Here is a 115343-nt window from a genome sequence, read left to right as displayed (position 1 = left end):
TCTTCTTATTGCTACTACTGAATTCGCACTAGGCCGAATAATAGTCCGGTACTCATAAGAACCATCAAAAACACCTGGTATAGGATACCAATAACCTAACGCATTTTGCAAATATAAAAGAAGGACTGACTTCCCTATCATATCTGCTGTTATGCCTGTTAGTGTGTAAGTAACTTCAATATTAGCGACTGGATTAAATACCCGTGAGCCATAGGTGAATTGTATCACATTGGCGTTGCCATTCTGCCCCGCAGGGCCTTGAGCACCAGTATCCCCTTTAGGCCCTTGTGCACCAGCGGGCCCTGGCTCTCCCTGTGACCCAGGGCAAGCAGTCAACAAAAATACCATAGAAGCACTTATAAGTGCTAGCGAGAGGAAGCGTAGTTTTTTCATTATGAGTACGTATTGTTTACCGCCGTCGCGGTGAGATTGAGTTTTAAAACATTTCAAAGGTCGGGCATAAATAGCCTCTACAAAATCCCCAATTTTGGTGAATGGCTGTATTAGAAAAATTATTACTTTATATCTATAGATATAGATTATTATAAAGGCAAACCAATCCCCTGCCACACCTAGTGAGGAGAAGCGAATCAGAATTTTGGTCAATCAATTTATCTACTTATAGAATACTCCTAAACATTTATCCCTAACTGGTAAGTGGAATAGTCTGAAAGCTTTTTGGGGAAAGGTCAAAAGAGTATTTCATAAGTAATTAGCGTTCTTTTAAGCTACAGCTAGGCAGATTTTTGATAATTTTTGAATATATTTTTCACTTCCGTGTATCGTCGCCTTGCAATGGGCAACCTCATTCCGTTGGTAAGCAAGAGCATTTTTTGCCGAGCTAGTATCTTTGCCAAATACTGCACATTGATTACGTAAGATTTATGAATCCGTATAAACTGAGGAGGAAGATTTTGATGTAGAAGCTGGATATTTTGGGTCACTACCGCAAAACGTCCATTGAGCATCACTACCCGACTATAGTTACCGTCTCCTTCAATATGGACGATTTCTTCTGTCACGGTTTTTTCTACCAGTTTTTGTGGTTTCAAAGAGGGTAAATTGGTTTCCATAAAAGATACAAGTTTAGTCTAAACTTGATACTAAGGTAGAAGTAGTGGACAACGAGTTCCATTCAACTCGGGTGAGTTGTGCGTTTTTTTGGGTGAATGAACTTGTTTAGTAGGCGAACGGCCATTTTTATTTTTTATAAAAGAAGCCTTATCCTGAGGTCGTTTATGTCTCTCCCTCACAAATCCGACCATTCGCCCTAGAGATTCAGCATTTGAGGTTCTTATTCTTTCACATCCCCTTTTTACTATCTAAATTAGAATTTGAAAAAGTACTACATGTTGGCTCATCGATTCGTTTACACTGCTTTTATTTTTATTTGGGCTTTGATTTATGTTAAAGCCCAACGTGTTGAGACTATATTCCTAGCTCCTTCTAAAGTGATTGTGGGAGAGCCATATTTAAGATTTGACCCATTTACCGTCGAAAATGATATTTTAAAACAAGCATTTTCCAAAGAAATGAGAATGCAAGACCGAGAAGGGTATCTGTGGTTTATAGCCGACAATCAGACCTTGATACGCTACGACGGGCATTATTCTAAAGTTTATGATTCTCTGCCTTATTATGGTATCAATATCACACCCAAAGGTCAGGTATGGTCGCTTACCGATAAGGGCGTGGCGCTGTATTCTCCTATCAATGAAAAATTTGAATTTTTCCACACTCCTCTCGTCCAAAATTATCAAGTGTGGGGATATACTTCGGCGGCCGACGGTAAAATCTATTTTTTGTTTCCTGCTACCTCCAACAACGTCCGTGCACCTGTATTTGAATTTAATCCTCAAAACAAGAAATTTAGACACATTAAGCTTCCTGCTATTCTCAATGGCTACACCCAACAATATGATTCTGATACCTCATTGGTGCTCCTAAAACCCTTACATACAGATGCCAAAGGCAGGGTGTGGGGTGTAGTGTATACCGCATCCGACAAGCACCTTCCTCACTCTTGTCTTGGATATTATCACCCTGGTAGCAATGTACTCATCCGCTATCCCTTAGGAAATGCCCATGACCCTGATTCCAAAAGCAAAACGCAAGCCTTTCAAGAGCTTGATATCAATAGTGTATTGACAGATTCGAGTGCCCAAAACGTGTGGGTAGGGGCATGGGGGCATTATGGGCTTCTTCGCTTCCACCTCCCAAGTGCCACTTGGAAGCAGTATCATTTCCCAAATTTAGATGCCAACCAGATTTATCAACTTAACCCTTTCACAAACCACAAAATACTTCTTATCTCTAAGCAAGGAGTGACTATATTTGATACTCTTTCTAAAACGCTCCATCTCTATCCCCACATTCTGGGCGACAAATTTTCTCCACCAACTCACCCAAATTCTGCATTTATAGGCCACCGGCATACAGTGTGGATAGGCAAAGAAATCGCTAATGGCGATGCTTCTGTCGCTTATCTGAATCTCGAAAATCAGCTCTTCAAAAGAATTCCCCTCAAAATACAATATGATAAAGTACGAATACTGTGTCAATACCAAGGGTATTTGTATTTTACATACGAAACCCCGCAAGGATTTGTACTCGCCCGCTACAACGAAAAAAGTGGGCAAACAACCTCCCTTCTCAGACAACCTATTCCTAAAAAACCAGAACAAATCATCAATCAAGCGTATGCAGATAGTATCAATCAGGTCATTTGGTTTGTGGGCAAAATAGAGGGAGGCAGTATATGGCAGTGGGATTTAAGACAGCAACGAATGCTCAATATCAAAGTACCTATCCAAAACACCCTATGGCATACCAATGAACTTTATCAAGTAATGAGTATTGCTTCCGATAAAGCCGGAAATATATGGATACCCGTCACATACACTAGTCCCAGCACCGAAGGGTTGCTCATCAAATACAACGCTACCGCTCGTACTTTTACCAATATAAAAAGTATAGAAAAGGAAATAAATAATCAACGCCTCAGGTGCGCTATGGTCGACCACAGAGGGATAGTATGGATGGGGAGCTGGGACGACAACTTCGTACGGTGGTATGATCCTAAAACCGATAAATTAATTCTTAAAGATGCTATTTACAAAAGTTCGCCTGTCACCAATATTTCTATTAATAAAATAGTAGAAGACCCCAAAAGAGGAGTAGTCTGGATTGCCGCTACTGATCACGGACTTTGGAAGTATGATTTTTCGACGGACCAATGGCAGCGTGTGACTCTCGACCCCAAAGATGTTATTACTAATATTCACCTTACCGATGACGGCTCAGTATGGTTAAAAAGTGCCAATGCACTCATACAGTATATTCCCGAAACGGGTCAAATTAAGTACTTAGGTGCCGAATATGATTTACGGGTTTTTCAGTTTGGAACGTTTGTAAAGGGAGATAAAGGTGAGCTTTTTTTTGACAAGTTTAGATTTTACCCCTCCGATATTCGTCGTACAAAACAAACCCCTAAAGTCATTTTCAGTTTTTTAAAGGTATTTGACAAAGAACTACCTCTGACAAAAAATCTTAATTTAACATCTCAAATTACCCTAGATTATAACCAAAACTTCTTTACCATTGGCTTCTCTGCTTTATCGTACACTCAAAACCATAAAAATCAGTACGCTTATCGACTCATAGGCTTCAACAAAGAATGGGTGATGTGTGGCAACATCCCTTTGGCTACCTTCACCAATGTACCGCCTGGAAAATACACCCTCCAAATCAAAGGGGCTAATTTTGAGGGAACTTGGGGAAAGATTCGCACTATTAGTATCATCATTGAGCCACCTTTTTGGAAAACTTGGTGGTTTATATCCCTTTTAGCGGTAGCAGCAGCGGCCATTATTTATACTCTTTATCGATATAGGCTAGCACAACAAACCCTCAAGAGCCGCCTTGAAGCCCAAGAAGCCCTGCGTCAACAACGAGAAGCACAATACCAACAGCACATCGCCCAAACAGAAATCGCGGCATTGAGAGCACAAATGAACCCCCACTTTATTTTCAATTGCCTTAATTCTATCCAGTATTTTGCGGCTCGTAACGATGCCGATACGGCTTCCGAATACCTGAGCAAGTTTTCGAGACTCATCAGACTTGTGTTAGAAAATTCTCGTTCCGAAAAAGTTACTTTATTGAATGAGCTCGAAACCCTCAAGCTTTATATTGAAATGGAAGCCATGAGGTTTCAACAAAAAGTAAGGTATCAATTTGAGGTAGATGCTTCGGTAGATACCGAAAATATTCAAATTCCCCCTCTTTTGATTCAGCCGTTTGTAGAAAATGCCATTTGGCATGGGCTCATGCACAAACCCGAAGGAGGCATGGTATCTATAAAGGTACAACAGCCCCACGACAACCTTCTTCGAGTGATGGTGATAGATGACGGCGTAGGAAGAGCCAAAGCTGCCCAATTTAAGAGCAAGTCGGCGACTAAACAAAAATCATTTGGCATGAAAGTAACTGCCGAGCGTATCGACCTTATCAACCAATTTTATAAGACTCACTCCAAAATTCAAATTGTGGATTTGAAAGATGCTTTTGACAAAGCACAAGGAACAAAAATCATTATCGAAATTCCGCTCTAATTTCCATTTACTCAAAATCGATACCATTCGTGCGCTGTTTTAGACAATCTACCCGACCTTAATGGTGGATGTTTTTTTTCTGGTTTAACTTGCCTAACTGTTTTTTATATTTATAAACACTTGAAAAATATTGCCCAAAATATACTCTGTGCTCTACTGTTTACGGCCTGCTATATGAATACCATGGCGCAAGAAGTAAGCAGCCCTCGTTTGCTCAATGTAGATAAACGATTTAATCTGAGTTATGTCGATTCTATCAAAAAGGAGCATTTCTATTACTTGACTCAGCTCTCAAAAATTCCTAAAGCCATTACGCGCGATACTTTAAAATTGAAAACGTACGTGTATTTAGCCTATTTATATACTTACACGTCTATCACCCAAAGAGACAGCTCGCTCTACTGGGCCAACCAAACTATCGAAGAAGCCTCACATCTCAAAAACAATTTTTATAAGGCCGAAGGAATGATAAAAAAAGCGGAATTTTTGGAAAGATTTCGTTCCAATTATCAAGAATCCGTTGAGATCCTAAACAACGTCCTTTTTATTCCAAACATTACTTCCAAGCAGCGCTTCTTTGTGCGTCGCCTCATTGGGGTGATTTATGCTAAAACCGACAACCCCAACGCGACCTCTTACATCGAAACCCTCATAAGTGATATAAAAAAAACTTTCGTTGACGAAAAACAGCGCGCCCCCGACCTTTATAATTTGTACATCGCCCTTGCCGAAACCAACGAAAGGAAAAAACATTTTGCGGTTTCGTTGGAGGCCTATCTCCATGCGCTCGAAGAAGTCAAAAAATTCAATCAAGGAATTGGACTGGCTTATTTGTATGCTTCTATTGCCCAATCTTACATTGAGCTAGAGAGATATACTGAAGCCGAAAACTCTATCAATCAAGCCAAAGCACTTTTTGATAAACTTCAAATTCCGCTCGATGAGAGCATCAATTTTACCACCGCCCGAATGCACCTAAAAAAAAAGGAATATGACAAAGCCGCTACCAAAGGAGAAACAATTTTAGTCAATGTCGTAGCTCGGAAGTTTAAGAAATATTCTAATGTTTATAAAGAAGCTTCCAAGATTTTGTATGATTCTTACCTAGGATTGGGAGATTATGAAAAAGCCCTGTTTCATTATCAAAACTACATTTTAATCAAAGATTCGCTCGAAGTTGTTAAAAAAAGTAAAGAAATAGATGAGCTTATCAAGAAGTATGATATCCAGCAAGTAAAATCTGACAACGAAAAACAAATACTCGCCAAAAACAATCAAATCCAGCAACTGTCGCTTTCTCAATACAAAAATGAAATCGAGAATCAACGCCTCAAAGAAGTACTTCTACAAGAAAAACTAGAAAAGGAACAGGTCATCAGCCAAGACCAAGCCAAAAACCTAGAGCGACTCACCGAAAAACGCCGCTACGAAGACCGACTCGAAAAATTGACGATTCAGCAATTAGAAGAAAAACTTTCATTTCAAGAACAAAACCGGAATTTGTGGTTTGGACTAACAGTGATTACATTGCTTCTTGTAGGAGCAGGTATGATAGTAATGGTGTATCAATCAAAACAAAAATATAAATTTAAACAGCGAGAAGCCGAATACCAACAACGCATTGCCCAAACCGAAATTTCGGCATTAAGAGCGCAAATGAATCCTCATTTTATCTTCAACTGCCTCAACTCCATTCAGTACTATGCCGCTCGCAACGAGGCCGATACCGCCTCCGATTACCTTACTAAGTTTTCGCGACTTATCAGGCTTGTCTTAGAAAACTCTCGTTCCGAAAAAGTAACCCTTACCAACGAACTCGAAACGCTACGTTTGTATATCGAAATGGAAGCCATGAGATTTCAGCAAAAAGTCCGCTATCAAATCCAAGTCGCCCCCTCAATCGATACCGATCTCATTCAGATTCCACCGCTGTTGCTACAGCCTTTTGTCGAAAATGCCATTTGGCACGGTCTGATGCACAAAGAAGAAGGCGGCACTGTCGCAATCGCCGTCACCCAACCTGACGATAGCCACCTTCAGGTCATTATTTGTGATGATGGCGTGGGCCGGGCCAAAGCTGCTGAATTCAAAAGCAAATCGGCCACCAAACATAAGTCTTTTGGGATGAAAGTAACCGCCGAACGAATCGAACTCATCAATCAAATTTACCATACTCATACCTATATCAAAATAGAAGATATGACTAATGTGCAAGGCGAGGCTGAAGGAACCAAAGTAATTGTAAATATTCCTTTATAACTAAGCCTATTTATCTCAATATGAAGCCATTTCAAGCCTCCTAAAAAGATTGAATATTCTTAAAATCCCATATTTTACTACTAACTTATGTGCCCATAATCATCTACCTACTACTTTGAAAAAAAAATATTCACATATTATCCTCCTAGGGCTTCTACTACCTTCTTCGGCAGTGTTTGCTTCGGTAGATATACTCTTCCAAAAAATCCGCTTACTCCAAAAACGCTCCCCTTCTTATCAGCGAGATACAAGCCTAGTAATGGCCTATTGCCAAATAGCTCATCATTACCAGTTTAAAAATGTAGATACGGTAGCTAGTTTTGCTCGCAAAGCTTTGCTACTTTCTCAAGAAATTAAATGGATAGAAGGACAAATAAGAGCAATGCACGAACAAAGCAATTATTTGGTATTTGACGGACGCTACCCCAATGTGATGGACCTTTCAAGACGAGGCCTTACCCTGTCTCAGGCCATAGGGTGGCCATTGCACGAAGCGCATGCCTTACGATTTATTGGCGATTGTCATGCCGAATTTAAGCAATGGGATTCGGCCAAGGTTTATTATAATAAGGCCATTGTGATTTTTAAAAAACTTAAAAACGATAGCATGGTGGTACGTTGTAAAGTAAACTTTGGAGATATATACCGAGGTCAGCAAGATTTTGCGCAGGCGACGTATTATTATCAATCTGCCCTAAAAGACTATCAACGTGCCAAATCTGACTTTGGGATAGGCCTCGTCAACTGGAGTTTGGGCTATCAAAAAGTAATGCAGAATGATTTGGACTCTGCCATTATTCATTTTCAAAAAGTAAAAGTCATTGCTGACAAATTAGAAAATGTATTTGCCCAAGGAGCTATTTTCAATGAAATGGCGGGGCTTTATCTAAGACGCGATCAATTCAAAGAAGCCATTTATTATGCCCAAGAAGCGTTAAAATATTCCCAGAAATACCATTCGAGCCAACAGATTTTTTGGTCTTATTACCTATCTACTCATACCTACAGAGCATTGGGAGATTATCAAAAAGCGCTAGAATACTCTTTACTTTCTTTGGATCAAAAAGACTCTATGTTTTATGAAAACTTCGAAAGTCGTATTGAGCTTTACAAAGCTCAGTACGAAAAAGATAGGCTACTCCAAAAACAAGCCTCCGAAGCCCAAGACATCAGTCGCCTGTTTTTGATTATTGCTTTTTTGTTGGTAGCTTTTGTCATTATTTTATTATACCGAAACAGCCTCCTAGCTGAGAAAAAAGAAAAGCAAGAAGCCGAATATCAGCAGCGTATCGCCCAGACCGAAATCGCTGCTCTGCGCGCTCAGATGAATCCGCATTTTATTTTTAATTGTCTTAATTCCATACAATACTACGCCGCCCACAACAACTCCGATACCGCCTCCTCTTATCTGAGCAAATTTGCCAAACTCATCAGGCTGGTTTTAGAAAACTCCCGCTCCGAAAAAGTAACCCTTTCTAATGAACTTGAAACCCTACAGCTATACATTGAAATGGAAGCGATGAGATTCCAACAAAAATTTAGTTATAAAATCAACATTGCACCTTCTGTCGATACGGATACTATCCAAATCCCCCCTTTATTGATTCAGCCTTTTGTCGAAAATGCCATTTGGCATGGCCTGATGCACAAAGAAGAAGGCGGCACCGTCATTATCGATGTACAGCACCAAAGCGATCACCTACTCATTGTGACCGTGACAGATGATGGGGTAGGGCGCGCCAAAGCAGCTGAGTTTAGAAGCAAATCGGCTACCAAACATAAGTCTTTTGGGCTGAAAGTCACCGCCCAACGTATAGAGCTTATCAATCAAATTTATCATACCAATACCAATATCAAAATCGAAGATTTAATGGATATGCATGGCAACGCCCTCGGCACCAAAATCGTTGTCCAAATTCCTATCTAGTACCTCTAATCCTTCTGTAATTATGTTACGAGCCGTTATTATTGATGATGAACCAAACGCTGTGAATCTACTAGCACTTAGATTATCACAACATTGCCCCCATATTGAGATTGTAGCTACTTGTACCAGTAGTTTATTGGGTATCGAAGCTATCAAAACTCACCGTCCTGAGATTTTGTTTTTAGATATCGAAATGCCCCAAATGAACGGATTTCAAGTACTAGAAGAAGTGGCCGATATTCCTTTTTCATTAGTTTTTGTGACAGCCTACGATCGTTTTGCCCTCAAGGCATTCAAATACAGCGCACTTGATTATCTACTCAAACCCATTGATACCCAAGAGCTGATAGAGGCCATCAACAAAATTGAGAAGCAACGTCAGACCGATCCTCTCCAAATTCAACACCTCAAACAACAAATGGCTCCCAACGCCAAAACATTGCCTGAGCGTATCGCTTTGCCTTATCAAAATGGCGTAACGTTTGCTTCTATTCAAGACGTACTATATTGCGAAGCTGACGACAACTACACTCGTTTTCATCTCAAAGACGGGCAGCAATATTTAGTGACCAAAACCCTCAGAGATGTGCAAGAGCTGCTCGAAGAACGGGATTTTTTAAGGGTACATCGCCAGTATCTTATCAATCTTAATCACATCAAAAAATTTGTAAAAGGCGAAGGGAGCTACATCATCATGGACAACGACCTTAGCATACCAGTATCAAGAGGACAAAAAGATAGACTGATGGAGCGTTTTGGGTGGTTTTAAATGCTAAAGTTGATATTTGACCAAGACACGTCTTAGGATTTTTTATTGCGTTTTAAATCATTTTTTGTTTGCCAGCAAATATGCTTTTACGACTAAGTAGGTAGAAACATTTACTATCCTACTATCATGCAAACACTCCTGCTCCCTTTTCCAAAACAACGACTCGATGTTCCGCTAGATGATATCATTCGCTTAGAAGGTGCCCGAAATTATACGAAAGTAACATTCACTGACGGGAACGAAATCATCGTATCCAAAACACTTAAAGCTTTAGAGCCTTTTTTATCGGTGGAGTTTATCCGTATCCACCGTTCTTTTGTTATCAACACTCGTCATCTTATCAAAAAAGGGCCAACGGGTTTTTTATATATGAGCGACGGCGTCAGACTTAAACCTTCGCGTCGGAAAAAGAAAGAAATCAAAAAGGCTTTAGAAAGCATTGCGCCTTCTCCACAAAATACCAATTACTATCACTACGAGCAATCCTCCCAACCAATACAAAGGCTGCTGCGATGGTAAAGCAGTAGCGCTACCTACTAGCAACACTCCTGCCCACTGCGAGGGGAGCTTATCAGCGGCACTACCTTGTGCAAGCCATTCGAGTTTTGCTTTTTGGAGTGCCTCATCTTTGGGAAAGCCTTCTCGAAGAAACTTATAAAAAGACTCGGCCAGGGCATAAGTAGGTTTATCTTCGACCTGCCACAAGGTAGTAACAGTACTCAAAATACCCAATGCCGCAAATCCTCGTGCAAGGCTATAAACACCCTCGCCTCGTTGATTATGACCGATGCCCGTCTTACAAGCTGAAAGTACCAACAAATCGGTATTAAACTGCCCTAAGCGGCTAAGTTCGGAGAGAACCAAAGTCGAATCAACAAAATAAATTTTTGGCTCAGTAGCTTCGGCACTATCAGCATCTGCATGGGTAAAAAGCTGAATAATGCGTGATTTAGGAGCGTAAGTCAGGAAATTTGCTTTAGTAGCTTCTTTTTGAACAAACTTTTGCCCCCACCAAAAATGCTCTCTTACTTTTTCTAAGGATTCTTCAGAACCTTTAAGCATAGCTTGTCCACTTTCAAACGCCACGGGAGCCATCCCCAAAAACCCTTTTTTCTCCAAACCTTCCCATAGTAGGCGAAGCTTCTGAAAAATTGAGGTCGTAGGTTCTTTAAAGGTACCCATTGTTGATAAAAATCGTGCAGAATAGGTATAGCTAACTGCTTGATGCTTTACCAAAAAATCGTCGGAAGTAGGAGAAACAAGGAGAGCTTCGAAAGGTAAAAATTCGCCATCCGAGGCAACAATCACTCTCTGTTCCGACACCCCTATGGGTTTCCAGAGTTTATGATATAATTCATAGGCTAATCTTTGGAAGGTGGGGTATTGGGCATTAAGTACAGCCCTGTTGGCAGAAATATTCAGAAATTCATGCGCTTGACGGTGATATTCTTGAGATGAAAGCGGCAGTTTGAGCAGCTTTGTCGTGGAGGCCTTCACGGTGAGGGCATACAAGGCACTATCACCCACAAAAAAAGAAACAAAAGCTTGATTTTTGGCCAATATCTGTTCTCTAAGATACTTAAGAGACATGACACCATTGTCATATTTATAGCGATAATAGGCAGGATTAGTAGTTTCGAGTGAGCGAACAAATGCTTCCCACTCGCTTTGATACTGATATAGTTTGGCTTGGTCAGTCGCCAATGCCTTGGCAGTTTTTTGGGTTGAAACGAGTTTCTCTTGTAAGTCTGTAATTTGCTGACGTAGCTGGGCTTCTTGTTCACGCTGCTGCGAGCTAAGTTGTTGATTAGCGCCAAGCTCATTGAGTTTATCTGCCAACAAAACTGCCTTTGATTTTTCTAAAAAATGAAAAGCTTGTTCTGTATTACCTCTCAAAAAACAAGCCTCTAAGGCGTGTTCATACATACTTCGGGTTTTGTTACGCCAAAAGAGCTTTGACTGAGAGCCTGTCTGTTCCCACCTCATAAAATCCACCATACTATCTGCAAGTGCATATGTTTTGATAGCATTGGATAGTTTTATGGAATCATTTTTGGTAGCCTTGGCGTAGTCTAGCCACGCATCTGCCTTGGCAGATATGAGCGAGATAAGATAAGATTTAGAAGCCGAAAATCTGATGGTATTGGCCGAAGGGTTGTGTTCAACGTTTTTATTGGCATAACCAATAGGCGCTTTTATTAAAGCATCCTGATAGGTTGACACAGCGGCTTTAAAGTCTTTTTTTTGATTATAAGTATTGGCAATATTCCCCAAGATTCGGGCATAGGCAAAGTCATCATTTACGTAATTAAGAGCTTGCCGATAATAATTGATAGCTTCATCATATTTTTTGAATTTGGAGAAATAAATATTCGCCATATTATTACAGACAGCACCACAATTATAGGCTGCATCACGGTCATCAGGTTTTATAAGTAATTGGCGCTGATAAGTGTGTAAAGCATTTTTGTAGAAAGACACAGCTTCTATCAATCGCCCTTGGGATTCGTTGATACTTGCTATTTGGGTCAAGGTAAATCCGATAATAGCAGTATCTTTACTTTGTAAGGCTATTTTTTCGGTACCTCTAATAATTACGGCAGCTTCATCAAAACGTTTGAGTATAATAAGTGCTTGAACTTTTTCGAGAAGATTATTTACCTGAAATGAGGTATTTGCCTGCATCTGAGCCAATCTTGCCCCGATTTCAGCGTATCTAATACAAGCCTGATAATCGCCTTTGACATTGTAGAGGTTGGCGAGCTGCTGATAGGCTTTCGGAATCTGTTCTTTGCGTTCGGGATAGCGCTCCCCATATTCAATTGTTTTTTTGAAAGCTACTTCTGCGGCCTCAGGATGATTCAGGAGCCTCTCGATTCGTCCTAGATTAAAATAGCTATTGGCGCAGTTGGCAGGTTTAGTGAGCTTTCCTCCTGAGGCATTGATATGAATCGCCTGCTGAGTGAGCTCTTTGGCTTGTTTCAAATCTCCTATGTACCAATAAGTTCGTCCTAATACGTGAATCACTTTGGCATACACAGAGTCTTGTTGATAGCGACAATCTTCACATTGCTTTTTGAGCAAAGTTGTTTTTTCGATAAGCTGATTCCCATTGAGCTGGGTCGATATAGTTTCGAGTTGTTGCCAAATAGCTATTCGGGGGGGGCACTGCCCTCTGAGCTGCAGTACCACCCCACACACAACCATAAGTAGGAGATTATAATAAGGCCTCATTCATATTTATTATGGCCAAATATATCCAAACTAAGGTCGTTTTACAATTTTTGATAATCTTGTTTTAGAAGCCGCAGGCATACCACTGATATTGCCCATATTGATACTATTGAGAAGGGCATTTTTGTCAGTACTTGGTGCTGACAAAATCGCAGATGCCGCTTTACCAGCCACTACTGGCGTGGCAAAAGAACTGCCCGTTCCCTGCAAAGTAAAATAAGGGTTGTCATATTTTATATAGCAATTTTTACTGGCCTCTACCGATACATCCACCAAAGTATTTGAATAGTTTTGATTGGGGCATATATCAAAACTGTTACGACTGTCGCTAAAAGCGGAAGTGACCACTATCATATTTTTAATCTCTTTGATAGACGCAGGATAGAATTTGAGTTTTCTAATCTCCAAATCGCGAGAGCTTGTATTGTCTAAGCCATCTATATAGGTATTTTTGTTGCCAGCGGCGACAAAAAACCAAGCTTCTGTTTGTTCAATATATGTTTTAATTAACCCCGAAGGAATAGAATCATTAGGAGCGTAGAAGCCCAAACTTGCATTGATAATATCCACTTTTTTGCCCTTCAATGATGACAATACACAGATAAAATTAAACAAAGTAGTATATCCGTCTTTATCCAAAACCTTAATAGGAATCACCTCTACATCGTTTCTTTTTTCTTGGGGGATAGCATCCATCAGCAATGTCGTCACAATCGTACCATGTTTAGTAGGGTCATCGTCAAATTGGCCAGCGGTACCTACAAAGTTAAAGTCAGTTTTGCCAGTACAAGGTTGCAACGAATGAGGCGTTAGGCTACCAAAATTAGCGTCATATCCTGTATCCAAAACGCCAATTTTCAATTTATTACCTCCTTCTTTTTGAGCAAATAGTTTTTCCTTGGGCTTGCCTTCGAGTGGGTTCTTCTCCCCAAAAACACGATAATTAGGGCTAAATTCTTTGATGGTTGAATCTTTTAGTTCAATAACCGTATTGCCCGCTGCCGAGCCTCCTCCCGAAACAATCACGATGTTTTCGGGGTCTCCACTTTTGTAAATGGATTTGATGGGAAAATTATCATACCTTCTGAGTAGTGGATCGCAAGTACAACTATCAATTGTGAGGGTTTTATGATATTTTCTGATGCTATCTTCAAAGCTCCTAATATGCCGAGCAGTAGTACCCTCTTTAAACCTAAACAAAAAACTCGTAGGCAGGCCGTTTTCTCCATCTACAATACCACATTCATTTTTATCTTTAATTTCTTTTGGATTTTTACATCCATAATACGCAGAATTGGAATCAGCTTCCCATACCAATATCCGATTTTCTTTGTTTGTTTCTTTTTTACAGCTTAGTGTTGCTACCAAAGCAATCAAGATGAAGCCAAGGGAAAAATAATGTTTCATCACTTATAGAGGTTTAAATATGAAAGATATACTATTCACTCCATCTCTTTCCACCCCTCTAATTTATTGGTTTTCACCTCCTTCAACAAACTTTCCGCTTTTATCTTATCAAGCGGTGTTTGTTTTTTCAAAAGCGCAATCGCTTCATAAAATTTCCCTGGATTAGAGACCAAATCAGTTCGGGCACCTAGACGATGAAAGTAACTAATCGCTTGGTCGTAATCTCCACTTCTGAGGCAAACAATGCCTAGTAGTTTTTCAAGTTCAGGATTGTTTTTATCCTTTTGATAAAGGTTTTCCCAAATCGCCTTGGCTGTTGCCAATTCACTATTATTATAGGCATTAATTCCCAACTTAAGACTATCTTGTTTTATATCTCCCATAGTAATGGGTAGCGTCACCAGATTTTGGCTAATATACTCGGTGGCCCATTCTTCAGTGGCTATCGAACGGCGGCTACGTGTCGGTTCTACTCCCAACCACACATACCAACTTATACCCAATGCCAACAATATCGAAGCTGCCACTGCCCATCCATAATATACCTGTCGCGCACGGCCTAGGGTTTGCTGTTGGCCTAAGGCGGTCAGTTCGGCCAATCTTCGCTGTCGGGCTTCTTTTTGAGCGGCCTGTTTTGCTTGAACATAAAAGGCTACTTCAGAGGCAAAATGTGGATCTTCTTGGAGGCTTTTCTCAAAAACTGTCTTTGCCTCATCCGAAAGTTGATTGTTATAATAATTATCAATAAGCTCTAGGTCTGTCATTTCTTTTTGATTTATTCTCAATACATTCCAATACTGTTGAAATCTTGAGATGCTCTATGATACGGATGTAAATCTCTTACCTTAGTTTATACTTTTCTTTGAGTTTTTCCAAGCATCTCAATCGGCTAGTTTTAGCTACAGCTGCGGTATTGTATCCCATCTGCTGGGCAATTTCTCCGTCCGAAAACCCCTCTCCCCATGCCAATATTATCCCACGACATTTATCTCCGATACTACGCAAATGCTGCTGCAATATCGCTATTTCATTTTCCGAAATGAGTTTCTGAACAATGGTCCGAGATTCGTCGGGAATCCATAGCAATGCATCATCCAAACCCTCTGTGTGATGGATGCCTGCTTTGTTAGTCGTACTTTTCCGAATAGCGTCAACACATTTGTTTGTAAATATTTGATACAGATAGGTTTTCACCTCCGAACGTCCCTCAAATCGCCCATTTACAACATGATCGATGACGGTCAGTATTGCATCCGAATAAGCACTCTGGGCATCATCATATGATATTTTGTGTTTAAATTGTGCTTCTCTGACTAAGTAGTGATACTTTTCATAAAGTTTGTTTTCATACAACTGTCTTCTTGAATCGCCCTCGCGGATGCCTTGTAAAATGTCATAGTCTTTGAGAGTTTTATTAAAGAAAAACATAGAAGTAATAGAATTAATAGAGGTTTAGGGCAGTAAAATGATAAACTTAGCAAAGAAAAACAACATATTCTTGCTTTTTAAGCAGAAAGTCTTTGATTTGCAATAGTTTACTTCTCTTTCCCTAAAACCTCAAACCATTTTTTGTATGGAAAAATCACAACTAGCTGGAGTGGGCAATCGCCTAGTCGCTCAAATTATCGACGGTGTCATTCTTACAATCGCCTTTAGTATTATTATTGTTCCTTTTGGAGGGTTTGCGGCTCTACTTGGAATGGGTGCCGACAACCTCAATGACTCCGAAGCAGCCGCCGCTATTGCCAGTTTTGCGGGGTTTAGTATTTTGGGTTTTGTATTATTTTCACTGGTAGCGCCCTTGCTCTATGAGGCAGTGATGCTCAGTTCTAGCAAACAAGCTACGCTTGGTAAAATTATTATGAAAGTGAAAGTAGTAAATGAGACTGGCGACCGCCTTACTTTTGGACAAGCACTCGGTCGCTCACTTATCAAGTACATCAGCGTCAATGTATGCTTCTTACTGTGGTTGTGGCCTCTTTTTAATCCAGAAGAGCAAAGTCTGCATGATTTGGTCATTAAAGGATATGTTTTAAGAAGTAACTAATGCTAAAAAAAATCACGCTAACGGTAACGGCCCTGTCCATTACCGTTTTTTATTTTTATTACAATCCTGCTATTTCTCATTTTGGTCCTCCTTGCCTTGTTCACAAAACCACTGGCTTATACTGCTGGGGATGCGGCGGGCAGCGGGCATTACATGCCTTGCTGCATGGTCATTTGAGGCAAGCACTTCATTTTAATCTTCTGATTTCTTTAGTAATTCCTATCTTATCAATTGTATTTGTAAGTGAGATTTTTGATATTCCCAACCTACGACGCCTCCTCTGGCATCGCTACACAGTTACTTTTGTCGGGATAGTGGTTAGTGTTTTTACCATTGTCCGAAATTTGAAAGGATTTGAGTTTTTGATTCCGGATTGACCTCAAAAATCTTTTGTATTTTTGCGCCTTTCTACATTTTCACCCCTCATCAACTCAAATGCTTATTGATCTCCGCTCCGACACCGTCACCAAACCTACTCCGTCAATGCTAGAAGCGATGTTTTCGGCAGCGGTAGGCGACGATGTTTTTGGCGACGACCCCACCGTCAATGCTTTACAAGAAAAAGCCGCCCGACTTTTTGGTATGGAAGCAGCTCTATTTTGCCCTTCTGGTACCATGACCAATCAACTCGCGATTCGGGTTCATACTCAGCCTGGCAGTGAAGTAATCTGTGATGCCCTTTCTCATATCTATCTTTATGAAGGCGGCGGCATAGCCCTCAATGCACTCAGTTCGGTTAAGCTTCTCACAGGCGACAGAGGCCGCATCAACGCCGCTCAAATCAAAGATGCGATCAACAACCCCGACGATGTACATGCACCCGTATCTCGTTTGGTTTCGCTCGAAAACACCATGAACAAAGGGGGTGGGTGCTATTATGAATTGAGTGCTATTGAAGACATCAAAGAAGTATGTACCCAATATTCCCTCGCTTTGCACCTAGATGGCGCACGTCTGTTTAATGCCTTGGTCGAAACCAACGAATCTCCTTCTGATTACGGGCAATCGTTTGATAGCATTAGTATTTGCTTATCCAAAGGTCTTGGGTGCCCAGTAGGTTCATTGTTGATAGGAAAAGCTGATTTTATAAAAAAAGCCCGCCGTTTTCGCAAAGCAATGGGCGGTGGATGGCGCCAAGCAGGCTATTTGGCAGCAGCCGGCATTTATGCTTTAGATCACCATATTCTGCGCTTACGCGACGACCATGCGAGGGCGAAGGCTATTGGGCAAATGCTCCGACACCTTCCTGAGATAGAAGAAATCTACCCGATTGATACCAACATTGTCATATTTCGTTTGCCCGATTCAATCCTTGCTACCGACTACGTAGCCAAACTCTCACAAAAAGATATTGCAGCCGTTACTTTTGGTAAACATTTGGTACGATTTGTGACACACTTAGATTTTACGGATATGCAGCTCGAAGAATTGGGAAAAAGCCTGAAAAAAGTTATCTAACGGTCAAAAAACACGTATTTCTACGCACTAAAAACTCCACAAAAGTTGGCACTTTTGTTGCTGTAATTTTTGTGTATTTTTTATAAACCTTTTTAGGTGTTTTACTGTATAAATAATAAAGATAAATAAAATTTTCAGTCCGTTTAACCCCTTCAAAAGAGCCATGAAAAAAGTCGTCAAATTACTCTCAGTTGCCCTCGCTGTAAGTGCCGCAGTGTATACTTACAAAAAGATTCAAGCCAAAAAAGCATGATTCTTCATGATTAGGGCAGGTTTCCAAGCCGAAAACATTCGTAGCGATGTTTTCGGCTTTTGATTTTAGGCTTATTTTTCCTCTAGCTATGTACTCCCCCATCTAGTAGCTGGTTTGTAATGCCGTTTCCCAGTATTTTAGCTTTTTTCAAGTTTGAGTTAAGTTCAATTAGCAATTGACTTATTCTAGCATTTTGTTTAGAAAGGTCATGGGTTTGAATCCATTTCAGCAATGTACGTTTTAGAGTTTCTCCACTAAGGGTATCTAATAAAATAGTACTGAAAGAATCGATGAACGAATGAACTATCACCTGATCGGGAAGACTCTGTAAGAGGTCGTCCAATTCGTACAACGCTTCAAACTGACCTGTAGGAACTATCTCGGTAGTATTATCAGAAAGCAAAAGTTCGTGGATTTCTTGCATTACCATTCCTAAAGATTGATTTGAGGCAGCCACTGGTCGTTCTAAACTCTGTTGTGCTTTACGTTTTTCATAGTCTTCTTTTACTTTATTTTGAGCCATTTCTACGAGTTTGGCCTCCGATGTTTCGGAGGGTATTACTGCCCATTTTTTGAAGCTTTCAAAATCTTTGCACTCAAAAAAATCAACACTTACCTCCAACATACGACAAAACGTATCAAGTGTAGCATTATTAAATCTACACTCAGAAGGAATAGAACGCATCTTACGATATGCCTTTTTCAAACTCCCTACCCTTGGTACATTTTCGTAAGGAATTTTGCCATTGGCACCAAAATGTTGTGCAAACCATGCCGCTTGCTGACTTCCTGTAGGAACAACATACGGATGATCCACCACAATAGCTAAGTCCAACAACTTAGCCAACATCCCCATGTGATAGGGAGAATGGAAAGTATTCTTTTTGCGCATATCGATGAATGGTTATTATTTACATACCAACCAAGGAAGTGCGTTTACTATAGACAACTAGTTTTTGAGGGGTAATTGAAAATGTAAAAATGCCGACTCTGACGCTAATATTCAAGTCATTTCATTTCCTTTTCAAGGAAAAATATCTTTTGTTCGTAGTACAACCTTTGAATCTTATTAATGGAACTTCCATTTCTGAATAGCCGTTGACTATTTATCCATAAATCGTAAGCATTACCTACTTATTGTCCGTTGTTGTAAAAAATTTTACTTTCTTTCAAAATGCTTCAGAATAGCATAGTTAAACGCCTCTTAGCTTATTTTGGGCGAGGCTTGGTGCTGGTTGCCCCCACTTACTTTACTTTTATCATTATCAAAGAAGGTATTCGTTATTTAGATAGTATTCTGCCTATTTATATCGATACCAACGAAAAACAGCCCCTTTACTTGCCAGGTTTAGGACTACTTATCATTCTTTCCAGTATTGTACTATTGGGTTTTATTTTTTCGAGGTTTGTCCCGCAGTCTTTCTTTTCATTTGGGGAAGGATTACTTAAAAGAATGCCGCTAGTGAGTCTCATTTACTATGCTATCAAAGATCTTATCACGGCCTTTGTAGGAGACAAAAAGAAATTTAATCAGCCTGTTTTGGTGACAATTAATGTACCTTCTAATCTCAAAAAATTGGGTTTTATTACCCAAAGTGACCTTGCAGACCTAGGTCTTAATGATTATGTGGCAGTGTACTGTCCACATTCTTATGCTTTTTCGGGAGAATTGTTTATTGTACCAAACGCGCAGATAGAAATACTCGACCTATCAAGTACTGATGTAATGAAAATGATTGTTTCGGGAGGTGTTTCGGTCAAGTAAAAACTATAAACCTCTAATGAAGCGGCGTGCCCAAGAATACTTCCCAGGATAACGATTGCCTGCTTTCCAAATATCTGACCATCCTAGGTCTTTTTTGTTTTTCATAGCACGCATTTTAAGAAAATACCCCGCAACTAAATACAAGCAAAAAAGACCTACTAACACAAAAAACGCTTGTGTATTGGTAATGTATTTGAAGGTAAGAAAGTACCCTATCACGTTGATGATAGTCATACTCCAAAACGTCAATGAAGTTTGAAAGTGCGTAAGCCCATTGTCCAGCAATACATGGTGCATGTGATTACGGTCTGCTTTGAAAGGCGAGCGCTTATTAAGAATACGTACCAAGAATACCCGAAGTGTATCAAAAATAGGCACAATCAATAGCACAACCGCCAATACAGGCGCGTTAAAAAATGCATTAGTATCATGAATGTAAGTCACGTTGAGTCTGATGAATTTTACGGCAAAAAAAGCCAGTAAAAAACCTACAATCAATGACCCTGTATCACCCATGAATATTTTGCTGGTTTTAGAAAAATTAAACCGCAAAAATCCTAGTAAGGCGCCCGACATCGAAAAAGCCATACAGGCCATCGAGAAATGGTGATTCATCAAAAACCACGTTCCGAAACTAAGCCCTGCAATAAAAGCAATACCGCCTGCTAGCCCATCAACGCCATCGATGAGATTGAGGGCATTGATAAGGGCAATAAAAATAAAAATAGTAAAAGGGATACTTATAATATCTGGAATATGATACCATCCAAATATCCCAAAAAAGTTGTCTACTTTTAGTCCGCCTAAAAGAATCAAAGTAGATACAGCCAATACCTGCAACAACAACTTTTTGTTGGGGTCAAGCACCAATATATCATCTTTAAGCCCTAAAAAAAACAATATTGTTAAGCCTACCACTGCCAAGCTCGTAAGGTAAGCATCGGTCTGTTCGTTGGTATGAGGCCAAAGAAAATGAGCGATTAGTAAGGAAGCATAGATAGCGATTCCACCAAACTCGGGAGTTTCTTGTTGGTGAGAGCTTCTAAAGTTGGGTTTTTTCTTCAACTCCAACAATCCGCTAATATTGATAATCACCGGAATTGATGTAACGGCCACGGCACACGCCACCAAAAAAGAGATAAAACACTGATATACTTCGTGTTCAAGTATATTTTGGTACTGTGTTCGTAGGACGTCTATCAGTATATCTGCATTCATAATAATTATTCCATTTGCCTCAATGTCTTCATAACTTGAAGACAAAAATTATAAAAATAAGGTTGCCGAACAAAAAAGGCATTCGAAATTACGATTCAATTTATTATTCGGTACGCTTTGGTTTATCAACAAATTGTAAAACTTTTCGAATAGGTTTGAGCCAAGTTGTAAACCAGTAAGGATGTAAGTCATTTAGGGTCCAAGCTCGTCGATCATTTTTATTGGCATCAAAACGATTGCTAATTGTACTATTGCTTACTCCTCCTATTCTCATGTGCGTTGTCACCTCTGCCAAATATGCCGTAGTGACTTGGTTTTTGTAAAGTATTCTCAACATCAACTCATAATCGGCCGCACTTCCGAGGTCTGTCCGATAGCTTCCGTACTTCTTATAAGACGCAGTCCGTAAAAAAAACGTTGGATGAGGCGGCATCCAGCCATATAAAAAGTTTTGTCTTTTATAAGCCCCAGACTTCCAATATCGCTTTACGGCCGTTTTATCTAAAGAATCTACGTATAACAAATCCGCATAGATGCTGTCAGCTTGGGTTTTTGTAAAAGTATTTACAACCTTTTCGATGACTGACGAATCTCGATAAAAATCATCGGCGTTTAGGATACCAATCACATCACCAGTTGCTAGACTAATACCTTTGTTCATTGCATCATAAATTCCCGCATCCTTTTCGGATAAAAATACAGCAATTTTCGTGCCGTAACTCCTTACAATTTCTGGAGTAGAATCTGTTGATTTACCATCAATAACGATATATTCAATATCTTTATATGACTGATTTACAACCGATTCTATACAGTCTTTGATAGTCTTTGCTCCGTTATATACTACTGTGATAATACTTACTTTCAAACCTTTTGGCTACGTTTAATGACTTACAGGGAAATAATTACTTTAACTTTCAATTTTGCGCTCTCTGATATATTGAGCTGGGTTTCCTTGATAAATTCCGTAAGCTTTTAAGTCGTGTACTGCTACCGAATTTACCGCTAAAACAGCATGTGAATGGCACGTAACATGCGGGCATACAATCGCTTTCGCCCCAATCCATACCCCTTCTTCTAATACTATTTTTCCCACCTTCAAATCAAATTTAGTGTTTTTATAATCATGATTCCCAGTAAGCAGCATCGCCCCTTGAGACAAGCAAACATTTTTGCCTAAAGTTACTTCTACTAGATTGTCTATCCATACGTCTTCTCCTATCCAGACGTAATCATCTACTATAAGTAACCAAGGATACTTAATATTTACTTTAGGCTTCACCATTACGCCACGTCCTATTTTAGCACCAAACCACTTCAAAATCAACAACTTAATCCATACTGGAACAGGCAAATATGAATTAATAAAAATAGGATTTATCAAAAACCATAATACATTTTTTAAGAAAGGTGGCTGTTTATACCAACTATTATCGTACTTCGACAGGTCGGTTTTGAGCCGCTGTGAGGTCTTTTCCGTATTCATTTTTAAAGAAGTCAATGATAGCTTGTTTGTCGTGTCCTACTCTGTGATAAACTTCGTATATCTTAGCATCTACCAAAAATCGATACCATAGGCCTTGTAAAAAATGCCACATCAGGCCCTTTGTTCCATCCAAAAAGCCTAACTTCACAAAATATCTATAAAAAAAATACGCAAACGGACGAGTAAAGAGGGGTAAAGAAGCATATTTATGCTTCAAGAAGCGCTTACGTTGCTCTTGGGTACCAAACAACTTAGGTATAACGCGTTCGGCGTCTCCAAAATTATATTTTATATCTAATAAATCAATGACCTCACGAATGGCATAGTTATTGTGCTTTTGGGTCCACCAAGTAAGGTTATTGAGATTGTGATCGACGATGTCGTTCTGAAATTGCATCGTTTGCCCTTCAGAAAGTTTAATATGTTCATCCATCCACAGCTCTTCACAAATTCCCTGCCCTTTTCTCCAAATCCGTAACAGCCATATGGGATAATATCCGCCACGTCTTATCCAATGATTCATAAACATTACCCGCCGCTTCACATACACCCCTGAGACAGCTGAATCTAAAGAAGTGATTTTGGTTTTGATTTCGTGGGCGAGTTCGGGAGTGACATATTCATCCGCATCCATACGCATGAGCCACTTGGTCTCAAACGGGATGTTTTCTATCCCAAAATTAAACTGTACCGCATACGTAATCCAAGGATTATACACTACTTTAGCGCCAAGTGACTCGGCAATGCTCACTGTACGGTCGGTAGAGCCCGAATCCACAATAAAAACCTTGTCGGTAAAAGGCATCAAACTTCGAATACACCTCTCAATGTGTTTTTCTTCGTTGTATGTCAGTATAATAACCGAAATATCATTCATGGTAGATGACATAATCAAGTTGCAAATTGTACTTTTTTATGTTGAAAAGCAAAAAAATGCCTTTAACTTTGTAAAATTATCATACGAGTAGCACGCTAAACGGTAAGCTGTTGACACAAGGGCTTCTGTATTTTAATTGTGTTATTTTGTGATACCTAGCGATTCTCGTCCAACGTCACTTTTTCATGAAATCCATTACAGTTTACCCACCTTCTCAACCCATCCGTGCTGAAATCCAGTTAGCTTCTTCCAAAAGCGAAAGCAATAGAGCATTGATAATCAATGCCCTCACTGGATTTAAAGGAAACTTAGAAAATCTTTCGTCTGCTCGCGATACCCAAACCATGCTCCGCCTTCTCCAATCTCCAGAAGCCATTGCGGATGTCTTAGATGCGGGTACAACTATGCGTTTCCTTACAGCCTACTTTGCGGTAACAGGCCAACACAAAACCATGACCGGAACTCCTCGTATGTGTGAGCGCCCTATTGGAATTTTGGTAGATGCGCTCCGCACTTTAGGAGCCGATATTAGTTATCAACAAAAGGAGGGTTATCCTCCTACTCTCTTGCAAGGATTCAATTATACGGGGCAAAACTGGGTGAAAGTCAGAGGCGATGTAAGTAGCCAATATATCTCGGCCTTACTGATGATAGGGCCTACGTTACCAGAAGGAATTGTATTGGAACTAACAGGCGAAATAGGCTCTCGCCCTTATATCGAAATGACGCTCCAACAGATGCGTGCTTTTGGAGTAGAATCCCTCGCTGATTGGGATGCCAAAACTATTACTGTTCTTGCAAAACCCTATTTTCCCTGCACTTATCAGGTAGAATCTGACTGGTCGGGAGCAAGCTATTGGTATAGTTTAGTAGCCCTTGCGCCCGAAGCGGAAGTAGAATTGCTGGGCCTCAAAGAACACTCGCTACAAGGTGATAGTGCGATTGTAGCTATCATGGAATACATGGGGGTTAAGAGCACGTTTACAAACCGAGGCGTTTTACTTTCCAAAATTCCCGCTTCTGCTGCTTTTGAATGGGATTTTACTGATTGCCCTGATTTAGCCCAAACTGTAGCCGCTTGCGCTGTAGCCAAGGGAATTACGGTAACGATGACGGGAATTGAAAGCCTCAAAATCAAAGAAACAGACCGCGTCAGTGCCCTTCAGACAGAATTACCAAAAATCGGGGGTGAATTAGTAGAAATAAAAACCAACGAGGTGTATGAAGTACGAAGACGTACCCCTCTGGACAATACAAATGTTCTACCTCACATTGATACTTATGATGACCACCGTATGGCTATGGCTTTCGCTCCCGTCGGGATGTGTTTTCCTGTGACTATTGCGGAGCCGCACGTAGTAGCCAAATCATATCCAAGTTTTTGGGAAGATTTACAAAAAGTTACCACACTTCAATCAACCCCTGCTTTTGCTGAATAGCATAAGCAGTTATTTTCTCCTATCTTTCCCAAAAAGATTGTTTTTGGGAAAGATAGTCTTACATTTCATCAGCCATGCAAAATCCCTATTTCTCGTTGCTTCGCACTGCTTGGCGGTATGCACGCCAACAAAAAGGGCGTTATCTGTTGATATATAGTCTATTTGTATTAGCAAATGTTGTTTTCGCGCTCAATCCCCTCATTTATGGGTGGTTTATTGAGGCCATCCAAAAAGAAGGCACTGGAGTGTTAAAACACGTGTGGATGTATGCGGGCAGTTATCTATTTTTGATGTTGCTTGAATGGGCTTTTCATGGCCCTGCACGCGTCATGGAGCGCGAGTTAGCATTCAATCTAAGTCGCAATTTTTTGGATGAAATGTATCATCAGGCGCTTCACTTACCCGTACGTTGGCATCAAGACCATCACAGCGGAGCTACTATCAACCGTATTCGTAAAGCCTACGAAGCCTTGAAAGATTTCTTCCAAAATGGCTTTATGTTTTTACACGCTTTCTCTAAGTTTATATTCTCTTTTGTAGCCATTCTTTATTTTTCTCCTTTTTATGGGGGGATAGGGGTATTGATAGGTGGCTTTACGGTCTGGATTATTTTTAAGTTTGATAAACCTTTTATCAAAGCTCTCGACGAAACCAACGAAAAAGAACACGTGGTATCTTCTACGCTGTTTGATAGCCTTTCTAATATTATCACGGTGATTACCCTACGCCTTGAAAAAAGAATGCAAAATAGCTTGTTGGGAAAAGTAGCGGAGGTATTTCCTCCTTTCCGACGTACGGTGGTAATCAATGAATGGAAATGGTTTGTGGCGAGCGTCTTGATTGGTGTTATTTATGTGGTGGTGGCGGTAGGTTATGTATACGAACATTATGTTCCCAATGAGGTATTTCTAGTAGGCGGCTTAGTTACTCTGTTAGGCTATGTCAATCAGTTTACGAGCGTGTTTCAAGATGTCGCTTGGCAATACACCGAAATCATTCGCTATAATACCGACTTCCAAACGGCTCGTAGCATCGGGGAGGCATATACTCAACAGCATCGCCCCGAAACTACGGATGTACTTCCTCCAAATTGGCAAGAGATACAAATACAGAATTTGAATTTTTCGCATCAACAAACTTACGACGCCCAACATAGAGCGCATAGCCTTCATGACCTTCGGATTCGTATCAAGCGAGGTCACAAAATCGCTTTTATCGGTGAAAGCGGTAGTGGAAAAAGCACATTGCTTGCCTTGCTTAGGGGGCTTTACGAGCCAGAAAAAGGTGTTTTTGTCAGCATTGACGGCCAAAATTTCAACGGTTTGGAATCGCTCACGGATACTGTGACTCTTTTTCCACAAGAACCCGAAATCTTTGAAAACACCATTGAATACAATATCACTTTAGGACTTCCTTTTGAAGAATCCGACATTAGGGAAGTGTGCGCTACCACGCAGTTTGCTGAAGTAGTGGGTCAGTTACCAAATGGACTTCAATCCAATATCCAAGAAAAAGGCGTTAATCTCTCTGGAGGGCAAAAACAGCGTCTTGCCTTGGCACGGGGTGTGTTGGCCGCTCGTAGTAGTGATATTGTACTGCTCGATGAGCCTACAAGTAGTGTTGACCCAAAAACAGAAGTATTGATTTATGACCAACTCTTTGAGGAATTTAAAGGAAAAGCCGTACTTTCTTCATTGCACCGCTTACACTTGCTTGCCAAGTTTGATTATGTCTATATTTTACAAAATGGGCGGATTGTGGATGAGGGTACTTTTGAAAATTTACGTCAACAAAGTACCATTTTTCAGGATTTATGGCGGCATCAAGAAAAATTAAAAGCTTAAGACTTTCCAAATTTTAAAAATTTGGAAAGTCTTAAGCTTTTAAAAAAAATATTATTGAATTACTACTTTAGCTACTACAGGCTGATGGTCTGAAGGATAACGCTGGTCTTTGGCATCAGTCAAAACTCCGTATTTCAATACCGATACTTTGGGGCTAGTAAAAATATAATCGATGCGATTTTTCATGGGCGCATCAAATTTAAAGGCATTAAACGTACCTTCTGGGCCATAAGGAGCTTGTTGGGATACTTTTTTGGAATCACTAAGCAAAGTCTCTATCTCCTTGATTTGTTCAGTGTCGGGAGTAGAATTAAAATCTCCTACTAAAATTACAGTCTCATTTTTGGCGATTTCTTTAATTTTCTGAACCATCAATTTTCCCGATTGACGCCGTGCTTCTACCCCTTGGTGGTCAAAGTGAACGCTGAAAAAGTAAAAAGTCTTTTTGGTGTTTGTATCTTTGAATTTTATCCAAGAACAAATACGATTACAGCAAGTCGCATCCCAGCCTTTAGATGGCTTGTCAGGAGTTTGACTCAACCAGAAGTTGCCAGACTCTAACACATTAAAACGGTCTTTTTTGTAAAAAATAGCCGAATGCTCACCTGCCTGCTGCCCGTCGTCGCGACCGGCGCCAAAAAAGGCAAACTCTTTTAGCTCAGCAATATCATCAAGCTGACCTCTAAGCCCTTCTTGAGTGCCAAAAATATCGAACTCATGATAACGTATAAGCGCTTTAACATCTTCCTTACGATTAGGCCAAGCATTGACACCGTCATTGGCCGTATTGTAACGTAGATTATAAGAAGCTACTATGACAGGTGTATTTTTTTGAGCAAAACTAAATTCTACAAAGAGGCTCAATACTAGAAGAAAGCAAATAGATTTGTTCATAGAAATTGGGGGTTGAATGATTTTCAAAGGTAAAAGGATGAATTCAAACCATCTACCCACCAAATGTTAACTACCTTTTATCAATTCCACATAAAACCTAACAACATTTTTAAAATCGTCAACATTGATTCGTTCGTTGGTACCATGGGGCCGTTTGAGGTCTTCTTCATTCATACGAACTGGCATAAAACGATACAAATTCGTGCACACATTCCGATAATAACGCGCATCCGTAGCCCCCAACACCAAATAAGGAGCCACAATTGCGTCAGGGAAACACCCTTTGATAGTGCGATGTAAAGCCCTAAACCCTACCGTAGCAGTATCTGAAATCGGCGAAGGCTCCGAATCAAATTGACTGATTGTCTCTACCGAAATTTTATCATTAGCTATTGTTTTTTTGACATATGCCATCACTCCTTTCACAGAATCTCCTGGCAAGATTCGGAAGTTGATTTTAGCTACTGTCTCTACGGGCAATACATTGTCTTTCACCCCACCTTGGATAACCGTAGGCGCTATACTTGTCCGAACCATCGCATTGCCTGCATTTGTTTGAGCCAAAATATCCACAATCACGGAACTCAACAACCACCGATTAGCCATCGCTAGCTTTGTAGCAAAGGGCATTTCAGGCGCTAAATAATCTTGTAAATAACTCGCAGCTCCCCCCAATTTGGCAGGAAAAGGATTTTTTTGAAGTTTATCAATCGCTTCAGCAAGTATGCCAATACTCGTTTGAGCAGGAGGCATTGATGAATGTCCGCCTTCCCCAAGTGCTGTCAACTTTAAAGTAGTATATCCTTTTTCAGCAATTCCAATCAAAGCCACAGGTTTTGTAATTCCCGATACACCATCTATTTTGATAGTGCCGCCTTCATCCATAACATACTCAAGCTGTACTTTTTGTTTTTCGAGCAATGCCGCTATCTGCTGCGCCCCATACCTACCCGACACCTCCTCGTCGTGCCCAAACGCTAAATAAATACTCCGCTCAGGTTGGGTCCCTTCTCGAAGCATGTACTCTACGGCTTCCAATATCCCAATCACTGTTACTTTATCGTCCAAAGTCCCCCTACCATACACAAATCCCTCTGCCACATCGCCCGCAAAAGGTCGATGTTTCCACATCTTTTCGGTACCTTGCACTACAGGTACTACATCATAATGCCCCATCAAAAGCGCAGGCTTTAGATTTGTATTTTTTCCCTTCCAGTAATATAAAAGTCCGTAGGTATTGACCCGCTCCAAGCTAAGATGCTGATGAACTTTAGGATACGTATAAGCCAAAAATGCTATAAACTTCTCAAATTGGGTACTGTCCATCAGCGATACATCTTCGTAAGAGACTGTGCGAAATTGGATCGCTTGCGACAAATGCGTAATCACCGAATCGTTCACACTCAACGATTTCATAGGAACCACATCTGTCATTTGTTTGGAAGAAATCCGAAACGTATTAAAGAGCAAAACCACTATCAATAGCAGCAAAACAATCCCCAACAAGCGTACAATTTTTTTCATAAAATGTGGCACGGACAACCTGTCCGTAGTTATATCCGATTATCCCTTTCCACCCTGTCCGTCGTTATCTCCAAACCTTATTACATTCTCTTAATCTGGACTATAGTTAAAACTTATTAGCTACCTCACCTTCAATAGCATAACGCTATTTACGAACTAATTCTACAAAATCAAATCCTACGGCATGTTTTTCATCTGGTAAATAGGAAACACGATTTATCTCTTGCCAATCATTTTTTTGGGGAATCTCAAAATAAGCATCACCTTCAAAATCGGCTCTCACTTCGGTCAAATAAATTTTATGAGCATAAGGCGTAAACAAACGATAAATCTCCGCTCCTCCAATCACAAAAGCTTCGTCTGCGCCTGTATTTTGAGCGGCAGTGATAGCCTCTTCAACCGAACTCACCACAATAACACCCTCAAAATGCCAGTCAGTATTTCTGGTAATTACGATAGAAGTTCGGTTAGGCAAAGGCTTGCCAATGGATTCAAAAGTCTTACGACCCATCATAATCGGGTGCCCTGTTGTGAGTTTTTTAAATAGTTTGAGGTCATTGGGCAAATGCCATATCAATTGATTGTCACGACCAATCACGCCGTTTTGTGCCACGGCCACGATAAAAGAAATTTGCATGGGAAAAGCTGTACTTTAAAAATTTTGAATCTTCCTCTTATCAAGTTTAGTATTTCATCTGGTTGTATTAAAGTAATAGTATTTACTTTGACTCTTTGGTTTTGTATTTTTGATTGGGGTGATTGTCATGGTATAATTTAACCAAACGCTCCATTTCAATCATTCTCGGAATAATTCTATTGATTAAATGTCGAGTTGATTTTCCAACTCTTTTAGCAATTTCCTCTAATGACATGTATTCATGTGCACACACTTGTTCAATAAAAGCGATTAATTCTTCATTTGTAAGTCGTTTTTTATTAGAACTATCCTCATTAGAACTATCCTCACTTGAACTATCCTCATTAGCTCTGTACTGCTTATTCAAATGATATGGTAGTCCAGCGGCCTTTGTTATCGGATACAAGTAAGACGATACCAAATGGTTTTTCCTTTTTCCAATTAAGCAAAAACTCGCTGTATATCAGTAACTTACTAAAATTTCCTTTTTCTAATTAAGCAAAACTACCTCTCATTTTTTTCGCGTTTTTTTTCTCTTTTTTAGCCGTTGTTGGTATTTTCACCACCAACCTTCTTTCCGCGTCGCAAAACACCACCAAAGACATCAACCATAATCTTTCAATAATTGTTAGTTCATTGATAAAAGCACCAACAAGGGCATAATATTTCTACCATTTCCTTTTTCTAATTAAGCAGAAACCGCCTCTATATCAATATTTTAACAAATTATTCCTTTTTCTAATCAAGCAAAAATAGACGTGGCAAAACGACTTTAATTCTTACCAAAGATAACAAAAAGTTCTGGTCGAAGAATCCTTTCACTGTCTCTCCACCGTTCAGCTACACATTGCATTATCACTTTATGAATACTTTCTTTCCTCCAAAACTAAACAAAAAATAAAAGCGTAGACCTGTATCAAACAAGACTACGCTTTGGAGAATGATGAAAGCTCTTGCTTAAGGCTTAGGAGCCGACTTAGGCGCGAGTGAGTTGATCCAAGCCGCAATTTTGAGTGCTTCATCACGCGGCACCTGTGGCATAGGTGCCATCGGTGTAGCATAATCAGGCCAGTTTTGAGGCTTAGGATTGTAGATAAGTTCTACGATTTTTTCGTTTGAATATTTGCGCTTAGCCACTTCAGTATAGGCCGGGCCTACTTGGCGTTTGTCAACCGCATGACAGGCCAAACAAGTATTTTTAGCCAACAAAGGTTTTACTTCTTCAAAAGTAGGCACCTTACTAGTAGTTGCTTTGGCAGTAGTTTTAGTCTCAGTAGTTTTGGTAGGAACAGCGGTAGATTTAGTGCTTACTTCTGTCAACTTGAGCTTCTCTCCGTCAGGGATTTGATTGAGGGTGTAGTAGGCCGTAGGGTGTACCAATGACCAATACAAACCTGCCGAACGAAGTCCATCTAATTTGATTTCATGAAGGTATGTCTCACGAAGATTATCTACGATGATGCGCGCCTTCAACCCATCTTCTGATACTTTCACCCCTTTCACTGCACACTTGGCTTCGTTGACAGTAGGACTTCCATAAACCGGGTGATATTTGTAAGTAAAACTACGAACTGCGTAAGAAGCTAAGTTTTGAGCTGATTTTTTATCAACTGGCAACGTAAATTCAACTTCAAAACCATCAGGCATTGCTCTTACTGCCTTCATTTCAAAAGGTGTTTTGCCAGTCCATACCAATCGTTGCAGGCCTTGATTGGCATCTCCTGCCGAGCCCCAGCCACGGTTGGTTTCACCGATATACAATGAACCGCCGTCGTTTGCCCAAGCCATCCGCAATACACCCGATTGGAATCCCGAACGGAAATCAAACGCCGCACCTTGGTATTCTCCTTTTACTTTTTCCAAGAAAACACGCATTACTTTACTTTGCCCTTGGTCTCCTACAAACAGCTGCCCATTGAAAGGGCCGAAGTTGCCATTGGTTTGGTCAGCAATGATTTCAGCGTTAGAAATACCCAAGATTCCGTGAGGAAGCCATACAGCAGGTAGTTGGGTTTCGGGGTATTTTTTCTTCATATCTGCCAATGTCAAAAACTTCTCATTCTGAACGTTTTCGGGCTTGATAGCATTGCCGTTTTTATCGCGAGTTTTGCGGGGATCAACCGTCGCATATACTTGGTCTTGGGTAATTTTGAGGGGCGAGCCTGGGAGGGTATTAGCCCATTTCAAACCTGCAGGGTGCCCCATAAAAGCACCTTTTTTGGCGTGCCAAATACCACCCGAGCCAATCCAGTCACCTTGGTTGTCATCATAAAACAACTCCCCGTCAATCATCCCAAGTCCGCAGGGAGAACGTACACCCGTAGCCCAAGGCTCCATTTGGCCGTCAGGGGAGATTTTAAAAATCCATCCACGCAAAGGCCGACGGCTTTCGCCTGCCCACCATTCTTCATCTCCAAAGGCCACATTTCCGGACACAAAAAATGAACCATCAGGAGCGATTTTAGGGCCGAAACTATATTCATGATAGTGTGCCGAAAGTGGCCAAGCATAGATAGTCTCATAAGTATCAGCTTTGCCATCATGGTCTTTATCAATGAGCTTTGTAAGCTCACCACGTTGGGCACAGATTAATGCACCATTTTGATAAGCCAAGCCCAAAATTTCGTGTAAGCCTGAAGCAAATTTGCGAAAGTAGGGTTTTGGACCACTGGGATTGTCGAGCATCCATACATCACCTCGACGAGTTGCTACGGCCAAACGACCATCGGGTAGTGTCACCATTCCTCCAACTTCCAGTAACACACCTTCGGGGACAGGTGGCGTCACAATTTTGTAAAAGTCTTCTTCGGAAGGAGATTCTTGACCAAAAGCCAGCGAGAGGCTCAAAGCAAGAGTGGTAAGGGTGCTAAAAACGCGTTTTTTCATTATTACTCTATTTCTAATATATTGGTTAATACTACTTCAAAATCGACAAGTACATCTTCGCCTGTTAGTTTTTCTGAGAAAGGAATGATCATAACTTTATGGTCGGCCCGATAAACATAAGTTTGTTGCTCACTCATCGCAATCAGCCAAGCCAAACGTACTCCATTTTTTATCCAGTGTTCCATTTTATGTTTTAGCTCTTGCAGATTATCCGTATCTGATTCAAGCTCTAATACAAAATCGGGTGCAAGATAAGGAAACGATTTCTTTTCTGCGGAAGAGAGTTGTTGCCATTTTTCTAATCGAATCCAAGCTACATCAGGAGCACGCATTGATCGGTCGGCCAAAAAAAAACCGCCGTTAGAATCAACCACCTTTCCAGCTTTGGTACGGCGATTCCAAATTACAAATTCCGCATTGAGTTCACTATTGTTTGAACTCGTAAGAAGATGAGTTGGCGACATATCAATAAATATTTGACCATTCTCGTCACGCTCTACCCGAAGTTCTGGATTGGCTTGGCAAAACACCACCAATTCTTCGTCGGTCAACTGCTCACGGGTCGGTATGTTTAGTGGAATTACCATCAATACACTGCTGATTGTCGAATAGTTGAACAAAGATATAGAATGATTCTGTAATTTTGCTTCATGCTTGCTTTCAGATATTTGTTCAAACACACTTTTCATACGCTACGCAGCCGAGCGGGGCGGGCCTTGTTGCTTTTGTTTTGGAAATACGGACACCGTCCTCGTTATCAGACTACTAAGGTACGTTTTGGGCGTTATCAATTTGAAGTTCCAGATGCCTTTTCGTGGCTTTGGCAATATGAAGAAATCTACGTGGAAGAATTTTACAAATTTGAATCTTCCTCCCCTACTCCTGTTATTTACGACTGTGGAGCCAATGTAGGCATGAGTGTTTTGTATTTTAAAGAACTTTATCCGCAAGCTCGTATCAAGGCTTTTGAAGCAGAACCTTCGATTGCGACTTACTTAACCCAAAATCTCAAAGCAAACGGCATCACTGATGTAGAGATTATTCAAAAAGCCGTTTGGAAAGATCCTCATGGCGTTTGGTTTGGAGAAGGCCAAGCCGACGACGCCTCTATTTATGGCGAAGGCAAAAAAAAACACATCCCTTCCGTGAGGCTCCGCGATCAACTAGCCGCCGAGGTTCAAGTAGATTTCTTAAAAATCGACATCGAAGGGGCCGAAATCGAAGTCATTCCTGACTGTGCGGATGTACTCGACCGTGTACAACATCTTTTTGTCGAATTTCACGCTTATTTAGGTCAGCCTCAGGCATTGGCAAATGTTATAGAGGTAATCGAGCAAGCCGGATTCCGTTATTATATTGACACCAATCAGCACCGCCGCTCGCCTTTTATGAATCATCGCTATCGCAACAATGATGTCATGGATTTGCAACTGAATATTTCGGCTTGGCGGCCTCATGTCTAGCTTTTTATTCCAATCATCACCGCTTTGAAAGTCGTTCATGTAAGCACATATCATCGGTTTGGAGGAGCAGCGATTGCCGCTTTACGCTTGCATCACGCCCTGCGCTTAGAGGGCGTAGATTCGGCACTACTCGTCCAAGACTCTGACCGTCCCGAAAGCGACGTAGCCGCAGTTGCTGAGGGATTTTTTTCTAAAAAAATCGCTTTCGGGCGTTTTGTAGCCGAACGGCTCTACTTTTCGTTGAAAGAAAAAGACAAAAGTCTGCGTTTTCATTTCTCTCCTCTGTGGACGGGGACTGATATATCTACTCACCCTCTTATTCAAGCAGCCGACATCATCCATTTGCATTGGATTAACTTTGGATTTCTATCTCTTCGCTCCCTAGAAAAACTATTTTCTTTGGGCAAACCCGTCATTTGGACTATGCACGATATGTCTACTTTTACAGGAGGCTGTCATTATAGTCGCGAGTGTCAGCATTATCTTACGCATTGTCATCACTGTCCTTATCTCAAGCATCCAAGTACTACGGATTTGTCGTATCGGGTTTTTGAAAAAAAATCACAGTTATTCCAAAAAGCAAACCTTACTTTAGTCTCTCCTAGTAAATGGTTAGCGGACTTAGCACAGCATGCAGCCTCTACTCGGCATTTACCAGTATATGCTATCCCTAATCCTATTGACCTCCAAGTTTTTAAACCCGAAAACACGAAAGATGAACTAGGGCTAGACCCTCATAAGAAATGGATTCTTTTTGCGGGAGTCAATACCCAAGACCCACGCAAAGGCTTTGCTTATTTCAAAGCGGCCACTCATCTGCTCACTGACCACGCGCACGAATGGGGCGTTGTGGTGTTTGGCAAAACCTCTCCCGAAGGCCTGAATGATTTGGGACTAGAAGTAAAATCTCTAGGAAGCTTGCCTGCTCACGAAGTTACGAAAGTGTATCAGGCGGCTGATGTGATGGTAGTTCCTTCACTAGAAGACAATTACCCCAATACGGTCATAGAAGCAATGGCTTGCGGCACGCCTGTGGTAGGTTTTGATACGGGTGGAATCCCCGAACAGATTCTTCATCTCCGCACCGGCTATGTGGCGCAACTTCATTCGGCAGAAGATTTAGTGCGCGGGGTTCGGTTTGTTTTAGAAAATGAGAACTATACTTCTCTCAGTGAAGAAAATGTAAAAATAGTGGCCCAACGCAACGCTTTTGAAATAGTAGCAAGGCAGTATCAGAGGCTCTATGACAAATGTGTCTGATCATTGTTTATCCTGTAAATGTAAAGTCGGAGACTTTATCCCATTTTCGTCCCGACAGAATGTCGAGACGAGCAATAGTTAAACTATCATTTGGGGCAAAAAATGGCGATACGTCTCCGACGCTCTAAAATCTTCTGAATCTTTATTTTATACCAACGTAAAGGGATTGATATTATATCTGTGCCAATTGATAACACGTCGATACAAACTTGGACTAAAGTAATGATACACATTTCGAATCACAGCATCGTCGGGCAAGAGGATATCAGGCAAAACGACGGGTGTCTCGTGCATTTCGCCTCCTTTTAAGCTATGTTCGTTGGTACCGCTGCCATCGTAGCCAAGGTGTGTAATTTTGGATTTAGTGGGATGTAAGCAATAAGTCCCTGTTTTGTAATGATGATAAGTCCATCGTACGGCCCACGACTGTATCATACCATGACGCTGCTTGATAAGCATCGGCAACAAATCAGGTCCTGCTTTGGTAAATTCTCGTTTTTGGTCAGGAGATGCCAAGAAACTTGCAAAATCTTGAACCTCCCAATCCGTTTTCTGCCAACGGTCTTTCCAAGTTCCCCATCCCCAAGAGCTCCCTCTCGGAATCAACAACACATCTTTGGTATAAGCATTTGGAATCTGAAAAGGATAAATATAGCCCGTTACAGAGCAAATGAGAGGGTCGTCGGCATAACGCGCAAGTGACTGATTCATAAACAATAAAAAATCAGAAGTACACAGCAAGTCATCTTCCATGATGATGGCTCTATCATAACTCTCAAATACCTGCGACACCCCCGCAATCACCGATTTGGCTAGTCCCGAATTAGTAATTGATTCATGAATAATAAGGTTTTTAAAACCCGTAATTTGTTTTACAAAATCCCTTACTGCTTGTACTTTTTGTAGGTCGTCAGGGGTATTTTTGGGACCATCTACAAACACAATCAGCGTACTATCAGCCGCCAAGGGGTTTTGTTGAAGACAAGCTACCGTCTGTTGCAAGAGCGAAAGTCGATTATAACAAAAAAGGACAACGGGTGCGAGTTCCATTGAGATACGATTGAGTCACAAAGTCTATTGGTCGGTAGTTTTGATGGTATAGTTTTTGGTAAGTTGCCACAACAACGCAGGCGCAAAACGCTTTAGATATGTACCTAAAGTTTCTTTAAATCCTGCTATTACAATTTCGTTTTTGCCTGATTTTAGAGCATTTACCATTTTGTGAGCACATACTTGTGCCGAAATTCCATTGGCTTGGTTTTGGTCCATTTTACCAAAGGGTTTACCATCTTTACCAATGGCATTGATAGAAATGTTGGTTTTGATATAACCCGGACAAGCCACCGTTACTTGGATACCTTCACGCCATACCTCACCACGCAGCGCATCAAAGAAACCTTGAATGGCATGTTTGGAAGCACTATAAAAAGTACGATAAGCCGTGCCGATTTTACCACTTACGCTACTTGTCACGAGTATTCCGCCTGATTTTTGGGCAAGCATATAAGGCAATACTTCCCGCGTCAGCAATACCACACTTGTAAAATTGGTATCCATTAATTTTTGAAAATCAGAAGGAGCAATATCCAGAAACTTCTCCCTTTGGCTAATTCCGGCATTGGGTACGAGTATGTCTATTCTTCCAAAATGCTCGATTACGGTTTGGGCATATGCTTTAAAGGCTGCGGGCAGAAGCATATCCATCGGTAGAAGCAATACCATTTCTTCGGCCAAATGAAGGTCTTTTTTCACACGCTCTAGTTCTTCTTTTCGCCGCGCCGACAATACCAATTTGGCTCCTTCTTTGGCAAATTCATGTGCTAAAGCCTCCCCTATTCCCGATGATGCACCTGTTATCCACACTACTTTGTGGGTAAGGTCATTTATTTTGCTCATTATTCGATTGACTTGTTGAGTGTTTGAATAATTTTTGTGCAATATCGTGCATTTTTACGCGTTAATTCCACCAAATACATTTTTTATGGCCACTTCACGTTTGTGCGTTCCTCTTTTATTAATTGTTTTTGTATCTCAAGTTCAGGCTCAGCATTTTGCTTTAAGCCGTCTTTTTTACCCCAATGTTACGCTACGTGCCGATTATATGCCCAGTGCCAGCATGGGCAACAATCAAAGTTATGGCCTCACCCGTACTTCATTCAATGGCATTATTCCACTCAGGAGCGAGGTCGATGTATCTTTTAGCTTGCGCAAAAAGTTTGATTTGCGGGCTCGACACTTTTTGATGCTCGCCAATGCTTCCCAGATTAACCCTACCATCAACAATACCATCTCCCCCGCCAACGGCTACAAAACCGCTTCTGTGGGTGTTTTGATGCTCCAAGCAAGCCTACGCGACCGCCTGTGGATTTATGGAGGAGGATTGGGAATTACCGAAACCAACGAAACATTTTTTACGCCCCAACCATTCTTTTGGGCGGGAGGCGCACGCATGAGAATTTTAGGACTACATACCCAAATTGCCTACGGTACCGCTATCGTTTTTAATCAGAAAGTAAGAATCATACCCATTTTTGGATTCAACAAACGTATCAATAAACAGTGGCGAGCATCGGGCCTATTGCCTTTCAGAGTAGATGTCAATCATCGCATCAATGAATGGTTTAACATCGATATGATAGGAGGATTTGACGGCTATAGTGCTGGATTTCAACACGTAACAAGTATAGAAAAATCACTCCGCCGCAGCAATTACCAACATGTCAAGTTTTCGGTAGCAGCCAATGCGCACTTGTTTACGGTCTTCAATGTATCTTTAGAAGCAGGATTGGGGACTTTTAGACAACTTCGCACCTTCAACTCTGCCCGCGAAAATCTCGGCACCGAACACCCCAATATCGCCCCTTTTGTGGGCGCAAGTGTGAGGTATATTTCTAGCAAATCAAAATTATCTTCGAAATTTACCCGTAAATTAGGATTAGGCGAAAACGGCATCAATTGGTAAACTTTAGTTTTATTCCTAAAAAGCGAGGTGCCAGCAAAAGGTAAAGCCCGACAGCGCCCACCCACTGTATCATCATGAGTGGAAAGTTGAACTCTGTAAGCATCCAAATCGTAGAGCTAGGCGCCGAACTGCTAGGGTATCCTACAATCAAAAATGCATACAGATTGTTGGTGGCATGAATTCCTAGCGGCAATTCGAGCGATTCGTCGTTGAGCGTTAGTAAGGCCAAAAATAGCCCTACTCCTATGTAGTATATCATAGCAATCCCTAAAGAACCTACGGCTTCTATTTCGTCGTTGAAACTATGCGCTAAGCCAAATAGTATTGACGTAACCGCCACACCTACCCACAAATTCCAAGAGCCAATGCCCTGCATCAAATACCCTCTAAAAAACAATTCTTCAAAAGAAGTTTGAAGAGGAATCAACAACAGCCCCACCACTACGCAAGGCAAAAACTCGGCCCATTTGAGACTCAAAGTATATTTTTCGGGAAAACTAAGATAAGTCACTATCTCCACCACGGCCGTACAAGCTATCCAAAGCCCGCCTGATTTGGCCACTCTTCCCCAATCCACCGCTGCCGTAGGACGAATCATTGTCAGAGGATTTCGCTTATGAATGTGCTGCACAGAAAGCCATAAGGCAATAATGGCCGTCACAAAACCCAAAAGCATCATTGCCAATACCGCATACACCGGCAAACTGTCGGATGAGGATTTCCATTCTATCAATGCCCATCCTCCTGGTATAGAACCTAAAACATTGGCGATGATGACGAGCAAAAAAACTGCCACATAAATCCCTAATTTATTATTGCCTTGCCAAGCGGCATTTATATAAGGGTTTGGATTTTTAAACATAAGGCAAGAGTCGGTTGGTTAAAGATTGAGTTGTGAATGACAAAAACAATAGTATAACAGACATTTTGTCATTTTAAAATTTTACAATATTTGCAAAACAAGACATTTTGTCATTTATATTTTTTCTTACAAAAATTTTCCAAAAACAATCAAAGCATTGATTATCAATAAAATAAATACAAATTTCTCGTATTTCCTTTACTTTTTATGGATTTCATGGTACAGAAGTTGAAGAAATAGATACGTCGCCGACAATGGCGAGAAAAAATTAAGAACTTAATCAAAACATTAAAATAACAACAACCATGGCAACTTTAGTAAAAACCAACGGAAACTTTCCTACTCTTTTCGGCAACGTATTTGGCAAAGACTTCAATGATCTTTTTGCTCCTGCAACTTTGAGCAACTATGGCGTTCCGGCTGTTAATATCGTAGAACACAACAACGGTTTTCGTCTTGAAGTAGCAGCTCCTGGCTTGAAAAAAGAAGATTTTAAAATCAACTTAGAAAACAACGTGTTGACTATTTCGGCCCAGCAAGAGCAGAAAAACGAAGAAACCACCGAAAAATACACCCGTAAGGAATTTAGCTTTGCGAGCTTCCGCAGGTCATTCACTTTGCCCAATACCGTAGATGCAGAACAAGTAAATGCTACTTATGCCGACGGAGTACTCAAAATTGAACTTCCTAAAAAAGATGAAGCCAAAAAAACACCTCGTGTCATCGAAATTGGCTAATTCTTAAACATTATTACCTTCTTATCTAAAAAGGCCGCTTCAACTTCTGAAGTGGCCTTTTTAACTTTTTACAAAAGCACGATATCGTTGGCATTGGCAACTTCAAAATTTTGCTTTTTTAAATTGAGAAGTATCACTACCGACGATTCTTTGGCCTTGCCCACAGCCACGGTATTGAGGTTTTCATCCACAATCTCTACGGCTTCTCCTGCTTCAAACTCCCCTTCTACTTCTGTGATTCCGACCGCCAATAAACTTTTTCGATTTTGCAGTGCTGCGGCTGCACCAGCGTCGATTTTGAGCTTTCCTGCCACCAAGCTACCACTACCAAGCCATCGGTTGCGCGACGAAAGCGTGCTTTCTTGAGCCGCAAAGACAGTGCCCGTTTTTTCTTCAAAAGCTCTTAAAATACCGTCCTTTTCTTTCATCCCAAAAATGATGGTTCGGATTCCCATGCGCATAGCGAGCTTGGCGAAGGTGAGCTTAGAGGTCATTCCACCTAGCCCCACGCTCGATTTGTCGGTGCGGGCATACTTAAACACATCCTTGACCTGCTCCACTTGAGGGATAATCTGCCCTTGGTCGTCCATCAATCCTCCCACCGATGTACAAAGCATGAGCGTATCAGCCCCAAATCCTACGGCAATGAGCGTAGCAAGTTCGTCATTGTCCGAAAATTTAAGTTCAAGACTGCTCACTACGTCGTTTTCGTTGACAATAGGAATAATGCCGTTTTCCCACAACTCTTGAAATGTTTCTTTCATTTGCAAAAATTGGTCGCGATTGGCAAAATGCCCACGTTCACAAAGGCTTTGTGCTACGGGGATTTCGTAAGGGGCAAAAAATTGGGCGTATTTGTTGAGCAAAAGTAAGTTCCCAATCGCCGCTGCTGCTTTTCGTTGGGCAATTTCGCCCGCATAATTGCGGATATACTGTTTTCCTGCCGCCACGGCTCCCGACGACACTATCACTACATGATAATCATTATAAAGCTGCGCCACTTGGCGCGCTATCTCGACCATTACCAAGGGGTTGAGTTCGCCGTTGGGTTTGGTAATAGCCGCACTTCCAAATTTAATAACTAAGATGGGTTTTGACATGTATCATAATCTTTGCGGCAAAGTTACAAAGGCAAGGGGCATCGACAAATTTCCCTTGCTCCGAACAAGAAAATACCTCGGTCATTCAGAAAGTGAATCTGAATGCCGAGGTATTTTTAGTTCTTACCCTCTTCTATTTATCAAACCACTGTGGTGCGTCCAGTGTCAAGCCTGAAGGAGTATTGGGATTGGAGTTTACTTCCTCGCTACGATATAGCAATCGGCGTATGAGTCCCGCTACAGGTGCGCCAGTAGGAGTATTCATATTAGGGATTTCCTGTCCTACGGTTCCCGAACGGCGATGCTGTACCCAACCTTCAACAGGGCGCATAAACAAATCCAAGTATTGTTGCTGCGCCAAAACCGTTTTGTAGTTGGCGGCAGTAAGTACCGGTAAACCCGCAGCATAGGTATCAGCTTGGGCAGTGGGCACGCCAAAAGATACTAATGATTCTTTCACCCCCGCCCGCATTTTGGTAGTAGCGGCATCGAACCCGCCGGGAGCAAAACCACGGGCGATGGCTTCCGCCTCAAACAAAAGTTGTTCTGAATACGAAAATGATACTTCCGGCAAATCAGCCTTCAGAAGATTCATATTTACCAACGCCGATTTGTTGGTATAAGTCTCTACGGAATTAAGTGCAATAAACTCATTGGCAGCTGCATCAGGTCCGGGCTGGAAAAAGTACGGAATACGCGGGTCTTTGAGTGAAACCAATAAATCATAGACGGGTTTTGAACAATACCAATCCGACTGTACGCCTCCACGGAAAATAGCAGTAAAAGAGAAACGGGGGTTTTGACGCCCTGGCTGATTGAAGTACTTATACAACATCGCATCGGCAGTAGACGAAATCATGTTTCCGCCTGCTATCAGCTGCCCAATCGCTGTTCCTTTTGAGGCATCAGCATCAACCATCGAGAATAGAATTCTTAATTTTAGGGAGTTTGCAAATTTTCTCCATTTTGTCATATCTCCACCATAGTAAAGATCATTGGGAGCTACGATCCCTTTACTATTGACATCAATCAGCCCAAGAGCTTCGTCGAGCATCGCAATGCAACCATTTAGTACATCTTGCTGTTTGTCAAATTTTGGAAAATCTACTTTTCCCGTTGCAGCTTCTGTAAAAGGAATATCTCCCCAAAGTAAAGAAGTCTGAGCATAGGCAAACGCCATCAAAATCTTGCACTGAGCTACGGCATTTTTATTAACTGGTTGGCTATTTTGAGCAATATCTACGGCCACATTGAGGTTTTTGAGTACATCCGTGTAAGTACGTCCCCAAGCACTACGAATACGGGTTTGGTCGTATTGAGCTTGCGACAATCCCCAACGCCCTCCCGAAGCCCACATTTGATTCATAAGTGCAACAGGCCAAGTAAGTTCGGCAACGCGCAAAAGCGAAAACTGCGTGGCTGCTCCCGAAAACAACAAAGCAGGATCAACCGAAGTAGAGCGATTGGGATCGACATTGATGTCACTATCTTTGAAACAAGCCGTTGTTGAGAGTGCCAACAGAGCGACTATAATCAGCTTTTTCATATGGATAATCGATTATGATAGTTCAAAAACAAAATTGAGAATGAAATGTTAGAATGTGAATCTTAAATTGCCTCCTATGGTACGGCTACTTGGAATACTGCCCCTTTCTAAGCCCTCTCCAATAAGCCCTGTTCCTAAGACGTTTGCTTCGGGGTCAATATGTGGTACTTTAGAACTGATAATCCACAAATTACGACCTTCTACTCCCAATGAAATATTCCCAAAAGGAGTCTTGCTAATCCAAGATTTGGGCAAATTGTAGGCAATTCTCACTTCGCGCAGCTTAGTATAAGAGCCGTCAAACACATTGTTTTCGGGGCTTACGGAATTGTCTAATTGACTCCAATACTGCTGTATACTCGCCACAGGAGTGGTATTAGGACTAAAACTTCCGTCGGCATTACGGATTACACCGGGGTCTACAAAAGGCGTGCGATTATTGACTGCCGTTTCGGCAGCCAATCCGCTTCCTCTTACAATACTCACCGTTTGAGAGTTAATCACTCCCCCTTTACGTACATCAATCAAGAAGTTGAAATCGACACCTTTATAAGAAAAGGAGTTGTTGATACCCAATGTCCAGTCTGGATAAATCGACCCCAACACTTTACGTGGCCCTGGCGTACGCAAACCCGTGGTGGGATTGATGATGATATTTCCTTGGGGATCTCTCAGCCATCCTACTCCTTGAATACTAAAAGTCTCACCCGGACGAGCTACGATAAATATCCCAAACCCATCCCCAGAAGTAGTAATAAATTCTGAAAGACCCGGTGCTAAAGACTCTACACGATTGATATTGCGGTTGAAATTGAAAGCCGCATCCCAGCGCAATCCCGAACGGGTTTTTAGCGGCGTCACGGTTAGCATGGCTTCTAAGCCTCGGTTTGAGATTTCGCCCACATTGAGCCGCCGCGCCGAGTAACCCGTAGTTTGGGGAACCGCAATCGAAATAATCTGGTCGTAGTTAAGGGTTTTGTAATAAGTCATATCCAGTCCAATACGTCCTCCCAAAAACTTCAATTCTGCCCCAAATTCATAAGAGGTTTGTTGCTGAGGTTTGAGATTGGTAGGAGGCAAGATGTTGGTCGCCCCAAAAGCCGAAGCCCCTCCAATAGGATACAAGATGTTGAAAGTATAAATGTCACTTGCTTGCGTTAGGGGATTATAAGTAAATGACAACTGATACGGGTCTTCGTCTGAGCCTACATTGGCATAATTGGCGCGGAGCTTGGCATAGCTCAATATGTCGTTTTTGACAATGCCCAAATTTGAAAAAGCCTCGGTCAATACAAACGAAACACTAGCCGATGGATAGAAATAGGAATTGTTGTTGACAGGTAGCGTAGAAGACCAATCGTTTCGACCAGTTAGGTTTAAGAACAAATAATTTTTATAGTCAAAGCTAAAGTCACCATATACTCCAAAAATCTCGCGTCGGCTAAAGAAATTGGAAGGCACATTAGACTGCGCATTGGCAAACGTATAAAGTTGGTCAATGTTAAGTCCTTCCGACAATAATCGCGACCGACGAATAGTACGCTGATTGAACTGATGCCCTACGATTCCTTTGAAAGACCAGCTGTCGGTTATTTTACGAGATACGGTCCCCAAAATATCAGTCTGTAGCTCGCGTTCAAAGATCTCATTGGTTTCAAATTGACCGTTCAAACGCCCACGTGTACCTTTACGCGTAACAGAGCGACGATTTTCGGTAAAGAAATCAGTACCCACGCGCCCCGTCACATTAAACCAAGGAGCTACGTCGTAGCTGAGGCTCGTTCCGCCATAGACTCTATCCACAGAGTTAGAAAAACGGTTGAAGGTAGTTACAAAATAAGGATTATTTTGTACGCCATTGAGATCAATAGACCGTGCCAAGTCGCCCGTCCATCCTGCCGGAACAGCCTGAGTAGAAGGAGCAAAAAGATTGTTTTTTAGCTCATTAATATCTACCGTTACGGGTAGCCCTGCCAAAATCGTAGCGATGATGTTGGTGGTATTTGAACCTTGTTGGGGCCGCCCGTCGCTGGTGGTACGCACGTAGTTTACCCAAGCCCTTGAAGTAAGCTTATCAGTGATTTTTTTACCAGCATTGATAGCAAAGGTATTTCTATTGAGTTCAGAGCCTGGGACTGTACCCGTTTGGCGAAGATTCGTATAACCAATCCGATAATCACCTTGCTCAGTAGCGCCATCGAGCGATACGCTGTTAATCATGGTATGGCCTGTAACAAAGAAGTTTTTCCAATTTTGTGGATAAGCTTGTAGACTTTGAACGGTTTCACCTTTATAGTCTTTGACAGGACCCGTAATACTCGAAATCTTAGGTCCCCAGCCATTTCCTAGTTGGGGATTGTACACGCCTAAGTTACCTTGGGCGTACTCATTTTGTAACTCAGGTACGCGCAAAACATTATCGGTACGATACGAAGAGTTGACGGTGACATTCATTTTTTTTGCACCTTCCTTGCCTCTTTTTGTAGTAATCACAATCACCCCATTCCGCGCTCTTGAGCCATACAAGGCCGATGCTGCCGCCCCTTTCAGTACCGTCATGGTTTCGATATCGTCGGGGTTAAGGTCTCCAGCACGGTTTCCTACATCGACGCCACCCGTTACGATATCAGTCTCTGAATTGTTGAAAGAAGAGTTTGAAATCGGCATCCCATCTACCACAAACAAAGGCTCACTAGAGCTTGAGATAGAGTTGGCACCGCGAATCATGACCCGACTCGAACCACCCACGGTTCCTGATTGTTGCGAAATCCGTACCCCTGCAATACGCCCTGCCATAGAGTTGAGTAAGTTTGGATCACGTGCTTTGACGAGTTCCGAACCTCCAATCGTAGACACCGCATAACCCAGTTCTTTCTTTTCCCTCACAATGGCGTTGGCTGTCACTACTACTTCATTGAGGTTTACCAAATCAGCTTCAAGTTGAATGTTTACAGTGGTTTTGTTTCCAATTTCTACTTCGGAAGTTTTGTAGCCAATAAACGAAAATACCAACGTTCCAGCTTTGTCAGGTACGCTAATTTGATAGGTTCCATCCACTTTGGTGGCCGTCCCTACATTGCTTCCTTTGAGCAACACATTTACCCCCGGCACGGCCTCATTTTCGGGAGAGGTAACCTTACCCGAAATCGTCCTTGTTTGTCCCCAGCCTAGCAAGGACATACCAAGTGCCACTAAGAAAAGTAACAGTCTTTTCATAAAAAATTTGATGTTTGTTTGTTAGTGAAAGAAAATAGTACCCTAATAATGGGGGATAAGTCGGGGTACTAGGATAAATAAAGACTATTTTACGCGCCGTGCCGATTTAATAATGACAGGCTCTTTGAGGAGTTGCATGGGGTTTGAATAGGCATTGGTGGGGCCGTTTTGTCCAGTGACGCCTTGCTGAATCTTTTTGACTACCTCCATCCCTTTGACGACTTTGCCAAAAGCAGCAAAACCTTGCCCGTCTGGATTTCGTTTTCCTCCAAAATCAAGATCAGGCTGGGGATTGATGCAAATAAAAAACTCGGAAGCTCCACTTTCCGGCGTACCGCGTGCCATCGAAATCGCTCCATCTACGTGTAAGATGCCCGTTTTGTTAGTAGTTTCTTGGGGAATTGGGGGGAGCATTTTGGTAGAATCATTTTGAAGTCCCCCTTGAATCACTTCTATTTTTACCGGGCTAGTGGCCTGATTATCCATCCTTACTACCCGATAAAACTTGGCGCCGTCGTAGCGTTTTTCATCTACATAGCGTAAGAAATTGGCTACCGTCAGAGGTGCTTTATCAGCATATAACTCCACGATGATATTGCCTTTTGTAGTACTAATTTTAACTTTTTGAGCAAATGAAACGAATGTAGTTGCTACCAAAAAGCATACTGCGAGTAAAGAGTTTTTCATATGGAGTTTTTATAGCGGCTGAATGCTTGACCAATGTAACATTTAATTAACATTAAGTCAAGCACTTACCGCTAAAACTCCAAAAATTTAAAAAGGTATTTGAAATAATACAAATATTTTATAAACTACCCCTCATAGCACCTTACTTCAAGCAAAGAGGCCGCTACTTTGGGAGAAGGATGGGCCACTACAATCGTAAGTGATTGGGTCTCGACAGGGTTTTCAAACACCACTATGCGCTGACTTTGATGATTATCTGCGATTTGGGCGATGATCTCGTTGTGTTCATTGAGAATTTTTATGTCTTTCACACAAAATGGCATCTCGTTTTCGGGATGTGACATCAGCACCGTTTCCATTGGATGGTCAAAGTCAGTATCAAAATGTAAAACGACTTTTTTGATAACCTGCTTCTGTGACCATTGTAGCGTGAGTTGGGGCTGCGCATCCTCATAATCAGCCACCCAAGCATTGGGACGATGAGTAGGGCGTTGAAGCCCATTACTCACTTCTTTAGCTTCAAAACACTTTAATGCTGGCTCGAATTTCAACGCAAGGTTTTTGCCAGCAGGACGGCGCTGCGGACACCAAAACTCAAAGGTATCAACGCCAATATCTTCGGTAGGAGCCTGTTTTCCATAATTGGAGACAGCCTTGTTTACAAGGTTAAAAACCGATAAAATCCCCGTAATTCGCTGCTCAGAATATTGGAGCCTTACTTTTTCATTTTTCTGAATGGTCAAGAAAGCATAGCTTGGGATAGCACCTACCACAAGTGCATGTTTTGACAAATCAAAAACCAAATGGATACAATTACGCCCTTTTTGTAAAGAAATCGTTTGTGTTTCAAGTACCACATCGGGCGTATGATTGTCCGTTTTGCTCGATACCCGAAGCTCTATCTGAAGGTCGGTAGACTCATCGGCATAGGGATGCACAATCACTTTAAAAGGATTTTGGAGAGCCTCCGCAGCGAGAGGAAACATCTGAGCTACCGAAAATTCCATCGGTTGTGGTTCCCCCGACGGCATCAGTTCGTCTAATACCAATTCACTGCTTGCACTAATCTCCGCTTTCTGAACTAAATCCTCTTCATCTTGCAAACGTAGATTCGGGATATGCTGCCCGGTTTTGAGAAGTTCTTTTTGTAAAAAAACGATTTGTTCTTCTTCGGACAACTGCCTTGGGAGAAGACCTCTTTCGATGCACACTTTGGCGGCCATTCCTACCGCTTGGCCTCCGTGCGCACTCGTAGCCATCACTCTCGAAGAACCAAATGCCACGTGGCTAGCCGAAATGATACGCCCTGCTATGAAAAGATTGTTGACATTTTTGGAATAAAAACACCGATACGGAATGCCATAAATCCCTTTGCTGTGCCATTGATTGCAGCTCGATTGCCCGATTTCCGAAAAAACGCCATCGGCAGGATGCAAATCGATCGACCATCCACCAAAAGCTACGTCATCATAATGCGCGCGTTGCTCTACTATATCTTGCTGAATCAGCATGTAATCCCCTTCAAACCGCCGACTTTCGCGCTTGCCCGGAATATGGCCTACCCACTCCAAAGTAAGATTTTGGGCATCAGGAAATTCACCCGAATTTTTGATATAATTCCACACTCCATAGACTACTTTCCACAATTCCCATTTGATGGCTTCTGTATCGTGAACAGTGTCTAATCGCCCCCCATATTCAATCCACCAAAGTCTACAGCCAAACTCATTGGTATTGAATGATCTAAACTTAGGTACTTTTTGGGTAACATCATGGGCAAAAGAAGGTGCCACGAATTTAATGGGCTTGCCTGCATCTTTGGAATAAAAATAAAGACTATGCCCCAACAACTCTCCATACTCTTTGGAAGGCGCAAATTTCTCTCCAAATTCATCTTTCGATTCAGCTCCCATTCTAAAAGCCGCCCCTGCCAAAAAACCTAGGATACCATCCCCAGAAGCATCACAAAACAAAGGAGCGACTAGTTCATAGTGGGTAGAGTTTTGCGAACAAAAAGCATATACTTTTGCGATGGTATCGGGTGCCGATTTTTCTAAATCATACACCGAGGTATTGAGCAAAAGGGTAATATTTGGCTCACTCACCACTTTTTCTAATAAAATTGTATCAAAAATCAGCGGATTGCTATCGGGATTGCGGTACATATTTTCGACCAACAATTCGTCAATCACTCCCCCTTCACGCGCCCAACGGTTGTTGTTGCCCATATGAGAGGTCGCGCCTAGCACCCACAGCCGCACCTCGCTTGAAGAGTTGCCTCCCAATACAGGACGATCGGTGACCAATACCACTTTGATGCCTGCTCTTGCTGCCGTAATTGCTCCGCAAAGGCCCGCCAGTCCGCCACCTACGACCACCAAATCAGAAGTATAAACCACATTTTTGGGGGCTCTTTTTTCTGTTGCTTCTCCTTTAATCATTGTATTTTTTCAAAAAGATTCTTTCTAATCGTCCTGCTTTATGGCAAATATTTATCACTATTTCAATTCAAACTGCTGGGTAAAGACCGAAAAACCAGTCGGCTTTAGAATTTCCAATTCCACATTTTTTTCAAATCCTCTCATGGGTAAGTTGATTTCTACGCTTTGGCCTGGCTCTAAATCAGGAATCGCCCAAGTGTTGTCGCCGCTTTTTAGACGATATTTCTTGATAGCATAAGCCGGAAAATCATTTCTCACTTTTACTCTTACTCTTAATTGATGAATCCCCTGAGGCCCTACTTCAAACCCTGCTTTCTCTAAAGTTACTGGCGACATTTCGCGGCGATGTGCATCATAGAGTGGGCGTTTGTTGCGTTCGGGTCCTACCAATCCCCACGGACGGTAGCCGTTGGGATTGGTACCTACGTGTCGGCTCTGATAATCGTTGTACGACCACCAAGATGCTCCTACGATATAAGGGCGTTTCCTGATTTCGGCCACCACATTATTGAGGTGCGTTACTTGTCCTGCCTCGCCTGTGGGCGTATCGGCACGTAGTCCCCACTCGCTTACTAAAATCGGCTTGTCGGGATATAAAGCATGGATATGGTCAAACGCTTTGGCGTGATTGCCGTAGGTATTGGTCGAAACAAAATCACAATATTGGGTCGCTTCATCTTCGGGCTTGGCAGGCAGAATATTGAGACGCATCGTCGCAAATGTATACAGGCGGGTAGCATCAAGGCTACGACCGTATACCATCATATCTTTGGTCCAGCGCTGTCCTGAAGGTGTTTCTGACAAGTACTCATTACCAACGCTGTACGCAATCACACTGGGATGATTCCAATCGCGCTCGACCATTTCTTTGAACTGATGTTGAAACTTAGTCCTGATAGTGTCATTGTCCATTTGACGAGGCGTAAGCTGCCAATTTCCAGCTTCCGTGATGATGAGCATTCCGTAGCGGTCGGCTAAGTCGTAAAATGCTTCGCTAGGTGTGTAATGAGTAAGCCGATGAAACTCCATCCCCACTTCTTTCATCAATCTAAAGTCTTTTTCAATCAACCAGTCGGGTTCCAATGACCCTAAACTAGGATAATCTACCACCCGATTTCCGCCCGCCAAGCGAAGGGGCTGACCGTTAAGAAGCAATTGTGCATTTTTAACTTCTACTTTGCGTATTCCAAAACTCGTCGAAAGTGTATCGCCATTGACTGTTGCTTGAAGTTTATATAGATTAGGTTCATCCAAATTCCATAGTTTTGTTTCAGTAGATTTCAATGAAGTCTCGGCTTCTAAAATCGCCGTTTGACCTGCTGCTACAGCGGCGGCGGTATTTTTCCAAGTCAATTTTAAAGGCTGATTTTCCCACCAAATCACCGTCGTCAATTTAGGAGATGTAACTTGCTTGGAGGTATTGCGCACCCGCGCTTTAACCTTTACGGTGGCGGTACCTTTCGCCAAATCTGGTGTGGATTCTACTTTTATATTTTCCAGATAAATCTCTGGCTCCACCGTCAAATACACGGGACGAATCAAGCCTCCGTAGTTTATCCATCCAGGAAAAGGGTCGTTGGCATGGCCATAATCTTTAGACCCTGGGATTGTTCCCGACTGCCATGTATCATTATTAACCGATATCGCTAACACATTCTCTCCCGATTTTAAATAATCCGTAATGTCAACATGAAAAGGCGTATAGCCACCTTCATGAGTTCCCACTTTTTGGTTGTTAAGCCATATAGAAGTCAAGTAATAAGATGCATCAAAGTGCAAAATCACGCGTTTACCTGATGCAACTTGCCACGGAAAAGTACGTCGATACCATACTGTCCCTGTATAAAATTGATAGCGAGGGTCCACTGAAAAACAATGCGGCACCGTGACCTTATCCCAACTACTTACATTATAATCTTCCTTAAACCATCCGCGCACTGCTCCCATTTCGCGCGTATCCATCGCAAAGGCCCACTGACCGTGCAAAGGAATAGCGTCGGGCTGACGAATTGAGAATTGAGCCAAAGCAGAGAAGGACAATAAAAAAAATAAACTTATTAGCTTCATGTGTGATATGTGTTGGTTGTCAGGGCTAAAGCCCATTCATTTTCGTTCATTTGTATCACCCCAGGCTAAAGCCGTGGGGTTAAAAGAGTACCTTGCAACGTGAGTTTCAAGGCTAAAGCCCATTCATTTTCGTTCATTTGTATTACCCCCAGGTTAAAGCCGTGGGGTTAAAAGAGTACCTTGCAACGTGAGTTTCAAGGCTAAAGCCCATTCATTTTCGTTCATTTGTATTACCTCAGGCTAAAGCCGTGGAGGGCCGAGGAATATCTCCCGATCTTCCTAACCACGTCCTTTAGGGCGTGGCAGAGGCGAAGTAACCCAATATTAGGGCTTTAGCCCTGACCCGTCAGTACCTCTTCTTTACTCAACTGGATTTTTTTTGCTGCTCGCCACGGAATAAGTGCTCCTAAAAGAATCACCACCGCAATCCCTGCCGTAACCAAACCGCCTGAAGTAGCAAAGGCGCTTAAACCCAGCAATACTACCGCTACAAATACCAATGCTCCCGCAATAACCCTCATTCCGAAGTGATTTTGGCGTTTTATTTCCAAAGCTTCCTCTTCCGTTTCGGCGAGTTTTTCGGCTTTGCGGGTTGCTTTAGAGATGAGATACGCTTCATACTCTTCGGCAATCAGTCCTTTTGAACGAGCATACAATTCATAAGCCAGCAACAACACCAACGGCAGACCAATACCCACGATAGTTTCGACGGCACGGCTTAGTTTAAAATCTAATAACCAAGGTGACAGCACTTTAAAGAAGAGATTGACCGTCAACCCGACAATCGTAATCCAGAAAGTAGTCTTTCCGTTGATACGTTTTGAAAACAGCGCCCAAAGTGGTGGCGCTAATAATGGCCCACCCGAAATAGCCGAAATACTCAATACCACTTCTACAATTCCCCCTGCCGCAGGAACCAACAGCGCAATCACAATCATGCCTAGTCCAAATCCCCACGAAGAAAGCCGTGCTACTTTAATCAGTTGTTGGTCAGAAGCTTTGGGATTGATAAAACCTTTATAAATATCATTAGTAAAAACGGCAGAGACGACATTTAGAGTGGTATTGGCACTGGCAGAGGTGGAAAAATACATCCCCGTAAGCATCAAGCCCAGCAAACCTGGCGGCAATACAGCTTTACAAATAAGCAAGTAGGCATTTTCAGTATCTAGACCTGTAAGGGCAGGATTGAGTGCGCGATAAATCATGGGTGGCAACATCCAAATCATCGGGCTTACCAAATACAAAGCCGCAAAAAGAAAGGCTACTTTCCGCGCCGACTTTGGGCTATCTACACTTGTATAGCGCTGAACGAATGTCCAGTTGCCGCCGATATAAGCAATGTGATAAAATACAAAAGCCATCACAAAACCGAAGGTATATTCGCCGTGAAGGAAGTTGAAAAAATCGTCGGGGACTTGTTGCGTAAAACTATCAAAACCACCGACCTTATTGAGCGACAAGGGGAGTAAAATAAACACCGCAGCCGTCAGAATCACAAACTGTAAAATATCAGTGACCATCACCGCCCAAAGTCCGCCTACGGCTGTATAAGCAATCATAAAAATGCCCAATACAATGGTAGACTCGACCAGCGGAAAGCCTAGCGAAACACTCACCAATTTAGCCACAGGATACAACACAGAACCTTTAATAAAAACAGATACCAAAGTAAAAATCCCAATGTAGGTCTTCTGAACGCGTTCGCCGAGGCGCTCGCGGATGAATTCCGCTGCGGTGAGGTTTCCAGTAGCTCGCCACCGAGGAGATAAAAACAATCCTGTCACAATAGCTCCCACACACATCGTCCATTGAATAGTCACGGCCACCCAGCCATGTTTATAGGCAATCGACCCCCAAGCCACAAACGTACCCGCCGAGAAAAAAGACATAAAAAGCGACAGTCCTCCAATAAACCAAGGGACGGCTTCTCCGCCCGCAAAGAACGATTTTAAGTTGCGCCCCGTACGAGCAAACAGCATCCCAATTCCGAGCACAAAGGCCGAAAATATGAAGATGACGGCGGTATCTATGAGTGAGTTCAAGCGTCTAAAATGAGTTAAATTTTAAAAATTCAGAATTGTGAATTACCCTAATTACTTATTTTATTCAAACCTAACTTCCACGGATTTTTTTTTGAAAGCATTGGTTCAAAAGGGGTCATTAATAAAGTTGTCGCTTTTCGACAGACTTCTGTTCCAAGCATTTATAATCTTGGCTTAGCAGATTATGACCCTAACACTGGCGAAATTGATGATACTATCATTACTGATAATGGCGATATGGAGAAAATTTTAGCCACCATTTTTCAAATTGTTATCTATTATCTTTCCACCAATCCTGAGCATATCATTTATTTTTCAGGAAACACCCTATCGCGAACTCGGCTTTACAGAATTGCTATAAACCATAGTTTGAGTGAGATTACCTCTTTTTTTGACGTATTGGGGCTTATCAACTCTCAACTTGAGCCCTTTACAGCAAATAAAGCTTACGAAGCTTTTTTGATTAGAAAAAAATAATTTGTTAACTTTCACCATAAAATTCACAGAATTATGAGAGTTGAATCTAAATCGAAGGTTGAAAAAAGGGCATCTTTACCGTTAAAAACGAAAGACAATAAACCTCCCTTTTCTGAAAAACTAGAAAAGGCGAACGAAATACTTAAAAAGATACCTCTTCCTTTAAAGAAGGAGTAAAGCCCTAATCACTTCGCTACCGTCATCACTTCCAATCCCACCCCTGCCAATTGTTTTTTGTAGGACTTACCGTTGATAGTGACCTGAAAATCAGTTGCCTGAGAACGGTTATTCAACAAAATCACAAATAGCTTATCTTTCTGTTCCGATTCTGCTAAGAGGTAATCAATGGTCGGATTATCGATTTTAACGAGGTTTTCATCAACGATGAGTTTGGCTTTGGTACCGTTGATAAGACCCGCTTCAAATCCATAACTTTGGTGAGGGCCTACTTTAGGCGTCACAAACCCACGAGGGAACTTCACTTGACCATTAGAACGAACCTCCGCTTCAGCCATCAGATAGTCCGTAATCCAGCCAATCTGCCACCAAGCGTGGTGTGGATAAGGCCCTGCGCCACGATTCATAGCTTGCCAATAGTAAGACGCTACGCTTGTTTTGGCATCCACAAAAGCATCACGCCCCCAGACTCCTGCCCGTGCCAAGTCGGCGAAAATGGGTTCTTTTGTCAGTTGAAACATCCGTAAAAACAGCCCCGTATGACTTGCCAACTGAATAGGTCCTTGGGAATTGGAAGACCCAAAAATGCCACCGTGTTCAAAACTAAGACCTGCTTGGGTTATCTCCCAATCCTCTCGAGGGCTGCCGTTGACGGTTTTGGGGTTACGATTTGGGATGGGGTGAGTGTATATAGAGGTGGTGTATATTTTTGCAGCAGTAATAGCCGCATTTTTGTATTTCTCTTTTTGAGTAAGGTCGTACAAATCTAGCAACGCCTGTGCCGACTGCGCCGTGGCAAAATCGGGGGCATAGCGAGCATCGCCACATACCCCTAAAAAGCCACCTGTTTCGACAGCGTTTTTCACAAACCAATCTGCTCCTTTCTGCGCCGCTGCCAAGTATTTAGGGTCTTTGAGAATCCGATACGCTACCAACAACCCATAAAAAGTAGGCCGTACATCTTTGATGTCGCGGAAGATTTCTTGCTCATTTTTGCGGTCGTAAGCCACGGCCCAGCTACCATCGGGCTTTTGATTTTTGAGCAACCATTCGGCACCATTACTCAACAAATTTCGCAAGGAGGTATTGTTAGGTTCAAAAAGTAGAATATTGCCTAAATCCAACATCGTATAGTAAGTCACGGCGATGGGTTCCACTACCTCGCCCCACTCTTCCGTAAATCGTTTTGATTTAGCTAAATAATACTGCCCTGCTAAGGCTCCTTTAAAAAAACCTTCGTCCGTAATCTGTTGTACGATCTTGAAATTCAGGGCATAAGGCAATACATTTTTGGTGAGTAAGCTATCTTTAGTGGCATTGGCAAGCATCCACATCGCGCCATAGTCAGAGTTTTTCATGGCATCTCGCTGCGAACCTACCACTCCACCTAAATACGATTGTGCCCCAATTTTCAAGCCCTTATATTCTTCAATATTCCAAAGCGACGTTTTGGGTTCGGTCAGATAATGGTGCATTTTCTGAATACGGTCGGTGAGCGACTGCTTACTTTGGCGAAGCGCAAGGCTTTGTTTGAGTTCAAAAATATCATAAACGGCATGGTTAATTGCCTTAAACCAATCGCCATCTATTAAACTATAACGAAAAGAATAGCTCACGGTTTCCCCTGCTTTCAGCTCAGACTTCGGCTCCCCCAACACCGGAAAATACAGTGTAGGAGCAAGTTGAGATTTACGATTTTTGTGTGATAACCCCACGTTCCAAGCATGCATGGTATTTTTGTCTTTTTCCCAAGGGTCGCGACAAAGCGCAGGATCGGGTATGACCGAAATCGTAATTCCGCTTTTGGTCGTTACCAAAGGGCTTAGCGTACTAGCCGAACGCTCACGATAGACGACGGGCAAAGCAGGTGCCCCATGACCATAGGCATAAGCCAAGGCAAAATTGGGCTGAATATAATTTCCTTGAAAATAACCTGGCACCGATACCCAAGCCATATCGGCCTCACTAACATGAGCAAGCGTAGGCGTAGCCAATGAAAAATAGCCCATGGATTTAGGCGTCAGTGTTTGTTTGACCCATATATCGGTTGGAAATTGGGGATCAAAACTCCACTCAGTAGTGATTTTTGCTACTTCATTTTCTGTTTCAAAACTGAGTTGGTTAGTTTTGATTTGTTTGCCATTTTTTGCAAAAAAATGAAGTGCTTTACCAGCTGTATTCAACGATACGGGATTGGTACTTTCGGCCCATTGCTTCGTTTGGTAATGATAAGCCTCTCCTGGAAATGTTTCACCAGTAATAGATTTAAAAACTGAATCGGGAGTCATTTTGGGTTTTTCGGCACTAAAAACTAAGGTATTTTCTCCCGAAGGTGTTTTTAATGCTACCCAAGAATTTCCTTTTTTAACGGATAATGTTTTGATTTTCCAACCTACTGCGCTGTTTTCCCAAAGCATTTTCACAGCTTCATTTTCTAAAACCAGACTCTTCTGTGCCCATAGCTCCCCAGCTATTATTAAGAAAGCCACTGCCAATAAGGTGCGTATTGTTTTGGTCATCGTTTTATTTTTTGTCCCTCAACTTTGTTTGATTCATTTGATTAATAGCGCTGCTTTTTGGGCAAATCCCATCGTTCCGTAGGCAACTTCCAGCGAGCGACAATCGGTCGGAATTTTATAATTAGCTCTAAAAACACCCGTGTTTTCACCCGTTTCGACCACCTCTAACGTATCACTTCTTTTGCCGTTGATTTTCAACGTGACAAGCCCTTTTTCTACCTTATCCCAGTCCATGTTCAAAGCAGCTTTTAGCTCAACAATTACCGTTTGCCCCGCTTTGGTTTGTTTGATTTCTTTTTCGGAAGCATCCAAAAAAGTCACTCGGTGGCTACCTAGCGTCGAAAAAGTGAGCGTCGCCTGCCAACCACGGTTGGAGACACACCAACCTTCGGTAGCATAGGCGTCCTTGCCAATCAAGTCTTTGGGGTCGTTGCTTGTTGGAGTAGTACTAGCAGATTTTTGAAAATCTTTGTCGAGCGGTGAGCCATCAAGCGTACCCCGCACTTTACCCAGCATCCCGTAGCCATTCGGATGAGCCGACGGCCAGCCGTTTTCGACGCCCTCCCAATATCCACCAATCGCTAACCGCTCGGGACTTTTATTGCTCAAATGCGCGCCTACGGGATTGACTCCAAACACAAAATCAACTTGTGCCCACCCAATGTCTCGCAAGCGACGGTCGTTGAGCAAATGCGCTACGGCAAACATCGATCCGCCCAGGGCAGGAGCGCCGCCCAATTCTTTGGTTTTAGGATGCGCCCATTCGGTTTCGCTGTGGACGCGGTATTTCCAAAAATTATTGGTTTTTTGGTGCATGTGCGTAGCCCAAGCCTGCAATTTTTCTTTGGTGCCTTGGGGGGCATGTTCGGGCGCTACCAGTAAAAAATAGGCCAAGGCTTGCGGCGTAATATGCTCGGCGTTTCGAATCCACCACATGTGGCGGGGGTTGTTGAAATCCCAGTGTTGAATGATGTCTTTTGCACTTTCTTGGGCCCACGTTAGGTACTGCTGAGGCGTGCCGTTGGGCTCGTTTTTTTCGCACAAATACATAAACAAATTGCTAAAGACCGACTGCCCGTAAGCATTGCCCATTTCGTTGAATTCCTGAAAACCTGCATCTACCCATTTGTTGCTGTAAGTCCAATAGCGAACCACTTTGTGGCGGTCGTATTGCGTCCATTTTTCATTGCAGACTTGTCGATACTTGAGGTATTTTTCGCGGGGTAAATAAGGTTTCAGAAAATCATGGTAAGCGGCACAGACGACCGAAAGCTGGTCTAGTAAATTCCAATAATCATAGTTCATGCGCGGTTGGCCCTCGTAGCCTAGTGAGCCGTGGCGGTTGCCTACGGGGCCTTGATAAGCCACATGGGCATAAGCAAACTCCGCATGCCACAAAATCAAATCAATCAAATCGGGCGTGTTTTTGTCCCCAAATTCCGTTTTCCAGCGGTCATACAACGACGGATTTGAAGCGTATTGGAGGCATTCAAAAATTGTTTCCAACCCATACGCGCCCCCATCGCGCGAAGGGCCTCCGCCGTATACTTTGGGCAAATTGGCATTGATTGGGTCTTCGGAGCCACGCACGTCGATGAAGAACTCGTAGCCTAGTTTTGAGGATAGTTTTTCGATGAGGTGGTCGGCAATCCAAAAAGGAACGGAAGGGATAAAGCCTTCTATTTCGATTCTAAATTCGTCTTTGGAGACGGGATTGAAAGTCGTAAACCACCCTTCCTGATTGATGAGTTCTCCTTCAAATTCGGCGCGGTGGGAAGCCATATTCACGATTTTAAACTTAGTGCCATCTTTAGCTCCTAAGCACACAAAACGCTTTGCTTCGCCGCGATTATACCCAGCTTGATTGACCAAAATTTGGGTTTGGCCCAAAAGATGAGTGTGACTTATTAATAGCCAACCAAATAAATACCACGAAAATAAATTTATCGTTTTTTTCATTTATAAAGTCTTTAATCCCTCAGTTGAATAAGTACTCAAATTCCCCTTTTCATTCCCATAAATGATATATACATCAAGGTCTTTGCGGGTTGTCAGAAAACGCTTGGTAGCCTCTAGCCCCATCACAAAAAATGCGGTATCGTATCCATCAGCCGTGATAGCATCGTTGGCAAAAACTGTTACACTGAGTATCGCATTTTGCTCCATTTCACCCGTTTTAGGATTGATGATATGGCTAAACAAGCGCCCATTGGCTTCATACCGATTACGATAATTACCCGCCGTAGTCATGGCGCGATTGGTGAGATTCATTTTGGTTTGCAACTTCGCTGGATGTAGAGGGTTTTCGATGCCAATGACCCACGCTTGTCCGTCGTTTTTTTGCCCTTTTGTACGAATCTCGCCCCCAATTTCGACCATATAGTTTTGAATGCCTTGTAATTCTAATAAGGTAGCTACTTGATCCACGCTGTACCCTTGTGCAATCGAATTGAGGTCTAAACGAACATGAGGTTTGAGTTTCGCGACTTTTACCGAATCAAATTTTATATACTGAAAACCAACATATTGCAACAAAGAATCTTTGTTAACGAACTCTCCCTTAGGCATTTTTTTAGAACCAAATCCATACGCCTCTACCAAAGGCATTACGGTAGGGTCAAAAGCACCTTGAGTTTGGTGAAATATTTCTTCTGATTTTTTGAGTACAGCATAAAAATGGGGTAATCGAAACCGAAAACTCATAGAACGATTGAACTCCGAAATCTCCGAGTCGGAGCGATAGATAGAAAGAGATTCGTCAATCTCAGCCAATAATGAGTCAATCTGTCGTTGGAAAGACCGTTGATGAGCATCAACATATTTGATATGATAGGTGGTACCTTGTGCCTGTCCTTGCAAAAGAATCATCGGCTCGTTTGCCAGGACAGATGCAAAGGCTAACATCCAACCACCAAGAATCATTATCGTCGTTTTCATCAACTTTTGATTTTAAGTGCTAAAGCACAGGTTAGCAGCACTTTTGTCTCAGCGTACCACAATTCCATCACCTAAGGCTTCGCCGATGGCACATCATCTTTAATAATAGCCATGAGTTCGGGCAGGTATTGTTGATAAACGCCGCGTGGCGTAGTATTGAATTTTTTGGTCAAATAAGCCGCAAATCCTACAACTTCTCCCATCATACCACAGGTACGCATCACACGAGTGCTTCCGAAAGCCACGTGAGTAGTACTGATGTTGCGTCCTGCCATGAATAAATTGCTGATGTTTTTGGAATACAAACAACGATAAGGAATGGTATAAGGCGCCACTTTGATGTGCTTCGTCCCCGCAAAAAACTCTTGTCCTTCGAAATATTTTTTATTGCGCTCATCAGGAAAATGCAGGTCGATAGTCCAAGTCGCTGTCACGGTTCCGTCGGGGTATTGCTTACCTTCCTGAATATCCATCTGATTGAGTACATGGTCGCCCATCAATCGTCGCGACTCGCGTTTTCCGCCGATATAAGCTACCCAAGCAAGTTCATGCTTGGCATATTTAGTGGCTTTGTTCTTTTTCAAGTACGACCAATTGCCATAAATCGCCCGTAAGTTATGGTCGCGGATTTGCTCGGCTTGCGTAATGGTGTTAAAATTACCAAAGCCTGTTTCCCACTGCCAATCAGCCTTGGTATCGTCGATGTGGTATTCGTCCGAAAACTGAATTGCCCAAGGTGTTTCGGGAAAAGAAGTCTCCGTATCACGTGGCAAAGATGCCCACAAATTGGAAGTTCCCAATGTAAAGTCGTCGGCTTTTTCGGATGCCAGAGATTCACCGGTTTCGGCCTTGCTCTCACGGCCCATTCGGTAATCGGCCCCTGCCAAATAACCAATCGTACCATCACCCGTACAATCAGAGAAAAATGTTCCAGTAAAACGAGTTTCTTTGTTGGTGGCGATGTCTCGTCCAATCACCGCCACAATTTTATCGCCTTCTTTTTCGACTTGATATACGTGGGTATTCAAAAACAAAGAAATGTTGCGCTCGGCTTTTACAATAGCCGTTTTGCGGGCGTCGCCGTATTCTTTAGCATCAGGATTACCATTGCCGGGGTCTCCATTGTCCATTTCTCTTACAATCCGCCCTAGTTTTGGGTAATGATTTTTGTCAACATCTCCCATCAAATGCACTCTGATTTCGGAGCTATTGTTGCCCCCTAACACGGGTCGGTCTTGAATCAACGCTACTTTTAAGCCCATCCGAGAAGCAGAAATCGCAGCGCAAGTTCCGGCGATTCCACCTCCAACTACGACCAAATCAAAGGGGCCAGTATTGGCAGGTTTGTCGGTGAGATTTAGTAATTTTTTGCGAAAAGCAGTCATTGCCTCCAAAGATTCTGGCGGCGTAAAACCCGATGCATTCGTAAACAAAATGGCATCACAACGGCCGTTAAAGCCTGTGAGGTCATGCAAAGCTACGCTTACTTCTTCGTTCTGAACGTCGATTTCTCCTCCAGCATACCATTTCCATACATCCGAACCGCTTTCTCCAAAAACTTGATTTAAAGGCTTTCCATTAAGCACAATCTGGAATTTGCCTGGCCCTTTAGGAAAAGGTGCCCAGTCTTTGGTACGTACCCACACCCGATATTTACCTTTTTTGGGGAATTGAACGGTGGTAGTAGCGTCTTTGACAGGGCGACCCATGCCGTGAGCCATCAGATAAGAAGAGCCTAAGACCACAAAAGATTGCTGGTCAATCACCCAACCTCCTTTTTCGGCAAATGATTCGGTTTCCAGAAAAATGTGTTCTTGCGCCACCAAATGTAGTGACAATAGCAGGAGAAATAGAGTTTTTAGAAATGGTTTCATGTCATTTTTTGGTTGGATTGAGTGCTTTATTAAATTCAGTCATACGTTGTCTTACTTCCTTATTTTTGGGAGCCTGTTTTAATAATAAATCATAAATGTGGCTTGCCGTGGTTGAGGAAGGCAATTGAACTGCCAAAATGAGCTGAGTCTTATCCGACAATTTTGACTGCGTCGACAATATTTTTAACAAAAGAGTAGCTTGCTCGTGATTCGTATTGCTCAATTGTTGAGCTATCGCTTCCTGTATTTTGTCCATAAACGACAGGTTTATCATTTTTTTCAAAATTGCTATTTGTAAAGCATAAGAGGCCAATTGATAAGTTTCCCAAAGCCAAAGTTGGCGGGCTTTATCCGCAAAAAACTGATTATTAACTTTTTGTAAAGCATAGCGAGCCGTAAAGATATTTTTACCACGAATCACCTGCTGTATATCAGCTTCAAAACCCGTTGTCACTTTTCCTTCATCGGTCATGAAGCGTTCCATGGCCCAGTATTGATAATGATGATTGTGGTCGGTCAAAAATCGATGCAACAATTCCTCACTTTTAAAAGTCTCCGTGATTCGCTGCATCTCTGCCACGACTTTTCCGTGCGCGATGTGCCACAAGGTGTAGCAAGTATATACCGCTCCGTCGATGACCTCGTTTTTGACGGTTTTGAGCGTCGCACCTGCTTTGGCATCTACCGAATCGGCGAGATTTTCGGTGCCTTTGCCCACCAAATCCTCCATCGAAACATCTTTTAAAAGGGAGCGACTATTTGCCAAAATATTCTGCAATTTCTCATAATCTTCTGGCTTAAAAGGCTTATGATCCATGCGAGTCAACTCGGTTCTTGGGGGCAAATCGAAACGCGTATAGTTACCCAACAAATCCCAATAAAAATTAATATAAACCGGTTTACATTCGCCTGTAAGACAGACCGGTGTGAAAATATTGCTAAAGAAATAGTGCGGTTGTCCTGTATTGTCCAAAGCCAACTTTAGCGTGTATTCCGTAGAGTCATTGATTGTGACAGTATAGGATTTGGTACTTAAGGGAATTTGGGAAAACGCTGAAATGGTTACCGATAAGAAAACACATAAAATACTAGCATTCCTACCAAGTTTTGTGGAAAACCCAAGTGGTAAAAAACAGTAAGTGATGTGTTTAAGTTTTGACACTATAGCTTTGAGTTTTGAACGTAGGCAAGGTTTGGAACCTTGTCAACGTTGATTTCAAGTTTTTGAGCGTTACTAAGGTCTACAACCTTAGCTTGGAACGTAGGCAAGGTTTGGAACCTTGCCTACGTTATGTTTTACTTCCAGTCAGGATTTTGCTCCAACTTATATCGTCTAGTGGTTAACATTGGCTTGGAACGTTGGCAAGGTTGAGTTTTTCCAGTCAGGATTTTGCTCCAACTTATATCGTCTAGTGGTTAACCTTGGCTTGGAACGTTGGCAAGGTTTGGAACCTTGCCAACGTTGAGTTTTTCCAATCAGGATTTTGCTCCAACTTATATCGTCTAGTGGTTAACGTAGGCAAGGTTTGGAACCTTGCCTACGTTGGGTTTTACTTCCAGTCAGGATTTTGCTCCAACTTAGGATTAGCATTTATTTCATCTAATGGAATCGGAAAATACTTGTTTTTGGCCGTTGGCGTACGCGTTGGATAGACATTATTGACGGCTTTGGGAATCACACTCATAAACTTGTCGGTGCGAGTCAGGTCGTACCAACGGTCACCTTCCGCAAAAAACTCCCACGAACGCTCTTGCAACACGGCATCGATGAATGCATCTTTGCTCAAGCCGGCTTTCAAATCAGGCAGGCCTGCACGTTTCCTAATAACGTTTACAAATCCATAAGCAGCGGCAGTAGCTCCGTTCAAACGAGCTTCGGCTTCAGCCGCAATCAAGTACATATCAGGCAAGCGCAAAATTGGAATGTTGGGGATTTGTCCTACAATGGTGTTTGGGTCTTGGTATTTTTTAATCAAAACACCTTGCGTCGTAATCGGCGTAATGCTACGTTGAGGCACAATTTTTCCACTTCTATCCAAATAGGTTGTGTCTAGCAATTGGCGACGCTTGTCGGCGGGGTCAAACGAATCAAAAAAGGATTGATAAGCAAACATTGACCCAAACGATGTACGAGCGTACTCCGCTCCCGCGTTGCCGGGAGGGCCACATAGGCCCGTAAGTTGATGACCACGTCCTGGCGAAATTGGCGCTACTTCAAAAGCCCACATATTTTCAACCCGTGCGGCATCTTCTTTATCATACCGATACACATCGCGTACATCGGGCATGAGCGAATACTTGCCCGAACTGATAACTTCTTGCGCTTTTTGCGAAGCTTTTTGCCAATCTTCGTTGTACAAAGCCGCTTTGGCATACAGCGCATTTACAACTTCTTTAGAAGGGCGGCCTTTCTCAACGGCTGGATATGACAACAGGCCTGCGGCAAGTGCTTGGTCTAAATCGCTGTAAATCTGCTTATAAACTTCGGCTTTCGTGCTTTTAGGAATGGTTGCTTCTGCTTCAGAGGTACTTGGTTTTATCTTGACCGGAACATCACCAAAGTTTTTGGTCAGGTTCCAGTGATAAAACGCCCGCATAAAATAAGCTTCGCCCACGATTTGTTTTTTGCGTGTTTCATCCATAACAGCCGCAGGTACTTTTTCGATAATCCAATTGGCCTTTTCGATACCATCATAGCACGACGCCCAAATTTGCTGCGGCGATTCGTTGGTACGCCCCGCCGTGCGTTGGGTGGTGTAGTTGGCATCATAAGCAAAAAGCGTCAGGGTGTTGCGCCCTACTACCGCCCGTGGATAGCACTGATCAGCACTAAAGTCAGATACAATGGTCAAAGCGGGTCCCCCTCCCATATCTCCCAGAGGGTCATAGACGGCGACAAGCCCTTTTTCGGCATCAGCAGCTGTTTTGTAAAAAGCCTCGGTATAAATGGAGGAATAAATGGTTTCGTCTAGATTACAGCTTGTATTGAGCACCAAAAGGGCAGTACATAAGCCGATGAGTCTATTATATTTTTTCATAATGAATGCTTTTTGAAAGATTGAGACTTAAAACGTTACTTGAATACCTCCCAAGAACGAGCGCGCTTGTGGATACACGAAGTTGTCGATACCAATGACCGTATTGGAACCTGCAAACGTATTTACCTCAGGGTCAAATCCGCTGTAATTGGTAATGGTAAATAAGTTGTTGGCCGACACATACACCCGAATGTTCTGGATGCCTTTGATAGCAGGTAGGGTATAACCCAATGTCACGTTTTTGCAACGAATGTATGAACCATCTTCTACGTAGTAATTGCTCACTGGCAAACGACCACCTTGCGCAGCACTGACGTACTGATTGCTCGGATTGGTAGGCGACCAGCGATTTACGACGCCTTTCAACAAGTTGCGCTGCCCCAGTGGGTTTTCAAATGACAAGCGGCTAAGATTATAAATATCATTGCCCTGCGAACCCGACAAGAACGCACTAAGGTCAAAGCCTTTGTAGGCAAGATTGGTAGAAAAACCAAAGATAAAATTAGGGTTAGGATTTCCCGTAATGGTTTGGTCCGCTGAGGTAATAGTACCGTCACCATTCAAGTCTTTGATTTTATGTCCACCCAAACGCCCATCGTAGCCAGGCAAAATAGTTTCTCCTGTTTGGTTGATTCCGTCAAAAATGTAAGATTTAATCAAGCCCAACGGTTCGCCCACTTTCAAAATGGTATAGCTCGTGATAAAACGTTCGGTGGTAGTTCCGCCGTCAAGGTCTAGTACTTTGTTGCGATTACGCGTCACGTTGGCTGATACATTCCACTTAATTGGCCCATCTAAGATACGGGCATTGGCTGCAAACTCAATCCCCTTGTTTTCCAAAGAAGCATAGTTTCCAGTAATACTTGCATAGCCCGACGAAAGCGGTAATGTCTTGATATACAACAAATCTCTTGTGATTTTATCGTACACATCCACAATCAAGCTAAAGCGATTGTTAAGCAAACTTACATCCAATCCGACGTTGGTTTGGGTCGATTTTTCCCAACGCAAATCAGGGTTAGCAATTCCGGTTGGATTGATGCCTGTTACGTAGGCGTTGTTGAAAACATAATCGCTTCCCGTAGCAGCTACCGTACTCAACGATTGGTAAGGCGAAATACCGCCTGCATTCCCCGTGATACCGTAGCTTGCCCGTAGTTTGAGGTCAGAAAGCCAAGTTACGTTTTTCAAAAAAGGCTCTTCAATCAAGCGCCACGCCGCCGAAACCGCCGGGAAAAACCCATACTTGTTGTTGGCTCCAAAGCGGCTTGAACCATCCACGCGAGCGGTCAAATCTAGGAAGTATTTGTCTTTGTAGCCATAGTTTACCCGCCCCATGTAAGAATCTAGACGCTGCTTGCTACGACTACTGTTGACAGTGCGGTTGAGGGCCAACTGCAACGCTTCGTTTTGGGTAGCGTCGTTAGGGAAGCCCGAAGCACTGATGGAATTGGCATTGGCAAATTCAGCTTGTGAGGCAAATACCCCCGTAAATTTCAAGCTATGATTTTGGGCAATCGTTTGCGAATAGGTCAAGATACTTTCGTGCAATAGCCCCAAGAAATTGCTATTGGCTTTCGAACCTGAGCCCGAGTTGTCATTCAAATCACGCGCACTGATGATAGAGCGAGGTGAATAGCGGTCGGTGATATTGTTTTGTAAATCTACGTTGAAAGACGCCCGATAGGTCAAGCCATTCAAAATCGTAGCTTCCCCATAAAGATTTATCAATGTCCTTTTTAGCGCTGTTTTGTTCAATATCGCTGCAAGCCCTAAGGGGTTGGTTACTTCGCGATAGCGTCCGTCTTCTTGTTCTCCAAAAGGGAAAATACTTCCATCAGGACGATAAGGCTTCAAGTTGGGTGGTGCGCCGATAGCCGCACCTAAGATGGTACCCGTTACTACATCGGCATCTCCTTGACTAGTAGAACCCGTCTGCACACCTGAGTTAACCGAATAACTTCCTAAGATACTCGTTCCGACTTTAACACGATTACTGATTTTGTGGTCGAGATTCAACCGATACGAATAACGTTTGAAATTAGAACTGATGATAATGCCGTCTTGGTCAAAGTAATTGGCCGAAAGCGCCACTTGGGTTTTATCATTACCTCCATTGATAGACAATTGGTGGTTTTGAATGGGCGCTTCGCGGAAAATGATATTTTGCCAGTTGACTCCTTCACCCAAGGAGGCAGGGTCTTTGTAATAACTATTTTTAAAAACTTCATTTTCTAGCTGTGCAAATTCGGCCGCATTGAGCGTAGGAAGGGTTTTTGCCACTTTTTGCATTCCATAATAGCTATCAAGCGTTACGCGAGTCCCGCCGCTTTTACCGCGTTTGGTGGTGATAAGTACCACGCCATTGGCTGCACGCGCTCCATAAATCGCTGAGGCCGATGCATCTTTCAGTACTTCTACGCTCTCGATATCATTAGGGTTGATGGTCGAAAGAGGACTAACATCATTGATACCCCCTCCGTTAGAAATCTGAATGCCATCTACCACATACAGCGGCTCTGAAGTTCCATTGATAGAGTTGGTACCGCGAATTCGGACGCTGACGTTTCCGCCTGGCGAGCCTGAGTTTTGGTTAATCTGAATTCCCGAGACACGCGCTTGCAAGCCCTGAGCTACGTTGGCGACGGGTGTCTGTACCAAATCCGACGATTTGACGGAAGCAATCGAACCCGTGGTTTCGATTTTGCGCTGCGTACCATATCCCACGACTACCACCTCATTGAGGGCTTTTACGTCAGCTTCTAGCACCACATCTATCACACTACGATTGTTGACTTCTAGCTCTTGTTTGAGATAACCAATAAACGAAAATACCAAAGTTGCATTAGTAGGTACGCCGTTGAGTTGGTACTTACCTTCTCCATCCGACACCACTCCTTTCTGCGTACCTTTTACCGTTACATTGACCCCCGGAAGCGTCCCCCCCGAACCGTCGGTGATTTTTCCTCTAATGGTCAAGTCTTGGGCATAAGCATTGGACAGCAGGCCACAGACTAACAACCATATTCGTAATTTTCCTAGCATAGGATTAAAGGTTTAAAAAGTAAAAAATATACAATTTTTAATGATTAAAACAAGCACACCTATAAAGTGCTTTTGAGGTGTTTTAAACCTGATTTTGCTGGAAGTTAGAGGTCATTCTTAAATAATCAACAGAAAAAATTGAATTTTATTCACAAAAACTATCGGGAACTTTCCCGAAACTGATGTCGATAGGAGTATTTAAAAACCATTTATCACTTTGTTAGGAATATTTTGTTTTTTTACCAATCCTTTCAACACACACCCATAAACTTAAAATAATACAAATTTTAGATGATAAAATGTCCGAAATGTTTGCAAATTGATTTTGTGCAAAAAGCTGGGATTACGCGCGGAAAACAGCGGTATTTTTGTAAAGATTGTGACTATCATTTTACGTTACCTACACCCTCAGCTACCACCGAAAACAAACGTCACCACCAAGTCACTATCATGGATATTGCCCATCAACTTGGCATCTCCAAATCGACGGTTTCGCGGGCGTTGCGGGGGCATTCAGACATTCATGAAGGAACGCGCAAAATGATTTTGGACTTGGCCCAACAGTTGGAATATCAACCAAATCCCTTAGCCAATGCCCTTTTGAAAAGTCGGACAAATATCGTAGGGATTCTAGTACCAGAGTTTCGGCATTATTTCTTTCCTACCATGATTATGGGGGCACAAGAAGTACTTTCAAAGGCGGGGTACAACGTGATGATTTGTCAGTCGGACGAATCTTACGAAACCGAAATGGCCAACGTCAAAGCCCTCATGAGCAGCCGCGTAGATGGGCTTCTAGTATCGGTTACGGCTCAAACCAACAATTTCGACCATTTCAGGGCTGTATTGCGTAAAGAAGTTCCTATGGTATTTTTCAATCGTGTTTGTCCCGAATTAGAAACTCCACAGGTAATTGTGGACGATTATAACGGAGCTTTTCAGGCAGTAGAGCATTTGATTGCACAAGGTTATCGGCGTATTGCTCACTTGGCAGGCCCCAACTCACTGTTAGTAAGCCGATTGAGATTGAATGGGTACCGAGATGCTTTGCAAAAACACGGACTTCCACTCGACCCCGACCTCGTCATTCATTATGATTTGTCGGAAGAAAAAGCCCGTATTTACGCCAATTATCTGCTTAGTTTGCCACAGCCTCCTGATGCTATTTTTGCTATCAATGACCCCACAGCCATCGAAATCATGCTCGTTGCTAAAAGCCGAGGAGTTAAGATTCCCCAAGAATTAGGAATCGTGGGCTTTAGCAACGACCCTGTTTCGGCCATTATTGAGCCATCACTAACCACCATTGAGCAACCTGTATGGGAGATGGGGCGGCAAGCAGCAAAGCTATTATTAGAACAAATGGAACATCCTCATAATGTGACACATACACTTCCTACAAAGCTCATTGTTCGTAATTCTTCGGTGAATTTAAGACCCTAGAAGCAACTTTATTTGGGCGAATTAGGTTAAAAACTGTAGGTAGTAACCTTAGTTTAGAATATCTTGAAAACTTACCCCAACGACCCCTACGCCGCCCTGCGGTATCCTGAATTTGTACGGTTGATTTCGGCCAATAGCCTCATTACGGCTGCCATCATGATTCAGGAAGTAGTCATTGGCTACGAGCTATACAAAATGACGCACGACCCACTCTCGCTGGGTTTTATTGGTTTAGCAGAAGCCCTTCCTTATATATCTATTGCCTTGTTTGGGGGGCACTATGCCGACCGCAAAGACAAACGAACCATCATGCAAATCAGCCAAAGTGTGATACTCTGCTGTTCGTTGGCGTTGATATGGGTTATGCATCCGTCTCATCGTTCTCATTTTTCCACTACCCATTTACTACTGATTGTATATGCTATTTTGGCCGTAATTGGGTTTGCCAAAGGGTTTTATTCACCCGCTTCATCCTCCCTCAAAGCTTTTTTGACCCCGCGTGAAGCCTATTCCAACGCCGCCACGTGGAGTAGTACTTTTTGGCAAGTAGGGGCTATTGCAGGGCCTGGCATTGCTGGATTTTTATACGCTTATATTGGGCTTGTCAATACCCTTTGGGTAGTGGTGGGTCTATTTGCTTTTAGCCAAATCTTGTTAGCCTTGATTTCTAAAAAACCCATCCCCGAAGTCACCGACCCTCAAACCAACGTATGGCAAAGCATCAAAGAAGGTATCAAGTTTGTGTATGATAAAAAAATCCTTTTTTATGCCACTTCCCTCGATTTAGCGGCGGTATTGTTTGGTGGAGTTATTGCGATTTTGCCCGTATTTGCCGAAGATATTCTCAAAGTAGGCGCCGAAGGGCTTGGTATCATGCGTGCTGCGCCTTCGGTAGGCGCGGTGATTACGGTTTTTTCAACGGCCTATTTTGCCCCTACGCGCCACGCTTGGCGCAATATGCTCATTGCAGTGGCAGGTTTTGGAGTAGCTACGCTGGTATTTGCAATTTCGACTAACTTTTGGTTGTCGGTATTGATGTTGTTTTTAACAGGGGCTTTTGATGCGATCAGCGTTGTCATTCGTCAAACTATCCTTCAAGTAGTACCACCCGACCATATGCGGGGGCGGGTTATTGCAGTCAATAGCGTCTTTATTAGTTCATCCAATGAAATCGGCGCATTTGAATCAGGCGTCGCGGCCAAGTTTCTTGGCACCGTTCCTTCCGTATTGATTGGGGGTGGACTTACGATGGTGATTGTGACCTGGGTGTGGTTACGTTCCAAAGATTTATTTGGGGTCAAACTGACTTAATTTTTTATTTTTTCAAACAATCTTCTTTCTCAACACGTTTATCCCGCGTTGATGATTTCATATTTGCAAGTTTGCGACCGACTTTGGGTCTTTTAGGTCAAAATTTGCAAAGTTTTACAAAAAATTCTTTGATATAAGTATTCATACAAAATTAGACTTTCCAAGTTTCGATAACCAGTAAAGCTGTAAACTTGGAAAGTCTTGTTTAAAGTTTTATAAACCAGTTTTGATTAAAAATACTTTGAGCGAGCTACCTTCTTCTCATTCTAGTAAAAGTAAAACTGCTAAGCGCCACGGCTTAGCAGAGGAAGATTATTATACTGACCCTAATGGTTTTTTGGTGTTTACGGCTACCTATCACCTCAAGCGCGGCTACTGTTGCAAAAATGGCTGCCGTCATTGTCCCTATGGATTTAAGAAAGAGGAGAAACACTAATCCCACACTACACTTTGGGTCTTCATAGCGGCGGTGAGGCGACGTAGAAGCGATTTGCGCTCCGAAGAAAGTGCCAAGGTGCCAAGTCCATCCTCAAACAACTGATAACTCCAGTTTTTGATTTCTACTTTTTGTGCTTTTAGTTTTTTCTCAAAATCCTCTACTTCGTCTTCTCCGGCTTGTTGTTGGGCAATTTTAGAAGCTAATATCAAATAATCTGCCACCCATTTTTCGGCGATTCTAAACTTTGAAGTATCCAAACCAAATAGATATTCGTAGGCTTTGTCGGGCTGCTCGTTCATCAAATAAACTTCTGCCGCGCTCAATTGCACCATCGGCGGTGGGTTTCTTACGTTTTCATACATATCAATAGCCTTATCGAAAGTCGCACCGCTTTTACCTCTGGTAGGACTGTACAAACGATACAACAAACCCAAACGCCCCCAAAGATGAGGCGCAAAAAGCCGGTATTCGTTGACGAGCATTTCAAAATCTTGGATTGCCCCTAGCGTATCTTTGAGTTTCCATTTGGCCTGTCCCCGAAAATCCACCATCAGCGCTACAGGAAGCCCTTGCCGAACGGCGGGATTGTTTTTGGCAAAATCAAAATAGCGACCAATTACCACATTCATGCTATCGATAGCACGGCGGTATTGATGGGTATGAAAATAATACCTCGACCATAGTTCGGTATTCCACCTACCCTCGGTCGAGTCGGCTTGTTGCGAATGGTTCATATACTTCACAAACGTCCCGATGTTTCCGCGATTGAGCTGCTGAGTCGCTTGCATGATGTAGGCCCGTGCCATTTCTTTGGTCTTAGGAAAGGGTTTAGGAACATATACTCCGATTTCTTCACCTATCAACAAACGTTCTTCAAAAGAAGAAAAATCACGATTGAGCGTCGCTGGAAGTTTATTAGCGTGCAGATTAATGGATTTAATACCTTTTGCTCTAAACCAGCCTGTCGGCAATTTTGATATATTATTTTGTAGCAATTGTAAGTTAGGGATTTGGGTTTCTTCCCAGCCCTCCATCGGGATAGAATCTAAATCGCAACTTGACAGGTTGATATACCCTTCTGACATACGAAGCTGCTGAATTACAGGCCACAATTTTGCCTCTTCCAACGATTTGTTATGGGACAAATCTAACGTACGAAGCCGACGACAATTGCCCACTGTCGCGGGCAAATACCGCAATCGACTTTGGTACTTTGGGGTATTTTCGGCTTTTCTATTTTCAAAATGCAGAGCATTGTTTATCTCTAAGAGCTCAAGTCTTTGTAATTTGCCTATCGATAAGGGGAGCGTTTCTAACAAAGAATGACTTACCACCAACGACTGCAAACTGTCACAATCGCCGATGGTTTCGGGCAAAGAAGTAAGCGGATTATGGGATACCTGTAGCGTTTTGAGGCGACGGAGTTGCCCTATTGAGCTAGGCAGCGAAGCGATTGCATTGTCGTTGAGTAAGAGAGTCTGTAAAGCGGTACAATCACCGATACCTTTAGGCAAAGCAGAAAGTTGATTATTCATCAGATTCAACCCTGTGAGCTGAGTGAGATTTTCTAGCTGAGATGGTATCTTCTCAAGTTTGTTTTGTCTAAGCGAGAGTTGCTTCAATGACCTTAGTTCAAAAAGTGCAGCAGGCAAATCCCTCAGTTCATTTTGTGACATATCTATCACTTCTAGTTCTTCCAATTTCCCAATACTTTTGGGCAGTGCTGTGAGTTTATTTTCTTGGGCAACAAGTTTTTTCAATGACTTCATTTTCGCCAAATCAGGCAATGTCTCAAGGTCATTTTGGGCTAGGTTTAGTTCCTGCAATGCCGGTAGGTTTTCGAGGTATGATAAAGTACTCGAAGTCAATGATTTATTGAGACGTACGATTTGTAGTTGTTGGCAGGTTGAGAAATCAGGCAGGGAAGTCCAGCGGTGTTTGCGTAAATTGTCTTCATGCAACTCAATCAATTCCAATTGTTTTAAGGCAGGCAATGAAAGAGTAGCCGCAACACCTTCGGGAGCGATAGTACCGTAGTTTATCCTAAGGGTTTCGAGCTGTTGGCACCGATTGAGTTGCTTCCAAAAAAGACCGACTTCGCTCAAATTTGAATTAGTCAAACTCAAATGAACAAGCGAGGAAGGCAGCCCAGCAAAATAAGAACCTTTGAGGTGAAAATTTCTAATGTCAAGGTGTTTTAATAAAGTAAGCTGCGGCAAAAAATCTTGTATATCTGACAAATCCCTCTGCTGACTTAGTCCTTCTAAAGTATGAAGTTGCAAAATCAAGGATTCTAAAGATTTCAGTTCGCCTATCCAATCTGGAAATACAACAGGGTATGGAAGTGAAAGAGATAACGCTTTGAGATTTTTGCAACGACGAATATCTTCTGGCAAGGTACAACCCGATGGCAAAACCAACTGTAATGCAGTGAGTTTATCCATTTTAGGCAAAACAGCTGACAAATTAGCAACGTCAAAACCAATGAGAGATAAGCCCTCTAGATTTTTTAGTATATGAAAATTTGAAGGTAATTGTAGCTTCCTGTTTGGGTTTTCATAATTACTCATGGTTAAATTACGCAACTTTGGCAATTGACTTAATTGTTCAAGGATTTTCGCCAATTTTACCGTATCAGTTTGTGAGTTTGATACCCATATAGTGACTGTTTCAAGGTCAGTAAATGCAGCGAGTGATTCGCCCCACTCCTTCTCATAATCACTCAGCGATAGGCTAGTTACTTTCCTTCCCGCTTTTAAATCAATCTTAGCTAGTCTAAAAGAAACCCCATGCGTCGGGAAGAATTTTTGCCAATAAGGATCCATAGACATTTGAGCTTGTAAGCTTTGGATACAAAGCATCAAGCAAACGACCATTAGGCAATTTAGATGTTTCATGGAAGGTACGAATTTTTTAAAAAGGCTGTAATTATTGGGCTGTATGCTTTAAGCAGTAAGCTATATGCTAAAATTTTATTCTACCAAGCGCCGTAACTCATTAAGCTTTAAAAGTGCTTCTATGGGCGACAACGTATTAATATCTAGACTTTTGAGCTTCGTTTTGAGTTCTTCTATGCGTGGGTCTTGGGGTTCAAAAAGCGTCATTTGATAATTGACCTTTGGCATTTCTTTTACTGCCTTGGTCGTTTCTTGTTTTTGGTGGCTTTTTTCGAGACTGTGCAGGATGTCGTTGGCACGTAGTACAATTTCCTGCGGCATTCCTGCCATTTGGGCCACATGGATTCCGAAGCTATGTTCACTACCTCCTTCTTTCAATTTACGTAAAAATATCACCTTGTTGCCGACTTCTTTTACTGCCACATTGTAGTTTTTGACACGCGGAAAATCTTCGGCCAATTGGTTGAGTTCGTGGTAGTGCGTTGCAAAGAGCGTTTTGGCCCGATGCCGAGGATGATTGTGCAAAAATTCCGCAATACTCCACGCAATACTCACGCCATCATAAGTGCTTGTTCCACGCCCAATTTCGTCCATCAATACCAGACTTCGTTCGCTGAGATTGTTGAGAATACTCGCCGTTTCGGTCATTTCGACCATAAACGTACTTTCGCCACGGCTCAGGTTGTCGGAAGCACCCACACGGGTAAAAATCTTATCCACCAATCCCACTTCAGCTTCGGTAGCAGGTACAAAACTACCCATTTGTGCCATGAGTACAATCAGAGCCGTTTGGCGCAACAAAGCCGATTTTCCAGCCATATTGGGCCCCGTGATGATGATAATTTGCTGCTTTTGGTCATCAAGATAGAGGTCATTTGGCACATAACTTTCGCCCAAAGGCAGTTGCTGCTCAATCACCGGGTGGCGTCCTTCTTTGATATTCAACGATTTTTCGTCGGTAATGCGAGGCTTATGATAATTGTTTTTGCGGGCCACCCGCGCAAACGACGCCAAGGCATCCAATACCGACACCACACGGGCGTTTTGCTGTACGGCTGCCACGTAGTCGTTGGCCATCATCACCAAGTCATTGAAAAGACGCTGCTCAATCACAAATATCTTTTCTTCGGCGCTCAGGATTTTGTCTTCGTATTCTTTCAATTCGGGCGTAATATATCGCTCGGCATTCACTAGGGTCTGCTTCCGAATCCAGTCGGCAGGTACGCGGTTTTTGTGAGAATTGGTTACTTCCAAATAGTAGCCAAACACCTTGTTGTAAGCAATTTTGAGGGAAGTAATACCCGTCCGCTCAATTTCCCGATTCTGAATCTGAATCAAATAATCTTTACCCGAAAAAGCCAACTGATGTAATTTATCCAACTCGGCATCTATTCCTGACTTAATCATCCCCCCTTGGTTGGTCACGGTCGGTGGGTCTTCGCGCAGTTCGGCTTCTATTTTTTCTAACAAAAACTCGCAAGCATTGAGTTGGTCGGCATATTTACGCAACGGCGTAGAAGCCGTCACCGTTTCTCCTTCTTCTTGGGCTTTTTTCTCTTCATTCCACGCCTTTTGGAGTAGCTCTTTCACCGGCGCAATATGACTCAGTGATTTTTTGAGTTGCACCAACTCGCGCGGATTGATACGCCTCACGGCCACTTTAGAAATAAGTCGCTCAAGGTCACCTATTTGTTTGAGGTGTTGAGTAATTTCCTCCAACAATTCGTCATGTTGTAAAAAATACTCAACCGTTTGCAAACGCTCCTCAATCGGGGCTTTGTCTTTCAAAGGCAATACCAGCCATTTGCGTAGCAAGCGCGCGCCCATCGGTGTCACGGTTTGGTCTAGTATCTGAATCAAAGGCACGCCGCCTTCTTGCTGCGGATATACTAGCTCAAGGTTACGAATCGTGAAGCGGTCGAGCCATACGTATTTTTCTTCGTCGAGGCGAGTCAGACGCGTAATGTGCTTTACTTCTTTGTGCTCTGTATCAGCCAAATACCTCAAAATCACCCCTGCGGATACAATCCCGTCGGTAAGTGCTTCTACGCCAAAGCCTTTGAGTGAAGTTGTCTGAAAATGTTTGATAAGAATCTCATACCCAAACTCATGCGTAAAAGCCCAATCTTCGAGCGAAAAGGTATGGAATTTATCACCAAACAACTCCCCAAACTCTTGACGATGTTTTTTACAATAAAGCACCTCCGAAGGCGCAAAACTCTGTAGTAGTTTTTCGATATACTCTTTGGTGCCTTGGGTAGTCAGAAATTCTCCCGTCGAAACATCCAAAAAAGCGACCCCAAAGTTGTTTTGTTTACCAAAATGCACCGCCGCTAAGTAATTGTTTCGTCGTGTATCTAGCACATTATCATTAAACGAAACGCCTGGTGTCACAAGCTCCGTCACGCCACGGCGTACAATACCCTTCGCCACGGCAGGGTCTTCGAGTTGGTCACAAATCGCTACGCGCTCCCCCGCCCGTACAAGTTTGGGCAAATAAGTATCAAGCGAATGATGCGGAAAGCCCGCTAATTCCTCCTGAGCTCCTCCATTGTTGCGTTTGGTAAGCACAATCCCTAAAATCCGACTTGCCCGTATGGCATCCTCACCAAAAGTTTCGTAAAAATCCCCTACCCTAAATAGCAACATAGCGCCGGGGTATTTGGACTTGATTTGATTGTATTGACGATTGAGCGGTGTTTCTTTAGGTTTGAGGGGTTCTGTGGTAGTCTTTCCGGTACGAGCCATGCCTTATATCAAATTGAAGAATAAAGCGACAAAAATAGGTAAAAATTGACGGAAATCTCTACTCCAATGCTCGATGTCTCTGCTCAGTTTTGATGGTTATTACTAAAAATACACAAGCGCTTAGGCTCCTATTTTTTGTACTTTACAAATACTTTTTTGAAATATTATTTTACTAATATGATTATTATAAAAATTTTCAACCAAAAATATCTATAATCACAAAATTAAGTAATATTTTTAGGTAAAAATTAAACACAATTTGATATTTATTCATTTTTTAGTTGAAAAAAACAAAGTACATATTAAACTAAACTGTTATTATCAAATAATTTACTTCACAATAAAACATAAAAAATTTTCTTTTTTTGTAGTACATAAACAACAGTACCTCTTCACGGAGGAGTCTTTATTAGGGATTATAAACATACGTTTTTCATGACACAACCTCTAAAGGTAGTGGTAGTAGGCAACGGCATGGTAGGATACAAATTCTGCGAAAAGTTGCTGACAAAAGCGGGTGGCGGCTCGTTTTCTATCACGGTGATTGGCGAAGAACCTCGTCCGGCATACGACCGGGTTCATCTGTCCGCGTATTTTTCGGGTACCTCGGCAGAAGAGCTTTCAATGGCTCCTGCAAGTTGGTATCTCGACAATGGCATTCGACTTCTCACGGGCGAATGCGTCACTCAAATCAACCCTCAGGCGCGCGTTGTTGTGACGCACACGGGCCTGCAAATTCCCTACGATAAGTTGATACTAGCCACGGGTTCTTCGGCTTTTGTACCAGCGGTAGCAGGAGTTGAAAAAGAAGGGGTATTTGTGTATCGTACGATCGAAGACCTCGATGCGATTATCGCTTATGCAAAAAATGCCAACCGTGCTGCGGTGATTGGCGGGGGTTTGTTGGGGTTAGAAGCTGCCAAAGCAGCACTTGATTTGGGACTTGAAACCCAAGTCGTAGAGTTTGCACCTCGGCTCATGCCAAGACAACTCGACACCGCTGGTGCTGACATGCTCAAATCCAAAATGGAGCAGCTCGGCATTGGAATTCACCTCAACAAAAACACCGCTTTTTTTGATGGTGATGTGGCAGTCAAAGGGCTATCCTTTACCGACCAAAGTTATTTGGAAGCCGATATGGTCATTATTTCGGCGGGGATTCGTCCACGCGATGAGCTGGCCAAGCAGGCAGGGCTGGCAGTAGGGCCACGCGGCGGAATCATCGTAGATGACGCCCTCACTACTTCCGATGCCCATATACATGCTATTGGTGAATGTGCGCTTTATCAAAATATGATTTATGGTCTTGTCGCTCCCGGCTATGAAATGGCCGATATAGTGGCTACCAATCTTGTTAGTGGTCAAATCGACAAAACTTTCAAACCTTTTGATATGTCCACCAAGCTCAAATTGATTGGCGTAGATGTGGCAAGTTTTGGCGAGCCTTTTTGTGAGCATATTCCCCATAATACCCTTGTCATAGAAGACAAGCTTAAAGGAATCTACAAACGCCTGAATGTATCGACCGACGGAAAATATCTATTAGGCGGGATACTGGTAGGAGAAGCTGACAATTATAATATGCTTCTCCAAATGACCAAAAATCAGATGATACTGCCACCTTCGCCCGAAGACCTCATCTTAGCTCCCCGCAAAGGAGAAGCTACCGCAGGGGCGGGCATATCGGCACTTCCCGATAGCGCGAGTGTATGCTCTTGCGAAAATATCACCAAAGGCACTATCTGCGACGCCATTGAGTCCCAAAATTTAGCCGATGTCGCGGCCATAAAAAAATGCACCAAAGCAGGTACAGGATGCGGCGGATGCGTACCTATGCTCTCTGACTTGCTCACCGAGACCTTGAAAAAACAAGGAAAAACGATAAAAAAAGTCATATGTGAGCATTTTGACTATTCGCGCCAAGAGCTTTATCATCTCATCAAAATGTCGGAGACGCGTACTTTTGAGGAGGTATTGACAGCTCATGGAAAAGGCTGTGGATGTGAGGTTTGTAAACCTGCCGTAGCTTCCATGCTAGCTAGTATTTACAATGAGGTGATTGCGAAGCAAGCCGTCATTCAAGATACCAACGACCGCTACTTAGCCAATATCCAAAGAGGTGGAACCTACTCAGTAGTACCACGCGTACCGGGCGGCGAAATCACCCCCGACCAACTTATCGCGCTGGGAGTAGTAGCTAAAAAATATGATTTGTACTGTAAAATTACCGGAGGGCAGCGAGTCGATTTATTTGGTGCTCGCGTAGAACAATTGCCCTTGATTTGGGAAGAACTCATCGAAGTTGGCTTTGAAAGTGGGCACGCTTATGGCAAAGCCCTGCGCACCGTCAAAAGCTGTGTAGGAAGTACTTGGTGTCGCTTTGGCGTACAAGATGCAGTAGGCTATGCCATTCGTATCGAAAATCGCTACAAAGGAATTAGGGCTCCCCACAAACTCAAAAGTGCCGTATCGGGCTGTACAAGAGAATGCGCCGAAGCCCAAAGCAAAGATTTTGGTATCATCGCTACCGAAAAGGGCTGGAATCTCTACTTGTGTGGCAACGGCGGCATCAAGCCTCAGCACGCCGTGCTATTTGCTAGCGACCTCGACGACGAAACTTGTATCAAATACATCGACCGATTTTTGATGTTTTATATCAAAACCGCCGAACCGCTTCAGCGTACGGCTACTTGGTTCAACAAACTCGAAGGAGGACTTAAATATCTACGCGACGTCATTATCAACGATAGTTTAGGCATCTGTCACGAACTCGAAAAAGAAATGGCCTATCTGATTGATACGTACCATGACGAATGGCGTGTGGCCGTCGAAACTCCCGAAATCAGAAGTCGTTTTACGCACTTTGTGAATTCGGAAGAAGCCGACCCGAGTCTGCAATTTGTAGAAATGAGAACCCAAAAAAGACCTGCCGACTGGTAATCCTACCCAACAAAAAAGACGATGACAAACAAAAATATAACTTGGTTTAAAGCCGCACCCATCGCAGCTTTCCCCGAAAATGGGGGTGCTTGTGTCAAATATCATGACAAACAAATTGCGGTTTTTCATTTCAAACAACTTGACAAATGGTATGCCACCGACAACGAATGCCCGCACAAACATCAAATGATCCTGAGCCGAGGTATGATTGGTGATCAGCAAGGGCATCCCAAAGTGGCTTGTCCTTTTCACAAAAAAACATTTTCGCTCGAAACGGGGCTTAATCTTCAAGGAGAAGACTATTGCATCAATGTCTACCCCGTCAAGATTGAAGAAGGTTTTGTTTTTATTGGGGTCTAAAAACCCCGCTTTGGTCGGACCTTTTCTCTGAAGAAGAGCTTCGACCAAAGCATCCTTAATCGTATGTTTTATTTGAGATTTATTCATTATAGTTAAAATGCCCATACGTATCCCTAGGCGATTTACCCGATTATACATTGTGGCGTTATCGTTGGTTGCTTTCCTGACGATACTTGGGCAAATTTTGGTTCAAAACACCCTCAAAGCTGGCCTCAATGACTCTTGGCTTGTCAACTATGCGGGCCGCCAACGCTTCCAGAGTCAGTTGATTGCCAAAACCGCCTTGCTCCTCACCCAACGCCCCGATTTGGCTCATCCAGAAATTCACTTGCTGGAATTCAAAAAAGTATTGGCCGATTGGGAGCTACATCATCATCAATTGAAAACGGGGGATTTGGCTGACATCCAAGCAAAGACCCGCAACAGCAGTACACTTCAAAAAATGTTTGACGATATTGAGCCTCATTTTCAGGCCATTCGCTCCAATTCCCATTTGGTTTTAACTAGTTTAGAAAAACGTACTCCTCTCCCCAATACCGATTCTGTCCTTAAAAACATCTTTGACAATGAACTGGTTTTTTTGCGAAAAATGGATCGCATTGTATTTCAATACGACAAGGAAGCCAAAGAGAAAGTAACCAATCTGCGAAATATTGAGATGTTACTGATGGCTCTGACGCTCTTTGTTTTGTTTTTAGAAGGACTCTTTATTTTTAGACCGGCCGTTGCCAAACTTCGAGAATCGATTTTGCAATTGATAGAAGCCCGCGAAAAAACCGCCCAAACCAACAAAGAGCTCAATGAAGCTTACCAGCAGCTCCGTATCACCCAAGCTCAGTTGTTGGAGGCTACCCAAAATCGCCACCGTCAAGAATTAAAAGAGCACAAAATACACGCAGCGGCGCTTGTACAAGGACAAGAAAACGAACGCAAACGACTCTCGAAAGAATTGCACGATGGTGTGGGACAAATGCTTACAGGACTTAAAATGATGACTGAAAGCCTGGTGGATATTGCCGATTTGAAAGAAAACGAACGTCAAAATATTCTTAGTCTGCGCGATTTGGTAGGACAAACGATACAAGAAGTACGCCATATTTCCAACAATCTTATGCCGCCTGTTCTTCACGATTTCGGCATCTCAATGGCTCTCAAACAATTGACGGATGCTTCTGCTCGTAATACCAACGCTTCTCTATCATTTTCGTCAAATGTCCAAGACCAGCGCTTTGACCCCAATGTGGAAATTGGACTTTACAGAATTGCGCAAGAAGCACTCCACAATGCCCTCAAACATGCCAACGCCGACCAAATCACATTATCATTGACTTCCAAACCCCAGAAAATCGTCCTCCAAGTCAAAGACAATGGCCGAGGATTTAAAATCAGTAAAAAGAAGAATCCGACGCAGGCACCTCAGCATGGCCTTCACAATTTGCAAGAAAGAGCTCATTTACTAGACGGAACTTTAAAAATAAACTCAATCATAGGAGAAGGAACCGAGATATTGGTACAAATTCCTCAATAATCATCTAAACTAATAATGAAAAAAATCCAAGTGTTACTCGTTGATGATCATACCATTGTAAGAAATGGGCTTAGGTCGATTTTAGAAAATACGGGCGAAGTAGAAGTAATTGGCGAAGCTTCTACGGGCGAGGAAGCCCTCGAAAAAATCATGGTTTTGGCTCCTCAAATCATGCTCGTAGACATTTCGATGCCGGGGATATCAGGTATCGATTTGGTAAAAAAAGTAGTGAAACAAAGCAACCAAATCCGACCTGTGATTTTGTCGATGCACAACGACGATGCTTATATCCTGAAATCGGTAGAAGCAGGTGCGTACGGCTATCTGCTCAAAGACGCCACTCGTGAAGAAATTTTAACGGCTCTTCACACCGTTAAAAATGGCGACAAATATTTCAGTGCTTCGGTCGCAAGCATTATTGTCAATGGCTATCTTTCGCAAGTTCAGCGGGTAGAAAAAGCCTCTGAGTCGCGTAAAACACTACTTTCTAAAAAAGAAAAAGAAGTACTCAAACTGCTCGTTGATGGCCTAAGTAGCCGCCAAATTGCCGACCAACTCAACCTCAGCGTGCGTACGGTAGACAACCACCGCGCCAATATGATGCGACGCCTCCAAGTACACAATGCCGCCGAATTGGTAAAACTTGCTTTGGAAGAAAAACTCCTCTAACATTGGCAAAGTGCCAAACTTTGTCCATGTTTACGATATGGAAATAGTCGGTTTTGTAGGGGCATTGCTGATGGGTCTATCGCTAGGGCTGGTCGGTAGCGGTGGGGCTATTCTAACCGTACCCATTTTGGTGTATTTGTTTTCGATAGATACACTACTTGCTACCACTTACTCGCTTTTTATTGTGGGTATTACTAGTTTGGTAGGTGCCACCGTACGGGCAGGGTCTGGCAATATCAACTGGCCCATGACTTTTATGTTTGGCGTACCATCCATGATAAGTGTGTATTTATCTAGAAGTGTGCTACTTCCACTTCTTCCCGACGTTATTTTCCACACCTCCTATTTTATTCTGCACAAGTCTCTTTTTCTCTTGCTGCTGTTTGCTATTTTGATGCTTATTGCTTCCTATTCAATGATACGCAACCACGACGAGCATAGCGAACTAAGCCATAAAAATGGACAATTCAACCCTTGGGCGCTGATTTATAAAGGGCTTTTGGTAGGAGTAGTTACGGGTTTTTTAGGAGCAGGAGGCGGGTTTTTGATTATTCCAGCCTTGGTTTTAATGGCTCGAACCCCTATGAAAAAAGCCGTTGGTACTTCTTTGGTCATTATCGCGGCCAATTCCTTCATGGGCTTTTGGCGCGACTATGCTCTACATCATCTCATAGATTGGCGCTTTCTATTACAATTTTCCACCATTGCTATCCTCGGAATTATGGTAGGCAGTGCTTTATCCCACAAAATAAGCGGAGACAAACTCAAACCGATTTTCGGCTATTTTATCCTCACAATGGGTATATATATTATTTTTAAAGAGCTATTTTTGTCTTAATCAATCACTAACGATTCCAAAATCTTATCCTCTTTTCAAATGAAAACCTTCCTTTCTTCATTGATTATTTTTGCTTTTTTTGGAATAAATCAAAGCGTTTTTGCTCAAAACAACCTTGATTTAAAAACATTTGTGCAAAAGTTAAAATCTACCCCCGATGCCCAAGTACTAGATGTACGTACTCCCAAAGAATGGAGCGAAGGCAAAATAAACACCGCGCAGGGCATAAATGTGATGGACGATAGCTTCAAGCAGCAAGTAGAAAAACTTGACAAAGACAAGCCTGTTTTTGTGTATTGTAAAGCAGGAAGCCGAAGTGCCAAAGCCTCTAAAGTGTTGAAAGAAGCTGGTTTCAAGTACATTTATAACCTCGAAGGAGGCGGCTACCCTGACTTGGTCAAAGAAGGGTTAAAATAAAAAAAAGGGGAGCATCCCCTTTTTTTATTATCTAATCACCTGTGGTTTGTTACCTCAAAATACGCAACTTAGCAAAACTCAACAGGAGTGTTTTTTCGCCTACGCCATCAAAATGAATCACCGCTTTGCGGTCATTGCCATTGATGTCCATTTTCTTGACGGTTCCCTTCCCAAACTTAGGATGCTCGACGCGATTGCCCTCTTCAAGGGTTGAAGTATCGCTCGGAACAAAAGGCTCAGACGATGTGCTACCTGCCGCCGAAGGAGTATTATCTTTTTGAGTAGCAGGAGGTTTAGCAACACCTGATACTGCCTTCGAGGGTTGGGGGCTAGAATTACCCACGGGTTTGCGAATAAAATTCATGGCGGCAGGTTCGGCATTGTTGCGATAATCGTCAAATCCACCCGAGCGACGCCCTTTCGAAGTCGTCAAGAAACGTTGATCTACTTCGTATAAAAATCGACTTGGCTCACACATATTCAAGCGCCCCCAATTGTAACGACTTTCGGCATACGAAAAAGTAAGTTTGTTTTCGGCGCGGGTAATAGCCACGTAAAACAAGCGCCTTTCTTCTTCCAAATCCTCTCGTTTTTCGAGCATCATTTGGCTCGGAAAAAGCCCCTCTTCCAAACCTACCACATATACATTTTTGAACTCTAGTCCCTTCGCACCGTGAATGGTCATGAGGGTTACGCGGTCGGTATCGCCGTCATCTTCGTTTTCGTCGGCATTGGTCAAGAGCGATACCGTTTGTAGAAACGAACTCATGGTTTTATCTTCAATATCAGTATTATCCACAAACTCTTTGATGGCATTGAGCAACTCTTGCACGTTTTCATAGCGGCTTAAACCTTCGACAGTCTTGTCTTCGTAGAGTTCTTTCAAGATACCCGATGTTTTGGCCACGTGTGCCGCTACCGTATAAGCATCTTTACCTTCTTCAATAAGTAATTTGAAACTCTTTATCAAAAAAGCAAACCCCTCAATGGGTATAGTCGCTCGCCCTGAAATATATTTTGTAATATTGGCCACTACCTCCCATACCGGCACTCGGTTTTCGGCGGCGGTCACTGCGATTTTGGCCACGGTTGTATCGCCAATACCCCGTTTGGGAAGATTAATGATACGTTTGAAAGCTTCTTCGTCGTTTTGATTGACAATAAAGCGCAAATACGCCAACAAATCCTTGATTTCTTTGCGTTGATAAAACGACAATCCACCGATGATTCGGTACTTGATGTTGAGTCGGCGAAGCGCCTCTTCAAAAGCTCTTGATTGCGCATTGGTACGGTACAAAATCGCGAAATCGGTATTTTTGAGTCCTTTGTTTACTTTTTCTTCAAAAATCGCCGTCGCTATCAATCGCCCTTCTTCATTGTCGGAATTGGCTTTGACGACATCAATCAGTACCCCTTCCGCATTTTGCGTAAAAACGCTCTTCTTCAATTGTCCTTTGTTGCGAGCAATCACCGAATTAGCCGCATTGACGATGGTCTGGGTAGAGCGGTAATTTTGCTCCAATTTCACCACCCGTACCTCTGGAAAGTCTTTTTCAAAATTGAGGATATTCTGGATATTGGCACCGCGAAAAGCATAGATACTCTGGGCGTCGTCGCCTACCACCGCGATGTTTCGATGTACTGCCGCCAATTTTTTGGTAATCAAGTACTGAGCTACGTTGGTATCCTGAAACTCATCTACCAATACATACTTAAATTTGTGTTGGTATTTGTTCAGGATTTCGGGAAAATCGCGAAATAAGACGTTGGTATTAAACAACAAATCATCAAAATCCATGGCATTGGCCTGAAAGCAGCGCGTGCTATAAGCCTTGTAAAGTCGCCCAATTTCGGGCAGTTTAGCGGCTTCATCATCGGCCCTAAACAGCGGATTTGCCAAGTACTCATCCGCCGAAATGAGGTTGTTTTTTGCCCCCGAAATACGATTAAAAACGACGTTGGGCTTATAAGTTTTATCATCCAAATTCAGTTCTTTTACGATGCTCTTAATGAGTGATTTGGAATCGTCGGTATCATAAATAGAAAAATCAGAAGTATAGCCTAAGTAACGAGCTTCGATACGCAACATTTTGGCAAAAACGGCGTGAAAAGTTCCCATCCAAATATTTCTTGCCTCTTGTCCTACCACTTTTTCGATACGTTCGCGCATTTCGCCCGCAGCCTTGTTGGTAAAAGTCAGCGCCAAAATCCGAAAAGGATCCACGCCGTTTTCGATAAGGTGCGCAATCCTAAAAGTCAATACACGCGTTTTGCCCGAACCTGCCCCCGCAATAATCATCAAAGGCCCTTCTCCGTGCGTAACGGCCTGGGCTTGTGGTTCGTTTAATCCGCTTAAATAACCTGTCATTAGATAAAATTTGATTTTGATAGAAAACAAAAACAAAGTTAGGGAAAAATGCCCTCGTTTGGTAGCAATATGTGGGATGAGCCACAAACATTAGCCCCTCGCTCGGTAGCTCAAGGTTTTTTTAATATGACATGCCCCCCTTCAAATCACTTTCTTGAAGATTTTAGAAGTACCTAATACTGCAAAACCCGTAGGTAAATCGCCTACGGGTTTTGTAATGTTATGAAAACGTAATTTGTGATTTAGACTTCTGAAAGTTTAGGGGTGTTTTTAGACTGTGTGAGCTTGCCCACCGTAAGCCCTTGCACCAAAATAGAAAAGATGACGATAAAGTAAGTAATCGCCAAAAACAAATCTTTGTTCAGGTCTTTTTCAATCGATAGTGCCAACGCTACCGAAACTCCCCCTCGAAGACCGCCCCACACCAAAATAGTAATGGTTTGGCGATCAAATTTTGTTTTGAAAGGAATAATAAGCGTGGGTATCCATATCGAGATAAACCTTGCAAATAGCACCACTACAATGCTAATCAAACCGACGAGCCAGTATTTGGTAATATCAGGGATGAGCAACAATTCAAGCCCAATGATTAAGAAGAGAATAGCATTCAGAATTTCATCAATCAGCTCCCAAAATTTATCTAGATAATCGCGCGTGGTGACCGAAATCCGCGTTGCTTTTCCATAATTCCCAATCACAAGTCCAGCAGCCACCATGGTCAAAGGTCCCGAAATATGCATCGCTTGTGCAATCAAGTAACCACCCATTACAATCGCTAAAGTAATCAAGGCCGATACATTGGCACTGTCGATTCGTTGCATGGCTCTTGACCCAATAAACCCGAGCAATATCCCCATTCCAAATCCGCCTAGCACCTCTTTGGCAAGCAGCCAACTCACACTCCCAAATGACAAATCGACATCTTCTCCTTTGGCAAGCTCTAACAATACCACAAACACCACAACCGATACGCCGTCGTTGAACAATGACTCACCAGCTACCTTGGTTTCCAACGACTTACGCACACCGGCTTTTTTGAGAATCCCTAATACGGCAATAGGATCGGTTGGCGAAATCAATGCTCCAAAAACCAGGCATTGAATGAGCGGAACATTCAGGTGAAAAAACTGAAGAATATAATAGCTGATAAAACCCACAATAACCGTGGAAATAATCACACTTACGGTAGAAAATACAATAATAGGTGCGCGCTGCTCTTTCAAGTCTTTGAGACGGATGTGAATAGCTCCTGCAAAAAGTAGGAAATTGAGCATTGCACCCATCAATATTTCAGTAAAATCAAGATTAGCAATCAAGCCCGAAAAACCCGCAAATAAATTAGGGAAGATATTGCCAGTAATAACGAGCGCAATCGACACAAGCATGGCCATCAGCATAATGCCGATAGTGGAAGGCAACTTAAGAAAGCGCTCATTGAGATATGAAAATATGGCTGCAAGAACAATAAGTACTGAAAATGAATAGTACAACTCCATATATTACTAAGGGTTTATGGTTTTTAAAAACTAACTAAAACAAACACGCCTTGCCTACATTTAAAGCAAGTACAAGCACCCAAAGAAGATAACAGAAACGATTTTTTGTCGGAAGTAAAGCGGGTCTATTGAAAAGAACCTCTCCTTTTAAAAGAGGTCATTTCTCCAAAAAGTTCATAATTTACGCAAAAAATAACACATACTTTCTAAAACACCAGCGTTTGTTTTCAATAAAATGGTGAATAACTTAGGTGTTTTGAGCAGCGCGCCAACCCCCATTTGTCACCCCTCAATGATAAGTAGAAGCAAGGGATTAGACACTCATTTGCTTATTTTTTTAAAGAGTTTAAACACCTCGTTTAACACCAAAGGAAATACCCCTAACCCCATGATTTCGAGCCAAGATCTAAGATGCAAGGGTTGCAATTTGAAAGCTTGTGCTAAAAAAGGAACCTCCAACAACACGATTTGTAAAAGAAACCCAAGTACAATTGCTCCAATCAAGTATTTATTTTTGAAAATACCCACTTTAAAAATACTTTGTTGAGGGTGTCGTAGAGCCAAGGCATAAAATAATTGACACGCAATAATTGTAATAAAAGCAATCGTGCGAGCATATCCTAATATATGAGCAGGTACATCTGTATCAAAAGGAGAATAACCATACTCGCTAAAGCCCAACCAATACGAGACAATAGTCACTCCTCCAATCGACAATCCACCTAGGATAATATTGCTAATGGCGCCGTGAGCAAAAAAACTTTCGTTGGCTTTGCGGGGGCGATGCTTCATTACATCCTTACTACCAGGGTCCATTCCCAAGGCGATTGCTGGCAAAGAATCGGTCACTAGGTTAATCCATAACAACTGAGTAGCGAGCAAAGGCACAGGCATTCCTGCCACAATCGCCACAAGCATCGTAATCACTTCCCCTAGATTGCTAGAAAGCAAAAATACCACCGATTTTTTGATGTTGTTGTAGATATTTCGTCCTTCTTCTATGGCCGAGATGATGGTAGAAAAATTGTCGTCGGCCAAAATCATATCCGAAGCATTTTTGGCGACATCGGTTCCAGTAATGCCCATTGCCACCCCAATATCCGCCGCATTCAGAGAAGGCGCGTCATTGACCCCATCGCCCGTCATTGATACGATGTTGGATTGAGCCTGAAAAGCCTTTACAATATTTACTTTATGCTCAGGTGATACCCTTGCAAAAACCCGATAATTGCCCACTTGTTTTTCTAACTCTTCGATTGACATCTGATTGAGTTCCGTTCCCGTAATAGCCTGCTCACTTTCTTCGGCAATCCCGAGTTCTTTGGCTATCGCTACCGCCGTAGTTTTATGATCGCCCGTAATCATGATAGTGATGATACCTGCCTCTTTGGCTAACTTAATTGAGTCTTTTACTTCATCTCTTGCAGGGTCTATCATTCCCACTACGCCAATAAGCACCAGTTCTTCTTCAAAATCATGGTGCGCCACCTGAGTATGAGTAGACTTATAAGCCACAGCCAAAGTACGCAACGCCTGCGCCGACATTTGATCAATCGCCTCCATGAGTACTACCTGATGCGTATCTATGAAAGGGATAATATCCCCTTGTTCTATCACATATTTACATTTGAGAATGAGGTTGTCAACGGCACCTTTGGTATATACTATAAAATTGTCGTTTTCTTGATGCAAGGTAGACATCATTTTGCGGTCACTATCAAAAGCCAATTCATCTATTCGCGGTTGCGATGCGTGGATTTCATTTCTGTCCATGCCTAAATCATCGGCTAGCATCAACAAGGCTATTTCTGTCGGGTCTCCGGTCGATTTTTCGTCTTGGAGGGTGGCATCCGAATTGAGCACCATTGCTTTCACCAATAAAGAAGCTTCGTCAGAAATACTTTCTTTTTTTTGGACCTTGGCCACTCCATCCGTAAACGTAAAATAATGCGTGACCGTCATTTTGTTTTGGGTCAAGGTTCCTGTTTTATCGGAGCAAACGATATTGACCGACCCCAAGGTCTCCACGGCAGGCAATTTCTTGATAATGGCATTTTGTTTGGCCATTTTGGTAACTCCCAGCGACAACACAATCGCCACAATAGCCGCTAAACCTTCTGGAATAGAAGCAACTGCCAACGAAACCGCCGTCAAAAACATATCGGTAAGGTCGCGGCCTTGTAGATAACCTATCCCAAACATAACGACACAAATCGCCGCAGCAATGATACCTAGCGTTTTGCCCAGTTCATTTAGTTTTTTCTCCAAAGGAGTCACCGTTTTTTCTTCTTGGCTGATGATAGTGGCGATTTTACCAACTTCCGTTTGGTTGGCTACCTCCACCACAATCCCCATGCCTCTACCGTAAGTCACCAAGGTAGACATATAGGCCATATTGAGACGGTCGCCGAGGGGTGCCTGAGCCTCTTCAATAATGGCTTTGGCATCTTTCTCGACGGGGACAGATTCGCCCGTCAGTGCTGCTTCATCTATTTTCAGATTGGCACTTTCTACCAATCTCAAATCTGCGGGCACATACCGACCCGCATCCAATACTACTATATCTCCTACCACAATCTCCTCCGATGACACTTCTATTTGATGACCATTTCTTCTTACCAAAGCTTTGGGCGAAGCAAGCTTTTTGAGCGCTTCTATGGCGTTGCCTGCTTTTACTTCCTGAAATACTCCTAAGACTGCATTGATAAAAATGACTATCAAAATAATGGCTCCATCTACGTATTCTCCCATAAAAAAAGTGATAGCCACTGCACCAAAAAGCACAAAAATCAAAGCATCGTTGAGTTGGTGAAAAAACATCAACCAAATCGGTTGCTTTTGGGCCGCCTGCAAGATATTGGGACCGTTTTCAAGTAATCGCTGTTGGGCTACTTCATTGCTAAGTCCAGCATGAATTTCGGTAGAAGTTTCCGAGGCAGTTTCGTCAATCGTTTTTAAAAACCATGGATGTGGCATAACCTAAATGATTTTGTAGGATGTCAATATACTTAAACAACCTTTATTTTGGTACATTTTCTACCCTTTTTCTATGATTTAACAGTTTAGTAATAGTTTCACTAACACGCTCTTATCCGTCAGCAATTTACCTCTGTCTATTTATAGCCTAAATCAAACCAAAGAGCGTATTATGATTGGTTAGCTTGCCAATGAATCTTAAAAATTCTCCACATGTCTTCTATTAAAACCTTTTTACTGATTTTGCTCAGTTTCCCTATATCGGCCTGTTTGGCACAAGAAACTTATTTGCAAACAGTCAAAACCGACATTATCCTCCCTGACGAAGCTGGTAAAAATGTTATTAAATTATTCAATTCTGAGGCAAATGTAGTAGCTGTTACTTCCGCAGGCGTTTTCAGGCAAAAAGACGGGAAATGGACGGGTCGGCGTCAAGGCACGGGATGGCGCACAGCCACGCTTGATTTGGACGGCAACGTGTGGATGGCTTCGGCTAAGAACATTCAATCCGAAAAAAATACAAAAAACATGGGGTCGCCTCCCTTAGCGGTCAATGATACGATTGTGTGTTTGTTTTGGGAAAGCAAAAATACATTATGGGTAGGTACTACTGGGGGATTATGGAAGTGGGAAGACCGTTGGGATTTTTCGCCCCTCATAAAACCAATCCGGGTAAACGATATAGTCAAAGATGCAGCGGGAAGCTTGTACATAGCCACTACGAAGGGGCTTTGGCGGAGAAAAGATGATAAATGGGTAAACCTCGACGAGACCTTAATGGCCATAGGCAATCAAGAGACCTACTATGCTCTTTCTCCTTACAATCAAGGTAAGGATATGATTTTTGGTAGTGTATGGGCGGTGAGTTGTATCGCCGACAACGGCGACCACTGGACACTACGCGGTGCAGATGGCTTGCCTTATGGCCCAGTCAGAGTAGTGCGCCCGGCCCACGATGGTATCTGGATGGGTACTCATAAGGGCGTTATCAAAAAAGATTCAAGTTGGCATTATTATCATGGTAAACGATGGATGCCTCATGGTCAAGTAAACGACATTTTGGTCATCGACTCACTGACGGTTTGGATTGCTACGCCCGAAGGTATTTCTCAAATCAAACAACAACCGATGACTTTGGCGCAAAAAGCAGATCTCTTTGAAAAAGTCACCGCACTGCGGCACAATCGTCGCGGGCTTATCAATCGCTCCAAATTAAAAATTCAGGGAGATATATCAAGTAGTTATTCAGACAATGAAGACAACGACGGTCTTTGGACTTCGTGTTATTTACTAGCCGAATGTTTTCGCTATGCGGCTACGGGCGATTCGGCAGCCAAAGCCCGTGCCATTGAAACTTTTGAAGCTTTGGAAAGGCTCGAAACCGTAACGGGTATATCGGGCTACCCTGCCCGCTCCTACGCCACCGCTACCGACATAGTGACACAGTCGCGGTCGCCACATCCTAAAAAATGGCATTCGTCCCCTGATGGCAAATGGCAATGGCTTGATGATACTAGCTCTGACGAAATCACGGGGCATTTGTTTACGCTACCTCTTTTTTATGATATGGTGGCAGATTCGGCTCAAAAAAAACGTGTCCGGCAGCTAATCAAGCGCATTGTTGACCATATTGTTGACAACAATTATCACTTGATTGACTTTGATGGAAAACCTACACGCTGGGGTATATGGCATCCCGACTCGCTCAATCATTCACCCAATTGGATGTATGAAAGAGGACTTAATTCGCTCCAAATTCTCTCTTTTTTGAAAACTGCTTATCATTTCACGGGCGATTCAAAATTTGAAAAACATTATCAGTATCTAGTCACGCAGCACGGCTACGCTAAAAATGCGGTACAAGCCAAAATCTTTGGGCCTTTTGAAACAAGTCATTCGGACGATATCCTCAATTTTTTTCCTTATTACAATCTACTTCGCTACAGCCAAGGCGACCCTCATCGGGAGCTTTATCAAAAAAGTTTGCTAAGAAGTTGGCAGGCCGTCCGCAACGACCACATGCCCGTCTGGAACGTATTGAGTAGTGTGATGCTCAACAAGGATTGTGATTTACAAATAGCTCTTCAAGAAATCCAACAGTACCCCTTGGATTTGGTAAACTGGACCATGGAAAACAGTCATCGGTGGGACTTGCCCAAAGACCAACTCGTAAGCCGTTCAGGGAAGCTTCAATCTACGAAGCCTATTCCTACGCCCGAAAGCAATATTTCGCGCTGGAATACCAACCCCAAACATTTTGATGCGGGCGACGACGGAAAAACGGAAGAAAGTGGCAGTTATTTTCTGGCCGCTTATTGGATAGGACGTTATTATGGATTTTGGAAGTAGTAGAATGGAGACTAATCCCCTCGTTTTCTTACCGTTGCAAAGACGAACATGAGTGAGATGCTGCCAATAAAAAGATATTTTAATTCCAACTTTTTTCGACAAAGCAACGTCCTTAGGACAGAAAATAGATTGATTGGAACCCTCTCGTATTTACTGTTTAAAAAAATTTAAACAGCATCTCAGCAATAACCACAAAAAACCATGTATCGCTATTTACTCTTATTGACTTTGTTGGTTGCATCGGTAAGTTGTAAACAAGACACGCCTAATCCTGCTGTAGCGGGCTGCTATGGTAGCACCAATCTAAGTCGCGCTCAACATGTTGTCAACGCCCCTGTGACGGTCGTTGCTTCTGGAGGCTTGTACAGTGGCTATATGCTTATTTCTGATACCAATGGAGTGGCGTGGGGTAGTTGTGGCCTGTCTGAGGAATTCAAAAAAAACAATTTGAAAATTTATGTTACTGGCTATTTTCTTACTTCTCCAGAGCTAGATTTACAAAATATATCTCCCCTACCTTTCGAAGTTACGGCTGCTAAATCCAGATAGTATCCAATCCCCTCCGGTTACGAAAACCCAAACTCATGGCCAGTATCCGTTTGGATACGCTATGAATCAGTTAGCCCAGCCCCCTGCATTCAATCTATAACTACTAGATGCTCTTAACATCGAAATAGCAAGGCAAAATCGCTTCAGTTTTGTCTACTCTTTGAGAGTCTCCAGTGTATGAGTGGAACATGAAAAGAAGTCTATTCCTCTTTTTACATACAACTCTTTACCTCTGTTTCTTCGTCTTTCATAATGTCTTTCTTATAATGGATTGAATCAAAACCATTTCTAGTATTTACTGATAATTATTCAATGAAAAAAGCAGCCATTCTATTATTCTTAGCCTGGAGTGTTGTTTCTGGTAGCTATGCACAAAACAAGAAAACTTACGTACTAGACTCTCAATTTAAAAGTCCTGATTTTGTGGGCGATAAAGTCGCTGCTGGAGCAAGCCAGTCTCCCCTAGTTTTGCCAGATGGAAAAGTCATCCTAATCACCCAAAAATTTGACTACATCGACGACAAACACCTGTCGGGCAATACGTTGAGAATCAATAAAGATGGAAGCTACGATCAAACCTTCCAACAAACGTATATTCATCCGATTTATGAAATTTCAGCCTCTAAAGTTTTCCCAGATGGAAAAACGGTAATCATTCCTGATGCTAAATATTCATCCATTCAGCAAATAATCAATTTTAACGATCGAGGTGTTGATACGATTTACAGACCTAAAGGAAATTATTTTGTTTATGGGCTAAAGATTCAATCAGACGGTAAGATAGTTGTTCTTAATTTGGCAACAGAGAGTCAAAAATATGAACTGCTTCGCTTATTGAGTGATGGAAGCCCAGACACTACGTTCCGCTTTGCTCAGGAAAAATTTGATGACAACAGTCGTTTTCTGGGCCTAACCGCTGACGATAAAGTTTTAATCGGTGGTGCTCGCTTTGACACCATTACCGTCAAACTATTCAAGAAAGACGGACAATTAGAAAACAAATTCCACCTTCGTCAAAATAATACAGCCTTTTCTTCAACCTCTTTGGATATAGCTCAGTTTTCAATCTTTCCTAATGGAAAGCTGTTTCTGAAAGACCTAAACTCCAACACCTATTTTATTTTTAGTGCCGACGGAAACCTTGAAAAAAAATATTCTTTGCCGCTTTCAATAAAAGTTGATTCTCGACAAAGCTCTCTTTTATCCGACGGTACCATTGTGGAGTCTACTCAAAAAATGCCTTATAGAATCAATACGATTACGAATGAAATCACTCCCTTACTTAAGGATACAACACTCATCAACCCTGCATTTGGCTATCAAATTACATCGCTTGCTAACGGCACCTTTTTGCTGTCAAATCACATCAATGACCTTACGTGGATTGACGGTGCAGGAAATGTGCTTCAAAAATCTTCTGTACGCCTTCACCGATCAGGTGTAAAATCAATTCAGGCGTTATTGAAAGACAATCAAATTTTAGCAGATATCCAACAAAACTCTAGCTCCGACCTGTATCGACTCCACAAAGACGGCAGCTTCGACAACACGTTTATTTTTCAACCAAAAAAAATTACACAACCGACCTCCTTTACTTCGAATCGCAGTTTTTTGGCCAACAACATCATGAATTTGTACAACTTAAACGACGGTTCGTTGCTTATAAATCTATCGCCAGAATGGGACTCGCTTCCCAAAACTTACCGAATAAAAGTTGACGGTAGTATCGATGAACGATTTGTAAGAACTGGTGCTACAACACTTCCTTTACCGAATAATTTATTCTTGATAATACCTTGGTCTCGGTATGGCATCCCCCCAAAAAGAGAAATTGTTGATAATCAAGGGCAAGCGGTCAATCCTCAAAATGCCTTTCATCAACTCGCTCTACAACCCGATTTTTCTTCCTATTATTTGTTGGAAGATGGCAAACTTCTGATCAGAATGTATGATTTAAAGATAAACAATTTTGCTTTCTCTCGTCTTCTAGCCAATGGCACACCTGACCCTTCGTTTGAGCTTACCAATCAGACTTTGGATTTAAGGGCTATTCAAAAAGACGGTAAACTCTTGATGGGCAGTGATTATCAGGAAGAGTTAAAAAGATTCAATACTGACGGGTCGTATGACAATACCTTCAAGGCCGTTTTGTCTGACAATGGGCCGTCTCCCTATGTTTATAAGGCTTATCTTCAAACCAATCAAAAAATCATCATTTTCGGGCGATTTGGTGATTACAATAAATTCATGCGATTAAATACTGACGGCTCGGCAGATTCCACATTTATTATCCCTAAAGAGCTTAATTTGGACTTAATCAGCAGCATTTATCCAGTGTCAGAGGAAGAGATTCTCATCATTTATAAGGGAAAAATCGAGCGTTTGGTGGTTAAAGAATGCACGGTGCCTCAGATAAAAGCCACTAAAACCCTGGCCTGTGCCAATGAACCTGTGCAGTTGAGTGTTGGTGCTATTTCGGGATTCAGTTATCAATGGCAGAAAGATGGAAAAGCCTTGGGATTAAGTGACACCGTGATTTCAGTAAGTGCGGGAGCAGGAGGCAGTTACAACGTAGTGGCCATCGATGCTGATTGTGGTAGGCACTCCTCCAATGAACTTACGATTACCTTTTTACCTGTTCCGAATGCTCAAATTGTCAAAATCACCCCAGTCGTAAGTCCAAACCCTAGCGGAGGTACTGTTTCTGTAATTTTGGAAGCCAATGACAATCCCAGTTGGACTTATCAATGGCAAAAAGACAGTATCAATATCAACGGAGCCACTAGTATGAAATATGAGGTGAAAGCGTCTGGATATTATAGGGTAAAAGCAAGCCACAATGAATGTAATCACTTTTCAGCGGCTTTGTATATCCACATAAGTCCCGGTTTGTTAGGTACCGAGTCACCGCAACAACAAAGTTCGGTCAGTGTTTTTCCCAACCCTAATAATGGAACTTTTAAGTTAGATTTCTCGCCAGGTCTCTCAGAAGGAAAAGTCGAATTGTTTGATATGCTAGGCAGAACTCAACCATTTAGACAGCAAAATGGCTATTTCCACACCCAATTGAACAAAGGAACGTATCTTATCAGGGTAAGTCAAGGACTGAAAACAGCGACGACCAAAGTGGTAATTGAATAACTTATTCTTACCACTATTTGGTCTTCACAGTTAAAGCTGTCGAAGTATCGGAACCTGCTTTCCTCTCACACAACACTCATTGTGTGAGAGGGTGAAACAATTTCTAAAAAACACCTCTGACCTCCAGAAAATGCAAGAGTTGAATCACATCAGCTTCGTTGTTGATTTTCTTTCCGAATTGTTCAATATGCCATTCGATAGACTCATAATGGCGTACTAAAGCCAATGAAACAGAATAATCAGTAAGCTGAATGGGCCGTAGTTTATGGTTGGGAAAAAGCAGGTAAAAATCTTTTTTGCGAACTACTTCTCCCCGAAAATCATTATCCAAGGATTCAGGAAGCCCATCTTTATACCCCTTAGCATATTCCTTCAAAACGCAAGAATGATGTACTAATACCTTCACTTTCCCTACCGAGAGTGGCTCATAAAAGCGACCTTTGATGCATACAAAATGATGCCCGTCTAAGGTAAGATTCGTATTGGTAATTGCGCGAGTGTTATCTTCAAAGTGAACTAAAAATTGTTGGTTCAACAGATCAAGCAGCACAAGCTTGGCTACCGTATCACCTCCAGCTACCGAGAATCTGCCAAGGGTAAGCGTATCTTTCCAATAAATACTTCCTTTGTATTTGTTTTTTATCAATGATTCCGACGACATTTTGTAGTCGAATTCGGTGTATTTTTCACCTTTTTCGTTAACAAAAACCCCTGTTTGAGCGACTGTATCAAGCCCCACAAGGCAGGCAATAAAAATGAGGAATGGCTTCACTGTAGCGTAGGTAGAATCAGGTTGAGTGTATGAGGATTCGAAATTAATTATTTTATCTGTAAAAAAACATTACAATATCAATTATCACTAAGGCTGACAAAACAAAAATAATATTAAGAAAGTCATAAGAATCAGTTGCGTTGGCCTTCTGATTTCAGCGAAATACTGTATGAGGGCGGGACTTCATGATAAAGCAGAGGAATATCCAGAGAATTAAAAAAAATCCATTAGTCAAACACTGATTAATGTTTGTATTAGCTGCTACACATACATCTATAGGAATGCACTCCATTATTTCAAGTCAATAGGAACAATAAATTTTACATATCAATACTTCAACTAACCCCTACTCTTTATGCAATATACTAACCCATAAGATAAGGCACGTATACAGTTTATTGAAATTTTATTTTCTCTAAAAAAACCTCAAAAAAAAAAAAAAAAAAAACAAATTCACTTCATAGATATTTCTTTTTCTATCAATTTTTCTAGATACTCTAACTTAAAATCTTTTTCTTCATTCCTATTATACAAAACTAAGCCATCAGATTTAATTAAATACACTTTAGGTATCACTTGAGCGCCAAAAGCCTTCATTAAGTCATCATTAATAAAGGCATGTCTACCTATAATATTAAACTTTTTAACAGCTTTTTCAAAATCCAATATATCTTCATCGGCACTCACAAATACAAAGTCTACGTAATCTGAGTATTTTTTCTTTATATCTAAAACTATTGAAACTTCTTTCAAACAAGGAGCACACCATGATGCCCAGAAATTCAACAACACATACTTTTTCTCATTATTTATAATTTTAATAAAATCTCCATTTATGTCTTTTATTCTTACATTATCAATGAATTGGTTTTTTCTCAGGTCTAATCCAGCAATTATTTTTTTCACCTCCTTACCTTCTCTACTACTTTTTAAGCTTTCAGTAAAAGTATTAAAAATTTTAGTTAAACTATCCGGAGTTATCATATGATTATAGACAACCTCTCTTCTGTACACCCAAAACGAATAATAATTACTGTTATTTTTAATAACAAATTCAGTTTTTTTATTCATTAGTTTATCTGACTTCTCAAAAGCTATACTAGCCAAAGAGTCATTCATTTGGTCAGTATATTTCTGTATAAAATTCACAAAATCAACATGTTCTTTCTTAATAAAATCGTCAAATCTTGACTTTCCTAATTCATTCGGAGCTAGTACATTCTTTAATTTGTAATATTGAAACGGATTTATACTGTCAGATTTAACTATCCTTATCACTCCTGGCTTGTCATTCGCAAAAAAAGTCCCAATAAACTTATTACCTTCTTTTCTTGTATCTGGATACACTAACTTCAAAAACACATATTTTGAAAAATACTTTCCAGTCAAAAACAGCGGCCCATTTTTGCGCGACACCTTAAGCTTATCTTCACTTATACCATTGTCGTAAAAAACATTTAACTTGTCTATCTCCAACTCTTCTGGCAGTATCAAGCTTATTTTAAAAACACCTTGTCCTTTTACTGCACATGACCCCATTACAGATAAAATAAAAATAAAGCATTTCATAAATTTATTTATAATTAAATTTTGTATTTTTTTACAAAAACAAAAAAATATTACAGTTCACTTAAAATTCAGAGATTGTGAAACATATTTTTCATTAGATATTAAATGAAAAATTATTTTTGCCATATGTTTACACCACTAATCAATTCACAAAGAAACACAAACTTTAAATTAAAGTACAACAAAAAAACTAACCAGCAAATAGTAGTATAGCTACATCAGTCTCCTACCATCTACCTTTTTCATTACTTACAATCTACATAGCGTATAACAATACCAACTACATACTTCATTGTGCACACAACTTTATAAGTCAATAGGCTCTGGACATTTAGTTAAAAGTACACCTTGAAGTATATTCAATCAGTATTAAATTAATTTCCACAAAGGTTTATATATTTCTTCTTTATTCCAATACTGGAATTCCAGTAATTTTTCATTTTTCACTTCCTATTATTTTATGCGTATCAGACAATATTATTTATATTAATGCGTTTCATGCTTTTTCCATAAAGAAAAAAAAACCACCCTTCCCTGTTTAAAAAGTTTGAATTTAGCCGAAGTCCAAAAAGCGATTGACATACCCTTACAGAAAGAATGCAGCAGGTACAGTTCAATCAAACTGAACGGTAGAGAGCAGCGTAGAGACAACGGGATACTCAGACATGAAACCAATCAGACAACTCGGCTGTCGCTAGACGTCCTTCTTTATTCCGCCTCCCAACAAATTTCCGCTCAGATAATCAAAGTCTACTTCCAACATTTGTGGGAAATTATCAAGAAAAGTCGTGATTTCTACACTACTGTAATCCACTATTCAACCGTCAATGGAACGCCATTGAAAATGATAATTTCGTAAATTTTAGGGCCACTTACAGGGCACCTCATAGGATAAGTTTTTTTGTTTTCATAGTGATGTAAGGCTTTTAACTCCGATATTTAGGGCAATTAACTAATCTTTACACTCAATGAAACAAGAAAGACTCATTATAGTGCTTTTACTGCTTGCCTTTGTAAACTTTGCCTATTCACAAACCAAATCTAACGCTAAACCCGTTAAAACCACTACCACTTCTAACAAAAGTACTTTGAAAGGTGCATTGCTACCTAGCGACTACAAATACTATCTTTTGGTTCATAGAGGGACATCTGATGCCATAGAAACTAAACCTTATTATACCTTATCTACCAATACCAACTATCTCTCGCCCGCAGAAGGTAATTTCAGTGGTTATGGTGTAATTCTTGACATACGAACCGGAAAAGAAGTGTCGTGGTGGCCAGGCAAAGGAGAAACTTATTATTCTACAAAACATAAAATGCTGTTTAATAGAATCCCTGGCAGTCGAGATCATTTGCTAGGATTCGATTCAACGGGTGTTTTCAAATACGATGTAGAAATGGCAACGGTTAGCAAAGGATCAGCCCTAGACAGAAGCTCCGTAAAACTATCTACGGATTGGTCAAAAGGGTATTTGACTTTTAATAATGATATTTGGAAGGTTGATTTTGATATAACAAAAGGTCAGTTTTCAACACCGACCCAACTTACCTTCAATGGTGCCATGACGGGAGAAATCTTATTTGTGAAAGGAGAGAACGCTATCGTAGGACAGCAAAGCTTCCAAGTTGATAAGATGATTAATTTAACTACCGGAAAATTTAAAGAAATAGATGGTGATTGGATTAACAATAATACTTATATCACTGATTGGTTTTATGCAACTGATATAAATGATCCTTCCAAAAGTGGTTGGTGGTCGTTGGAAAAACAACTATTTCTTCGCAGCAGTCCCAAGTCATTTCATTCAATGTGGTTGAACAGAACCCAAACAAAAGCTTTGTTGTGTGGGTTTCCGACCTATAACGGGGAGGGTGGGTTAACTGACAATGATCAGCCTGCATTTTCAGTGAAAGATTTTGAAGCAAAAAAACCATCGGTCCCTATCCCTACCTCATATATGAGTTCCAGCGCCAAAAGTTTTTTGTTTATGCCCAATGGCTTTACGGGCGTTGTCGGTACTTCTCATGGACTCCTAAAAGAGTTTTCGCCTGACTCAAGTCGGCTCCTCTTAGGCAATGCAGGATGGGTTGGAGGCAATAGAAGCTATTGGACCCAAGAAACGGGGGTTGTGGTACTAGATGTTAAAAATTTGACTGAAAAAGTCATTCCTATTCCGTTTACCGACAACCAGTATAAGTGGACGGATAATTCACATATTATTTTCAATGCTAAATCAGGAAGAAAGATTGACAACGAAGAAATCACGACCGCGACCCAAGGAACGTATATTTACGATCTTAACACCAATACTTACAAGCGTATTTCGAACTATTTAATAAATGAGATTAACACCGGAATGACAAACCTTAGTATTGATGTGTGGTCATTTCCTGAGGCCAATTTCGTCGTATTTAGGGCAAATGATATCTTATTCAGATGCCGACCTGATGGTAGTGAACTTACGCCTATTGTGAAGTTTCCCGGATTATATGCCATTGATGGCCGTTTTCTTTCGAAAGATATTGAACTCCATTAAGTGTCTTTCACTCTTACAAAACCTTTCAGCTCTAACTTCTTAGTTTTATTAGCGCAAAGTGCAAGTATACCGAAATAAACTACAGGTTAAATCGGTATGCTTGCGCTTATAATTAATTCAAGTAGTTATGCCTGCTGAAACAAGGGCTTTGTGAAAATGCAATACAAGTAGTGCTTGATATGTGTTAAGCAAAGTCGTGATTGATACATTGTACTGAAACTGACAGATAATTGACATCAATAAGCATTGGTAAGGCATAAAGCTATTTTAACGATAACAATGCCATTTTCTGTCGAGATCTATTTGTGGGCATGTTCTTATCTTATCAAAATCTTCTTACCTGTCTTTGCTGCTTTGTAGATGGCATCCACAATCCGCATGTCTTTTAAACCTTCCTGACCCGCAATGTGCGTGGGAAGGGGTTGATTAGTCAATAAAATCCGGGCAATTTCATCCATTTGCTGGGTTTGCTGGTTGATAACCGGAAAATTCAATTCACCGGTGGAAGTCCGTCCTTTGAATGGCCCATAACTCAAGGCAGGACTTAACTCAAAAAAACCTTTATCGGCTCCTGCATAAAACCGGTCAATGGCAAAGTTATAACTACTCACTGAGGAACAAACCGCTCCGCCGGGAAAGTATAGTTGCCACGAAATAGATGCTTCTACCTCCGCAAAATACGCTTTGTTAGTATTGGGGCCAAATTGCGCAGTTACAGAAATCGGCTCTTCTCCAAGTACATACCTGGCACTTTGGATGCAATACACACCCAAATTCATCAATGGCCCGCCGCCCGATAAGGCTTTTTTCATTCGCCATTCATTAGGATCGCCCGGTGCATCCGTTTTGTAACCCAACGAAGCCTCAATGTACCTTACTTGCCCAAATACTTTCTCTTGTCCCAATCTTTTGATTTCCAAATGTGTGGGTTCGTAGTGTAACCGATATCCCACTGCCAGCTGCACTCCTTCATCTTCACACACCTTTATCATTTCTTCACAGTCTTTAGCGTTGAGTGCCATAGGTTTTTCTACAATAACGTGTTTTTTTGCCTTTGCGGCCCTAATGACATACTCCTTATGCATGGCGTTGGGCAAGAGTACATATACCAAATCAATATCTTTGTTGCTGATAATCTTATCAAAATTTTGGTAATTGTATACATTTTGTGAAGGTACACGGTAGTTTTTTGCCCATTCGGCCGCCTTGGTGGGCGTTCCCGAAACCAGTCCGCTCAAACGGCAATAGTTTGATGATTCTAATCCATACGCTACGGCATTGGCATATCGTCCTAAGCCACAAAGTGCCACATTGAGTTTTTGGTCGTTGTTGGAGTTAATAAAGTTGTTAGACGGTAAAGTGAGGCCGGAAACCGATAACAACGAACTACCCAAACCTATATTTTGTAAGAATTTTCGACGCGATACGTGGTTCATATTTCAAAAATTTAGACGTGATCAGATAATTTTATACATTATACTTTTTGACAAAAGTACCTTGCATATAATAGCGCACAAATCAAGGCTTTTTCAAATATATTCAGATTTGTTCAAACTCATAAATCATTCATTTTCAAATGAATAAAGAAGCACATTCGCTCAAAAAATGCCAAAAGTCCATCGAAGAAAAACTGGCTTGGGGAAGTAGTGAACACTGGCAAAATCAAGATTTTGAAAACCTCAGTGAACGTATTTTTGAAGAAACACGCACACAATTGAGCACCAGCACCCTAAAAAGGCTCTGGGGAAAGATACCTTACGACAGTACTCCTAACTTGGGAACACTCAATGCGTTGGCACAATTTGCAGGTTATGATAGTTGGCGTACATTCAACAGCACACAAGTGGCTCTACTGCCTCCTCCTACTATACCTTCTGTTACAGTTGCTATTTCCCAACCTAACCGGTTTAGATTCAGTATGATGTTGTGTCTTTTCATTTTACTGATGCCTCATTCGTTGTCAGCTTTTTGGAATTATACCCCAAATCTTCGGTATCATCATATCCGCTTCAGCAGTCAATTCATAACGAAGGGTTTACCCAATACCGTTTTTATTAAATACAATGTCATGGACTCCAACGCCGACAGTGTGTTTATTCTACAAAACCAAGACACGCACCAACGCATAAAAGTAGATAAACACAAGTCTCAATGGGCACACACTTATTATACTCCGGGGGTTTACCCTATTCAACTCGTACTCAATGACTCGGTTATACAAAACCACGATTTAATCATCGAAACTGACGGTTGGCTGCGCATGATGGACAAGAAACCTATTCCTATTTATTTTTCTAAAAAACAGGTTGACTATTCCAAACCTATCGACATCACAATGGCTGACCTGGAGCAAGCTAAACCAAGTTTGTTCCAGTCAGTGCCGTGGGTAAGTTTGTTTAAAGTACAAAAAACAATGGCGGTACCGAGTCAGCACTTCGTAATGGAAACATCGTTGAGAAATACTTTTGGGAAAGGTGATGGTGTGTGTCAGCAAACCAAAATATCCTTACTTGGTACCAAAGGAACAACAGTAATACCACTTTGTGCTAAAGGATGCGTAGCAGATTTAGAGGTCATACTCAACAACCGCATTTTTGACGGCCACACCGAAGATTTATCAGGTTTAGGCGTTGATTTCAAAGATTGGGTAGAGGTTCGTTGCGAAGTAAAAAGTCATTCGATGAAGGTTTTTGTAAATGACAAACTGGCTTTTAGTCGTCCTATTGAGCATAACATCGGAACAATTGTAGGTACGCGCATCCAGTTTTTTGGCACGGGCGAAGTGAAACGATTTGAATTGAAGCGATACTGACTTGTCCGTCTCATAAAATTAATTTTAATCAGTAACTGTTTAGGTAGCCCATTGAAAGCTACCTAAACAGTTACAAATTTATTTATATAAAAACATAACTTATATTTCTTTATGACAATATACCGCATTGTAGTTACTCCTTTAATTATTGCTTTTTCTTTTGTCATACAAAATGTACAAGGGCAATATCAACACTTTGAAAAACAATTAAGAAACAACGCAATTAGATTCGACGTCTCTTGAAGCGGCAGTCCCTTACCCCTGCCTGATGCTCTTGATTTAAATTTTTCCGAATTTTTCAAAGCCAGAATTTCATTGATCAAATCGCTGGCCACTATCGGTAAGTAGCCGGCAATTGATTGCCGGCTACTTCGTTGGTTAAGGACAAGGCGTGTAACTAATGGCAATGCCTGAATAATTGATATCCAGAGCTGAACTTTCTAATCGATTAACCATATAACTCCACTGCGTTAAGAGTTGTGTAGTACTGCCACCTTTGACATCAGAAATATTAATGGTTTTTTTATCCGATGAAAAACTCCATTTTCCAGTATCGGGCGTGTCAGTTATTTTGAGTCGTTGTTGCCAACTGCCGTCTGCAGCAAAATATTGTTGGGCAAAGTTTCCGCCGGGACACCACCATTTATTGGCAATGAATTGTTCTGGTGAATTTCCCGGAGCGGGTTCCTCACTTTTATTGCATGAAAACAGGGTGAATCCCAGTAATAAATACAGGACAAATCGAAGCGAAATTGTTTTACTTGTCATAGCTAGAAATGTGTTAGTTTATACAAAACTAAACACGAACTGCTTGTGCAACAAACCGTTAAGTAAATCTGTTATAGCAATCACGACATCGACTGACCATTCCTAACCAGATTTCTTGTCTCATAAACGCCCGTTTATAAAATAAAATTTGTCTCGCAAAACGGGCGTATTAGAGAGACAATCTTTACTCTTTTAAACTGCTAACGTTTATATCTTTTACTATCACAAATCGCCCTCTCATAAATCAATGTCTCATTACATTATTTCTAGCTGACTTACTGGTCCTTCTCAGAACTACAGTTTCACTGTTTTGCAGAATACCTTCTGGTACATGTCATTTACTAATTTACGCCTAGGGAATCGACGCATGACCAATGCTTTGGCAGTAGGCGGTCGCCAACAAACGACGGTCTTGCAATACCGAGACCTGTTCAAAACCATGTTTCAGGGCATGTTGCTATCCTACAGCATCCCAGTCAAAGGTTTTTAATAAAATTATCAGGATAGAGTGAATTGATTTTAAAAAAAAATTGTTAGCTCATACTAATAAACCAAGCCTTAAAAAAGGCTTTTACAAATTAATACATATCAAACCAAACATCGCGAGGCTTTGAACCTCCCCAAGTAGATATTTTACAAGAGCATAATCGATTAATATACAGGTACTTACGCAAAATAAACAATATATTTTTTTGTTTGGTACAACATAGGTACAACAACATTAGATTCTTTACTTTTCCTATCTCATTTTTTCCAACAATTTTATTTTAGTACAAGCCTTCTCTGAAAAGTGAAGCGACTGCCGTAGATAAATTATCAATGGGTCTATTTTTTAGCGTTTTTAATTGCTCTTTGGGATACGGGTTTCAAGCTTGTAACTTGTACTTCTACCACCTGAATCCTCTTTGACCAAAACACCCTGCTCCACTAAATTTTGTATATCTCTCAAGGCGGTATCCGTTGAAGTCTTGGTGATTTTGGCCCACTTGGATGTATTGAGTTTCCCATCGAAGCCATCTAATAATTTATTGAGCATCAATTTTTGACGGTCATTGATGTTTTTCTCAGAGAAAAATTTCCAATATCGTGCTTTGGTTATTACTGAGGTAAGAATGTCTTCCGTGGCTGATAATGCCCTGTCCAGGCAAGTCAAAAACCAATAAACCCACTCTGTGATGTCTAAATCTCCCCGTTGTGTCTTTTCCAAAATATGATAGTAGTCTTTGCGTTCTAGTCGAATTTGGGCAGACATGCTGTAAAAGCGCTGATGACTTCCATCCGCACGCGCCAGTTGCATATCAGCAATAGAGCGGGCGATACGCCCATTACCGTCATCAAATGGGTGAATGGTCACAAACCACAAATGAGCCATAGCCGCCTTGAGCACAGGATCTATGTTGTTTTGGGTATTAAACCATTCTATGAACTGAGCCATTTCCTGGGGTAGTCGTTCGGAAGAGGGAGCTTCAAAATGAACCCTCTCACGACCTAAAGGTCCTGATACTACTTGCATCGGGCCATTCTCATTATCCCGCCAATTTCCTACGGTGATTTTGTACATACCGCTGCGTCCTGTAGGAAACAGCGCGGCATGCCAGCCGAAGAGGCGGTCTTCTGTAAGAGGCTGATCGTAATGCTGCGTGGCATCCAATAGCATTTCCACCACCCCTTCGATATGGCGGTCTGTGGGAGAGAGTGCTCCAATGTCTATACCTAGACGGCGGGCAATACTGCTGCGTACCTGTTCGGCATTGAGGATTTCGCCTTCAATTTCATTGGATTTAAGAACTTCTAAGGTCAATGTTTGCAGCACGGCTTCTTCCTGCAAAGGGAAGCCTAAGCTTTCCATTCGGCCAATGAGTTTCCCCTGTTTATGGCGAACGGAAGCCAGCAAATCCATAATCACTTGCCGATCCCATGAAAAATGAGGCCATAAAGGTCGTTGATGGATGTACATATTGTATTCACCGCTTGTTGTGCGGTAAATGTAGCATGTAATTACCGCATTGTCAAGATAATTGCCGCATAGTTTGCGGTAATTGGACGGTATATTCGCCGCATGACCACCTTGTTAGGGATAAATTGCTGATAAACAAAAGCAATATTGGAGGCGTTTTTTAAATAATTATACAGGTATATACTTTATAAAATATCAGCTAAGTAAAACACAAAATTTGAAATATAAACCTACCTCAGCCATCTCTGAAAGATGATAAATATCGCCAAAAAAATAGCCCAAAGGAGTAGCAAAATGACCGAAGATAATATCTTCGGAGATGAACCCTTGACTATTGAATGAACTAGATTTTTGTCTGTGGCCAAGGCACTGAAACGGTTGGAGAAGAAAGCAGAATACATCAATGTAAATTCGCAGAAGAGGCTTATAAGGTGAATGAGACCGTTATCTATTCATTAATTCTTTAGAGTTTGTTCCAATATTCTTTCTTTACTCAATATGTAGGATATTGAAATTTTGACCCTTAACATAGTTATTGACACCAGTTAGGTAGCTGCCATAGAATGATAACGATGGAAAAGTATCATCCGTTATCTCTTTTCGCTTTATTGTTGGAGGTGGTTCATGCCGCGTAATGCAGTACTCTTACAATCGAAGCCGGTTTCCTCCCAGCTTATCCTGAAAGTTGTTGAACCGGTACGCCTCCAGAGACCCGTAATTAAATCTTTAAAACCATGGATTGGTAAAATTCACTGCGCCGACTGCATTGACCTAATGAAACAGCTCCCCAAAGAAAGCGTTAGTGTCATCGTTACCTCACCGCCTTACAATCTTAAAAACTCTACCGGCAACGGGATGAAGGACGGACGGGGTGGCAAATGGTCCAATGCCAGTTTGATTAACGGCTATACTGACCATGACGATTGCATGCCGCATGAAGAGTATGTTCAATGGCAACGCAGATGCTTAACGGAAATGATGCGCGTTTTAAAACAGGATGGTGCCATCTTTTATAACCACAAATGGCGGGTACAGGACGGCCTCTTACAGGATCGCTCAGACATTGTTGCCGGCTTTCCGGTAAGACAAATCATTATTTGGAAGCGCAAAGGCGGCATTAACTTTAATGCCGGTTATTTTTTACCAACGTATGAGGTTATCTATCTTATCGCAAAACCGGACTTTAAACTGGCCCCGAAAGCAAACGCAATGGGCGATGTGTGGGAAATACCGCAGGCCCGTGACAATGAGCATCCTGCCCCTTTCCCGATTGAATTGGCGGAAAGATGCATAGCTGCCACGAATGGCGGTGTTGTGTTGGATCCTTTTATGGGCTCCGGTACTACCGCGATTGCCGCCGAACATCTTAATAGAGAATGGATCGGTGCGGAGCTGTCCGCTGAGTATTGCAAAATGGCAAAGAATCGTATTAAAAAGGTAATCACTCACAAAAATAAAAGCACAGTAGGAACCTAATGCCCCCAAAGCTGCCAATGCCTGCGAATTTACCTCGTTCAGCAACGGCCAGCTTTAAAAAAATAGCCGAGATTCTTGAAGCGGGAACTTGGGCTTTCCCCACAGACGGCAAGTATAACGGCAGCGGTGCGCCGGGCAGATACCTTGAAGATCTGCTAGGGATAAAGGAAAATAATGCGGACTCTCCTGATTTGAACGATTGGGAAATTAAATTCCATGGCGGAACGGCTCTTTTAACTCTTTTTCACAAAGACCCCGAACCGAAGGGAATCATTAAAGAGGTCGTCAATGATTATGGATGGACCGATGCACAGGGGCGTATCAGTTTTCGTCATACCATAAGCGGTCAAACGAAGCGTGGTTTTTGTGTACTGAATGAAACCGACAGGATCATCATTAAGAACACGGCACAGACCGGCGCAACTCCCTACTGGTTGCATAATACCATTTTAAATGCACTTTCTTCCAAGCTGAGACGGTTAATCGTCATTGAAGGAGAAATGCACTCTAATCCTCGAAGTGTAACGTATAAGGAAGCAACGGCCTATTGGGAGCCGGATATAACAGGCTTTATTCAGGCAATCCTGGAGGGCGTTATTTGCGTTGACTTTGATGCCCGAACGAATGAAGGCCGTGGGTCAGCCATAAGAAATCACGGCACAAAATTCAGAATTAAAAATGATGATGTAGCAAAGATTTACGCTAATAAGCATAAAATAATTGCCGGTGTAGGTTAAAATTATGGGTAATAATATACTCAAAGCCAATCTATAATTTCTTGGTTTACATTAGTAAGTTTGCCCATCTTTCCAACAAAATGGCACAGGGGTTCAGAATGCTGGTGTAATTGAAGGCATGGCAAGTGTTCAAAATACCCATATTTGACAAGTTTCAATACCAACAGGTGCAATTGAAGGTTAGGGTATTACGAGGTGGTAATGAGGTAGCGACAGGTTTCAATACCAACAGGTGCAATTGAAGGTCCTTCCCAATGGTGCCGAAATCGAATTTCCAAGCGCGTTTCAATACCAACAGGTGCAATTGAAGGCAGTAATTGATTTGAAACCCGTTGGAAGCATGCCCGAGTTTCAATACCAACAGGTGCAATTGAAGGTTATCCTGATGCGGTGGAAACGGGACAGGTCAAGGAGTTTCAATACCAACAGGTGCAATTGAAGGACGTTGTTAGCTCCGCTCCCCGAAACCGTGATCCCTGGTTTCAATACCAACAGGTGCAATTGAAGGGGCGATTGGCCAAGGGTGAGCCAGCGCTGGAAATTTGTTTCAATACCAACAGGTGCAATTGAAGGTTTGTACGCTCTCCTTACCGTTACCGTTTTTTCGAGTTTCAATACCAACAGGTGCAATTGAAGGAGGTAAAAAATAGGGTAAAAAACCGCGAAATTCAGGTTTCAATACCAACAGGTGCAATTGAAGGAAAAGAAAAGTCTACTGGCAAGGTTATTCGGCTAAAGTTTCAATACCAACAGGTGCAATTGAAGGAACTAGGAGGTTGATTTTGTGTCCTGTTAATACAAAAGTTTCAATACCAACAGGTGCAATTGAAGGCGTTATTAGAGGTGTCAGATTCACAAATATGCCAAAGTTTCAATACCAACAGGTGCAATTGAAGGCGATGACCATTATCTCCTCTCCGCTCTCCTTCTCAAATGTTTCAATACCAACAGGTGCAATTGAAGGCTACGGTAAAAACGGAAAGGTAGAGACAATCATCGTAAGTTTCAATACCAACAGGTGCAATTGAAGGTCGGAAGTAGTTTTAGAACCTAGTTCGATACCGCGTTTCAATACCAACAGGTGCAATTGAAGGCTTCACGGGGCAAACATTCAATACCACCCTCAGCAGTTTCAATACCAACAGGTGCAATTGAAGGAAGTATGACCCCAATGATACCGTAAGCTCTGACGAGTTTCAATACCAACAGGTGCAATTGAAGGAAGTATGACCCCAATGATACCGTAAGCTCTGACGAGTTTCAATACCAACAGGTGCAATTGAAGGTTGCTGCCAAGTTAGTAGAACCACCTGCACCTCCCACGTTTCAATACCAACAGGTGCAATTGAAGGATCAATCCACCTCTCCTGAGCGAAAGAGGAAACGAGTTTCAATACCAACAGGTGCAATTGAAGGAAGTTTGCTTTTCGAGGAAAGAGTTTCGAGCTTGAGTTTCAATACCAACAGGTGCAATTGAAGGACCAATACATCTACCTCCGCAAAGCGCTGCCCACTAGGTTTCAATACCAACAGGTGCAATTGAAGGCTGCATGATAATTTGTAAACTCTGTTCAACATTTCTTGTTTCAATACCAACAGGTGCAATTGAAGGCAGCTGTGAAGTTTTCTTGTGCCTCAATGCTAACCACGTTTCAATACCAACAGGTGCAATTGAAGGGAGATGCTTACGAAGCAACTTTGAACGCACAAACGAGTTTCAATACCAACAGGTGCAATTGAAGGTAATTAAAATGACAATGAGCTACCGATGCCAAATATAGTTTCAATACCAACAGGTGCAATTGAAGGCGAAGCGCAACGGCTAAATGGTATCGCTATCGTAGGTTTCAATACCAACAGGTGCAATTGAAGGAAACATACTCAATCACTTGAGAGCGCTTATCTTTGCGTTTCAATACCAACAGGTGCAATTGAAGGTTCTTCGCGCACTTTCTTCATGATTACCTCTTCCTGTTTCAATACCAACAGGTGCAATTGAAGGTTTCAGTTTGCCAACCAAATATTTTTTCTACAATTTGTTTCAATACCAACAGGTGCAATTGAAGGTTGAAGCCTGAAGCCGAATTACCGCCCGAACCTGAGCGTTTCAATACCAACAGGTGCAATTGAAGGTTGCCGATGCAGATACAATTGATTCTAACATTTGCTTAGTTTCAATACCAACAGGTGCAATTGAAGGCATGACATTAAAAATTTAAAAAGTTTATAATTACCAAGTTTCAATACCAACAGGTGCAATTGAAGGTTTGTTTGATGCAAAGGATAAGAAAGTAGCCGATTTCAGTTTCAATACCAACAGGTGCAATTGAAGGCAATGTTTTTGATAGGCGCAAGAGATAACATCATCTAGTTTCAATACCAACAGGTGCAATTGAAAGTAGGTCCTTTTTGTTTGAGAGCTTCATAAAACTCGTTTCAATACCAACAGGTGCAATTGAAAGCTGAGGACGCCGTTTCTGCTTGTGTGGCACTACTTGCTGGTTTCAATACCAACAGGTGCAATTGAAAGCAACTTGGGTACAAGCGGTAAAGAGCTTGCAACCTGTTTCAATACCAACAGGTGCAATTGAAAGAAATTACAGGGCTATCGCCAGACTCGAAGAAGTTGCAGTTTCAATACCAACAGGTGCAATTGAAAGTTTAAACGCGAAGGTGAACACAACACCTTCATCACGTTTCAATACCAACAGGTGCAATTGAAAGTGATAAGTATTTAAGCTCATTGAAATAAAATTATAAAGGTTTCAATACCAACAGGTGCAATTGAAAGTGGTTATCTTCTTTACCAATTGCCACCTTTCAGCGGGTTTCAATACCAACAGGTGCAATTGAAAGCTAAAATGAGCAAAGAAATAAAATTCCCCGTTGTGTAGTTTCAATACCAACAGGTGCAATTGAAAGAAACGTGTATTTGCTTTTGTACTTCTTTCAGGGTATCGTTTCAATACCAACAGGTGCAATTGAAAGAGCTGCTACAGTGGCCACCAGCGAGCTAGGCGCGCGTTTCAATACCAACAGGTGCAATTGAAAGTTATGAATTACAAACAATGCTTGGGCTATGATAACACGTTTCAATACCAACAGGTGCAATTGAAAGGAAAAAGGCAACACAGGCAATGCCCGGGGGCATATGTTTCAATACCAACAGGTGCAATTGAAAGAGCCGATGCGGTGCTTATTGTTGTGCTGCAAATCGCGTTTCAATACCAACAGGTGCAATTGAAAGACTTTGCGCTCGACTTTCTTGGTCACTTCCCCGTCCAGTTTCAATACCAACAGGTGCAATTGAAAGTACGATAATCAGTGGCGCTATAAGATGAAGCGCCTATGTTTCAATACCAACAGGTGCAATTGAAAGAAATATATTGGGCATCAATCCAGTGTGGTGGAAAACGTTTCAATACCAACAGGTGCAATTGAAAGCGCTGTCTCTTCGACAGTGAGCAGAGGGTCAATGGGTTTCAATACCAACAGGTGCAATTGAAAGTGATGAGTTCGGCCAACCAAACCATGAACAGGCTTTGTTTCAATACCAACAGGTGCAATTGAAAGCCGCTCAGCTCCTTACTGTCTAGCTCCTTCAGTAGTTTGTTTCAATACCAACAGGTGCAATTGAAAGGAGAAACAATGTTTTCAATTTTGGCAATGGACTCCTGTTTCAATACCAACAGGTGCAATTGAAAGCCGACAACACGCGATACAGAATCACGGTCGCCAACGGGTTTCAATACCAACAGGTGCAATTGAAAGTAAAAGAGAAAACTCGGGCCGAAAGTGTAAATTTTGTTTCAATACCAACAGGTGCAATTGAAAGTAATGAAATACCTGCCTATTATGCAAAAATGGTATAGTTTCAATACCAACAGGTGCAATTGAAAGTTTTGGAATGATATTGCTTATTAGGCTTGACATAGTTTCAATACCAACAGGTGCAATTGAAAGACACTTCAATTTGAACTTGACCTGTAACCCTACCCACGTTTCAATACCAACAGGTGCAATTGAAAGATCCAACACTTATCAGTTTTGATATTGCCGAAGACTGTTTCAATACCAACAGGTGCAATTGAAAGTGTTCTTGCGGCCAGCGGGATACTTCGCCAACTACGGGTTTCAATACCAACAGGTGCAATTGAAAGAACAAGTCCCGAAAGGGCATAAAGTCACTTTTAAGGAGTTTCAATACCAACAGGTGCAATTGAAAGTTTTTAGGGAGAAAAATGTAGAGCTTAGCAGCCTTCGTTTCAATACCAACAGGTGCAATTGAAAGGAAATATCTTCGAGTAAGTAACAATATCGTCGAAAGGTTTCAATACCAACAGGTGCAATTGAAAGAGGTCTTAATGTCCGATATACTAGGGTTTTGGCACTCGTTTCAATACCAACAGGTGCAATTGAAAGAAGAACTTTTAAAACTAAAAGAGGGACAAACAGTTTTGTTTCAATACCAACAGGTGCAATTGAAAGAGGTCTTAATGTCCGATATACTAGGGTTTTGGCACTCGTTTCAATACCAACAGGTGCAATTGAAAGAAGAACTTTTAAAACTAAAAGAGGGACAAACAGTTTTGTTTCAATACCAACAGGTGCAATTGAAAGACAGCTACCGACCGCGCTAGGGTTACTTTTGTACCTTGTTTCAATACCAACAGGTGCAATTGAAAGGGACATTCGGTGACACGTACTCACCAAAGCCAGAGAAGTTTCAATACCAACAGGTGCAATTGAAAGGTTCGAATACGCCGCTTTCATCAGCAAGAAGTGAATGTTTCAATACCAACAGGTGCAATTGAAAGTAGCAATGGTACTACCCCAATTCCTACCACCACTGGTAGTTTCAATACCAACAGGTGCAATTGAAAGATTTTGATTGTAAATATTGGTCGAAAATAAACAAAAGTTTCAATACCAACAGGTGCAATTGAAAGGCGATTTACAACGCAAATAAAGGGGCTTTCGACAAATGTTTCAATACCAACAGGTGCAATTGAAAGGCGGGATGATGGCGGTAAGCAACGAGCAGATAAGGTTTCAATACCAACAGGTGCAATTGAAAGAACGTGGGGCAGCTCTCAAGCAACCGTCAAAACGTGTTTCAATACCAACAGGTGCAATTGAAAGGGATTAATTATCTCCTGCACCCTAGTGTTTCTATTGGGTTTCAATACCAACAGGTGCAATTGAAAGCAGTAAAAGTAAAAGAGGAGGTGCGCACGGTTAGTGTGTTTCAATACCAACAGGTGCAATTGAAAGCCGCTTTAAGCCTAATCCTAGTATGCAGGGGTTTGTAGTTTCAATACCAACAGGTGCAATTGAAAGTAGTATGTTTTGGCCGCTGTTGACGCCTGACCCTTGTTTCAATACCAACAGGTGCAATTGAAAGAACCACCCATCTATCGTTTTTTTGAAAAATAATACAGTTTCAATACCAACAGGTGCAATTGAAAGATTGAAAACCCTTAAAATTTCAGAAGCATGAAAAGGCGTTTCAATACCAACAGGTGCAATTGAAAGTTTGCCGACCAATCCAACGACCGGCAAAAACTTTAGTTTCAATACCAACAGGTGCAATTGAAAGGTATGCCTTTTTCTCTGAGGGTGTAGCTTTTGCGCGTTTCAATACCAACAGGTGCAATTGAAAGGGAAGTAATCGATGCGCAAGTCAACGCTATTGACTAGTTTCAATACCAACAGGTGCAATTGAAAGGGTAATGCCTGGCCCAACAATGTGATTAGTAACGCCGCGTTTCAATACCAACAGGTGCAATTGAAAGTTTGCGATAATAATCGCAGGAGACTCAGATACAAGGTTTCAATACCAACAGGTGCAATTGAAAGTGGGACGGACGTACAACAAAAATATGGGGTCACTTGTTTCAATACCAACAGGTGCAATTGAAAGTGTTTTCTTGTGTATCATGAGAATTATCAATCCAGCGTTTCAATACCAACAGGTGCAATTGAAAGAGGAGTCTCACCACGGCATCTCGACTAATCTGCTCACGTTTCAATACCAACAGGTGCAATTGAAAGTCTAAGCATGTGCTAGAAAAAAGAATCCACCATACCAGTTTCAATACCAACAGGTGCAATTGAAAGAAGCCGCTATCTCCCTCGCCTCCCCTGCTGCCAAAAGTTGTTTCAATACCAACAGGTGCAATTGAAAGACCGCTATAACGTAATCATTGGCGAGGATATTGACACGTTTCAATACCAACAGGTGCAATTGAAAGCTAAATCTTTAATCCTCTCAATCATTGCGGCAATTGGTTTCAATACCAACAGGTGCAATTGAAAGGCGCAAAGCTATTGGAGGTAAACAAAGCCTACGTGTGTTTCAATACCAACAGGTGCAATTGAAAGTTACTTTCATTGGTCTTATTGGCGTGGCAATTTTTGTTTCAATACCAACAGGTGCAATTGAAAGGGTTCAGGTAAATGTGGATGGCCAATTGGGTACCAGTTTCAATACCAACAGGTGCAATTGAAAGTCTTAGCTTCGTAACGATTTGGAACGTCATGGTTCGGTTTCAATACCAACAGGTGCAATTGAAAGCGAAATTTGCGAAAAGTAGTATTGTAGGGTATGCTAGTTTCAATACCAACAGGTGCAATTGAAAGCGAAATTAAAAATGGGGAAGTATTTCCTGTTTTTGTTTCAATACCAACAGGTGCAATTGAAAGATATGAAAGTTAAAGGTTATTTCAGAAGCGACAGCGAGTTTCAATACCAACAGGTGCAATTGAAAGCTCTTGCGGTTAAGTCAATGCTTCTACACTGAATACGTTTCAATACCAACAGGTGCAATTGAAAGAAGTAGCGACACTCCAGTTAGGATTGAATACAATAGTTTCAATACCAACAGGTGCAATTGAAAGACGAAGATGATTTGGCTGGCAGGTTACTTGCTCGAGAGTTTCAATACCAACAGGTGCAATTGAAAGAAGGTACAGGACCTTTATGCGGTGCAATAACAATATGTTTCAATACCAACAGGTGCAATTGAAAGTTCTCGATTTCCTCCAGAATGGGCGCGTTGATTACAAGTTTCAATACCAACAGGTGCAATTGAAAGCCAAAGAAGTACTTTCCGATAAAGACTTTCGAGATTGTAAACTAAACTGTGTCACCCCAAATTGAATCAAAGGGGGAAAATAAGTAACTTAGTTTTAACTTATAGACACAATGAAAACTGACGAATCCTTTAATTTCGAGCGCTTCAAGGAAGAAG

General features: G+C 41.9%; 77 protein-coding genes and 1 CRISPR repeat array (1 of these 78 running past the window's edge). Of the genes, 33 read left to right on the top strand and 44 right to left on the bottom strand.

Going from position 1 to position 115343, the window contains the following annotated elements; all coding sequences use genetic code 11:
* Together P1X15_RS19185 and P1X15_RS19180 are read right to left on the bottom strand one after the other, a co-directional pair.
* Positions 1–393 carry the 5' portion of a collagen-like protein gene (locus P1X15_RS19185; RefSeq protein ID WP_277339752.1) on the bottom strand. Its footprint begins 144 nt before the window's first position, so 393 of the gene's 537 nt are visible here — the first part of the coding sequence; the start codon lies at positions 391–393; its stop codon lies off the left edge, out of view.
* Positions 394–734: 341 nt separating this feature from the next.
* On the bottom strand, positions 735–1073 hold the full coding sequence (locus tag P1X15_RS19180; RefSeq protein WP_277339751.1) for a LytTR family DNA-binding domain-containing protein: 339 nt from the start codon (positions 1071–1073) through the stop codon (positions 735–737).
* A 261-nt stretch (positions 1074–1334) separates the two neighbouring features.
* On the opposite strand from P1X15_RS19180, the gene P1X15_RS19175 reads away from it, so the two are divergent.
* From P1X15_RS19175 to P1X15_RS19155, 5 genes are all read left to right on the top strand, one after another.
* Complete coding sequence (locus tag P1X15_RS19175) at positions 1335–4613, top strand: histidine kinase (protein WP_277339750.1); 3279 nt, start codon at positions 1335–1337, stop codon at positions 4611–4613.
* Positions 4614–4733: 120 nt separating this feature from the next.
* Positions 4734–6872, top strand: a complete 2139-nt coding sequence (locus P1X15_RS19170; protein WP_277339749.1) for a histidine kinase — start codon at positions 4734–4736, stop codon at positions 6870–6872.
* A 115-nt stretch (positions 6873–6987) separates the two neighbouring features.
* The gene (locus P1X15_RS19165; protein WP_277339748.1) at positions 6988–8799 is read left to right on the top strand and encodes a histidine kinase; all 1812 of its coding nucleotides are present in this window, start codon (positions 6988–6990) and stop codon (positions 8797–8799) included.
* 22 nt (positions 8800–8821) lie between these two features.
* Positions 8822–9568: a LytTR family DNA-binding domain-containing protein gene (locus P1X15_RS19160; protein WP_277339747.1), complete on the top strand. Its 747-nt coding sequence runs from the start codon at positions 8822–8824 to the stop codon at positions 9566–9568.
* Positions 9569–9694: 126 nt separating this feature from the next.
* Positions 9695–10087 (top strand): LytTR family DNA-binding domain-containing protein, encoded by a 393-nt coding sequence (locus tag P1X15_RS19155; protein ID WP_277339746.1) that lies wholly within the window; start codon positions 9695–9697, stop codon positions 10085–10087.
* On the opposite strand, the gene P1X15_RS19150 is transcribed toward P1X15_RS19155, so the two are convergent.
* From P1X15_RS19150 to P1X15_RS19135, 4 genes are all read right to left on the bottom strand, one after another.
* Complete coding sequence (locus P1X15_RS19150) at positions 9998–12802, bottom strand: CHAT domain-containing protein (RefSeq protein ID WP_277339745.1); 2805 nt, start codon at positions 12800–12802, stop codon at positions 9998–10000. The genes P1X15_RS19155 and P1X15_RS19150 overlap by 90 nt on opposite strands.
* A 30-nt stretch (positions 12803–12832) precedes the next feature.
* A complete protein-coding gene (locus tag P1X15_RS19145; RefSeq protein ID WP_277339744.1) occupies positions 12833–14209 on the bottom strand; it encodes a S8/S53 family peptidase in 1377 nt (458 codons plus the stop codon).
* A 35-nt stretch (positions 14210–14244) separates the two neighbouring features.
* Positions 14245–14973: a hypothetical protein gene (locus P1X15_RS19140; RefSeq protein WP_277339743.1), complete on the bottom strand. Its 729-nt coding sequence runs from the start codon at positions 14971–14973 to the stop codon at positions 14245–14247.
* Between the two features lie 76 nt (positions 14974–15049).
* Entirely contained in the window at positions 15050–15637 is a 588-nt protein-coding gene (locus P1X15_RS19135; RefSeq protein WP_277339742.1) for an RNA polymerase sigma factor, read from the bottom strand.
* Positions 15638–15782: 145 nt separating this feature from the next.
* Here P1X15_RS19135 and P1X15_RS19130 point away from each other — a divergent pair, with 145 nt between their 5' ends.
* The 3 genes from P1X15_RS19130 to P1X15_RS19120 are packed head-to-tail and all read left to right on the top strand — an operon-like array spanning position 15783 to position 17714.
* Positions 15783–16256, top strand: coding sequence for an RDD family protein (locus P1X15_RS19130; RefSeq protein ID WP_277339741.1), 474 nt, complete (start codon positions 15783–15785; stop codon positions 16254–16256).
* Positions 16256–16633, top strand: a complete 378-nt coding sequence (locus tag P1X15_RS19125; RefSeq protein ID WP_277339740.1) for a DUF2752 domain-containing protein — start codon at positions 16256–16258, stop codon at positions 16631–16633. Before P1X15_RS19130 ends, P1X15_RS19125 begins: the two co-directional genes overlap by 1 nt.
* Positions 16634–16691: 58 nt before the next feature.
* On the top strand, positions 16692–17714 hold the full coding sequence (locus P1X15_RS19120) for a low specificity L-threonine aldolase (protein WP_277339739.1): 1023 nt from the start codon (positions 16692–16694) through the stop codon (positions 17712–17714).
* A 335-nt stretch (positions 17715–18049) separates the two neighbouring features.
* On the opposite strand, the gene P1X15_RS19115 is transcribed toward P1X15_RS19120, so the two are convergent.
* Entirely contained in the window at positions 18050–18859 is an 810-nt protein-coding gene (locus P1X15_RS19115) for a hypothetical protein (RefSeq protein WP_277339738.1), read from the bottom strand.
* 282 nt (positions 18860–19141) lie between these two features.
* On the opposite strand from P1X15_RS19115, the gene P1X15_RS19110 reads away from it, so the two are divergent.
* Entirely contained in the window at positions 19142–19732 is a 591-nt protein-coding gene (locus tag P1X15_RS19110; RefSeq protein WP_277339737.1) for a DUF502 domain-containing protein, read from the top strand.
* A 3-nt stretch (positions 19733–19735) separates the two neighbouring features.
* Here P1X15_RS19110 and P1X15_RS19105 read toward each other — a convergent pair whose 3' ends face one another.
* The 4 genes from P1X15_RS19105 to P1X15_RS19090 form a co-directional block, all read right to left on the bottom strand.
* Positions 19736–20950 carry an MraY family glycosyltransferase gene (locus P1X15_RS19105; protein ID WP_277339736.1) on the bottom strand — a complete coding sequence of 405 codons (1215 nt, stop codon included), beginning with the start codon at positions 20948–20950 and terminating at the stop codon, positions 19736–19738.
* A gap of 103 nt (positions 20951–21053) precedes the next feature.
* The gene (locus P1X15_RS19100) at positions 21054–21818 is read right to left on the bottom strand and encodes a glycosyltransferase family 2 protein (protein ID WP_277339735.1); all 765 of its coding nucleotides are present in this window, start codon (positions 21816–21818) and stop codon (positions 21054–21056) included.
* 42 nt (positions 21819–21860) lie between these two features.
* A complete protein-coding gene (locus tag P1X15_RS19095; RefSeq protein ID WP_277339734.1) occupies positions 21861–22436 on the bottom strand; it encodes a WcaF family extracellular polysaccharide biosynthesis acetyltransferase in 576 nt (191 codons plus the stop codon).
* Positions 22381–23313 carry a glycosyltransferase family 2 protein gene (locus P1X15_RS19090; protein WP_277339850.1) on the bottom strand — a complete coding sequence of 311 codons (933 nt, stop codon included), beginning with the start codon at positions 23311–23313 and terminating at the stop codon, positions 22381–22383. The genes P1X15_RS19095 and P1X15_RS19090 overlap by 56 nt, the downstream gene beginning before the upstream one ends.
* 185 nt (positions 23314–23498) lie before the next feature.
* Between P1X15_RS19090 and P1X15_RS19085 the strand changes: the two genes are divergently transcribed.
* The gene (locus P1X15_RS19085; protein WP_277339733.1) at positions 23499–24752 is read left to right on the top strand and encodes a 3-phosphoshikimate 1-carboxyvinyltransferase; all 1254 of its coding nucleotides are present in this window, start codon (positions 23499–23501) and stop codon (positions 24750–24752) included.
* 74 nt (positions 24753–24826) lie between these two features.
* Positions 24827–26596, top strand: a complete 1770-nt coding sequence (locus P1X15_RS19080) for an ABC transporter ATP-binding protein (protein ID WP_277339732.1) — start codon at positions 24827–24829, stop codon at positions 26594–26596.
* Positions 26597–26647: 51 nt separating this feature from the next.
* Here the strand turns inward: P1X15_RS19080 and P1X15_RS19075 are convergent, their stop codons facing one another.
* The 6 genes from P1X15_RS19075 to P1X15_RS19050 form a co-directional block, all read right to left on the bottom strand.
* On the bottom strand, positions 26648–27490 hold the full coding sequence (locus P1X15_RS19075; RefSeq protein ID WP_277339731.1) for an endonuclease/exonuclease/phosphatase family protein: 843 nt from the start codon (positions 27488–27490) through the stop codon (positions 26648–26650).
* A 66-nt stretch (positions 27491–27556) separates the two neighbouring features.
* Positions 27557–29014 (bottom strand): M20 family peptidase, encoded by a 1458-nt coding sequence (locus P1X15_RS19070; RefSeq protein WP_277339730.1) that lies wholly within the window; start codon positions 29012–29014, stop codon positions 27557–27559.
* Positions 29015–29159: 145 nt separating this feature from the next.
* Complete coding sequence (locus P1X15_RS19065; RefSeq protein WP_277339729.1) at positions 29160–29651, bottom strand: dihydrofolate reductase; 492 nt, start codon at positions 29649–29651, stop codon at positions 29160–29162.
* 82 nt (positions 29652–29733) lie between these two features.
* Entirely contained in the window at positions 29734–30018 is a 285-nt protein-coding gene (locus P1X15_RS19060) for a hypothetical protein (protein WP_277339728.1), read from the bottom strand.
* 590 nt (positions 30019–30608) lie between these two features.
* Entirely contained in the window at positions 30609–32537 is a 1929-nt protein-coding gene (locus P1X15_RS19055; RefSeq protein ID WP_277339727.1) for a c-type cytochrome, read from the bottom strand.
* Between the two features lie 2 nt (positions 32538–32539).
* Positions 32540–33124 carry a Uma2 family endonuclease gene (locus P1X15_RS19050; RefSeq protein ID WP_277339726.1) on the bottom strand — a complete coding sequence of 195 codons (585 nt, stop codon included), beginning with the start codon at positions 33122–33124 and terminating at the stop codon, positions 32540–32542.
* A gap of 63 nt (positions 33125–33187) precedes the next feature.
* Between P1X15_RS19050 and P1X15_RS19045 the strand changes: the two genes are divergently transcribed.
* Both P1X15_RS19045 and P1X15_RS19040 read left to right on the top strand, forming a co-directional pair.
* On the top strand, positions 33188–34000 hold the full coding sequence (locus P1X15_RS19045; protein WP_277339725.1) for an FkbM family methyltransferase: 813 nt from the start codon (positions 33188–33190) through the stop codon (positions 33998–34000).
* Between the two features lie 24 nt (positions 34001–34024).
* Positions 34025–35260: a glycosyltransferase gene (locus tag P1X15_RS19040; protein WP_277339724.1), complete on the top strand. Its 1236-nt coding sequence runs from the start codon at positions 34025–34027 to the stop codon at positions 35258–35260.
* Positions 35261–35407: 147 nt separating this feature from the next.
* Here the strand turns inward: P1X15_RS19040 and P1X15_RS19035 are convergent, their stop codons facing one another.
* Together P1X15_RS19035 and P1X15_RS19030 are read right to left on the bottom strand one after the other, a co-directional pair.
* On the bottom strand, positions 35408–36310 hold the full coding sequence (locus P1X15_RS19035; RefSeq protein ID WP_277339723.1) for a glycosyltransferase: 903 nt from the start codon (positions 36308–36310) through the stop codon (positions 35408–35410).
* 24 nt (positions 36311–36334) lie between these two features.
* Positions 36335–37156: an SDR family oxidoreductase gene (locus tag P1X15_RS19030; protein WP_277339722.1), complete on the bottom strand. Its 822-nt coding sequence runs from the start codon at positions 37154–37156 to the stop codon at positions 36335–36337.
* 85 nt (positions 37157–37241) lie between these two features.
* On the opposite strand from P1X15_RS19030, the gene P1X15_RS19025 reads away from it, so the two are divergent.
* The gene (locus tag P1X15_RS19025; RefSeq protein ID WP_277339721.1) at positions 37242–38222 is read left to right on the top strand and encodes a hypothetical protein; all 981 of its coding nucleotides are present in this window, start codon (positions 37242–37244) and stop codon (positions 38220–38222) included.
* On the opposite strand, the gene P1X15_RS19020 is transcribed toward P1X15_RS19025, so the two are convergent.
* Positions 38212–39084, bottom strand: coding sequence for a CPBP family intramembrane glutamic endopeptidase (locus tag P1X15_RS19020; RefSeq protein WP_277339720.1), 873 nt, complete (start codon positions 39082–39084; stop codon positions 38212–38214). The two genes, P1X15_RS19025 and P1X15_RS19020, sit on opposite strands and share 11 nt — an antisense overlap.
* A 305-nt stretch (positions 39085–39389) precedes the next feature.
* Between P1X15_RS19020 and P1X15_RS19015 the strand changes: the two genes are divergently transcribed.
* Positions 39390–39821, top strand: coding sequence for an Hsp20/alpha crystallin family protein (locus tag P1X15_RS19015; RefSeq protein ID WP_028667103.1), 432 nt, complete (start codon positions 39390–39392; stop codon positions 39819–39821).
* Between the two features lie 68 nt (positions 39822–39889).
* Here the strand turns inward: P1X15_RS19015 and proB are convergent, their stop codons facing one another.
* The 7 genes from proB to P1X15_RS18980 all read right to left on the bottom strand — a co-directional run bounded on the left by proB (position 39890) and on the right by P1X15_RS18980 (position 52923).
* Positions 39890–40921 (bottom strand): glutamate 5-kinase, encoded by a 1032-nt coding sequence (proB, locus tag P1X15_RS19010; protein ID WP_277339719.1) that lies wholly within the window; start codon positions 40919–40921, stop codon positions 39890–39892.
* 133 nt (positions 40922–41054) lie between these two features.
* Entirely contained in the window at positions 41055–42467 is a 1413-nt protein-coding gene (locus tag P1X15_RS19005) for a SusD/RagB family nutrient-binding outer membrane lipoprotein (RefSeq protein ID WP_277339718.1), read from the bottom strand.
* Between the two features lie 48 nt (positions 42468–42515).
* Positions 42516–45683, bottom strand: coding sequence for a SusC/RagA family TonB-linked outer membrane protein (locus P1X15_RS19000; RefSeq protein ID WP_277339717.1), 3168 nt, complete (start codon positions 45681–45683; stop codon positions 42516–42518).
* An 84-nt stretch (positions 45684–45767) separates the two neighbouring features.
* Positions 45768–46370 carry a peptidylprolyl isomerase gene (locus P1X15_RS18995; RefSeq protein WP_277339716.1) on the bottom strand — a complete coding sequence of 201 codons (603 nt, stop codon included), beginning with the start codon at positions 46368–46370 and terminating at the stop codon, positions 45768–45770.
* Between the two features lie 125 nt (positions 46371–46495).
* Positions 46496–48811, bottom strand: a complete 2316-nt coding sequence (locus P1X15_RS18990) for an FAD-dependent oxidoreductase (RefSeq protein WP_277339715.1) — start codon at positions 48809–48811, stop codon at positions 46496–46498.
* Positions 48812–48868: 57 nt separating this feature from the next.
* On the bottom strand, positions 48869–50878 hold the full coding sequence (locus P1X15_RS18985) for a glycoside hydrolase family 2 protein (RefSeq protein ID WP_277339714.1): 2010 nt from the start codon (positions 50876–50878) through the stop codon (positions 48869–48871).
* A 332-nt stretch (positions 50879–51210) separates the two neighbouring features.
* Entirely contained in the window at positions 51211–52923 is a 1713-nt protein-coding gene (locus P1X15_RS18980) for a sodium:solute symporter family protein (RefSeq protein ID WP_277339713.1), read from the bottom strand.
* 57 nt (positions 52924–52980) lie between these two features.
* On the opposite strand from P1X15_RS18980, the gene P1X15_RS32620 reads away from it, so the two are divergent.
* A complete protein-coding gene (locus P1X15_RS32620) occupies positions 52981–53400 on the top strand; it encodes a DUF6934 family protein (RefSeq protein WP_409049697.1) in 420 nt (139 codons plus the stop codon).
* A gap of 185 nt (positions 53401–53585) precedes the next feature.
* Here P1X15_RS32620 and P1X15_RS18975 read toward each other — a convergent pair whose 3' ends face one another.
* From P1X15_RS18975 to P1X15_RS18945, 7 genes are all read right to left on the bottom strand, one after another.
* A complete protein-coding gene (locus P1X15_RS18975; RefSeq protein WP_277339712.1) occupies positions 53586–56096 on the bottom strand; it encodes a glycerophosphoryl diester phosphodiesterase in 2511 nt (836 codons plus the stop codon).
* 33 nt (positions 56097–56129) lie between these two features.
* Positions 56130–58055, bottom strand: coding sequence for a cellulase N-terminal Ig-like domain-containing protein (locus P1X15_RS18970; RefSeq protein WP_277339711.1), 1926 nt, complete (start codon positions 58053–58055; stop codon positions 56130–56132).
* Positions 58056–59033: an FAD:protein FMN transferase gene (locus P1X15_RS18965; protein ID WP_277339710.1), complete on the bottom strand. Its 978-nt coding sequence runs from the start codon at positions 59031–59033 to the stop codon at positions 58056–58058. It lies immediately after the preceding gene.
* Between the two features lie 71 nt (positions 59034–59104).
* Entirely contained in the window at positions 59105–60907 is a 1803-nt protein-coding gene (locus P1X15_RS18960) for an FAD-dependent oxidoreductase (protein WP_277339709.1), read from the bottom strand.
* A 1-nt stretch (position 60908) separates the two neighbouring features.
* Complete coding sequence (locus P1X15_RS18955; protein ID WP_277339708.1) at positions 60909–61724, bottom strand: hypothetical protein; 816 nt, start codon at positions 61722–61724, stop codon at positions 60909–60911.
* A 733-nt stretch (positions 61725–62457) separates the two neighbouring features.
* Complete coding sequence (locus P1X15_RS18950) at positions 62458–63945, bottom strand: RagB/SusD family nutrient uptake outer membrane protein (protein ID WP_277339707.1); 1488 nt, start codon at positions 63943–63945, stop codon at positions 62458–62460.
* Positions 63946–63972: 27 nt separating this feature from the next.
* On the bottom strand, positions 63973–66990 hold the full coding sequence (locus tag P1X15_RS18945; RefSeq protein ID WP_277339706.1) for a TonB-dependent receptor: 3018 nt from the start codon (positions 66988–66990) through the stop codon (positions 63973–63975).
* Between the two features lie 312 nt (positions 66991–67302).
* Here P1X15_RS18945 and P1X15_RS18940 point away from each other — a divergent pair, with 312 nt between their 5' ends.
* The 3 genes from P1X15_RS18940 (at position 67303) to P1X15_RS18930 (ending at position 70180) form a co-directional block, all read left to right on the top strand.
* Positions 67303–68433 carry a LacI family DNA-binding transcriptional regulator gene (locus P1X15_RS18940; RefSeq protein ID WP_277339705.1) on the top strand — a complete coding sequence of 377 codons (1131 nt, stop codon included), beginning with the start codon at positions 67303–67305 and terminating at the stop codon, positions 68431–68433.
* A 60-nt stretch (positions 68434–68493) separates the two neighbouring features.
* On the top strand, positions 68494–69744 hold the full coding sequence (locus tag P1X15_RS18935) for an MFS transporter (RefSeq protein WP_409049696.1): 1251 nt from the start codon (positions 68494–68496) through the stop codon (positions 69742–69744).
* Between the two features lie 226 nt (positions 69745–69970).
* Positions 69971–70180 carry a DUF5522 domain-containing protein gene (locus tag P1X15_RS18930; protein WP_409049695.1) on the top strand — a complete coding sequence of 70 codons (210 nt, stop codon included), beginning with the start codon at positions 69971–69973 and terminating at the stop codon, positions 70178–70180.
* Here the strand turns inward: P1X15_RS18930 and P1X15_RS18925 are convergent.
* Positions 70177–73080 (bottom strand): hypothetical protein, encoded by a 2904-nt coding sequence (locus P1X15_RS18925; RefSeq protein WP_277339703.1) that lies wholly within the window; start codon positions 73078–73080, stop codon positions 70177–70179. The two genes, P1X15_RS18930 and P1X15_RS18925, sit on opposite strands and share 4 nt — an antisense overlap.
* A 75-nt stretch (positions 73081–73155) precedes the next feature.
* Positions 73156–75828 carry a DNA mismatch repair protein MutS gene (gene mutS, locus P1X15_RS18920; RefSeq protein ID WP_277339702.1) on the bottom strand — a complete coding sequence of 891 codons (2673 nt, stop codon included), beginning with the start codon at positions 75826–75828 and terminating at the stop codon, positions 73156–73158.
* A 435-nt stretch (positions 75829–76263) separates the two neighbouring features.
* Between mutS and nirB the strand changes: the two genes are divergently transcribed.
* From nirB to P1X15_RS18890, 6 genes are all read left to right on the top strand, one after another.
* Positions 76264–78768, top strand: coding sequence for a nitrite reductase large subunit NirB (gene nirB / locus P1X15_RS18915; RefSeq protein WP_277339701.1), 2505 nt, complete (start codon positions 76264–76266; stop codon positions 78766–78768).
* A 21-nt stretch (positions 78769–78789) separates the two neighbouring features.
* Positions 78790–79128, top strand: a complete 339-nt coding sequence (gene nirD, locus P1X15_RS18910) for a nitrite reductase small subunit NirD (RefSeq protein ID WP_277339700.1) — start codon at positions 78790–78792, stop codon at positions 79126–79128.
* A gap of 97 nt (positions 79129–79225) precedes the next feature.
* On the top strand, positions 79226–80656 hold the full coding sequence (locus P1X15_RS18905; RefSeq protein ID WP_277339699.1) for a histidine kinase: 1431 nt from the start codon (positions 79226–79228) through the stop codon (positions 80654–80656).
* A 15-nt stretch (positions 80657–80671) separates the two neighbouring features.
* Positions 80672–81325, top strand: coding sequence for a response regulator transcription factor (locus P1X15_RS18900; RefSeq protein ID WP_277339698.1), 654 nt, complete (start codon positions 80672–80674; stop codon positions 81323–81325).
* A 37-nt stretch (positions 81326–81362) separates the two neighbouring features.
* Entirely contained in the window at positions 81363–82163 is an 801-nt protein-coding gene (locus tag P1X15_RS18895; protein WP_277339697.1) for a sulfite exporter TauE/SafE family protein, read from the top strand.
* A 39-nt stretch (positions 82164–82202) separates the two neighbouring features.
* Entirely contained in the window at positions 82203–82580 is a 378-nt protein-coding gene (locus tag P1X15_RS18890) for a rhodanese-like domain-containing protein (RefSeq protein WP_277339696.1), read from the top strand.
* A gap of 49 nt (positions 82581–82629) precedes the next feature.
* Here the strand turns inward: P1X15_RS18890 and P1X15_RS18885 are convergent, their stop codons facing one another.
* From P1X15_RS18885 to P1X15_RS18875, 3 genes are all read right to left on the bottom strand, one after another.
* On the bottom strand, positions 82630–84948 hold the full coding sequence (locus tag P1X15_RS18885) for an ATP-dependent helicase (RefSeq protein WP_277339695.1): 2319 nt from the start codon (positions 84946–84948) through the stop codon (positions 82630–82632).
* Positions 84949–85190: 242 nt separating this feature from the next.
* Entirely contained in the window at positions 85191–86444 is a 1254-nt protein-coding gene (locus P1X15_RS18880) for a sodium:proton antiporter (protein ID WP_277339694.1), read from the bottom strand.
* Positions 86445–86765: 321 nt separating this feature from the next.
* The gene (locus tag P1X15_RS18875) at positions 86766–89420 is read right to left on the bottom strand and encodes a cation-translocating P-type ATPase (protein ID WP_277339693.1); all 2655 of its coding nucleotides are present in this window, start codon (positions 89418–89420) and stop codon (positions 86766–86768) included.
* A gap of 213 nt (positions 89421–89633) precedes the next feature.
* On the opposite strand from P1X15_RS18875, the gene P1X15_RS18870 reads away from it, so the two are divergent.
* From P1X15_RS18870 to P1X15_RS18860, 3 genes are all read left to right on the top strand, one after another.
* Positions 89634–91769 carry a transcriptional regulator gene (locus tag P1X15_RS18870; RefSeq protein ID WP_277339692.1) on the top strand — a complete coding sequence of 712 codons (2136 nt, stop codon included), beginning with the start codon at positions 89634–89636 and terminating at the stop codon, positions 91767–91769.
* A 201-nt stretch (positions 91770–91970) separates the two neighbouring features.
* Positions 91971–92318 (top strand): hypothetical protein, encoded by a 348-nt coding sequence (locus P1X15_RS18865; protein ID WP_277339691.1) that lies wholly within the window; start codon positions 91971–91973, stop codon positions 92316–92318.
* A gap of 312 nt (positions 92319–92630) precedes the next feature.
* A complete protein-coding gene (locus P1X15_RS18860; protein WP_277339690.1) occupies positions 92631–95459 on the top strand; it encodes a T9SS type A sorting domain-containing protein in 2829 nt (942 codons plus the stop codon).
* Between the two features lie 103 nt (positions 95460–95562).
* Here the strand turns inward: P1X15_RS18860 and P1X15_RS18855 are convergent, their stop codons facing one another.
* Positions 95563–96231, bottom strand: a complete 669-nt coding sequence (locus tag P1X15_RS18855; RefSeq protein ID WP_277339689.1) for a hypothetical protein — start codon at positions 96229–96231, stop codon at positions 95563–95565.
* Positions 96232–96684: 453 nt separating this feature from the next.
* A complete protein-coding gene (locus P1X15_RS18850; protein WP_277339688.1) occupies positions 96685–97800 on the bottom strand; it encodes a TlpA disulfide reductase family protein in 1116 nt (371 codons plus the stop codon).
* A gap of 968 nt (positions 97801–98768) precedes the next feature.
* Here P1X15_RS18850 and P1X15_RS18845 point away from each other — a divergent pair.
* Entirely contained in the window at positions 98769–100340 is a 1572-nt protein-coding gene (locus tag P1X15_RS18845) for a hypothetical protein (RefSeq protein ID WP_277339687.1), read from the top strand.
* A gap of 317 nt (positions 100341–100657) precedes the next feature.
* Here the strand turns inward: P1X15_RS18845 and P1X15_RS18840 are convergent, their stop codons facing one another.
* Complete coding sequence (locus P1X15_RS18840) at positions 100658–101776, bottom strand: Gfo/Idh/MocA family protein (RefSeq protein WP_277339686.1); 1119 nt, start codon at positions 101774–101776, stop codon at positions 100658–100660.
* Between the two features lie 140 nt (positions 101777–101916).
* Between P1X15_RS18840 and P1X15_RS18835 the strand changes: the two genes are divergently transcribed.
* Positions 101917–103152, top strand: a complete 1236-nt coding sequence (locus P1X15_RS18835) for a hypothetical protein (protein WP_277339685.1) — start codon at positions 101917–101919, stop codon at positions 103150–103152.
* A 378-nt stretch (positions 103153–103530) separates the two neighbouring features.
* Here P1X15_RS18835 and P1X15_RS18830 read toward each other — a convergent pair whose 3' ends face one another.
* Positions 103531–103920, bottom strand: a complete 390-nt coding sequence (locus tag P1X15_RS18830; RefSeq protein ID WP_277339684.1) for a hypothetical protein — start codon at positions 103918–103920, stop codon at positions 103531–103533.
* A gap of 331 nt (positions 103921–104251) precedes the next feature.
* Here P1X15_RS18830 and P1X15_RS18825 point away from each other — a divergent pair, with 331 nt between their 5' ends.
* Positions 104252–104410 (top strand): hypothetical protein, encoded by a 159-nt coding sequence (locus tag P1X15_RS18825; protein WP_277339683.1) that lies wholly within the window; start codon positions 104252–104254, stop codon positions 104408–104410.
* Between the two features lie 351 nt (positions 104411–104761).
* On the opposite strand, the gene P1X15_RS18820 is transcribed toward P1X15_RS18825, so the two are convergent.
* Positions 104762–105877: a Fic family protein gene (locus P1X15_RS18820; protein ID WP_277339682.1), complete on the bottom strand. Its 1116-nt coding sequence runs from the start codon at positions 105875–105877 to the stop codon at positions 104762–104764.
* 774 nt (positions 105878–106651) lie between these two features.
* Here P1X15_RS18820 and P1X15_RS18815 point away from each other — a divergent pair.
* Both P1X15_RS18815 and P1X15_RS18810 read left to right on the top strand, forming a co-directional pair.
* Entirely contained in the window at positions 106652–107353 is a 702-nt protein-coding gene (locus P1X15_RS18815; protein ID WP_277339680.1) for a site-specific DNA-methyltransferase, read from the top strand.
* A 17-nt stretch (positions 107354–107370) separates the two neighbouring features.
* Positions 107371–108090 carry an MvaI/BcnI family restriction endonuclease gene (locus P1X15_RS18810; RefSeq protein ID WP_277339679.1) on the top strand — a complete coding sequence of 240 codons (720 nt, stop codon included), beginning with the start codon at positions 107371–107373 and terminating at the stop codon, positions 108088–108090.
* 151 nt (positions 108091–108241) lie between these two features.
* A CRISPR array of direct repeats spans positions 108242–115187; the repeat unit is 29 nt; unit sequence GTTTCAATACCAACAGGTGCAATTGAAAG.
* Between the last annotated feature and the right edge of the window lie 156 nt (positions 115188–115343).

Origin of the sequence: Runella sp. MFBS21 (genome assembly GCF_029433105.1) — a bacterium.
Classification (GTDB): Bacteria; Bacteroidota; Bacteroidia; order Cytophagales; family Spirosomataceae; genus Runella.
This window is presented reverse-complemented; position numbering and strand designations above follow the sequence as displayed.

Coding starts and splice junctions, on each gene's coding strand:
- P1X15_RS19180 (WP_277339751.1), bottom strand. CDS start 1,073: ATGGAAACCAATTTACCCTCTTTGAAACCACAAAAACTGGTAGAAAAA.
- P1X15_RS19160 (WP_277339747.1), top strand. CDS start 8,822: ATGTTACGAGCCGTTATTATTGATGATGAACCAAACGCTGTGAATCTA.
- P1X15_RS19155 (WP_277339746.1), top strand. CDS start 9,695: ATGCAAACACTCCTGCTCCCTTTTCCAAAACAACGACTCGATGTTCCG.
- P1X15_RS19150 (WP_277339745.1), bottom strand. CDS start 12,802: ATGAGGCCTTATTATAATCTCCTACTTATGGTTGTGTGTGGGGTGGTA.
- P1X15_RS19145 (WP_277339744.1), bottom strand. CDS start 14,209: ATGAAACATTATTTTTCCCTTGGCTTCATCTTGATTGCTTTGGTAGCA.
- P1X15_RS19140 (WP_277339743.1), bottom strand. CDS start 14,973: ATGACAGACCTAGAGCTTATTGATAATTATTATAACAATCAACTTTCG.
- P1X15_RS19135 (WP_277339742.1), bottom strand. CDS start 15,637: ATGTTTTTCTTTAATAAAACTCTCAAAGACTATGACATTTTACAAGGC.
- P1X15_RS19130 (WP_277339741.1), top strand. CDS start 15,783: ATGGAAAAATCACAACTAGCTGGAGTGGGCAATCGCCTAGTCGCTCAA.
- P1X15_RS19125 (WP_277339740.1), top strand. CDS start 16,256: ATGCTAAAAAAAATCACGCTAACGGTAACGGCCCTGTCCATTACCGTT.
- P1X15_RS19120 (WP_277339739.1), top strand. CDS start 16,692: ATGCTTATTGATCTCCGCTCCGACACCGTCACCAAACCTACTCCGTCA.
- P1X15_RS19115 (WP_277339738.1), bottom strand. CDS start 18,859: ATGCGCAAAAAGAATACTTTCCATTCTCCCTATCACATGGGGATGTTG.
- P1X15_RS19110 (WP_277339737.1), top strand. CDS start 19,142: ATGCTTCAGAATAGCATAGTTAAACGCCTCTTAGCTTATTTTGGGCGA.
- P1X15_RS19105 (WP_277339736.1), bottom strand. CDS start 20,950: ATGAATGCAGATATACTGATAGACGTCCTACGAACACAGTACCAAAAT.
- P1X15_RS19095 (WP_277339734.1), bottom strand. CDS start 22,436: ATGAATACGGAAAAGACCTCACAGCGGCTCAAAACCGACCTGTCGAAG.
- P1X15_RS19090 (WP_277339850.1), bottom strand. CDS start 23,313: ATGAATGATATTTCGGTTATTATACTGACATACAACGAAGAAAAACAC.
- P1X15_RS19085 (WP_277339733.1), top strand. CDS start 23,499: ATGAAATCCATTACAGTTTACCCACCTTCTCAACCCATCCGTGCTGAA.
- P1X15_RS19080 (WP_277339732.1), top strand. CDS start 24,827: ATGCAAAATCCCTATTTCTCGTTGCTTCGCACTGCTTGGCGGTATGCA.
- P1X15_RS19075 (WP_277339731.1), bottom strand. CDS start 27,490: ATGAACAAATCTATTTGCTTTCTTCTAGTATTGAGCCTCTTTGTAGAA.
- P1X15_RS19070 (WP_277339730.1), bottom strand. CDS start 29,014: ATGAAAAAAATTGTACGCTTGTTGGGGATTGTTTTGCTGCTATTGATA.
- P1X15_RS19065 (WP_277339729.1), bottom strand. CDS start 29,651: ATGCAAATTTCTTTTATCGTGGCCGTGGCACAAAACGGCGTGATTGGT.
- P1X15_RS19055 (WP_277339727.1), bottom strand. CDS start 32,537: ATGAAAAAACGCGTTTTTAGCACCCTTACCACTCTTGCTTTGAGCCTC.
- P1X15_RS19050 (WP_277339726.1), bottom strand. CDS start 33,124: ATGGTAATTCCACTAAACATACCGACCCGTGAGCAGTTGACCGACGAA.
- P1X15_RS19045 (WP_277339725.1), top strand. CDS start 33,188: ATGCTTGCTTTCAGATATTTGTTCAAACACACTTTTCATACGCTACGC.
- P1X15_RS19035 (WP_277339723.1), bottom strand. CDS start 36,310: ATGGAACTCGCACCCGTTGTCCTTTTTTGTTATAATCGACTTTCGCTC.
- P1X15_RS19030 (WP_277339722.1), bottom strand. CDS start 37,156: ATGAGCAAAATAAATGACCTTACCCACAAAGTAGTGTGGATAACAGGT.
- P1X15_RS19025 (WP_277339721.1), top strand. CDS start 37,242: ATGGCCACTTCACGTTTGTGCGTTCCTCTTTTATTAATTGTTTTTGTA.
- P1X15_RS19020 (WP_277339720.1), bottom strand. CDS start 39,084: ATGTTTAAAAATCCAAACCCTTATATAAATGCCGCTTGGCAAGGCAAT.
- P1X15_RS19015 (WP_028667103.1), top strand. CDS start 39,390: ATGGCAACTTTAGTAAAAACCAACGGAAACTTTCCTACTCTTTTCGGC.
- proB (WP_277339719.1), bottom strand. CDS start 40,921: ATGTCAAAACCCATCTTAGTTATTAAATTTGGAAGTGCGGCTATTACC.
- P1X15_RS19005 (WP_277339718.1), bottom strand. CDS start 42,467: ATGAAAAAGCTGATTATAGTCGCTCTGTTGGCACTCTCAACAACGGCT.
- P1X15_RS19000 (WP_277339717.1), bottom strand. CDS start 45,683: ATGAAAAGACTGTTACTTTTCTTAGTGGCACTTGGTATGTCCTTGCTA.
- P1X15_RS18995 (WP_277339716.1), bottom strand. CDS start 46,370: ATGAAAAACTCTTTACTCGCAGTATGCTTTTTGGTAGCAACTACATTC.
- P1X15_RS18990 (WP_277339715.1), bottom strand. CDS start 48,811: ATGATTAAAGGAGAAGCAACAGAAAAAAGAGCCCCCAAAAATGTGGTT.
- P1X15_RS18985 (WP_277339714.1), bottom strand. CDS start 50,878: ATGAAGCTAATAAGTTTATTTTTTTTATTGTCCTTCTCTGCTTTGGCT.
- P1X15_RS18975 (WP_277339712.1), bottom strand. CDS start 56,096: ATGACCAAAACAATACGCACCTTATTGGCAGTGGCTTTCTTAATAATA.
- P1X15_RS18970 (WP_277339711.1), bottom strand. CDS start 58,055: ATGAAAAAAACGATAAATTTATTTTCGTGGTATTTATTTGGTTGGCTA.
- P1X15_RS18965 (WP_277339710.1), bottom strand. CDS start 59,033: ATGAAAACGACGATAATGATTCTTGGTGGTTGGATGTTAGCCTTTGCA.
- P1X15_RS18960 (WP_277339709.1), bottom strand. CDS start 60,907: ATGAAACCATTTCTAAAAACTCTATTTCTCCTGCTATTGTCACTACAT.
- P1X15_RS18955 (WP_277339708.1), bottom strand. CDS start 61,724: ATGGATCATAAGCCTTTTAAGCCAGAAGATTATGAGAAATTGCAGAAT.
- P1X15_RS18950 (WP_277339707.1), bottom strand. CDS start 63,945: ATGAAAAAATATAATAGACTCATCGGCTTATGTACTGCCCTTTTGGTG.
- P1X15_RS18945 (WP_277339706.1), bottom strand. CDS start 66,990: ATGCTAGGAAAATTACGAATATGGTTGTTAGTCTGTGGCCTGCTGTCC.
- P1X15_RS18925 (WP_277339703.1), bottom strand. CDS start 73,080: ATGAAACATCTAAATTGCCTAATGGTCGTTTGCTTGATGCTTTGTATC.
- mutS (WP_277339702.1), bottom strand. CDS start 75,828: ATGGCTCGTACCGGAAAGACTACCACAGAACCCCTCAAACCTAAAGAA.
- nirB (WP_277339701.1), top strand. CDS start 76,264: ATGACACAACCTCTAAAGGTAGTGGTAGTAGGCAACGGCATGGTAGGA.
- nirD (WP_277339700.1), top strand. CDS start 78,790: ATGACAAACAAAAATATAACTTGGTTTAAAGCCGCACCCATCGCAGCT.
- P1X15_RS18905 (WP_277339699.1), top strand. CDS start 79,226: ATGCCCATACGTATCCCTAGGCGATTTACCCGATTATACATTGTGGCG.
- P1X15_RS18900 (WP_277339698.1), top strand. CDS start 80,672: ATGAAAAAAATCCAAGTGTTACTCGTTGATGATCATACCATTGTAAGA.
- P1X15_RS18895 (WP_277339697.1), top strand. CDS start 81,363: ATGGAAATAGTCGGTTTTGTAGGGGCATTGCTGATGGGTCTATCGCTA.
- P1X15_RS18890 (WP_277339696.1), top strand. CDS start 82,203: ATGAAAACCTTCCTTTCTTCATTGATTATTTTTGCTTTTTTTGGAATA.
- P1X15_RS18885 (WP_277339695.1), bottom strand. CDS start 84,948: ATGACAGGTTATTTAAGCGGATTAAACGAACCACAAGCCCAGGCCGTT.
- P1X15_RS18880 (WP_277339694.1), bottom strand. CDS start 86,444: ATGGAGTTGTACTATTCATTTTCAGTACTTATTGTTCTTGCAGCCATA.
- P1X15_RS18875 (WP_277339693.1), bottom strand. CDS start 89,420: ATGCCACATCCATGGTTTTTAAAAACGATTGACGAAACTGCCTCGGAA.
- P1X15_RS18870 (WP_277339692.1), top strand. CDS start 89,634: ATGTCTTCTATTAAAACCTTTTTACTGATTTTGCTCAGTTTCCCTATA.
- P1X15_RS18865 (WP_277339691.1), top strand. CDS start 91,971: ATGTATCGCTATTTACTCTTATTGACTTTGTTGGTTGCATCGGTAAGT.
- P1X15_RS18860 (WP_277339690.1), top strand. CDS start 92,631: ATGAAAAAAGCAGCCATTCTATTATTCTTAGCCTGGAGTGTTGTTTCT.
- P1X15_RS18850 (WP_277339688.1), bottom strand. CDS start 97,800: ATGAAATGCTTTATTTTTATTTTATCTGTAATGGGGTCATGTGCAGTA.
- P1X15_RS18845 (WP_277339687.1), top strand. CDS start 98,769: ATGAAACAAGAAAGACTCATTATAGTGCTTTTACTGCTTGCCTTTGTA.
- P1X15_RS18840 (WP_277339686.1), bottom strand. CDS start 101,776: ATGAACCACGTATCGCGTCGAAAATTCTTACAAAATATAGGTTTGGGT.
- P1X15_RS18835 (WP_277339685.1), top strand. CDS start 101,917: ATGAATAAAGAAGCACATTCGCTCAAAAAATGCCAAAAGTCCATCGAA.
- P1X15_RS18830 (WP_277339684.1), bottom strand. CDS start 103,920: ATGACAAGTAAAACAATTTCGCTTCGATTTGTCCTGTATTTATTACTG.
- P1X15_RS18825 (WP_277339683.1), top strand. CDS start 104,252: ATGTCATTTACTAATTTACGCCTAGGGAATCGACGCATGACCAATGCT.
- P1X15_RS18820 (WP_277339682.1), bottom strand. CDS start 105,877: ATGTACATCCATCAACGACCTTTATGGCCTCATTTTTCATGGGATCGG.
- P1X15_RS18815 (WP_277339680.1), top strand. CDS start 106,652: ATGAAACAGCTCCCCAAAGAAAGCGTTAGTGTCATCGTTACCTCACCG.
- P1X15_RS18810 (WP_277339679.1), top strand. CDS start 107,371: ATGCCTGCGAATTTACCTCGTTCAGCAACGGCCAGCTTTAAAAAAATA.